At 39.8% G+C, this 115,343-nt stretch carries 96 protein-coding genes, 7 tRNA genes, 3 rRNA genes and 2 pseudogenes; 43 read left to right on the top strand and 65 right to left on the bottom strand.

Going from position 1 to position 115,343, the window contains the following annotated elements; genetic code table 11:
* Positions 1-29 precede the first annotated feature (29 nt).
* On the top strand, positions 30-1,337 hold the full coding sequence (locus tag HBL79_RS03680) for a nucleobase:cation symporter-2 family protein (protein ID WP_017805881.1): 1,308 nt from the start codon (positions 30-32) through the stop codon (positions 1,335-1,337).
* 105 nt (positions 1,338-1,442) lie between these two features.
* On the opposite strand, the gene HBL79_RS03675 is transcribed toward HBL79_RS03680, so the two are convergent.
* The 13 genes from HBL79_RS03675 to HBL79_RS03615 form a co-directional block, all read right to left on the bottom strand.
* Positions 1,443-1,763, bottom strand: coding sequence for an HI1450 family dsDNA-mimic protein (locus tag HBL79_RS03675; protein ID WP_017805882.1), 321 nt, complete (start codon positions 1,761-1,763; stop codon positions 1,443-1,445).
* 121 nt (positions 1,764-1,884) lie between these two features.
* Positions 1,885-2,544: a HEPN domain-containing protein gene (locus tag HBL79_RS03670; protein WP_035687094.1), complete on the bottom strand. Its 660-nt coding sequence runs from the start codon at positions 2,542-2,544 to the stop codon at positions 1,885-1,887.
* A 15-nt stretch (positions 2,545-2,559) separates the two neighbouring features.
* Entirely contained in the window at positions 2,560-4,134 is a 1,575-nt protein-coding gene (locus HBL79_RS03665) for a dynamin family protein (protein WP_035687097.1), read from the bottom strand.
* A gap of 2 nt (positions 4,135-4,136) precedes the next feature.
* Positions 4,137-6,332, bottom strand: coding sequence for a dynamin family protein (locus HBL79_RS03660; protein WP_035687100.1), 2,196 nt, complete (start codon positions 6,330-6,332; stop codon positions 4,137-4,139).
* 56 nt (positions 6,333-6,388) lie between these two features.
* Positions 6,389-8,092: a dynamin family protein gene (locus HBL79_RS03655; protein WP_035687103.1), complete on the bottom strand. Its 1,704-nt coding sequence runs from the start codon at positions 8,090-8,092 to the stop codon at positions 6,389-6,391.
* Positions 8,093-8,132: 40 nt separating this feature from the next.
* Positions 8,133-8,930 carry a YaaW family protein gene (locus HBL79_RS03650; RefSeq protein WP_035687106.1) on the bottom strand — a complete coding sequence of 266 codons (798 nt, stop codon included), beginning with the start codon at positions 8,928-8,930 and terminating at the stop codon, positions 8,133-8,135.
* Between the two features lie 207 nt (positions 8,931-9,137).
* On the bottom strand, positions 9,138-11,177 hold the full coding sequence (locus HBL79_RS03645; RefSeq protein ID WP_035687112.1) for a P-loop NTPase family protein: 2,040 nt from the start codon (positions 11,175-11,177) through the stop codon (positions 9,138-9,140).
* 12 nt (positions 11,178-11,189) lie between these two features.
* Positions 11,190-12,074: a hypothetical protein gene (locus HBL79_RS03640; protein WP_035687115.1), complete on the bottom strand. Its 885-nt coding sequence runs from the start codon at positions 12,072-12,074 to the stop codon at positions 11,190-11,192.
* Positions 12,075-12,114: 40 nt separating this feature from the next.
* Entirely contained in the window at positions 12,115-12,660 is a 546-nt protein-coding gene (locus tag HBL79_RS03635; RefSeq protein ID WP_035687118.1) for a hypothetical protein, read from the bottom strand.
* A 13-nt stretch (positions 12,661-12,673) separates the two neighbouring features.
* Positions 12,674-13,051, bottom strand: coding sequence for a hypothetical protein (locus HBL79_RS03630; protein ID WP_051128088.1), 378 nt, complete (start codon positions 13,049-13,051; stop codon positions 12,674-12,676).
* Positions 13,052-13,059: 8 nt separating this feature from the next.
* Complete coding sequence (locus HBL79_RS03625; RefSeq protein WP_233570715.1) at positions 13,060-14,190, bottom strand: HMG-box domain-containing protein; 1,131 nt, start codon at positions 14,188-14,190, stop codon at positions 13,060-13,062.
* Positions 14,191-14,217: 27 nt separating this feature from the next.
* The gene (locus HBL79_RS03620; RefSeq protein ID WP_017805889.1) at positions 14,218-14,538 is read right to left on the bottom strand and encodes a hypothetical protein; all 321 of its coding nucleotides are present in this window, start codon (positions 14,536-14,538) and stop codon (positions 14,218-14,220) included.
* Positions 14,539-14,552: 14 nt separating this feature from the next.
* A complete protein-coding gene (locus tag HBL79_RS03615) occupies positions 14,553-15,458 on the bottom strand; it encodes a helix-turn-helix transcriptional regulator (protein ID WP_035687121.1) in 906 nt (301 codons plus the stop codon).
* Positions 15,459-15,655: 197 nt separating this feature from the next.
* Here HBL79_RS03615 and HBL79_RS03610 point away from each other — a divergent pair, with 197 nt between their 5' ends.
* Positions 15,656-16,006, top strand: a complete 351-nt coding sequence (locus HBL79_RS03610) for a helix-turn-helix domain-containing protein (protein WP_035687123.1) — start codon at positions 15,656-15,658, stop codon at positions 16,004-16,006.
* 2 nt (positions 16,007-16,008) lie between these two features.
* Here HBL79_RS03610 and priC read toward each other — a convergent pair whose 3' ends face one another.
* From priC to HBL79_RS03565, 9 genes and pseudogenes are all read right to left on the bottom strand, one after another.
* Positions 16,009-16,578 (bottom strand): primosomal replication protein PriC, encoded by a 570-nt coding sequence (gene priC / locus HBL79_RS03605; RefSeq protein ID WP_081637526.1) that lies wholly within the window; start codon positions 16,576-16,578, stop codon positions 16,009-16,011.
* Positions 16,579-16,790: 212 nt separating this feature from the next.
* The gene (locus HBL79_RS03600) at positions 16,791-17,507 is read right to left on the bottom strand and encodes a pirin family protein (RefSeq protein ID WP_035687125.1); all 717 of its coding nucleotides are present in this window, start codon (positions 17,505-17,507) and stop codon (positions 16,791-16,793) included.
* Between the two features lie 154 nt (positions 17,508-17,661).
* Positions 17,662-18,750 carry a lytic murein transglycosylase gene (locus HBL79_RS03595; RefSeq protein WP_035687128.1) on the bottom strand — a complete coding sequence of 363 codons (1,089 nt, stop codon included), beginning with the start codon at positions 18,748-18,750 and terminating at the stop codon, positions 17,662-17,664.
* Between the two features lie 28 nt (positions 18,751-18,778).
* Entirely contained in the window at positions 18,779-19,582 is an 804-nt protein-coding gene (locus HBL79_RS03590; protein ID WP_035687130.1) for a glycosyltransferase family 2 protein, read from the bottom strand.
* Complete coding sequence (locus tag HBL79_RS03585; RefSeq protein WP_035687133.1) at positions 19,582-20,466, bottom strand: glycosyltransferase family 2 protein; 885 nt, start codon at positions 20,464-20,466, stop codon at positions 19,582-19,584. The genes HBL79_RS03590 and HBL79_RS03585 overlap by 1 nt, the downstream gene beginning before the upstream one ends.
* The gene (locus HBL79_RS03580; RefSeq protein WP_035687136.1) at positions 20,459-21,655 is read right to left on the bottom strand and encodes a hypothetical protein; all 1,197 of its coding nucleotides are present in this window, start codon (positions 21,653-21,655) and stop codon (positions 20,459-20,461) included. Before HBL79_RS03580 ends, HBL79_RS03585 begins: the two co-directional genes overlap by 8 nt.
* 1 nt (position 21,656) lies before the next feature.
* On the bottom strand, positions 21,657-22,430 hold the full coding sequence (locus HBL79_RS03575; RefSeq protein WP_035687139.1) for a glycosyltransferase family 25 protein: 774 nt from the start codon (positions 22,428-22,430) through the stop codon (positions 21,657-21,659).
* 10 nt (positions 22,431-22,440) lie between these two features.
* Positions 22,441-23,615 (bottom strand): annotated as a pseudogene (locus HBL79_RS03570) (lipopolysaccharide biosynthesis protein).
* Positions 23,605-24,582, bottom strand: coding sequence for a polysaccharide pyruvyl transferase family protein (locus HBL79_RS03565; protein ID WP_035687142.1), 978 nt, complete (start codon positions 24,580-24,582; stop codon positions 23,605-23,607). The pseudogene HBL79_RS03570 and the gene HBL79_RS03565 overlap by 11 nt, the downstream one beginning before the upstream one ends.
* A gap of 141 nt (positions 24,583-24,723) precedes the next feature.
* On the opposite strand from HBL79_RS03565, the gene HBL79_RS03560 reads away from it, so the two are divergent.
* A complete protein-coding gene (locus tag HBL79_RS03560; RefSeq protein ID WP_035687145.1) occupies positions 24,724-25,470 on the top strand; it encodes a YdcF family protein in 747 nt (248 codons plus the stop codon).
* Between the two features lie 172 nt (positions 25,471-25,642).
* Here HBL79_RS03560 and fabB read toward each other — a convergent pair whose 3' ends face one another.
* A complete protein-coding gene (fabB, locus tag HBL79_RS03555; protein ID WP_035687148.1) occupies positions 25,643-26,863 on the bottom strand; it encodes a beta-ketoacyl-ACP synthase I in 1,221 nt (406 codons plus the stop codon).
* A 156-nt stretch (positions 26,864-27,019) separates the two neighbouring features.
* Between fabB and mnmC the strand changes: the two genes are divergently transcribed.
* Positions 27,020-29,053 (top strand): bifunctional tRNA (5-methylaminomethyl-2-thiouridine)(34)-methyltransferase MnmC2/FAD-dependent 5-carboxymethylaminomethyl-2-thiouridine(34) oxidoreductase MnmC1, encoded by a 2,034-nt coding sequence (gene mnmC, locus HBL79_RS03550; protein ID WP_035687262.1) that lies wholly within the window; start codon positions 27,020-27,022, stop codon positions 29,051-29,053.
* Positions 29,054-29,120: 67 nt separating this feature from the next.
* On the opposite strand, the gene metG is transcribed toward mnmC, so the two are convergent.
* Complete coding sequence (gene metG / locus HBL79_RS03545; RefSeq protein WP_035687149.1) at positions 29,121-31,172, bottom strand: methionine--tRNA ligase; 2,052 nt, start codon at positions 31,170-31,172, stop codon at positions 29,121-29,123.
* 171 nt (positions 31,173-31,343) lie between these two features.
* Between metG and apbC the strand changes: the two genes are divergently transcribed.
* The 8 genes from apbC (at position 31,344) to HBL79_RS03505 (ending at position 40,717) form a co-directional block, all read left to right on the top strand.
* Positions 31,344-32,468: an iron-sulfur cluster carrier protein ApbC gene (apbC, locus tag HBL79_RS03540; protein ID WP_035687151.1), complete on the top strand. Its 1,125-nt coding sequence runs from the start codon at positions 31,344-31,346 to the stop codon at positions 32,466-32,468.
* Between the two features lie 279 nt (positions 32,469-32,747).
* Positions 32,748-34,658, top strand: a complete 1,911-nt coding sequence (locus HBL79_RS03535) for an FTR1 family iron permease (RefSeq protein ID WP_035687153.1) — start codon at positions 32,748-32,750, stop codon at positions 34,656-34,658.
* Between the two features lie 35 nt (positions 34,659-34,693).
* Entirely contained in the window at positions 34,694-35,215 is a 522-nt protein-coding gene (locus HBL79_RS03530) for an iron transporter (protein WP_017805905.1), read from the top strand.
* A 147-nt stretch (positions 35,216-35,362) separates the two neighbouring features.
* Positions 35,363-36,760, top strand: a complete 1,398-nt coding sequence (locus HBL79_RS03525; RefSeq protein ID WP_035687155.1) for a Fe-S-containing protein — start codon at positions 35,363-35,365, stop codon at positions 36,758-36,760.
* Complete coding sequence (locus tag HBL79_RS03520; protein ID WP_035687157.1) at positions 36,760-38,082, top strand: ABC transporter permease; 1,323 nt, start codon at positions 36,760-36,762, stop codon at positions 38,080-38,082. The genes HBL79_RS03525 and HBL79_RS03520 overlap by 1 nt, the downstream gene beginning before the upstream one ends.
* Complete coding sequence (locus tag HBL79_RS03515) at positions 38,069-39,205, top strand: ABC transporter permease (protein ID WP_035687160.1); 1,137 nt, start codon at positions 38,069-38,071, stop codon at positions 39,203-39,205. Before HBL79_RS03520 ends, HBL79_RS03515 begins: the two co-directional genes overlap by 14 nt.
* A gap of 1 nt (position 39,206) precedes the next feature.
* Positions 39,207-39,884 (top strand): ABC transporter ATP-binding protein, encoded by a 678-nt coding sequence (locus HBL79_RS03510; protein ID WP_035687163.1) that lies wholly within the window; start codon positions 39,207-39,209, stop codon positions 39,882-39,884.
* 14 nt (positions 39,885-39,898) lie between these two features.
* Complete coding sequence (locus HBL79_RS03505) at positions 39,899-40,717, top strand: D-hexose-6-phosphate mutarotase (RefSeq protein ID WP_035687166.1); 819 nt, start codon at positions 39,899-39,901, stop codon at positions 40,715-40,717.
* Positions 40,718-40,817: 100 nt separating this feature from the next.
* Here the strand turns inward: HBL79_RS03505 and HBL79_RS03500 are convergent, their stop codons facing one another.
* The 4 genes from HBL79_RS03500 to prfB all read right to left on the bottom strand — a co-directional run bounded on the left by HBL79_RS03500 (position 40,818) and on the right by prfB (position 44,876).
* A complete protein-coding gene (locus tag HBL79_RS03500) occupies positions 40,818-41,459 on the bottom strand; it encodes a hypothetical protein (RefSeq protein ID WP_017805912.1) in 642 nt (213 codons plus the stop codon).
* Positions 41,460-41,514: 55 nt separating this feature from the next.
* Positions 41,515-43,020 carry a lysine--tRNA ligase gene (lysS, locus tag HBL79_RS03495; protein ID WP_035687170.1) on the bottom strand — a complete coding sequence of 502 codons (1,506 nt, stop codon included), beginning with the start codon at positions 43,018-43,020 and terminating at the stop codon, positions 41,515-41,517.
* A 67-nt stretch (positions 43,021-43,087) separates the two neighbouring features.
* A complete protein-coding gene (locus HBL79_RS03490; protein ID WP_046097369.1) occupies positions 43,088-43,762 on the bottom strand; it encodes a Fic family protein in 675 nt (224 codons plus the stop codon).
* Positions 43,763-43,777: 15 nt separating this feature from the next.
* Positions 43,778-44,876, bottom strand: a protein-coding gene (gene prfB, locus HBL79_RS03485) for a peptide chain release factor 2 (RefSeq protein WP_124994813.1) whose coding sequence is annotated in 2 segments (ribosomal slippage) — positions 43,778-44,800 and positions 44,802-44,876 — 1,098 coding nt in all. Because the reading frame shifts where the segments join, the coding sequence is not laid out codon by codon here.
* A 160-nt stretch (positions 44,877-45,036) separates the two neighbouring features.
* Here prfB and dsbC point away from each other — a divergent pair.
* The 3 genes from dsbC (at position 45,037) to mtnN (ending at position 48,394) form a co-directional block, all read left to right on the top strand.
* Positions 45,037-45,726 carry a bifunctional protein-disulfide isomerase/oxidoreductase DsbC gene (gene dsbC, locus HBL79_RS03480; RefSeq protein ID WP_035687266.1) on the top strand — a complete coding sequence of 230 codons (690 nt, stop codon included), beginning with the start codon at positions 45,037-45,039 and terminating at the stop codon, positions 45,724-45,726.
* Between the two features lie 140 nt (positions 45,727-45,866).
* A complete protein-coding gene (recJ, locus tag HBL79_RS03475; protein ID WP_046097368.1) occupies positions 45,867-47,585 on the top strand; it encodes a single-stranded-DNA-specific exonuclease RecJ in 1,719 nt (572 codons plus the stop codon).
* Between the two features lie 116 nt (positions 47,586-47,701).
* A complete protein-coding gene (gene mtnN / locus HBL79_RS03470; protein ID WP_035687176.1) occupies positions 47,702-48,394 on the top strand; it encodes a 5'-methylthioadenosine/S-adenosylhomocysteine nucleosidase in 693 nt (230 codons plus the stop codon).
* Positions 48,395-48,490: 96 nt separating this feature from the next.
* On the opposite strand, the gene HBL79_RS03465 is transcribed toward mtnN, so the two are convergent.
* Together HBL79_RS03465 and HBL79_RS03460 are read right to left on the bottom strand one after the other, a co-directional pair.
* A complete protein-coding gene (locus HBL79_RS03465) occupies positions 48,491-50,599 on the bottom strand; it encodes an autotransporter outer membrane beta-barrel domain-containing protein (protein ID WP_051128090.1) in 2,109 nt (702 codons plus the stop codon).
* Positions 50,600-51,094: 495 nt separating this feature from the next.
* A complete protein-coding gene (locus HBL79_RS03460) occupies positions 51,095-51,427 on the bottom strand; it encodes a zinc ribbon domain-containing protein YjdM (RefSeq protein WP_035687179.1) in 333 nt (110 codons plus the stop codon).
* 166 nt (positions 51,428-51,593) lie between these two features.
* Here HBL79_RS03460 and HBL79_RS03455 point away from each other — a divergent pair, with 166 nt between their 5' ends.
* The 8 genes and pseudogenes from HBL79_RS03455 to HBL79_RS03420 form a co-directional block, all read left to right on the top strand.
* Entirely contained in the window at positions 51,594-52,157 is a 564-nt protein-coding gene (locus HBL79_RS03455; protein ID WP_046097367.1) for a YtfJ family protein, read from the top strand.
* 207 nt (positions 52,158-52,364) lie between these two features.
* On the top strand, positions 52,365-53,129 hold the full coding sequence (locus tag HBL79_RS03450) for an ABC transporter ATP-binding protein (RefSeq protein ID WP_035687181.1): 765 nt from the start codon (positions 52,365-52,367) through the stop codon (positions 53,127-53,129).
* A gap of 5 nt (positions 53,130-53,134) precedes the next feature.
* Positions 53,135-54,028, top strand: coding sequence for a TroA family protein (locus tag HBL79_RS03445; RefSeq protein WP_223810374.1), 894 nt, complete (start codon positions 53,135-53,137; stop codon positions 54,026-54,028).
* Positions 54,022-55,950 (top strand): Fe(3+)-hydroxamate ABC transporter permease FhuB, encoded by a 1,929-nt coding sequence (gene fhuB, locus HBL79_RS03440; protein ID WP_035687183.1) that lies wholly within the window; start codon positions 54,022-54,024, stop codon positions 55,948-55,950. The genes HBL79_RS03445 and fhuB overlap by 7 nt, the downstream gene beginning before the upstream one ends.
* Before the next feature lie 89 nt (positions 55,951-56,039).
* On the top strand, positions 56,040-56,198 hold the full coding sequence (locus HBL79_RS03435; RefSeq protein WP_156127765.1) for a hypothetical protein: 159 nt from the start codon (positions 56,040-56,042) through the stop codon (positions 56,196-56,198).
* On the top strand, positions 56,195-56,992 hold the full coding sequence (locus HBL79_RS03430; RefSeq protein WP_035687185.1) for a DUF4198 domain-containing protein: 798 nt from the start codon (positions 56,195-56,197) through the stop codon (positions 56,990-56,992). Before HBL79_RS03435 ends, HBL79_RS03430 begins: the two co-directional genes overlap by 4 nt.
* Positions 56,993-57,059: 67 nt before the next feature.
* Positions 57,060-59,066 carry a TonB-dependent siderophore receptor gene (locus HBL79_RS03425; RefSeq protein ID WP_046097366.1) on the top strand — a complete coding sequence of 669 codons (2,007 nt, stop codon included), beginning with the start codon at positions 57,060-57,062 and terminating at the stop codon, positions 59,064-59,066.
* Positions 59,067-59,142: 76 nt separating this feature from the next.
* Positions 59,143-59,367 (top strand): annotated as a pseudogene (locus tag HBL79_RS03420) (TonB-dependent siderophore receptor); the annotation flags it as partial.
* Between the two features lie 208 nt (positions 59,368-59,575).
* Here HBL79_RS03420 and HBL79_RS03415 read toward each other — a convergent pair.
* The 4 genes from HBL79_RS03415 to HBL79_RS03400 form a co-directional block, all read right to left on the bottom strand.
* Positions 59,576-60,727 (bottom strand): L-cysteine desulfidase family protein, encoded by a 1,152-nt coding sequence (locus HBL79_RS03415; protein WP_046097365.1) that lies wholly within the window; start codon positions 60,725-60,727, stop codon positions 59,576-59,578.
* Between the two features lie 9 nt (positions 60,728-60,736).
* Complete coding sequence (locus HBL79_RS03410; RefSeq protein ID WP_046097364.1) at positions 60,737-62,008, bottom strand: SLC5/6 family protein; 1,272 nt, start codon at positions 62,006-62,008, stop codon at positions 60,737-60,739.
* A gap of 23 nt (positions 62,009-62,031) precedes the next feature.
* Positions 62,032-62,697 carry a helix-turn-helix transcriptional regulator gene (locus tag HBL79_RS03405; protein ID WP_035687197.1) on the bottom strand — a complete coding sequence of 222 codons (666 nt, stop codon included), beginning with the start codon at positions 62,695-62,697 and terminating at the stop codon, positions 62,032-62,034.
* A 346-nt stretch (positions 62,698-63,043) separates the two neighbouring features.
* Positions 63,044-63,120, bottom strand: a tRNA-Val gene (locus HBL79_RS03400).
* Between the two features lie 194 nt (positions 63,121-63,314).
* Here HBL79_RS03400 and pyk point away from each other — a divergent pair.
* The 4 genes from pyk (at position 63,315) to tilS (ending at position 67,889) form a co-directional block, all read left to right on the top strand.
* Entirely contained in the window at positions 63,315-64,754 is a 1,440-nt protein-coding gene (gene pyk, locus HBL79_RS03395) for a pyruvate kinase (protein ID WP_081637531.1), read from the top strand.
* A gap of 158 nt (positions 64,755-64,912) precedes the next feature.
* Positions 64,913-65,575: an NAD(P)H-dependent oxidoreductase gene (locus HBL79_RS03390; RefSeq protein ID WP_035687201.1), complete on the top strand. Its 663-nt coding sequence runs from the start codon at positions 64,913-64,915 to the stop codon at positions 65,573-65,575.
* A 155-nt stretch (positions 65,576-65,730) separates the two neighbouring features.
* The gene (gene pdxY / locus HBL79_RS03385; RefSeq protein ID WP_035687204.1) at positions 65,731-66,591 is read left to right on the top strand and encodes a pyridoxal kinase PdxY; all 861 of its coding nucleotides are present in this window, start codon (positions 65,731-65,733) and stop codon (positions 66,589-66,591) included.
* 5 nt (positions 66,592-66,596) lie between these two features.
* Positions 66,597-67,889: a tRNA lysidine(34) synthetase TilS gene (gene tilS, locus HBL79_RS03380; protein WP_035687206.1), complete on the top strand. Its 1,293-nt coding sequence runs from the start codon at positions 66,597-66,599 to the stop codon at positions 67,887-67,889.
* A 143-nt stretch (positions 67,890-68,032) separates the two neighbouring features.
* Here the strand turns inward: tilS and sucD are convergent, their stop codons facing one another.
* The 4 genes from sucD to sucA form a co-directional block, all read right to left on the bottom strand.
* The gene (gene sucD, locus HBL79_RS03375; protein WP_035687208.1) at positions 68,033-68,902 is read right to left on the bottom strand and encodes a succinate--CoA ligase subunit alpha; all 870 of its coding nucleotides are present in this window, start codon (positions 68,900-68,902) and stop codon (positions 68,033-68,035) included.
* A 1-nt stretch (position 68,903) separates the two neighbouring features.
* Entirely contained in the window at positions 68,904-70,070 is a 1,167-nt protein-coding gene (gene sucC / locus HBL79_RS03370; RefSeq protein WP_035687211.1) for an ADP-forming succinate--CoA ligase subunit beta, read from the bottom strand.
* A 77-nt stretch (positions 70,071-70,147) separates the two neighbouring features.
* Entirely contained in the window at positions 70,148-71,380 is a 1,233-nt protein-coding gene (gene odhB / locus HBL79_RS03365; RefSeq protein WP_035687214.1) for a 2-oxoglutarate dehydrogenase complex dihydrolipoyllysine-residue succinyltransferase, read from the bottom strand.
* A gap of 79 nt (positions 71,381-71,459) precedes the next feature.
* On the bottom strand, positions 71,460-74,255 hold the full coding sequence (sucA, locus tag HBL79_RS03360) for a 2-oxoglutarate dehydrogenase E1 component (RefSeq protein WP_035687217.1): 2,796 nt from the start codon (positions 74,253-74,255) through the stop codon (positions 71,460-71,462).
* 343 nt (positions 74,256-74,598) lie between these two features.
* Here sucA and gltA point away from each other — a divergent pair, with 343 nt between their 5' ends.
* Complete coding sequence (gltA, locus tag HBL79_RS03355; RefSeq protein WP_035687220.1) at positions 74,599-75,888, top strand: citrate synthase; 1,290 nt, start codon at positions 74,599-74,601, stop codon at positions 75,886-75,888.
* Between the two features lie 191 nt (positions 75,889-76,079).
* Here the strand turns inward: gltA and HBL79_RS03350 are convergent, their stop codons facing one another.
* The 11 genes from HBL79_RS03350 to grpE form a co-directional block, all read right to left on the bottom strand.
* Positions 76,080-76,649, bottom strand: a complete 570-nt coding sequence (locus tag HBL79_RS03350) for a TorD/DmsD family molecular chaperone (protein ID WP_035687223.1) — start codon at positions 76,647-76,649, stop codon at positions 76,080-76,082.
* Positions 76,649-77,287 (bottom strand): NAD(P)H-dependent oxidoreductase, encoded by a 639-nt coding sequence (locus HBL79_RS03345; protein ID WP_035687226.1) that lies wholly within the window; start codon positions 77,285-77,287, stop codon positions 76,649-76,651. The genes HBL79_RS03350 and HBL79_RS03345 overlap by 1 nt, the downstream gene beginning before the upstream one ends.
* Before the next feature lie 7 nt (positions 77,288-77,294).
* Complete coding sequence (locus HBL79_RS03340; RefSeq protein ID WP_017806392.1) at positions 77,295-77,744, bottom strand: NfeD family protein; 450 nt, start codon at positions 77,742-77,744, stop codon at positions 77,295-77,297.
* An 89-nt stretch (positions 77,745-77,833) separates the two neighbouring features.
* Entirely contained in the window at positions 77,834-78,742 is a 909-nt protein-coding gene (locus HBL79_RS03335; RefSeq protein ID WP_017806393.1) for an SPFH domain-containing protein, read from the bottom strand.
* A gap of 367 nt (positions 78,743-79,109) precedes the next feature.
* The gene (locus tag HBL79_RS03330; RefSeq protein WP_035687230.1) at positions 79,110-80,366 is read right to left on the bottom strand and encodes an NRAMP family divalent metal transporter; all 1,257 of its coding nucleotides are present in this window, start codon (positions 80,364-80,366) and stop codon (positions 79,110-79,112) included.
* Between the two features lie 156 nt (positions 80,367-80,522).
* Positions 80,523-80,597: transfer RNA gene (locus HBL79_RS03325), tRNA-Gln, on the bottom strand.
* Positions 80,598-80,643: 46 nt separating this feature from the next.
* Positions 80,644-80,718, bottom strand: a tRNA-Gln gene (locus HBL79_RS03320).
* Positions 80,719-80,745: 27 nt separating this feature from the next.
* Positions 80,746-80,830 (bottom strand) — tRNA-Leu (locus HBL79_RS03315).
* Positions 80,831-80,835: 5 nt separating this feature from the next.
* Positions 80,836-80,912, bottom strand: a tRNA-Met gene (locus tag HBL79_RS03310).
* A gap of 146 nt (positions 80,913-81,058) precedes the next feature.
* Positions 81,059-82,282 (bottom strand): ROK family transcriptional regulator, encoded by a 1,224-nt coding sequence (locus tag HBL79_RS03305; protein ID WP_035687233.1) that lies wholly within the window; start codon positions 82,280-82,282, stop codon positions 81,059-81,061.
* A 498-nt stretch (positions 82,283-82,780) separates the two neighbouring features.
* Positions 82,781-83,374: a nucleotide exchange factor GrpE gene (gene grpE, locus HBL79_RS03300; RefSeq protein ID WP_035687236.1), complete on the bottom strand. Its 594-nt coding sequence runs from the start codon at positions 83,372-83,374 to the stop codon at positions 82,781-82,783.
* A 154-nt stretch (positions 83,375-83,528) separates the two neighbouring features.
* Here grpE and HBL79_RS03295 point away from each other — a divergent pair, with 154 nt between their 5' ends.
* The 6 genes from HBL79_RS03295 (at position 83,529) to rplI (ending at position 87,956) form a co-directional block, all read left to right on the top strand.
* On the top strand, positions 83,529-84,443 hold the full coding sequence (locus tag HBL79_RS03295; protein ID WP_035687239.1) for an NAD(+) kinase: 915 nt from the start codon (positions 83,529-83,531) through the stop codon (positions 84,441-84,443).
* 77 nt (positions 84,444-84,520) lie between these two features.
* A complete protein-coding gene (recN, locus tag HBL79_RS03290) occupies positions 84,521-86,197 on the top strand; it encodes a DNA repair protein RecN (protein ID WP_035687241.1) in 1,677 nt (558 codons plus the stop codon).
* Between the two features lie 364 nt (positions 86,198-86,561).
* On the top strand, positions 86,562-86,939 hold the full coding sequence (gene rpsF, locus HBL79_RS03285; protein WP_035687243.1) for a 30S ribosomal protein S6: 378 nt from the start codon (positions 86,562-86,564) through the stop codon (positions 86,937-86,939).
* Positions 86,926-87,252, top strand: coding sequence for a primosomal replication protein N (priB, locus tag HBL79_RS03280; protein ID WP_017806383.1), 327 nt, complete (start codon positions 86,926-86,928; stop codon positions 87,250-87,252). Before rpsF ends, priB begins: the two co-directional genes overlap by 14 nt.
* A 12-nt stretch (positions 87,253-87,264) precedes the next feature.
* Positions 87,265-87,489, top strand: a complete 225-nt coding sequence (gene rpsR, locus HBL79_RS03275) for a 30S ribosomal protein S18 (protein ID WP_035687245.1) — start codon at positions 87,265-87,267, stop codon at positions 87,487-87,489.
* A 17-nt stretch (positions 87,490-87,506) separates the two neighbouring features.
* Positions 87,507-87,956: a 50S ribosomal protein L9 gene (gene rplI, locus HBL79_RS03270; RefSeq protein WP_035687246.1), complete on the top strand. Its 450-nt coding sequence runs from the start codon at positions 87,507-87,509 to the stop codon at positions 87,954-87,956.
* 234 nt (positions 87,957-88,190) lie between these two features.
* Here rplI and HBL79_RS03265 read toward each other — a convergent pair whose 3' ends face one another.
* The 3 genes from HBL79_RS03265 to rng all read right to left on the bottom strand — a co-directional run bounded on the left by HBL79_RS03265 (position 88,191) and on the right by rng (position 92,526).
* On the bottom strand, positions 88,191-89,393 hold the full coding sequence (locus tag HBL79_RS03265; protein ID WP_035687248.1) for an aspartate aminotransferase family protein: 1,203 nt from the start codon (positions 89,391-89,393) through the stop codon (positions 88,191-88,193).
* 79 nt (positions 89,394-89,472) lie between these two features.
* Positions 89,473-90,921, bottom strand: coding sequence for a metalloprotease TldD (gene tldD / locus HBL79_RS03260; protein ID WP_035687250.1), 1,449 nt, complete (start codon positions 90,919-90,921; stop codon positions 89,473-89,475).
* Positions 90,922-91,050: 129 nt separating this feature from the next.
* The gene (rng, locus tag HBL79_RS03255; RefSeq protein WP_035687252.1) at positions 91,051-92,526 is read right to left on the bottom strand and encodes a ribonuclease G; all 1,476 of its coding nucleotides are present in this window, start codon (positions 92,524-92,526) and stop codon (positions 91,051-91,053) included.
* A gap of 118 nt (positions 92,527-92,644) precedes the next feature.
* Here rng and cmoB point away from each other — a divergent pair, with 118 nt between their 5' ends.
* Positions 92,645-93,610, top strand: a complete 966-nt coding sequence (gene cmoB / locus HBL79_RS03250) for a tRNA 5-methoxyuridine(34)/uridine 5-oxyacetic acid(34) synthase CmoB (RefSeq protein WP_035687254.1) — start codon at positions 92,645-92,647, stop codon at positions 93,608-93,610.
* Positions 93,611-93,953: 343 nt separating this feature from the next.
* Here the strand turns inward: cmoB and rrf are convergent.
* The 10 genes from rrf to ompA all read right to left on the bottom strand — a co-directional run bounded on the left by rrf (position 93,954) and on the right by ompA (position 103,226).
* Positions 93,954-94,068 (bottom strand): 5S ribosomal RNA (gene rrf, locus HBL79_RS03245).
* A gap of 98 nt (positions 94,069-94,166) precedes the next feature.
* A 23S ribosomal RNA gene (locus HBL79_RS03240) occupies positions 94,167-97,186 on the bottom strand.
* 313 nt (positions 97,187-97,499) lie between these two features.
* Positions 97,500-97,575, bottom strand: a tRNA-Ala gene (locus tag HBL79_RS03235).
* Between the two features lie 30 nt (positions 97,576-97,605).
* A tRNA-Ile gene (locus tag HBL79_RS03230) sits at positions 97,606-97,682 on the bottom strand.
* 110 nt (positions 97,683-97,792) lie between these two features.
* A 16S ribosomal RNA gene (locus tag HBL79_RS03225) occupies positions 97,793-99,328 on the bottom strand.
* The 16S, 23S and 5S rRNA genes sit together here with 2 tRNA genes alongside, the layout of an rRNA operon.
* 548 nt (positions 99,329-99,876) lie before the next feature.
* Positions 99,877-100,215, bottom strand: a complete 339-nt coding sequence (grxD, locus tag HBL79_RS03220; protein WP_035685646.1) for a Grx4 family monothiol glutaredoxin — start codon at positions 100,213-100,215, stop codon at positions 99,877-99,879.
* Positions 100,216-100,298: 83 nt separating this feature from the next.
* The gene (locus HBL79_RS03215; protein ID WP_046097407.1) at positions 100,299-101,063 is read right to left on the bottom strand and encodes a TPM domain-containing protein; all 765 of its coding nucleotides are present in this window, start codon (positions 101,061-101,063) and stop codon (positions 100,299-100,301) included.
* Positions 101,056-101,499: a TPM domain-containing protein gene (locus tag HBL79_RS03210; RefSeq protein ID WP_046097408.1), complete on the bottom strand. Its 444-nt coding sequence runs from the start codon at positions 101,497-101,499 to the stop codon at positions 101,056-101,058. Before HBL79_RS03210 ends, HBL79_RS03215 begins: the two co-directional genes overlap by 8 nt.
* 15 nt (positions 101,500-101,514) lie before the next feature.
* Complete coding sequence (locus tag HBL79_RS03205; protein WP_046097409.1) at positions 101,515-102,093, bottom strand: LemA family protein; 579 nt, start codon at positions 102,091-102,093, stop codon at positions 101,515-101,517.
* Positions 102,094-102,191: 98 nt separating this feature from the next.
* On the bottom strand, positions 102,192-103,226 hold the full coding sequence (gene ompA / locus HBL79_RS03200; protein ID WP_046097410.1) for a porin OmpA: 1,035 nt from the start codon (positions 103,224-103,226) through the stop codon (positions 102,192-102,194).
* 415 nt (positions 103,227-103,641) lie between these two features.
* Between ompA and ydiJ the strand changes: the two genes are divergently transcribed.
* Genes ydiJ through hemH form a run of 3 tightly spaced genes read left to right on the top strand, consistent with a single transcriptional unit; the run spans position 103,642 to position 108,121 of the window.
* Positions 103,642-106,728 carry a D-2-hydroxyglutarate dehydrogenase YdiJ gene (ydiJ, locus tag HBL79_RS03195; RefSeq protein ID WP_046097411.1) on the top strand — a complete coding sequence of 1,029 codons (3,087 nt, stop codon included), beginning with the start codon at positions 103,642-103,644 and terminating at the stop codon, positions 106,726-106,728.
* 5 nt (positions 106,729-106,733) lie between these two features.
* A complete protein-coding gene (locus tag HBL79_RS03190; protein WP_035685666.1) occupies positions 106,734-107,153 on the top strand; it encodes a hotdog fold thioesterase in 420 nt (139 codons plus the stop codon).
* Positions 107,150-108,121, top strand: coding sequence for a ferrochelatase (gene hemH, locus HBL79_RS03185; protein WP_035685668.1), 972 nt, complete (start codon positions 107,150-107,152; stop codon positions 108,119-108,121). Before HBL79_RS03190 ends, hemH begins: the two co-directional genes overlap by 4 nt.
* A 90-nt stretch (positions 108,122-108,211) precedes the next feature.
* Here the strand turns inward: hemH and HBL79_RS03180 are convergent, their stop codons facing one another.
* Positions 108,212-108,868, bottom strand: a complete 657-nt coding sequence (locus HBL79_RS03180; RefSeq protein WP_035685670.1) for an OmpW/AlkL family protein — start codon at positions 108,866-108,868, stop codon at positions 108,212-108,214.
* Positions 108,869-109,184: 316 nt separating this feature from the next.
* Here HBL79_RS03180 and HBL79_RS03175 point away from each other — a divergent pair, with 316 nt between their 5' ends.
* The 5 genes from HBL79_RS03175 to acnB all read left to right on the top strand — a co-directional run bounded on the left by HBL79_RS03175 (position 109,185) and on the right by acnB (position 113,984).
* Complete coding sequence (locus HBL79_RS03175; protein ID WP_035685672.1) at positions 109,185-109,940, top strand: hypothetical protein; 756 nt, start codon at positions 109,185-109,187, stop codon at positions 109,938-109,940.
* Positions 109,940-110,485 carry a septation protein A gene (locus tag HBL79_RS03170; protein WP_035685674.1) on the top strand — a complete coding sequence of 182 codons (546 nt, stop codon included), beginning with the start codon at positions 109,940-109,942 and terminating at the stop codon, positions 110,483-110,485. The genes HBL79_RS03175 and HBL79_RS03170 overlap by 1 nt, the downstream gene beginning before the upstream one ends.
* Positions 110,486-110,494: 9 nt before the next feature.
* Positions 110,495-110,953, top strand: a complete 459-nt coding sequence (gene yciA / locus HBL79_RS03165; RefSeq protein ID WP_035685677.1) for an acyl-CoA thioester hydrolase YciA — start codon at positions 110,495-110,497, stop codon at positions 110,951-110,953.
* A gap of 13 nt (positions 110,954-110,966) precedes the next feature.
* Positions 110,967-111,263: a YciI family protein gene (locus tag HBL79_RS03160; protein ID WP_035685679.1), complete on the top strand. Its 297-nt coding sequence runs from the start codon at positions 110,967-110,969 to the stop codon at positions 111,261-111,263.
* A gap of 114 nt (positions 111,264-111,377) precedes the next feature.
* The gene (gene acnB / locus HBL79_RS03155) at positions 111,378-113,984 is read left to right on the top strand and encodes a bifunctional aconitate hydratase 2/2-methylisocitrate dehydratase (protein ID WP_035685682.1); all 2,607 of its coding nucleotides are present in this window, start codon (positions 111,378-111,380) and stop codon (positions 113,982-113,984) included.
* Between the two features lie 45 nt (positions 113,985-114,029).
* On the opposite strand, the gene truB is transcribed toward acnB, so the two are convergent.
* Complete coding sequence (truB, locus tag HBL79_RS03150; protein ID WP_035685684.1) at positions 114,030-114,950, bottom strand: tRNA pseudouridine(55) synthase TruB; 921 nt, start codon at positions 114,948-114,950, stop codon at positions 114,030-114,032.
* Positions 114,943-115,338, bottom strand: a complete 396-nt coding sequence (rbfA, locus tag HBL79_RS03145) for a 30S ribosome-binding factor RbfA (protein ID WP_035685687.1) — start codon at positions 115,336-115,338, stop codon at positions 114,943-114,945. Before rbfA ends, truB begins: the two co-directional genes overlap by 8 nt.
* Positions 115,339-115,343 lie beyond the last annotated feature (5 nt).

The raw sequence follows: 115,343 nt of genomic DNA, 5'->3' as shown, positions 1-115,343 counted from the left end.
TATTTTTATCTCTTACCTTAGGAAAGCCTATGAACAACCTACTTTATTCCGTTGAAGACAAACCACCTTTTGGACTCAGCCTTTTGCTTGCTGCTCAGCACTTACTCGCTGCCTTAGGCGGAATTATTGCCGTGCCATTGGTGATTGGCAATGTACTAAAACTCTCGACCACAGACACAATTACGCTCGTCAATGCTGCATTATTGATTTCTGGTGTCGTTACTATTATCCAATGCCGTGGCTTAGGCCCAATTGGCATTCGTCTGCCAAGCGTAATGGGAACCAGTTTTACCTTTGTTGCAGCTGCACTTGCCATTGGCTTTAGTGAAGCGGGCGTTGCTGGCATTCTAGGGGCTTCTTTAATTGGTTCACTCGTGATGATTATCGGTAGCTTTTTTATGCCTTATATCCGCAAATTATTCCCACCAGTGGTAACAGGAACAGTGGTAATGATGATTGGTTTAAGCTTAATCCCAGTCGCAGTGGATTGGTTTGCCGGTGGGCAACGTACAGATCCTAATTATGCCACACCAGAGAATTTAATGATGGCAACCTTTGTTCTTATTATCGTAGTCGTTTTAGTGCAATGGGGGAAAGGCATTTTTTCCGCTGCCGCAATTGTGATCGGAATGATGACGGGCTATATCGTGGCACTCGCTCTTGGCTGGGTGAATTTTGATGGCGTGAAGCACGCACAAATTTTCGCTGTACCACAACCTCTTCATTTCGGATTAGCCTTTCCCATTTCGGGAATCATTGGAATGTCCATTGCTTACTTAGTTACCATTGTTGAATCCAGTGGTAACTTTCTTGCCTTAGGTAATGCAACTCAAACTGAGATTACGGGCAAACATTTACGTGGTGGTGTACTTTGTGATGGACTAGGCTCAGCATTAGCCGCAATAATGTCCACGACACCGTTTTCCTCTTTCTCACAGAATATTGGCGTGATCTCCCTCACTGGAGTGGCAAGTCGCTATGTTGTGGCAATTACTGGGGGATTACTAGTACTTGCAGGTTTGTTCCCTGTATTTGGTGCATTAATCGTATCTATCCCCCTTCCTGTACTAGGCGGTGCTGGCTTAATGATGTTTGCAATGATCATCGCAGCAGGTATTCAAATGTTAGATCGCATAGAACGAAGCAAACGCAACGGACTAATCATCGCCATTTCTATTGGCTGTGGTTTAGCCGTAACGACTCGCCCAGAATTACTTGAAAAACTACCGCACTTCTTCAAAGAGGTTCTAGGTTCTGGCATTACCGTTGGCTCTCTACTAGCACTTGTCCTTAATTTAATCCTACCACAGGATAAACAATCGTCTAAAAACAAATAATTGATTGAGGACGCCTATAAAAAAACTAGCCTGTATTACCCAGGCTAGTTTCTTAAAAAGACTCAACTAAACAGTATCTCATCGTTTAATATCATAATACCCCCCTTATTTCTTCCAAATAATATGATACTCTCGGTTATCTTCAGAATAAGATATAAGGCATTTTGCAAAAATATCATCCATAATATCCTGTTCATTAACTAAACCAATCCACACCTCTGCATATTCATTAGGATCAATCAATACGCCAATCTCTTCCTCCCAATCATCAGCAGTTTCCACAAGTTCAACCGCCCCCCTCTCTTCAAATTGTAAATTGAATAACAATATATCTGCTGGATCTAAATTTTCTCCTGCCATTTCTAAAAAAATATCATATGCCATATCAATTGCAGCATCAGGATCAAGTTTTTTTCTTTCTTTCATCATTCCCCCTTTAACCATATACAAAGGAAAGCATTATCAAATAAAGACCATCATATTACAAGTTAAAAAAGCCCCCTTAGAAACAGTAATAAATCCATATGTCCTATTTTTCAATATCTTATTAATAATCCTTAACTACTGGATAAAACGGCTTTCCCCAATCCATTTCATTATGATTTTTCATCATAATTTCTAGCATAACAGGTAAAAATAAAGAAAGAATATTACACCCTGTTTTTAGTTGCTCGCGATTTACTGAGCTATTAAAAGTCGCCCCACCGTGTATAATTTGATTTCTCAATGTATAAAGCCGTCTAAATAATACATCTAAAATACGATCAATATTTTGATTTTCTAAGGCAGAAAATAATTTTTCCCTTTCTTTTATCTCAGCTATCAAATATTCGTTTTCACTTATTTTCCCATTATGATAATCCCAAAAAGGCTGAAAGATAAATTTGTTATCTGCTAATAAGCGAATAGATTGAGAAAAGTTTTTCCAAACAAGATCATAAATCACTTTATTTTCATCTAAACCACAAATACGCAATAAAAACTCATTTAAATTTAACCGCTCTTTATTTTCTAAATTTTTAATTTCTTTTGCATATGCCGCATTAAAGGCAATCCACAGATAAATAAATTGACTATCTAACTCATCCGTTTCCTCCGCTTTTTTCAACCAACTCAAAGAGCGGTGAATTCTTAGCTTGAAATTATCGGAGTAGTTGAGGTGATCGCGGTTTTGTTTGAAGTGAATTATAAGTTCTTCTATATTCATTGTTTTTCCTTAATTTTATTTAAGAGTGTGGTTGTTATTTTCTGATGATGAACAAAAAATATAATCAATAACGATTTCCATTTGATGCATAATTTCTTCAATTTTATTACTGAACTTCTTAAAATTCTCATAATCTTTAAATGATTTTTTCAAGTCTTGTAGCGTACTTATTACTTCTTGTTCCTCATCATAATCTTCAAAATTCATTCCGATAGTCAGTGTTTCAATTTTATTTAGTTCTCCAAATATTTTTCTATGATGGTTATATTTTTCGGTTAAAGCCTTAGTGTATTTATCTTTAACTTTATTTAGGCGTTCTTTGATTTCTTTATGTTGATTATCATTTTTTGTATCAAATTCTGTTAAAAAATCATTTAACGATAACTTAATAAAGTCTAATTCTTTCCCACAATTAGAGTTATATGCAGAAATGCCTTTAAATGGAATCTCATAATCTTCTAATTCTTCTTTAACCACCTCCATTATGTCCTTTAATTCATCTTCGGGCTTAAGATCTGCTTTATTTAGCACGATAAATAGCGGTATCATTTTTTCTGGTATTAAAACGCTTTCTAAAAATTCAAGATCGGTCTGGCTAATCGTGCCATTTGTGCAATCAATAACCCAAATTAATGCTTCTGAATTACCAATAAACTCTTTAGCTATTCTTCCATCATCATTTGTCATTTCTTGACTGCCAGGGTTATATCCCGGAGTATCAATAAAACAGAGCTGTTCATATTTCATTGGTGTTGATAAAAAGATAAATGGCATTAACTGCTGTAATTTAAAGCCAAAAGAGTCAAGAAATTGATGTGTTGTAAATTTTTTGATATTAGCGAAATTCTCTTTTCCTGTTTCATCTTCCAATAAATTAATGATCCCCCCATTATTGTTACAAGCCAAAAATGACTTCTTATCTGAATTTAAGACATAAGTAGGAATCGCTGTTGTTGGGGTTACATCTATTGCTAAATGAAACCTTTTTTCGCCTTTTTTCTGATGAAATAAAGAACTGATAAAAGCGGATTTCCCCGCACTAAATCCCCCAGAAACCGCAATAGTACGTTTTTGATAAAAAGCAGGATTTGCACTGATCATTTTCAGTTCTTGTCCAATTTCTTGAAGTTCAAAAATAATATTTACTTTATCAGGTAAAACCGCTAAGGTATTTATAAAGGGGATAAATTCCCCTTCTAATAAACGATAATATTCTCTTATCGCAGAATGGTTATTCTTTGCAGATAAGAGCTTTGCGATTAAATTCTGACGTAATTTATGATCTTTAATTTCAGCATCTAATTTTTTTCTTTCTTCCTCTTTTTTAGATCGTTCCTGAGAAAAAATATTTAACTCAGCCTGTAACTGTTCTATATTTTCCTGCTTTTCTAGAAGATGTTGAGATAATCCCTCTATCTGTATCTTGCTATTATTAATGAAATTTTCTTTAACTAAAATTTCATTTTCTAAGTGAGCAATGTGTTCCGAGATATTATTTAAATTTTCTATAGCTTCTTTTTTATGAAAAAGTAGAGAAATAGTAGATTTTAATAAAGCTTGTAACTTTACAATATCCTCTTGCTGACTCATTTTTAATTATCTCCCAACACATCTTTAAATGAATTTAAAATCTTATTTTTTTGATATACAGTAAATTCTTTATTTTCTATATCTTTAATTAATTTTTCTAAATTCCCTGAGAGCTCCTCTGTTAATTTTTTGGCTAAATCATACTCTTTTAGACGGTTTCCTATTTCATTCGTATAAGTAATTCGATTTTCCGAAACATTATTAAATAGCTTCCCAGTATAATCAAATAACTTATCAAGGAATCTTTCTACATCGCTTCCTATTATTGTGCCACTTTGATTAATAGAAATTGGAATATCTTTTCTTATCGTAAAAGGTCTGTCTGGAATTAATGCAATAATATTATTTAGTGATCTTCTAATTTTATCAGGTTGCAATTCGTGTCCATCAATAATATTCACCATTTTATTTGTTACTCCTTTATTTATTTTTCTTTTAAATTCTATTCTTTTAGCTTCGATAATATCATTTAGCTCTTCCTCTAACATAGAGATAAAATGTTGCATCAAATGGCGTACTCTTCCCGCATTTATTTTAGTGGTTGTTCTTGTTTCTGTATGGGTTCCAGCCAAAAGCCCAAAGAGATTCGTCCAAGAACTTTCATCTTTTACTGTAACAGTTTTAGTGTTCGTTTTTTCCTCGTTATTCACACCAGTTTCTAACTGAGATTTAATCTGCTCTGTTTTAACTCTTAGAATATTTTTTAAATCACTTGTGTATTCATAAATATAGTCATCATAAATATCACCAATTTCATCTTCTATCTGTGCTGTTTTCTGTTGTAAATTTTGAAGCTCTTGTTTTGCTTCCTCAATATCTCCTTTCTCAATTTCCTTAATTTCTGTTTCAATTTCCTCTATCCATTTATCGCGATATTTTTCAAGAAGATTCTTTTTCGATGTTTCAAATTTTTGCAAACTATCTTTTAGGATCTCCGTTTTTCTCTCTCTTAGATCTTTGATTATTCCCTGGACCACATCAATATTTGCTATCTTATTGAGTTGTTCTCGCAATATTTCTCTATTCGATAATAGTGGGAATTTCATCATCAAGTTACCATAAAGCGTTTTTTCCCCACTATTCCAATTTTCATCAGGCTTATTGATATTTTTTAGCAATGAATAACCCATACTTGAAACGCAAAGCACTGGGTGTTTATTCATTTTTTCTACAATTGTATTAGGAATATCGCTTCCTTCTAAAATACTATTTCTTGAAGCCGTCAGTGTGTCTACAATCTGTTGATATGTTTGACTCGGATAGTCGTCATTATATTCCTGACCATAAAGCTGATTATCTGATTGGCTAGCAATAAGATAAATTTCTTGTGTTCCCTGAACATTTACCAACTTATCGAGTAACTCAGTATCGTTTTGGCTTAAGAATTGACCAGCTGGTGAAATAACGAGTACAGCATCACATTTAGCAAGCTCATTTTCTGTACGCATACTGCGTGATTGTACAGGGTCATTTAGTCCTGGTGTATCAATAATTTCCAATCCCTGTAAGCTTTCTTCTGGAATGCTTAAGGTTACCGACTTCGTCAACGGCATAAATTTGCCCTCAGCACCAACATATTGTTGTAATTCATCCATCAATTTATTATAGCTATCAGCTTTGAGTTCGTTTGTTTTGCCTAAATTACTTTCATAGCTAGGGTTGGATTTCAAAATGTCATGAATACGTTTATATTGATCATAGTAGGCAGCTAAAGAGGAATTTTTCATATCTCTTTCGGCTTTTTGTCTTGCTTTTTCAGGAGCTGCTACTTTTTCAGGATCTCTTGCTTTTTGCTCTTCTAATGCAGCGTTTTCTCTCTTTTTGAACTCATCTTGATAAGCCTCATATTTTCCTCGAAAATCGTCAATATCAGATTGAGAGAAGAATTCAACTTCTGCACTAATTGAATCAGCATATTTGATCATTGTTAACGCTGCTGTCATTGGTGTTGCTGCTTTAGGCAATACATCTCTTCCATCGAATAAAAGTGCATTTAATAAAGAGCTTTTCCCAGCTTTAACTCGCCCAACAATCCCAATGCGTAAAAAACGTCCTTCTTGTTGAATTTCCTCTAAATGTTTTTTCCACTCTGCTGGTGAACCAAGATTAAGTTCACTTCGAATAACTTCATTTTGTTTAGTAAGGTTATTCTTTTCTACAATTTTTAAGATTTTTTCATAAGTATTAATAATACTCATAATTACTCCTTAAATAAGGGGGGAGCTTTTCTTCCCCCTTTCTTTGCTATTACATATTAGTCGAATAAAATTTGATTTGATAAGGTACTGAGTTCTTGTTTACCAGCTTCTAGCTCTGCTAAACGAGATTCAATTTCAGCACCTTTTTCTTGACGTTCATTTTCAGCCGCTTCAATTTCTTGCTGTTTCTGTTTGAGAGAAACTTCAACTTGAGCATTTAATTGCTCAATTTGTTTTTCAATCTGTTGTTTTAATAGCGAAGGAAGTTGCTCTTGAATTTTCCGTTTAATTTGAGGTACGGTTTCATAAACAAAATTATGCTCCGCCTTTTCTCGCATTTGTCGTTCTTTTGCTTGTTGTTGAAAGAAGTTAATAATTTCAGGTAAGAAGAGAATAGCGATTTCAATTACAGGGTTAACAACGGAAGTTGCAATAGCTAATGAACCAATAATACTCTTATACATACCATTTTTTGAATCAGCGAGTTCTTTTAAATGATTTGATACTGTGCTAATACCATTTTGAGCTTTTTCGAGTAAAATTTTTGCACTTTCTGATACACGACCAATATCAAGATCGTGAGCAAAATTAGCGTCTTCACCACTAAAGATATTATTTAATTTAAGTTGAATATGCTGAGAGATTTCATTATTAATTTCTTGAAATTTACGCTCCATTTCTCGGATAAGTAGATTTTTTGAAATATCAACAACTTCTTCAGAATAACTTTGTGGATTATTCATCGCTAATGAGATTAATATATCTTTTTCTTGAAGTAGCCCATTTGCAACTTTGTTTGCTACATCAGTTAATTGTTGCCCAGAATACTTCGCGTTAATTTCATCGGCGAGTTTTTCTCTTTCCTCTGTTAAATTTCTAATACTTTCTTGAAGAAGTTTTATTTTTTCTTTTGATTCTTTATCGGTTTCTTTTAGTGTAGCTATCGTTAAGTTTATTGTTTGTACTAAACTTATTGCCTTATCTTTTAAAACATCTAAAAAGAGAGATTTAAAAAGTTCTTCTGGATTAATTGAAGACAAAATTTCTTTTAAATTTGCCCCACCATCATTATTTAACAACATAATGTCTTGAGTATAGTCATAATCCTCTACCAGTTGTTCTTTAATATGTTGATAGACTTGATCAACAACTTCTTGTGGACGTAAATTAGTCTTAGTAATACCAAAACTAAATTTTTTCTTCAATGTAATTAAATTATCTAATTCACGTTGCATTGTGCGAGTGATATTTCCGTCTTCGATAGAAGTCAGAAAAATAAAATAAACACCTTTATTTAAATAACTAAGAATAGCTTCCTGATGGTTTTTAATTGGTGCATCAAATCCCGGCATATCAACTAAAACTAACGGTTGAATTGCCTTAAGGTTGTCATTATTCAAATAAAGTTTCAAAAAACGGTAGTTTTGAGCATTATCTTTAATAGTCATTAATTCTGAAATCTCATAACGATGAATTTGATTTTCAGAATCTACTGCCTCAATATATTCATTTTGGCTATAACGTAATTCAGTAGCAAGTGCTGTTTCTGGTGTTATTGCAGTGGGAAGCTGATTATTTCCTAAAAATGAATTTAGTAATGTGCTTTTTCCAGCACTAAATGCACCAACGACAGGAATTAATAATTCTGTATTTTCTACCGCACTTTTCAAATTATCAAGTTCATCATTTTTTAAATTTAGTGATGACATAATTTGACTTGCATTATTAATATATTGTAAATATTTACTGCGACTTTCCATAAATGACCTCTTTTGTTTAAGATAGAATAAGTTAATAAGATTACATATTTAATTTTACAATTGATTCATCTTTTTCAATCTGTTTTTCTTTCTCAATTTGTTTTTCTTCTTGTTCTTTTAATCTCCTTTGAATTCGTAAAGATGCGACACAAACTACCGCAGGTACAGTTACTCTAAATGCTGGTGAAGCGATATCGAATAACGTCCAACCCCCCATAATCGACCAACCAATAGGACCAGTAAAAATAGATAATATTCGTGCAGTTGCTGAGCCTGCACTAACCATCATTGCTCTACCAAACATAAATTTCAGAAGTATATCTGACATATAGGTAGATAATTGATAAGTTCTCATTCCAGTCTGAGCAAATACCCCCATTAAACTACTTGAAAATATTGCTGGGGTAACGGTAGTTAAATTTAAATTAAATTCTTTACTTAATTCTTTTAATTGTTCTTGAGAAATTTTTTCAGTTAAATCCTCAAACAATTTTAAAAGTAAGTTTTGTTCAATTCTTTCTGTAGAAGCATTTTTACTAAAATTAACATCTAATTTATTTGCTACATCAATTAATACCTCTCTATAAAGCACACCTTTACCACCTCTAAATAAAGAAGCAAGTGTATTTCCTCCAAATAATTGAATTTCAGCCGCAATTTCTTTCCAATATTTATGATGTTTTGGAGCATATTTTTTATAACTAGATGAATTTGTTAGTTCTTCAGTAGTCCTATATGCCCCTTTCTCATCTTTTATTAAAATATCAACCAAAGGAGAAAGCTCCTCATCACTTAATTTGCTTAAAAATTTTAGATCTTCATCTTCACGATATGCCATTTTTTATTCTCCTGAATTATCAAATTTATTTTTTTATATTAATGCCAAACAACTTAATATAAGCCTTTTGTTTTAAACTACATTCCGATAAAGGTTTTAGTTTTAATGCAGTGTTACATTTTTCACAATGTGATAAAAACAAAACATCATTGTAAATAAGATATGTACTTACCCAATCACACTTTGGGCAATATTGAACATTAGGTCCTAAAATGTTTGACCAAACCATATTTCCTCCTCATCTTCCTCGTCTATGTCCTCTTTAAATAAGTTTTCTATTTCATTTTCTAAATCATAAGTATCTGGAATATTATAAAAATCAATTTCGTTAAATAAATTGGAAATAATTTTTAAAACCAATTGATCGATAATATTATATGTTTTTCTCCATAGGAAATAGCCGACTTCTTTTGGTTTTCCTGTTAAACTACCACTTAAATAAATAGATAAACCAGAAATATAGCTATCCAGATTCATATCAATATAGTCTTTAGAATAGCAATAGGCAGGTTTGGAACTGATCAGTGTCGAAAAATAGCCAATTATATCGGCGATATGTAATAATGCCTTTTTAGAATCATATTTATCCATATTATAATAAGCAATAACATAATAATATATGGCAGTTAGAATATTAAAGCTATGAGGATTTTTTATATCAATAAGGTTCTGTTTAGAAAGTTCTTCAATTATTTCTATAAGCGTTAGCATAAAGAAATCCTCGACCGTAGAGAAATAAGGCTCAACTAGCTTATCTTCATTGCGATATTTTAAACTATATTCATTGAAAAATTGATCCATCTTTTCAAAAATGATAGCAACGCCTTTCCATTCTTTTATATTTGTATTTAATAGGAACTCAAGTTCTTTATCAAGATTTTCATTAAAACCAATATCATTATTGTTTTTTTCTTCTTTGGTGAAATAAAAATTCATTACTTCTAATAAATTAAATAGTCTAATTAAATTGTTTTTTGCATTATCATTTTTATTAGTCGTATTCTTGCGAAGCATATTTAAAGCAGAATAAATACCACTATTTTCAAGCTGTCTATCACTTTCTATTAATGATGAAACTTCTTCTAAAGCTAATTCAAATTTTTCATTTGAGTGAGTTTTTCTATTATCATTTTTCTCTATATTCTCAAGCAATCCAATTTCCTTAATCCTTTTTTCTATTAAAAACAATACTGTCCCAATTCCTGCACTATGAAAGCCCTTTATTACTTCAGCTTTTGAAGGAGCATTTTCACTGTATGGTTTATATTCTTGTTCTTGATAACATTCTAAGAGCCATTTTTCTCTTTTTTCTAAATATTGAGATAATTCTAATTTTTCTTTTTCAGAAAGTTCATTAAGTAAAGGAAATTTTCCTTCTTCAAATATATTATTTCTAAATAATTGTATTATTGTGTACATATCTGCGGCATCTAATCCTTCTGGAGCATCAGGCACGCTTAAATACCTATATTTATCAAAATAATTACTTGACAATCGTTGAAAAAATCTTGTTTGTAAAGCAGATACTGGGATAATCTTATTACTTTTAAAACCCATTTTTTCAAGATAATCTTTAGTTAATTTTAAACTCTCTAATACTTCTATTTCTCTATTACTATCAAAATAGAAATCTGATTTGTTTAATATAAAAACAATATCTTTGTTATGGTTTTGTTTTATTATAGATTGTATCTCACGAAGTAATTCTATATTGTTATTATCAAGTGGATTTTTCTCCCCCTCTTCTTCATTATATTCATATGCAGATAATATATAAAAAACAATACCATAATTATTACTGTTTATAGCTTCAACTATCTTTTTACTATTTCTACTAGAATTAAAATCATAGAAATTTAAATCTATATTTTGTTTTATAATTTTAAAATTTGAAGATATTTCGATCTGAGAGACCTGTTCATCACAACGCCATTGATACAATTCTTCATATCCAATAGTAGTGCATTTTTTTATGATTTTATGATTGCTATCATAAGCAATCACTGAACTTATATTTTTTTTACCTGTTATTTCTTGTTGATAAATATCATATAAAAAATTAGAGTGCTCACCCTGCAAATGGCTATTTTTTACACAAATAATCTCGCAATGTATTCCATCTAATGGATTAGAATTATTAGTCGCTGGCACTTTTAATAAATCCTCTCCAATTAGAGCATTTAAAAATTTTGTTTTCCCTGAAAATTTATCACCAACAATAATAATATCGAAAGCATTGTTACTCATTTTATTTCCTCCTTATTTTTTGTAAATTACTTGAATTTGTTTATTTACAGGGTTTGTTTTTATTTCAAAATCGGGATCAATTACTGATGTATTCGCAGATTTAGCTTTTTTAGTATTAGAAGAACGATTTAATAGCTTACCAAACAATCCCCCTCCTACGCTTGCGCTTGCTGCTATTGTGAAACTAGAGAGCGTAGTCTCTAATGAAATAATCTGACACTTAAACCCATTTTCCTCAATAATTTCTTTTACTCTATTTTCTTCTTCAGAGAAATTATCTGCCTCTATAGAAAAACTAATTTTTTCCTTAATTAATTTTTCAATAAATTTATCCGTGATTGTTTCCGATTGAAAAACACTATTTTTATATTTTTCAATGAATGCTTCTTTCGTTAAACATAAATCATTTTTGTAAAAATTTACTAATTCATCGTAATAAGTTGTTATTTGTTTTTCATCATTCGATTCGGATATTTCTTTTTCCAATTCATCTATTTCTCTCTCCATTTCATCTAATTTTCTGAGTTCCTCATCAACTTTATCTAAGCACACCTGACGAAACTCTTCATCTGTCATTTCTGGAGTAGTATCCTTATATATTTCATTGAATAATAGAATAGTTAATTTTATTTTATGAGTAAAAATTAGTTTCTTATCATTATCCTCTTCATCAGGAAGCTCAAATAAATTAGGAAACCCAAGCAATCCTTCGTCATAAATAAATTTAATCAAGTAATGTATCTTTTCTTTATAAAGTTCATATTCATTTTGATCTTCTTTCGATATGTCTAATAATCCTTCATCATAAAGATTAGAAAATACCGTATCTGTTTCTATCCGTAATATGGAATAATTTAGTGCTTGTCCAACTATGACTTCTAATAACTCTCTATTCATTTTTTCCTCACTAATTGATTAATAATTCATTCATTGCTTTTTAAAATGGTACAGCCCAACAATCATTATCTGTAATTAATTTTGTTTCATATCCATCGCTTATTCCTCTGGCTGGCGTAATATAATAGTACCAATAGTTTGTCGGATAGGTTTTATCTACCGCTAATATTGCACCACCCCAAACGCGGAAATCAGAAACATCAGAGTCGCCTATCCCTTCAGGAATTTCATTGGGGTTTCTGTAATAAATAGACGCATCACCTTCTTCTACATCTTCAAACTCACGAAGAGTGCAATCAATATGAAAAGGTTTTATACCTTGTCGATTTAAAAAAGTATTTTTAATATCCTTATCTGAAAATAATTCTTCACCCGTAGCAAGGTTAAAATAACGAACTCCCTCTCCTTCCTGCTTGCGAATAGCGGCAACCGTTTTATCAATATGTTGAATAAACTCTTTTGATGTCGTTATGTCTTGTTGTACGCTTGGACTAAAATAAGCATAATCATCAATATTAACTTCACGAGCATTACTTGAAAGACTTGCTATTGCAGTTAATAACGTAAACATAGTCAATTTTTTCATTTTCTCTTCCCTATTATTTCTTGTAAGTAATATTTACTCTGCCGCTCATAAAATTTCTTCCGATTTCAAAATCAGGATCAATAGTTATAAGATTATGAATGGCAATATAAGCTAAACTTAATAATCCTAGCTGTTTAATCGAGCCTGAGCCTAAGCTGCCAGCACATAATAACGATCTATTTTCAGTGTAAACCCGACAGCTAAATCCTTTGGCTTCAATAAGTCTTTCTACTCGTTCAACTTCTTGCTGAATATTTTCAGCTTCGATAGAAAAACTCATTTTCTGTTCAATTAATGTATTGATAAATTGATCACTAATTTCAGTGGATTTAAAAGAATTAAAATTATATTTTTTATATATGCCATCTAAAGTTAAATTTTCAAAATTCATTTTCACCTCTAAGCTTTGTAAGTAATATTAATTTGGCTATCAATAATATTTTTTCCAATCTCATAATCAGGATTAAGTGTTAATAGATTATGTGCGGCAATACCCGCTAATGTTGCAACCCCGATGATATTAGGTAAAAAAATCGAAAGACCAACTGAAGCTAAACGATTTTCAGTATAAACACGGCAACTAAAGTTATTCTCTTCAATAATACGTTCAACCCTTAATGCTTCTCTTGAAAGATCATCAGTCTGTATAGAAAAATTTAGTTTACATTTCACTAAGGCTTTAATTTTTTCATTGCTAATTTCTTTTTTAAAGGTTTTATTGCTATTCTCTTTTATAAACTCTTCTTTCTCTATTAATGAGTCTTCAATAAGAATAAGATTTTTTTGAATAATTTTATCGCCATTGAAATCTACCATTGCAACTAAATTATTCGTATATGGATCATTTTTCATTGCATAACAATGAACATCTTCTAATAAAGCGTTATCTTTACTAAACTTTTCTTTATTATTTTCAATAAAAAGTTGAAATCCACTACCTATTCCAATAATGCCTTTATCATTTTTAGAATGAAAATAAATTGATAGTCTATTTAAATCATATAAGAGATATACTCCCTCTTTAACAACTAACATTAAATAAAAATCTAATGCTTTGTTTGTGAAAATGATTTCTTTGAAATTTAATAAAATATTAAAAAATGTATCAATTGATTTTGCGTGATAAACTGCATATTCAATAATAGGTAATACAAAAAAATTAAATTTTCCAGCATAAGCTACTGCTAAAACCTTTTGACCATTTATTTTTAATAACGCATCAGGACAAAGGAAATATTTTCCATTTTCATCGGATTGAATATACTTTCCATCTAATAACTTTAAGGTTTTATGATTCCTTTTAGCGAAATTTATGACTTGGTTTAAAGAATATTTTTTATTCCGAAATGGGTTATTTTCAATCAAATAATCAAAGATTAATTTATCAACCTCAGAACTCTGAGTATCAATAATATTACGATCAGCACTTTCACTAATATCAAATTGATTAACAAAACCTTTAAAAGTAGAAATGGTTGTTGCCATCGTATCTGTCATTAATCTGCCTTGAGAATAGGTTACTGTTGTCATAAAATAAATTTATTTCCTATTAATTTATTATTTTTTATAAGTAACATTAATACGACTATTGATAAAATCTTTACCAATTTCAAAATCTGGGTTATAGGTTAAGAAATTATGAATGCCGATACCAACAGCAGTAGCTATTCCAATTAAAGCCCCAACCCCTCGGAACACACCAGCTCCCATTCCCACTGAACGATTTTCTGTATAAACTCGGCAAGTAAAGCCATTTCTTTCAATAAGCTCTTCAATATAAGCCACATCATCAATAAAATTTTCTGTTTTGATCGAAAAGTTAATTTTATTTCTAATTAGTTTATTTAATGTTGCTGTATCTAGGGTATCTAATTGCATTTTTAATCTCCGAATTAAATCTTTTCAATCTTATTCAAATAATTAAGTAAATTATCTTTTAACTCTTCCTGCAAACTTTGAGGGCTGATAATAGTTAAATGCGGAATCCAATATTGAACCAGAGGTAAAATTTCTAATTGGCTGATATTTTGTGCTGAAAGTAATAATTCTCCACTTTCTAATTTATGTAACAGCTTTTGGTTAGGTAATAAATTTCTGCGTAAGAAAAAAGGCGCGGCAAAAGCAGAAACTCGAACCACCACTTCCGGCATTACATTTCCATGTGATAATGAATCGCTATTTTTAATATTTTCGATAAATTTTTGATTAGGAATAAATGTTTCAGATAAAACCTTTAATTGTGAAATTTGAGTAAAGCAGAATGTTTTTTGTTTATCATTTTGATTTTTATCTGTGCCAATAAGATACCAAATGCCATTTTTATTAGTTAATAAATAAGGTTCGAGTTGATAAAATGTTGAATGTTCACTATTTATTTTTTTATATTTAAATGAAATCAGTTTATTTTGCTGAATGGCTAATTGAAGCTCGTTGAATTGTTCTTTTAAATGGCTGATATTTTCATATTGAACGCCTTTCACTTGCACGGATTGTGTGAGCTTTTCTTGATAAAACACTTTATCAATCTCTGGGAATAAATTAGAAACACTGGCAAAAAGGGCAAAGCGTTGAATATCTTCTTCGGTCAGTATATCTAATTTTTGGCGATCTAATCGATAAAATCTAGGTCCTAACTCATCCCAAGGTAAGAAATTAAGCCGCTCTTTTATATCTCTTTGAATGGTTCTTATAGATACATTAAACTCATCTGCAAGTTCATTAACATCAATACGTTTGCCTTTGTTAAGCTCGACTAAAATAAGACTAATTCGCTGGGCAAGCTGTGTTGTGCTTTTCATTTTATTTCCTTTGAAGAATTATTGATGTTCTTATTCTATGGCAATAAACAGAAAATTCGACGACAGGTTGTGTCGGGATGAAAAAAATTTCTTACTTTTCTCATATTAGACTTTTAACATCTAATCTAAGTATGCTCCGCTATTTATGAAAAGAAGTCAAGACCTATTATTTCTCCTTTAACAGTAAGGAGTTAGCTATGTTGAGCAAAAGTGAACAGTTATTGCGAACAATTGGACAAGCAATTGCAAAATATCGTCGAGCAGTAGGAATGACTCAAGCTGAATTAGCCGAAAAATTAGATATTAGCAATGATGCAGTATCAAGAATGGAGCGTGGAAAATCAGTTCCTTCCGTATTAAGACTACTAGAATTGTCAGAAATTTTTCATTGTGAAGTCGCGGATTTAATCACCCTTAGTAGTAATCGCTCAATGGATCAGGCCAGAAAATTAGAACTTTTACTTATTGGCTTAGAGGCTTATGAACGTGCAGAACTGATTAATATCATTGAGCGGATACTAACTTGGAAACAACATAAAGAAGATTGACTTTATTTAGTTAAACTCAAGTATTCTTCCAATGTAGCAATCGCCTCCAAACAACGTGCTTTTCTCTGCTGAGTATGAGTAATATGTCGTTGGAGCTGTTGCTTTTCTAATTCATCCGTTGCGAGATAATATTGATCTTTCTGTAATGCAATTTTATCATTCAGTGCTTGCAATGCTTCATAATATTTTTCTAAGCGTTCTCTTGGAGGGAGCTGATGTATCTCATTTTTTTGCTTAACCCGATAAGGTGAGGTTGTTTTTTCTTTCCGTAATTTTTTCTCAAAATGAGGAGAAGAAGCGGCATCTAGTAATGCTTGTAGCTGGGCTAATAATTTTTTACTGTAAAATTGGCATTGATATTGTTCTTGATCTTGTAACTTTTCAAGCTGTGTAAGCGTTTGAGTGATTTCAGCACGATAAAATGCAAAAGTTTGATAATCTTCACTAAATAAAGTGCGGTCGAATTTTGCATAAATTTTTTGTTCATCAGTAAACTGATACTGCCGATAACATTGTGTAATTTTTTTCTTTAAACATTGAATTTGATCAGATTTAGCTATTATTTTATTCATACAGGGAATATTTCATTTTGTGAAAATTAAGAATGCTTTTATAAATAACCGATATTCATCCTTCCTATTTTGGAGTATTTAGATTAATGAGAAGTAAACGGCATAATTATTTTTAATGAATACTATCTATAATAGCAACATTCATTTTAATTAAAATAACTTTTCTTTCCTTAAAAATAAATCCCTTACTATTCACCGTAAGGGATTCCACTTTAATTTACTGTCATCGGGACTTCCATTAATAAAATTTCGGTATCGCTATCTGCAATAATCTCAAATTGTTCGCAGTCCCATACTCCTAAACCATCTCGAGTAGATAATTGCTGATCAGCTATGGTGGCACTACCTTTCAATACAAAAGCATAGACACCATTACCAGATTTATGAGTATTATAGGTTTTCATTATACCTTTATCAAATTTAGCTAATGAAAACCACGCCTCTTGATGAATCCAAACGCCTTCATCATCTGGATTTGGCGAAAGGATCTGCTGAAAATCATTGCGTTTTTCTCCATCGACAATGCTGATTTGTTGATAACGTGGACTAACATCACGTTTATTTGGAAAAACCCAAATTTGCAAAAATTGTGCTGGAATATCTGCATTGGGGTTCATTTCACTATGAGTAACGCCCGTACCTGCTGACATCACTTGAATATCACCTTGGCGAATCACGCTACCATTTCCCATACTATCTTTGTGTGCTAAATCACCACTTAATGGAATGGAAATAATCTCCATATTATCGTGTGGATGTGTACCAAATCCCATTCCACCTTCTACATAATCATCATTAATCACACGTAACGCCCCAAAATGGATACGAGTAGGATCATAATAATTCGCGAAACTAAAGGTATGGTGGCTTTTTAACCAGCCGTGATCGGCATAACCGCGACTATTTGCTAAATGATAGACTGTTTTCATATTAACGCCTTAATTTTGTTGAAGTACCTTATTTGTGAAAGTAAGTTTACCTTTCTCTTATATATTGATAAATAGGCTAATTTTAAAAACATTATTTACAAATAAGAAATAATAAGACATTAGATAGGATTTTTTTACTTCTTAAGATTAATAGCTACATCACCCTTGTTTTAATGCGATCAGCAAACATTCCAATGCTCACCGCGAAATATTGCGAGCGATTCCAATCTAGCAATGTGCGGAAGTTATTGGATACCAAAAATGCACGCCCCGCTTCCCCGTCTGGTTGTACAAGCCATAATTTTGCCTGAGAAAGTGCGGTGAGATTTTGCGTTGTTTTTGGCGTAAAGGTTTTGAGTGTAACGCCTAAGGCTTGCCAGTCTTGTAAACTGCGTGCTTTTTGTTTTTCAACGCCTACAAAACTTGGATTGATAAATTGATTCAAACGCACCTCAACGCCCCAAGGCAATTTTTCGTCCCACCCCACAGTATGGAGATAGCTCGCGATAGATGCAAACACATCATAATGATTTTTCCAAATGTCCTTTTCGCCATCATTATCACCATCAGCAGCATAGCTTAGATAAGAACTCGGCATAAATTGCGTTTGTCCCATTGCCCCCGCCCAAGAACCTTTCATTTTGCTTCGCTGAATATGATCCCGCTCTAACATTTTCATTGCGGCAATAAATTCTTTGCTAAACAACGCCTCACGGCGACCATCAAACGCCAAGGTTGCCAAAGCAGAAAGTACATCATAATAGCCTTGATAATAACCAAAGCTACTTTCCATTCCCCACAATGCCATTAAATAGGCTTTTTGCACGCCAAATTTTTGGCTCGCCTTTTCTAACTGCGGTAATTGCTCCCAATAACGTTGCTCAGCCACCTTCACTTTATTAGTGGTTAGTACACGATTAAGATAACGCGTTACGCCATTAGGATTCAACACCTTAGCTTCATTCGGATTACGCTTTTTCACTTTGCCCGCTTGCTGTTTGTCCAATGCCACTACTTTGGGAATATATTGAATATTTTTTTGTGCATTTAGCACCGCACTTGATACCCCTTGCCCTGCGGCTTTTCCTTTGAGAAATGCCACATAATCCTCAAAATTATTTAATGTGCGGGGCTTATTATATTGAGCATTTTCATTGATAGGTTTAATAGAATGCGAACTTGAACAACCTGCCAATAAAATCACTGAAAATAATGAACTCAATAATAATTTTCGCTTAAACATTTTACTTTCCTTAATATAAATAAAAAAATTATTTGCGTAAAAATTTATACACTATTTTTAATAATGAAACTGGTAATAAACGAGGTAATACACGCAATAAAAAAACCATAAAACCAGATAAAGTAGATTGCAAATTTACACGGCGTTTTAATTGAAATAAATGCCATTCACATTTTGCTTGAGCTAATCCGCGGCGGCGAGAAACCATTCCGTTTCCCACTCGAGCGTAAACTAAAATATCAGGTAAGTTCGCAATATTTTGCGGATATTTTGCTACTAATTTAATCCATAAATAATAATCTTCTTGAATATCTTGATAACCGCCTGCCTCAAGCACAGCAGATTTCTTATAAGCCACGGTCATATGGTTAAACGGGCAGCGAGTTTTGGTGAAACCGACGATTTCTTTGGCTTGCGTCGGCACATTTCGATAACTCACAATATCTTGAAGGTTCTCGCCAAACTCAGCAATTTGTCCACCAAAAATAATGGTTTCAGGGTACTGCTTGATAAAATTCACTTGTTTTTCAAAGCGTTGTGGCTCACAAATATCATCGGTATCCATACGGAAAACCCAATCATTCGAACAATGTAATAGCCCCTCATTTAAGGCTTTTCCCAACCCTTGATTCACGGGAAGTTTAACCAATTTCAAAGGTAAAAAATCGCTAAAATTTTGCACCGCACTTTCTAATTCTGGTGTAACTGTTCCATCAAATACCAATACAATTTCATCAGCGGGCAAGGTTTGATGACGCAAACTTTCTAAACATTCACGCAAATATTGTGGGTTTTCCTTAATATATAAGGACATTAAAACGGAAAATTTCATTAAATAAACCTTTTCAAATGAATTGCCAATTTTGGCGAAATAAAAATAATCATTGCAATAATAAAGTATTTAATTTTTTTGCTTAATAGAAACATTTTCCAATAATAAATACTGGCCTTTCTAGATAAATTCATAATATAAGGATAAGCCTGCATATAAAGGGCATTAATGGAAAAGTTTTTTTGCTGTTCAGGCGTTTTAACATACTCTCGTTCAATAAATGCAATGGCCTGTTTCGTATTAGTTAAATTTGTCGAAACACTGGATCGCTGAGTGTGGAATGTGCATTCTGTTAAAGGCTGTTCTACATATAATGGATTTAATTCTGGCGATGAAACCACTTTTAATACAAACTCATAATCTTCCAGTGATTTTAATTGGGTGGAAAGCCCGCCAATATTTAAAAAGAAGGATTTTTTAATTCCAATCATTGGCATTCCACCGATTTTATTTGCCAATAATAGATTATCTAAAGTGAGATCTTTTTTCTGCGTAAAAGGGTGAGTAAAATAGCTAAAATTCTCATTAACCATTACACATTTTGCAGGGTGATAAATAAAATTGACTTCAGGATTTTCTATTATTTTTTGAGCTAATATTTCACATTTTTGATAATCAAAACGATCATCATCATCTAAAAATAATAACCAATCTTGAGTGGCATTCCTCGCCCCAATATTACGACTCTCCGCCGCACCTTGATTTTGTTCATTACGAATAACCGTAACCTTAAAAGGATAATTTTTATCTACCGTTACCTTTTGTTTAGAATAATCATCAACAATAATAACCTCAAAATTATGCTTTGTTTGCTGAGCTAAATTTTCCAATAATGAAGGAATTTCTGCTTGGCGATTATAAGAGGGAACAATAATACTAAACATTTTCTTTTCCTTCTTTTTTGACTAAGAAAATACTTTTACTTCGCTTATCAAATAACGATAAGAACATTAATAATCCTAACATTATTCCCGGGAAAGCATAGGTATCTGCTTTAATATTTAAAATGGAAAAAATAAATAAGGTTGATAGCGTAAATAGCCAGCTGCCATTAAACCAATTTAATGCCACTTTACGCACAAAATAAGCGGTAAAAAGAAAACATAATAATAAATAGCCAATACCACCATATAATAATTGGCGTAAAAAACCGCTATCGGTTCGCTCATAATATTTTCCCTCTGGTGTAATATACCAACCATCGCCCCATAAAATTTGCTTCCATTCAGGCATAAATAAGTGGCGTTGCATCAAAGTCTCTGTTGATGAACTGGTTAGCCCTTGATGATTTAAGACATTTATTAAGGGTTCTAACGCGTGAGCGACATAAGAATTTTGTGGATAATAAAATGCTAAACCTAAACATAGCAAAGCAAATAAAACTAAGGCTGGTACATATTTCCATTTAAAATAAATAGCAATGCTCACTAAGGATAAAAACAAGAAGGTTCGTCCTGAAATTAATCCAATACATAAAATAAGAAATAAAAACACCGCACTTAATTGATTATGCTGTTTATTATAAGCCAACAAAAAGTGCAATAAAAAAAGATAAAAGGCACTTAGCTGAAAAAAGGCTGAGGAAGTAATATTATACAAACGATATTCCTGCTCCGAACCATAAAAACGTGGTAATATTACATTGGTAGATAAAGCGAGATCAATAATAAAACCAATCCCTATTAATGCACCAACCCCAACTAGCCATTGTATTAAAATGCCTATTTTTAAATCGCGAATAAAAATCTGTTTTCCTGTATTTTCATCTTTATAAAAATAGAAAACATTATAAATCCCAATCGCAAAAATAAACAAAATTAAGGTTTTACTATATTGTAATAAGACTGAGTAATCTTGGGTTTGATACCCCCACATTGGAATGGCACTCAATAAAATTAATGCCAAAATAACAGTTAAACTCTGCAACGGAATAAAAATGCCTTGTGGGCGTTTATGGGCTACAACTTGATAAGCTAAATAAATAAGTGAAATCCCACCAACAAAAAACGCCATTCTAAAAAAATGGAATAGCCAAGGATCATACAAATAAAATAAATTTACTAATGCCGACATTTTATTTTTTACCTATCAAATTACGTTGTACTGCCAAGAGTTTTTTCAACGGATATTTCATCAGTTTTTGCCAAAAATGCTGCGTAACACTGCCTCGCGTTGCCTCTAAGTTGCTAATTAATTTAGGGTTTTCAATAGCAAGCAAAGGACGCACCACTTGAATCCTTAATCCCCATTGATCGCCAAATAAAAGATAATCATCAGCTAACCAATAAGGTTTTTGTTCCATTAAACATTTTTTTGCCGCTGATTTTTTAATTAAATATGCCACCGTTCCAGCAAAATAATTTTTATATGGATAAGCATAAGAAAATGCTGAGCCTGCAATTTTATTACGCAAAAATGAAAAAGTAATTGGATAATTAATCTCTAATTCCGAATGATTAAAATCCTCAATTTTAGATTGTCCGATAAGTAAAATATCTGCTTGTGGATTTTCTTGTAATAAATTATCTAAATGTTGTTGGAAATTTCGGTTAAATAAGGCATCATCTTCACAAATTAAGCAATAATCCTCATCTTGAATACTGTTATCCTCAGCAATTAAACCATATACGGCTAAATGGCTTAGGGTACAACCAATTTCCCCTTTGGTAACCTTACGTCCATAGCGTTGAAAAAATTTATCCTGATCATAAAGTGCGGTCAGATTTTCTGCCGTTTTTTCCATTGTATTAATTGCACTAAATACGGAAAAATCTTGCGTATTGGGCTGTGCAAAAAATAACTCACGGCGTTGGTGATCTTTATCTAAAGAAATAAGAAATTTTTTCATTTTATCCAACTCAATTAATTTTTATGGGAAATTTATAATAGTAAATGATCGAAATCATCAATCGTACTAAACTTGCTCCAATTAACGCATAAGCGACCCCATATAATCCTTTATTTTGAAAAGCGAAAAATAGCCCAACTAACACAAGAATAGAAATAATTTGACGAGTAAACAACAATACTTGTTTACCTAATATCAGCATATTTTGCGATAATAGCCAAGAAAGTCCAGCAAGTAATGAATTAATAATAAACCACAATAATATCGGAGCAACGCCAATATAGGCATTACCAAAAAATAAATGAATAACAGGTTCAGCCAAAAACGGGACAATTATTACCGCACTTATTCCCATTAACAGAATAATGCCTAATACGGCACGAATGCGATTTAGCCCGTTGAGCAATCCCGAATAATAATAATCTGCGAGCATATTAATAATCCGTGTAAGCAAGGCATCGAAAGCGATACATACGGTATATAAACCTAGCGTATAATTTCCCATTAAAGAAACTATTAAGAAACGATCTAAATTAACCGTTGTTGCACCGAAAGTTTGCAATAAATTTTGTTTTAACCAATTTTTAAGAAAATAACGCGGTTGAATTGGGGTTATTTCTGCTTTATTTGTAAATTGACTTTCTATTTTTTTAATAACATACAATGCAAATCCAGCTTGGATTGTAGTTAAAAGCGTTAAAAGCTGAACCACTTTTTCTAAATGTTGCTCGCCAAAAAGAAAATAATAGCCGCCATATATTCCTACAGCTAAAATAGGTTGCTGTAAGGAAAGTAAACGATAAAAAGATAAATTCGCATCAATTTTACTTTTTTCCAATGTAATGGTAAAAAGTGCGGTTAAAATAACATTTAAAATAAATAGCTGAATGAAGTAATATTAAAAAAATAAAGTGCAAGGCTGGAAATAAAAATAGCCAACAATAAAAACGTTGAAAAATAATAACGCCAGTGAAGATATTGTTGCTGCCTCATACAAAGTGCCAGAGAAACCCCCACGCCACCTGTGGCGATAGTTACCACATAGGTAACCGAAGTGATGAAAAGTTGTAATGCCCCGCGTTCTTCCACCGCAAGCAATCGAGCAAGCAAAAAGGAGCTAACCATTGTTAGCCCCGTTGTTAAAAAGGTGGTGATCAGCACTTTGGCAAAGGATTTATTTTTCATAAACTTTCGAAAAATCAATATATTGCGTCCATTGACGGTAATAGCCTAAATTTTTTCCGTAAGCGTTATCGCAAACTTCATTAGGAATTTCCAATAAACAAGAAAAAATATGCCCGTGTAGGCGGCTGGTTACAACTAAATCATATTGCTGAAATATGTCTTTACAACGTCCAATCACAGCCAAACTATGGCGATACCACAAATCATTCACGCAATTTTTTAACCAAGCTTGATGAAATTTATTCGCTACTTTGGCTAAACCACTACAAATACGTCCGTAACATTTATCTTGTGTGGTAAGAATATCTTTCCAATCTTTTACAATGGCATTTTCTGGCAAAGTTGATTGAATTTCTTTTTCTAAATGACTTGACTCAATGTCTTTGCGTAAAAAATATAAGGTTTTTCCGACCGCACTTTTCGCTCGCGTTGTTTGGCTCAATAATGCTGAACCATAAAGCTGATGTGCCATATCTGGCGATAAAAAAACCTTATCAGAAAATTGATCTTTCATTAATTGATAAGTCGCTTGATCGCGTACAAATAAATAACAATCTTGGTGTGCAGAAAAAATCGCTGCCGCTCTTTCTTTGGCTTGAAGATTAGAAAAATAGGCAGTCTGTGGCATAACGATAATTCGATTATTTGGAAACGCCTTGACCAAGGTTTCACGCATTCCTTGAAGGAGCGGATAAAGATCACCAAAATTCCCGCCGCCGTGGCATAGCAATGTGGTATTTGGCTTCACATATTTTTTGACTTCTTCAAGATCAAAACTTTGCAAACAACGTCTTAGGCGAATATTAATTTGATAATCCTGAAAAAAGGCTTCTGTTCCCGCGTAAATTAATAAATCCCCAACATTTAAATGCAATGGATAATCAAAATACAGCACATCATTTTTATCCACAATCACATCAAGGATTTGTTTTAATTCTTGCTTCAAAGAAACTAAAATATTATTCATTATTAAACCATTTTTTGGCGACAACATTTAAAGCGGCTATTGTAAAACAGAATACAAGCAGATCCAAAGAGATTGCTCATCTTTACAAAAGATTACAAGCCTTTTATGCTATGCAACAAATTTTCCCACGAAAAATAAACCATGTATTTACTCACCAAACTCATTACTGCCATTATTCTTCCGCCATTTAATGTGTTGATTTTATGGCTGCTTTCTTGCATCTTGGCAAAAAAACATTGCAAAAAATTAAGCCTTGCGTGCCGTGTTTTCGGCATTGCGATTTTGTATATTTCCAGTATTCCTTATACCGCACAAAAACTTCAAGACAGCCTTGTGCAAACACCACCGCTAAGCCTGAGCCAGTATAAAACAGCACAAGCCATCGTAGTATTGGGTGGAGGCTTGCGGGATAGCAATGAATTATTTGGCTCACTCGCCGTGCCTGCTATCGCACTGGAACGGTTGCGTTACTCCGCTTATTTACACCAACAAACCCAACTGCCGATTTTGCTCACGGGAGCAAGCCCGAACGGCAATTCTGAAGCCAAAATAATGGCAAACGAATTGCAACAATTTTTCCATACCCCAACCCAATGGCTGGAAGAAAAAGCCCAAACTACCATTCAAAACGCACAATTCACAAAACAGCTATTGGATAAAGAAAATATTCATCGCATTATTTTGGTAACAAACCAATGGCATATGCAACGAGCAAAATTATTGTTTGAGAAACAAGGATTTATAGTTCTTCCTGCTAGTGTAGGGAACGGAAAAACACCTGAAAGCTACTCTTTAACACTGATGCATTTCATTCCACAAGCCAGTGCTATGGCAGCGAATGCACAAGCATTAAAAGAATGGATAGGTTATTGGAAAGAAAAAATATAAACGATTTATCTATCCAATAAACCTACAAGTATAGAAATTCCTCTTAGTGAACCAAGGATCGTATTTTTTCAATAATACATCCCTAAAAAATATGAGACTAACTAAATAGCTAGTCTCATACAATTTTTGATATTAATACATTTATTTCCTAGCAACCTCTTAAGTTACTAAATTACGCTTTATAACGTTTGAATACTAAAGTTGCATTCGTACCACCAAAACCAAAGCTGTTTGACATTACGGTATTTAAGCCCGCGTTTTCTTTGGTTTCTGTTACGATGTTCATTCCTTCCGCTTGTGGATCGAGGGTTTCGATGTTTATGCTTGGGGCGATGAAATCGTTGTCGAGCATTAATAAAGTATAAATCGCTTCGTGAGCTCCCGCTGCCCCTAGTGAATGCCCTGTCATTGATTTTGTTGAGGAAATCGCAGGTTTTGCTTCACCGAAAACATTTTTAATTGCCCCTAATTCTTTCACATCACCCACTGGGGTTGAAGTGCCGTGTACGTTAATGTAATCGATTGGGCTATCCACTGTCGCCATTGCTTGTTTCATACAACGCTCTGCCCCTTCACCGCTTGGTGCAACCATATCATAGCCGTCCGAAGTAGCACCATAACCCACGATCTCTGCATAGATTTTGGCACCGCGAGCAAGTGCGTGTTCTAATTCTTCTACCACAACCACCGCACCACCGCCAGCGATAACAAAACCATCACGGTTTGCATCATAGGCACGAGAGGCTTTTTCTGGCGTATCGTTATATTTAGTGGAAACTGCTCCCATTGCATCAAATTCTGTCGCACATTCCCAAGACAACTCTTCCGCACCACCTGCGAATACAATATCTTGTTTACCAAGTTGGATTAATTCTAACGCGTTACCAATACAATGTGCAGATGTCGCACAAGCAGAGCTGATACTATAATTCACACCACGAATTTTATAAGGCGTTGCTAAACAAGCTGATACACTTGATGCCATTGTTTTGGTTACAGCATAAGGTCCTATTGCTTTCACGCCACGAGGCCCACGCACTGCCTCACAAGCGATAAGCTGATTATGAGCTGATCCTGTTCCCGCACCAATCACCAAACCTGTGCGGTCGTTAGAAACCTGCTCTTCTGTTAAACCTGAATCCTCAATGGCTTCTTTCATTGAAAGATAGGCATAAGCGGCGGCATCGCCCATAAAACGATAAATTTTACGATCAATCAATTCCGCTGGTTTTAATTTAATAGTTCCAGCAATGTGACTACGCATTCCAATTTCTACAAACTCAGGCACTAACTCAATACCCGATTTGCCCGCTTTTAGCGAAGCCAATACTTCTTCTTTATTGTTACCAATGCTGGAAATAATACCAACGCCCGTAATCACCGCTCTTCTCATAGATGCTTCCTTTTGAATTGAAAGAGTAAAAACAAAATTGGTCGCTAACTTACTACGAAATGAAAATATTGCAAGCATTTCTTTGAAGGTTCGACCAATCACAAAATTTTGGTTATTATAGCAAAATCTGCAAAGGCAACAAAGAATTAAGCAATGATCCAAACACTGAATTACGCCGAGATTTCGTTTAATCCCGAAAACACGCCCGTTTCTCATCAATTTGATGATATCTATTATTCTAGCCAAGATGGACTTGCGGAAAGCCGTTATGTTTTCCAACAAGGCAACCAGTTATGGGTGCGTTGGGAGCAATCCACCGAACGCCATTTTGTGATTGCTGAAACAGGCTTCGGCACGGGGTTGAATTTCTTGGCAGTTACCACACTGTTCCGCCAATTTCGCCAAGCTAATCCGCACAGCCCGCTGAAACGCTTGTTTTTTATTTCCTTTGAAAAATATCCGATCCCTCAATCCCAGTTGGCACAAATCCATTTGGCTTATCCTGAATTTGCCGAAATGAGCCAACAACTTTGCCAGCAATGGCAGCCGATGATCGCGGGTTGTCAGCGTTTTCATTTTGCGGAAATCACACTGGATATTTGGTTTGGCGAAATGGCAGATAATTTGCCTCAGCTCGGGGATTATATGCAAAATCGCATTGACGCGTGGTTTTTAGACGGCTTTTCACCAAGTAAAAATCCGCAAATGTGGAACGACCAACTCTATCAAGCAATGTTTGATTACAGCAAACCTAACGGCACATTCGCCACCTTCACCGCGGCAAGTGCGGTACGAAAAGGGCTAGAAAAGGCGGGCTTTACCGTTTACAAACGCAAAGGCTACGGCAAAAAACGGGAATGCTTAGCGGGCTACAAAGAAAAAAATGCCTCAAAAACCGACCGCACTTCTTTCCCTTGGTATCTCCCACAACCAGCAGAATTTGCTGAATGCCAAGATGTCGCCATTATCGGCGGCGGGATTGCCTCCGCCTTCACAGCCCTTTCTTTATTAGAGCGAGGGGCTACGATCACCCTTTATTGCGAGGACGAGCAAACCGCCCTCAACGCTTCAGGGAATAAGCAAGGAGCGTTTTACCCTCAGTTGAGTGATGACGATGAACGCAATATTCGCTTTTACATTCACGCGTTTTTATACGGACAACAGCGGTTGCAATGGGCAATTCAGCAAGGCATTGAATTTGAACACGCATTTTGTGGCGTTGTACTTTGTGCCTATGACGCAAAAAGTGCGGTGAAATTAGCCAAAATTTCTGAGCTAGGCTTACCCACTGCCTTATATCAGCCCCTTTCGCAAGCGGGATTAAGCGAAAAAGCGGGGCTACCTCTACCTTGCGAGGGCGGATTTATTCCGCAAGGGGCTTGGCTTTCCCCGCGTCAATTCGTGCAAAATTTATTTGCCTATTTACAACAGCGAGGGGTAAAAATAAAAACGTCGCAAAAAATCACCGCACTTTCTCAAAATGATGAACAACAAGATAACCGCTGGCAGCTTACTACCGCCTCAAACGAGCATTTTTATCATCAGGTGGTGATTATCGCCAATGGGCATCATCTGAAAAATTTTGCACAAACTACCCAGCTCCCTGTTTACCCTGTGCGAGGACAAGTGAGCGAAATTCCTACTTCCCCGCATTTAAGCCAACTCAACACCGTGCTTTGCTATGATGGCTATCTCACCCCAGTGGATCAACGCCAAATCAGCCACTGCATTGGGGCGAGCCATCTTCGCGATAATCAAGATCGCCACTTCAGCCGGCAGGAACAGCAGGAAAATCAACAGAAGATTCAACGTAATCTCGCTGGGGTGGATTGGGTGAATGATGTCGATACCTCAGGCAATCAAGCCAGTATTGGCGTGCGATGTGCCGTGCGAGATCGTATGCCGTTAATGGGCAATGTGGCAGATTATGCACAACAAATCGCCAATTACGCCAATCTATTTAACCTCCGCCGCCGTAAACAAACTATCAAGCCCGCCGCACAACATAAAAACCTTTATCTTCTTGGTGCATTAGGTTCAAGAGGGCTAACCTCCGCCCCGTTGCTTGGCGAAGTGTTGGCGTCATTAATTTATGGCGAACCTTTGCCGTTAAGTGAAGATATTTTGCATCAGCTCAGCCCAAATCGCAGTTGGATTAGAAAATTGCTGAAAGGCACGCCTGTCGCGTAAACAAATAATAAAAAAGGCGAACATTAAATTCGCCTTTTTTCTATTTTCCATCGTAATTTGAGATTTATTATTTCACACGTGCACCAGCTTTAGCACCAGAATCCACATCAAGCAAGAATAAATCTGCACCACCTGTGCCTGCGGAAAGGATCATTCCTTCTGACATACCAAATTTCATTTTGCGTGGTGCAAGATTGGCGACCATAATCACCATTCGCCCTTCTAGATCTTCTGGTTTGTTGTAAGCGGCTTTAATTCCTGAGAATACTTGACGCTGTTCCACGCCTAAATCTAGGATAAATTTCAATAATTTATTGCTTTCAGGCACGGCTTCGCATTTCAGCACTTTGGCGACACGTAAATCCAGTTTAGCGAAATCATCAATGGTGATGGTTTCTTCAAAAGGTTCAAAATCTTCCGAATTTTGCACCGCACTTTTCTCTGTGCTACTTTGCGGATTAAGTTGAGCATTTTCCGCTTTTGAGGCTTCAATCATTTGTTCGATTTGTTTCATTTCTAAGCGTGAGAACAAGGCTTTAAACGGTGCAATGTTGTGAGCAAGCAACGGCGTTGCGAGGTTATCCCAAGTGATTTCAGTCTGTAAGAAGGCTTCAGCACGTTCGGCTAATTGCGGTAGCACAGGTTTTAAATAGCCCATTAATACACGGAATAGCTCAATACCCATTGAACACACTTGCTGCAATTCTTGCTCACGTCCCACTTCTTTGGCGATCACCCAAGGGGCTTTTTCGTCAATATATTTATTGGCTTTGTCCGTCAATGCCATAATTTCACGAATGGCTTTGCCGAATTCACGGTTTTCATAATAAGCCGCAATGTGATCCGCTTGTGAAGTAAATTCAACGAATAAAACAGGATCTTGCAAGCTGGCTGCTAACTCTCCAGCAAAACGTTTTTGGATAAAGCCTGCATTGCGTGAAGCAAGATTTACTAATTTGTTTACTACATCGGTATTTACACGCTGTACGAAATCTTCCAAATTGAGATCTAAATCATCAATGCGGTTGCCTAATTTTGCCGCATAGTAGTAACGTAAATATTCGGGATCAAGGTGTTTTAAATAGGTTGCCGCTTGGATAAATGTACCGCGAGATTTCGACATTTTCTCGCCATTCACCGTAACATAACCGTGTACGAAAATATTATCAGGCTTACGCAATTCCGCTCCGTCTAACATCGCTGGCCAGAAAAGGGAGTGGAAATACATAATGTCTTTGCCGATAAAATGATACAGCTCAGCTTGGCTATCTTTATTCCAGAAACTATCAAAATCAATGTTGCCTTTACGGTTGCACAGGTTTTTGAATGAAGCCATATAGCCAATCGGGGCATCAAGCCAAACATAGAAATATTTGTTTTCCGTATTAGGAATTTTGAAACCAAAATAAGGGGCATCGCGGGAAATATCCCATTGTTGCAGCCCTGCTTCAAACCATTCTTGCATTTTATTTGCCACTTCTTGTTGCAATGAACCGGAGCGAATCCACGCTTTTAGCATTGCTTCAAAACTTGGTAAATCAAAGAAGAAATGTTCACTTTCTTTTAATACAGGCGTTGCCCCTGAAACCGTAGAACGCGGATCGATTAATTCCGTTGGGCTGTAAGTGGCAGAACAAACTTCACAGTTATCACCATATTGATCAGGGGACTTACATTTTGGACAAGTGCCTTTAACAAAGCGATCAGGCAAGAACATTTGCTTTTCAGGATCGAATAATTGTGAAATAGTACGGCTTTTGATAAAACCATTTTCTTTTAATTTATTGTAAATGCTTTCTGCTAGCTCACGATTTTCTTCGCTATGGGTTGAATAATAATTATCAAAACTAATATTAAAGCCTTTGAAATCTTCAACGTGTTTTTGTTGCACATCGGCAATTAACTGCTCAGGGGTAATGCCCATTTGATCGGCTTTAAGCATAATCGGCGTGCCGTGTGCATCGTCAGCACAAACAAAATAAGTTTCGTTGCCACGCATACGCTGGAAACGCACCCAAATATCGGCTTGAATATGCTCTAACATATGCCCCAAATGGATTGGGCCATTGGCATAAGGCAAGGCACAAGTAACTAAAATCTTACGCGGTGAATTTGACATTCTTATTTACCTTTTTCATCAAAAAATTTTGCCGGATTTTACCTTATTGATGGTATTTTTTCCAGTTCAATACGGTTTATCTCAATTTATACTTAACAGCACCGCTTTGCCGTGTTTAAATATACCGACTAATTTACTCAACCATTCTACTCAACGAATTAAGGGGCAATAATGCGCATTCATTTTTCAGCGAATTTAAGCGAGGCTCAACAAGCCGAAATTCAACAATTATTTCAACAATTTCAACACGAAACCTTGCAACAAAATCTTCTTGCACTAAATGCGATTAAAAAAGTGGAGCTCGGTGCAGAGATTTTACGCATTGAGCTTGTAATGCCCTTTGCGTGGAATACAGGTTTTGAACAGCTAAAAAATACCCTTAGCAAGGAATTGCAAAATATCACTCACGCTAACGAGGTGAAATGGGTGCTAAATTACCAAATCGCCACCTTAAAACGTGCGAATAATCACCCTGCTGTCAAAGGCATCAAAAATATTATTGCGGTAAGTTCAGGCAAAGGTGGTGTGGGAAAATCCACCGTTTCCGTTAATTTAGCCTTAGCCTTACAAGCACAAGGGGCGAAAGTGGGCCTGCTTGATGCAGATATTTATGGACCTTCCGTACCGCATATGCTTGGCGTGGCAGATCAGCGCCCAACTTCGCCAGACAACAAACATATTAACCCCATTGAAGTGTACGGGCTACGCACCAATTCCATTGGCTATTTAATGGAACCTGATAACGCCACCATTTGGCGAGGCCCAATGGCAAGTAGTGCGTTAAGCCAGCTTTTGCAAGAAACCCTCTGGGCGAAAGACGGCGTGGAGTTGGATTATTTAGTGATCGATATGCCCCCAGGAACGGGCGATATTCAACTTACCTTATCGCAACAAATTCCCGTAACAGGAGCGATAGTGGTTACCACACCACAAGATATTGCTTTAATTGACGCAATTAAAGGCATTTCAATGTTCCAACGCGTTTCTGTCCCTGTGCTTGGCATTGTAGAAAATATGTCTGTGCATATTTGTAGCCACTGCGGTCATCACGAAGCCATTTTCGGCACAGGGGGGGCAGAAAAAATGGCAGAAAAATACCAAGTGAAAGTCCTTGCTCAACAGCCATTGCACATTCGCCTGCGTGAAGATATGGATAAGGGCAAACCAACTGTCATCTCTGCCCCTGAAAGTGAAATCGCCCAATCTTTCCTACACCTCGCCGAAAAAGTCGTCAGTGAACTTTATTGGCAGGGGGAGATTATCCCAAGTGAGATTTTGTTTAAAGCCGTGGAATAAGAAAAAATTGTGAAATTAAAAGTGCGGTACATTCATATTGTGATTTCAAATTTAGCCTAAAAAAGAAGATAACTCGATACAAGTCATATGATTTATGTAGTGATGTTATTTTGAAATCGAATAATTAAATCGAATTTACCACACTTTTTACCTAGAAATATAAGTTTGATCCTTGTCAATCCAATTTCTTTCATTGAAAGCTTTTTCTTGCTAAAACACTTAGGAATAAGGATAATATGTAGAAATAAGAATAAATTTTATTTAGATTAGAGAGTCAATATGGTCTTTTTGCGTTACCACCGTTATCTTTTTTCCTTATTCTTTTTCTTCTTTACCGCGTTTTCTCAAGCGTCGGAGAACTATCAGCAATGGGTTAATGACATACAAAATCGTTTAACCAAAACCGATGAACTTTATCAGCAAAATCAAATTGATGACGCACGCACCGAAGTGCAAATGGCCTATTTTGAAGTATTTGAGAATTTAGAGGGTCCGATTCGCATTAACTTTTCCGCACAAAAAAGCTACCAAATGGAAGCGATGTTTGGGGAAATTCGTAAAATGATTGGTGAGGGGAAACCGCTGAATGAGGTGCAGGCAAAAATCAATCAACTCAAACAAGACCTTCAAGCGGTTTTACCCGTTTTAGAGCAAGGGCATCAGCTCAACGCGTCCACGCAACACGATGTGTATCAACACGAAGAAATCGATCCTTATTGGCAAGAAAGTTTCAAAATTATTGATGATTTACTCGCCCAAGCAATTAGCGACTATCAAAAAGGGGAATTTGCTCAGGCGAAAAAACGCATTCAGCAAGCTCAATATGATGGCTATAAAAATAGCGAAATGGAAATGTCCATTCGTAAAAATCGTTCCGCAGCGGCTTCGGCGAGTATTAATCAACAGTTTTACGATTTGATTAAACTCAGCGAGCAACCCGAGCAAATTAATGCGTTAGGCTATCAAATCACCATACTGTTACAGGATATTGAAGAACAGCTCCCGCAACTGCCAACCACCAAAGCGGCACAGGCAACAACGCAAAGTGCGGTGCAAAATTCGCAAGATTTTTCTGATAAGCAAAACTGGAGCGAGGTGGCAACTCAGGTTAATGCGGGGATCAAAAATGCCATTGCCCTGTTTGCAAAAGGCGAAAGCAAAAAAGCGATGCTCGCCGTGCAAGATACCTATTTCGATATTTTTGAAAATAGCGGAATGGAAAACAAAATCGGCTCGCGCGATAGCAATTTTAAAACAGAAATTGAGGGCTACTTCACTCGCTTGGTGAGTCTAATGAAAGCCAATCAGCCCGCCGAACAACTGCATCAACAAGCACAAGGTTTAGCACAAAACCTAAATAAAGCAGTAGAAATGTTGCAAGGCAACCAGCAAAGCGATTGGGCAATGTTCCTTTATAGCTTCTTAATTATGCTGCGTGAGGGCTTAGAAGCCTTGCTGATTGTGGCGGCGATTGTGGCTTATTTAGTAAAAAATAATCATCAAGATAAATTACCAGTGATTAAGCAATCGGTCTATGTGGCGTTGATCGCCAGTGTTATCACCGCGGCTATTTTCCAGCTGGTGTTCTCTAATTCAGGGGCAAGCCGCGAATTACTCGAAGGTTTCACGATGATGATTGCCGTGGTAATGCTCTTTATGATGAGCTATTGGCTGCTTTCCAAAGTGGAAGCGCAAAACTGGAAACGCTATTTAGAAGGCAAACTTTCCGCTGCGCTCAGTACCGGATCACTCATTGGTTTATGGATCACCAGTTTCCTTGCGGTGTACCGCGAAGGCGCAGAAACCGTGTTGTTCTATTATGCGCTGGTTGGTGATGCCACTAACGCGATGAGCTATGTGTATTTATTCGCAGGCATTGTGGCAGGCGTTGTGGTGCTTGCTATTTGCTATGTGATTATGCGTTATTCGGTGGTGAAGTTGCCACTAAAACCGTTCTTTATGTTTACTGGTTCTTTTATGTATTTAATGGCATTTATTTTCGCAGGAAAATCGGTGCTAGAACTGATTGAAGGAAAACTGTTTGAGCCAACACTGGTTGCCAATGTGCCAGAAATTTCGTGGCTCGGCATTTATCCTTACATTGAAACCCTAACGCCTCAGGCTATTTTACTTATTGCAGCCGTTTTCGCTTTGTTCTATATGAAACACCAAAGCAAAAAACAGGCTTAATATTGATTTTTAACCTTTAATAAATAGGAGTTCCTATGAAAAAAACATTCGTTGCAGCGACTTTATTAGCAGGAATTTTAACTGCCCCTTCAGCCCTTGCCTTCAAAGAATACCCAATTGGTGAAGCGGTAACAATGAATGGTATGGAAATTGCTGCCGTTTATTTACAACCTATTGATATGGAACCGCGTGGAATGGGTTTATCTGCGAAAGACTCTGACATTCACCTTGAAGCAGATATTCACGCCACCAAAGGCAACGACAACGGCTTTGGCGAAGGCGAATGGATGCCATATTTAACCATCGCTTACACCTTGGTAAACACCGACACTGGTGAAAAACAAGAAGGCACATTTATGCCAATGGTCGCAGGCGATGGCCCACATTATGGTGCAAACGTAAAAATGATGGGCGTGGGTAACTACAAAGTTACCTATCACATCGATCCTCCATCAAAAGCTGGTATGCACCGCCACACCGACAGTGAAACAGGTGTAGGCCGCTGGTGGAAACCTTTTGATGTAAGCTATGAGTTTAAATTTACTGGGTTGAAATAATCCATTTTCAATCAGCAAAATAAATAAAAATTAACCTAGCACGTCTGTGCTAGGTTTCATTGTTACTAAAGTTACTCAAATACGATTTTTCTCATTGTTTTGTTAGCAGAATAATTAGAAAAATTTAGATTTTTGATTGAGATTATTATGAACTACTACTTCGTTTTTTTCCTTCAATCTGTTTTGCCGATTGCTTTGTTATTAGGCGTGAATTGGCTGAAATATGACAACCTTAATTTAAAACGAATCCTTTGGATTTCCCTGCTAGGGCTAGGCTGCGGTGCAGTAGGCTATTTGCAGCTGCCAGCTTCCCAATCAGTGAAACTAGGGCTAAGTATTTTCTTAATAACAATTCTCGTGCTGTTTTATCTCTCCCACTTTTTCCGTGCATTGAAATTGGCTTATTTTTGGCAATTTATGCTTTGCCTTGCTGCTGGTGCAATATGGTCAAGAGATCCCAATATTTCCGCCATTACCAACACGGACGTGATTAACACGGATTTTATTCTGCACTTAAGTGCGGGCATTTCTGGCGTGATTTTTTGCTTTTTGTTCGCCTTTTGGCTTTATCTTCTGTTAAGCCAAAATAAAACAGCGAAAAAACTCACCGCACTTCCCTTTTTGCTGATTTCACTCACTACCCTATTTTTACTCTTGCCTTTAATCGGTGAAGTATTACTTGGCTTGATGAAATTACAAGTGATTGATCTCACTAAAGCACGCTTAAGTTTTGTGGCAAAATCCAGCAATCTCATCAGTTATAGCAATTATTTTATCGCAAGCCTTGCGGGATTAAGCCTAATTTTCTTTGCAAAATGCGTCTATGCTAGCCATAAAAAAGCGGTGCAAAACAGCGTTCAACCTATTGAAAAACGGAAAAAATTAGCCCTGTTACAAACCAGCCGCCGCACGCTATTATGGGGTGTTGTCGCCTTATGTACCATCATCGCAGCACAACTTTATTGGGATCAGATCGCCTCTCGCCCACCGCAACTTTCTGAAGCAAAACCCGTAACGCTCGATAAACAAAACCACGTTCATATTCCTATCGAGCAGGTGAAAGACGGCAAATTACACCGTTTTGTGTGGATTGCCAGTGATGGTAAGGCGGTGCGTTTTTTCATTATCAACCGCTCAACGAAAAACCTCAGCTTGGCAGCGGTGTTTGATGCTTGCATTTTGTGCGGTGATCAAGGCTATGTAATGGAGGGCGATCAAGTGGTTTGTGTGGGCTGTGGCGTGCGAATGTTTATCCCGTCCATTGGTAAACCAGGCGGCTGTAACCCCGTGCCGATTGAAGATTGGCAACAAACCGATAGCGACGTGATTATCAGCAAAAAAAGCCTTGAAGACGGGCTGAACTATTTTTCTACCATCGTGGAATTGGACGTGAATGATCCAGTGGACGGCACAAAATTGAAAAATACCACCGCGGAGCATAAATACAATTACGCAGGCAAAACCTACTTCTTCGCCAATGAAAAAAATCTCAACGCGTTCCGCGATAATCCTGAAGCCTATCTTGCTAAAGAGGAAAATCCCTAATGCTTACTCGAATGTTATTCCAATCTTGGCGTTATGGGCTAAAACGCAAATTACTTGCCATTATGACGATTTTTCTCGCGGCGGGCTTGGTTTCTGCCCTTCTCGCGGTGTCCATTGATATTGGCGACAAAATGGCTCGCGAGCTGAAATCTTACGGTGCGAATATTTTGATCGAACCAGCCAGTCAGGCGGTGCTATCAAGTGAAATTAATGGCGGAAATAGCCTTTCTACGCAAGATTTTTTAGACCAAAAAGAAATGCCAAATGTGAAAGATATTTTTTGGCGTAATAATATTGTGGGCTTTGCTCCGTTACTCAGTGCGGAAGTGGCGGGCAAAAACCTCACGCAAGGCAATGAACGGAATGTCGCGATTTTAGGCACGTTCTTTGATCATCATATCGCCATTCCTGATGAAGAGGATTACCACACTGGGCAACGTATTATCAGCCCCTATTGGAAAGTGCAAGGGCAATGGGTGGACGACAGCCAATACCATTTTGGCGAAACGATCCCCGCTCTGCTTGGTAAACAATTAGCCAATCAAACCCAATGGAAAATCGGCGATCGCATTCAGTTGAGCTATCACGAGGGGCAAATTCAACGCATCGTAAACATTCATCTTGTCGGCATTTTAAGCACAGGTGGAACGGAAGAACAACAAATCGTGCTGCCATTAAGTGCGGTGCAAAATTTACTCAATTTATCGGGCAAGGTGCAAGGTATCAAGGTTTCCGCCCTCACTGTGCCAGAAAATAAGCTGTCCCGCAAAGCACGGGATAACCCTGACGCACTCGCCGCGGAGGAATATGACCGCTGGTATTGTACCGCCTATGTTTCCTCTATTTCACATCAATTAGAAGAGGCGATTTCGGGAGCAGTGGTGCGTCCAATCTGGCAAGTCGCCGCCTCTGAGGGCGTGGTGATTGAGAAAATCCAGCTCTTGCTAGCGGTGGTTACGGTTGCCGCCTTAGTCGCTGCCGCAATGGGGATCGCCTCATTAATGACCACTACCATTATTGAACGAAGCAAAGAAATCGGCTTGATGAAAGCCCTTGGGGCATATCAATGGCAAATCGTGTTGCTGTTTTATTGCGAAGCGATTCTCAGTGCCTTGATCGGCGGGGCGTTAGGCTGTGTAGCTGGCTGGGGCTTGGCAAAATTTATCGGCATTACCCTCTTTGGTTCTCCCCTTGATTTTGCTTGGATCGTTGTGCCTTGCGTACTCGTGCTTTCGGTGATTATCGCTCTAATCGGCACGTGGTTTCCTGCTCATCGCATTGCACAGCTTTACCCTGTGGAGGTGCTATATGGTCGCCAATAAAACGCGTACGATGTTTTGGCGTTTAATTATCAATGCGTTACGCTTACGCTTGCAACGGGTGATGATTATTTTCGCCGCACTCACTGTGGGGGCGAGTATTGTTACCGCAATGGCAGCGGTCTATTTCGACATCAACACCAAAATGAGCCAAGAGTTGCGTACTTTTGGTGCGAATTTTTATATCGGCTCAAACAGCAGTGGCTTGATGAATGAAACGGATTTCAACCACATTCTTAGCCAAGCTCCACAAGGTTTAATCACCGCAGCTAGCCCTTATCTTTACGGCGTCGCTCGCGCGGATCTAGAAAAAGTGGTGATAATGGGCGTTTGGTTTGACGCAATGCCCACCCTTTCCCCTTACTGGCAAATCACGGGAACGCCTATCGGGGTGAATTTTGATGATCGCAATGCGATGATTGGGAAATCTCTCGCTCAACGCTTAAATTTGAAAATTGGCGATAACATCACCTTAAATAAAGGCAACGAAAAACATCATTTTCACATTAAAGCCATTGTGGAAAGCGGTGATGCCACGGACAATATGCTGATTGTAAACCTTGAATTCGCCCAGCAATGGCTAGATAAAACAGGCTTAATCACTAATGCACTTCTGAATGTGAAAAACGATCAAGGGCAAGTGAGCCAATTTGCACAACAATTACAACAGCAATATCCTGATTTAGCCATTCGCCCGATCTTGAAAGTATCCGCCTCTGAGGGGCAAATTTTGGATAAAATCAAAGGCTTAATGGGCTTGATTTCCGTTGTAATTCTCATCCTAGCCACCCTTTGCGTGAATACCACGCTAATCGCCATTGTGGGCGAACGTGCGAAAGAATTTGCCCTGCAAAAAGCCTTAGGTGCAAAACAGCAAGATATTATTAAGCAAATTGGCACAGAAATTTTACTTATCGCATTTTGTGCTATTGTCGTGGGGCTAATCTTAGGGTATTTGCTAGCACAAATTCTCGGCATCACCGTGTTTAAAGCCTATATTGATTTGCGCTTACCCGTTATTCCGATCACGATTTTCCTTTCGCTCAGCGTCGCTTTTATTGCGGTGATCGTGCCAACGCGGAGAGCATTAGAGATTCAAACAGCCAACGTATTAAAAGGCGAATAAAATGAAAAATTATGTGATTGAAACCCAACATTTATACAAACTTTTTGGACAAGTTACCGCCCTTGAAGGCATTAATATCCAAATTGCTGAAGGGGAATTTGTAGCCATTATGGGCGCTTCAGGCTCAGGCAAAACCACGTTAATGAACATTCTCACGGGCTTAGACACCGCAACCTCTGGAAAAGTGATTTTAGACGGCGTGGACGCGGCTCAGCTCGATGAAACGGGTCGCCAGCGTTTTCGTGCGGAAAAAATCGGCTTGGTTTTCCAACAATTCCACCTCATTCCCTACTTAACCGCACTAGAAAACGTCATGCTCGCGCAGCATTATCACAGCGTTGTTGATGAAGAAGCTGCCAAAGCAGTATTAGCTCAAGTGGGCTTGGCTCACCGTTTTGATCACCGCCCAAGCCAACTTTCAGGGGGGGAACAACAACGAGTTTGTATCGCACGAGCCTTGGTTAATCAGCCCCCTGTCATCTTCGCTGATGAGCCTACAGGAAATCTTGATGAAAAAAACGAAAAACTCGTTCTTGATCTGCTTACCGAACTCAACCAACAAGGCAGAACTATCGTGATGGTTACCCATAACCCCGAACTAGGCAAACTCACACACCGCACGATTTTCCTCCAACACGGAAAATTTTTGCGCGAAGAAGTGAATAATTCACATTGTTAAAGGAGAATAATTTAATGACAACAATAACAACCATCAAACAACTCACCCCAGCATTAAGTTTGCAGCAATATAATGAAATTCCCGTGATCGCATTAGATCACCAAGTGGGTAAAGCTTTGATCTCGCTTCAAGGTGCACATTTATTTAGCTGGCAGCCAAAAGGCACGCAGAAAGACGTACTTTGGCTGAGTGAAATTGAACCGTTCAAATTAGGCAATGCCATTCGAGGTGGCGTGCCAATTTGCTATCCTTGGTTTGGTGGAGCAAAATCCCCGGCACACGGTTATGCGCGCATCAGTTTATGGCAGCTCAGTGATTATGAAATTGAAGAAAACAAAGTGCGGTTGGAATTTTGCTTATTTTCTTCAGAGCATTTGATTGAAGCCAAAACCACAATGATCTTTAGCCAAGATTGCGAAATTATTTTTCAGCATTATGGCCAAGAACCTGCCCAACTTGCGTTGCACAGCTATTTTAATTTAAGCGATGTGGCCAATGTGGAAGTGCAAAACTTGCCAACAGAATGCTTCAACGCATTAACTCAACAGCAAGAAAATGTGCCTTCTCCCCGTTTAATTGATCAGCATATTGATTGCATTTATACGGTGCAATCCCCTGTTTCTCATCACATTGTCGATAAAGGGGACGGGCGTACAATTAATGTGGCACATCATAATGCAAGCAATGTAGTGCTGTGGAATCCTTGGCATAAAGCTACTGGTGGAATGAGCGAAACAGGTTATAAAACAATGGTTTGTTTGGAAAGTGCGAGAATTACTAAACTGTTAGAACAAGGGGCAAATTGCTCTGTCCGAATATCAGTTCATCCCTAAAATAAGAGAATTTAAATCCAAAATTAAGATCTTTTATCAAAATAAAAAGATACGAACTCATAGAATTCGTATCTTTACTCTATACATATAAAATGTGTCGCTATTTTTGTGGATAGTTATTTTTAACTTTAGTAATACTCTGAAAAATTTGTTTTACTTGATTATTAAATACGGCACTATCTAAAATACTTGCATTTCTACTAAACTCGAAATTATTTTTTCCTGGAAATGGTGTAACACTTTCATCTTGTAAACGAAATACTATAACATTTTTAGGTAATCTCTTGTCTAATCCTTGTTTTAAATACTGTTGATAACTACGATCTCCATAGGGTTCCGCCTGTTTATCATTGTCCATAATAAAAACATAAAGATTATTTGTTGTTTTGGCTAATGCTCCCATATATTTTCCCAACAAATCAATTCTAGGCATCATCAAAATAATCTCTGCACTTTTTGTAAGCTTATGAAGTTTATTATTAATTCGATAACCATTTTTAGCTAGCTCAAGCAATGCATCACTTTCATAACGTTCACCGAGAAAAACAATGGGAACATAAGGTTTACCCGTGATAAAGTCATACTTATATTGATTTTTCAAGTCATTAACTTCCTCTTGAGTCAATTCGTATGCTTTTTTATTATCTGGCACTTGTACCGTTTCAGTTGCATAAGCCGATGTTGCCGAAAAAAAAGCAGCAACCACAACAAAATAAAGTTGTTTATAGAAAATTTTAAACATTTATTACACCTTTTTCTTAAGAAGCCTTTTCTACAATTAATTGATAGATTGTGTTTTATTTCTGTTTCATCGCTGGAAATAAAATCACATCGCGAATTGACGGGGCGTTAGCAAAGAGCATTGCTAAGCGGTCAATACCTAAGCCCTCGCCAGCCGTTGGTGGCAAGCCGTGTTCAAGTGCAGTAACAAAATCCTCATCTTTGAACATTGCTTCATCATCACCCGCTTCTTTGGCAGCCACTTGGGCGTCAAAGCGTTCCGCTTGGTCTTCTGCATCGTTAAGCTCTGAGAAACCGTTACCAATTTCACGTCCGCCGATGAATAATTCAAAGCGATCGGTTACTTCTGGGTTTTCATCATTACGGCGTGCTAATGGCGAGATTTCCGCAGGGTGAGCCATTAAGAACGTTGGCTGAATTAAGTGATGTTCTGCCACTTCTTCAAAAATTGCATTGACGATCGAGCCTAAGCCCCAAGATTTTTGTACTTCAATGCCGAGTTTGGAAGCCAAGGCTTTGGCACGATCGAGGTCGTACAGATCCTCTTTCACGATGCCTTTATCTGCACCGTGTTTTAAGATCGCCTCGTGCATTGTGATTCGCTCGAACGGTTTGCCGAAATCAAATTCATAATCACCGTATGGCACAATGGTTGTGCCTAAAATATCCAAGGCTAACTTGCGTAACAACTCTTCGGTATTATCCATTAAATCGTGATAATCCGCATAGGCTTGATAGTATTCGATCATCGTAAATTCTGGGTTATGACGCACCGATACGCCCTCGTTACGGAAGTTGCGGTTGAGTTCAAACACGCGTTCAAAGCCTCCCACCACAAGGCGTTTGAGGTAAAGCTCAGGGGCAATACGCAGATACATATCAATGTCTAAGGCATTGTGATGGGTCACAAACGGACGTGCAGCCGCTCCACCGGGGATCACTTGCAACATTGGCGTTTCTACTTCAATAAAGCCTTTGCTGATGAAATATTCACGCATTCCTGCAATCACTTTTGAACGGATAATAAAAGTGCGGCGAGATTCTTCGTTAGAAATAAGATCCAAATAACGCTGGCGATAACGCATTTCTTGATCCGCAAGACCGTGGAATTTATCTGGCAACGGACGTAATGCTTTGGTTAAAAGCTGCACTTCGCTAGCGCGCACGGTAAGCTCATTGGTTTTGGTTTTGAATAGCGTCCCTTTCACGCCCACAATATCGCCCAAATCCCAGTTGCCCACGTCATCGGCATAAACGCCCTCAGGCAAGTTGTCGCGAGCAATATAAAGCTGAATACGACCGCTCATATCTTGTAAGGTAACGAAAGTCGCTTTACCCATAATACGGCGTGTCATAATACGCCCAGCCACTTTCACTTCCACATCTTGCTCTTTCAAGGCTTCGCCATCAACCTCATCATATTGTTGATGTAAATCCTGTGCAAGGGCATCACGGCGGAAGGTATTTGGAAACGCATTGCCTTTTTTACGCAATGCCGCTAATTTTTCACGGCGAACCAACATCTCACCGTTTAAATCTAATTCTTGGGTTTGTTCTGTCATTTTGTTTTACCTTTATTAAAAAATAAAATGTGTTTGATTTTGAGGTCAAAAATTGTGATCTTAATGTTTATTTTGCTTTTTCTACAATCATTTCAATAGTATCTTGAACGCTTTTTTCCAGCAATATTTTCATTTTTTCCACATCAGAAAAAGCATCGTAATACATTGGGCGATCTTCAAACTTTATTGTAGTCAGCGGATAACCTGCTTTGAGTAATTCTAAATTCAGTAAAAGCCGCCCAGTACGTCCATTTCCATCAATAAAAGGGTGGATACGTTCAAAAGCGATGTGAAACTCTGCTAATTTATAGAAAAAATCTTGCTCGTCTTTATCTTCATCTTTGCGGTGATAATTTTCTAAAATTTGTTCCAAGCGTAAACTGATTTCAAAAGGTTCAGCGGTTTTCACATCAGTATTTAGAATTTCAACAAGCTGCGTTCTAAATCCTGTTCTTTCTGGTTCAACCAATGCCTGAATCTCACGAATGGTACGCAAAGATAAAGGTTCTTGGGATTTCGCTAATTCAAAGACAAAATGCAATGCGCGATGATGATTTTCCACATCGCGAATATCTTTAAGGGGTTTTGATACGCCAAAACCGTCTTTTAAAACGGTAACCGTTTCCCCTAAAGTCAGACTATTATTCTCAATTTTATTGGAATGATAATTATAGAAATAAATCAAATCATCATTAATAAAGGGCAGAGCCTTGAGAATTTTGTTGATGTCATTCATTGTCATTTTGTCACCTTGAGCTTATAACCCAGCCTTCAAACTCGCCTCAATAAATCTGTCCAAATCACCGTCTAGTACGGCTTGGGTGTTGCGGTTTTCTACGCCAGTACGCAGATCTTTAATGCGTGAGTCATCAAGCACATAAGAACGAATTTGACTGCCCCAGCCAATGTCGGATTTGTTATCTTCCATTGCTTGTTTTTCGGCATTTTGCTTTTGCAGTTCTAATTCGTAAAGTTTGGCCTTGAGCTGTTTCATCGCCTGATCTTTATTTTTATGCTGTGAACGATCGTTTTGACATTGCACCACAATACCGCTTGGAATATGGGTAATTCGCACCGCACTTTCGGTTTTATTCACGTGCTGACCGCCCGCGCCAGATGCGCGATACACATCAATACGCAAATCCGCTGGATTGATTTCAATATCAATATTGTCATCAATTTCAGGATAAACAAAGGCAGCGCTGAAAGAGGTGTGGCGGCGATTGTTGGAGTCAAAAGGGCTTTTACGCACTAAGCGGTGAATCCCTGTTTCGGTGCGTAGCCAACCAAAAGCGTATTCCCCTGAAACGCGAATAGTGGCTGATTTTATCCCTGCCACATCGCCATCAGACACTTCCATTAGCTCCGTTTTAAAGCCTTTGCTTTCCGCCCAGCGAAGATACATTCTCAGTAGCATTTCTGTCCAATCTTGAGCTTCTGTGCCACCTGATCCTGCTTGCAGATCCACATAGCAATCGGCACTGTCGTGTACACCGCTGAACATTCGGCGAAATTCAAGCCCTGCGAGTTTTTGCTCAAGCTCGTCTAATTCGGCAACGGCTTCGTTGAAAGTGGCTTCGTCTTCCGCTTCAATGGCGAGTTCAAGCAAGCCGTCCACATCATCTAACCCTTGTTGCAAATTGTTGATGGTATTCACCACGCTTTCAAGGCTGGCACGCTCTTTGCCTAAGGCTTGGGCTTTTTCTGGCTCGTTCCACACATCGGGCTGTTCCAGCTCGGCATTCACTTCTTCTAAACGTTCGACTTTACTATCAAAGTCAAAGATACCCCCTGAGGGTTAAAGTGCGGTCAGATAAATCCGCAATTTTGTTTTTTATGGGATTAATTTCAAACATAAATCCTATTTCTATTTGTTAAGAATTAAAGGGCGAATTATATGCTATTTTCAGCAAATTGGATAGGTCAATTATCTGAATGCCTTTTCCTATTAGCTTGTTGCAAGGGCTTGTGATAAAATCCGCCCACGTTCAAATGGAATCAGATTTAGGAACAAAAATGAAAAAAATAATGACCGCACTTTCTTGTGCTGTGTTATCCCTTTCTGCAGCGGCAAGCGACAGCCAAATCGAAGCCCAGTTAAAAAAATTAGGCGTTTCGCAAATGGAAATTAAGGCTTCGCCGATTAATGGAGTAAAAACTGTCGTGAGCAACGAGGGGATTTTCTATGCCTCTGAAGACGGCAAATATGTCATTCAAGGGCAACTCTACGAATTAACGGATAAAGGCCCTGTGGATTTAACAGGTAAATTTTTACTTGATAAATTAAATAGTTATAAAAATGAAATGATCGTTTACCCTGCCAAAGATGAAAAATATGTGGTTACGGTGTTTATGGATATTACCTGCCATTACTGCCATTTATTGCACGAACAAATCAGCCAATACAACGATTTAGGCATTACGGTGCGTTATCTGGCATTTCCGCGTGGCGGTTTAAATTCCAACACGGCGAAGCAAATGGAAGCCATTTGGCAAGCGAAAGATCCCGTAAATGCGTTAAACGAAGCGGAAAAAGGCAACTTGCCGAAAACCTTGAAGAATGCGGAAATGGTGAAAAAACATTATGAGCTAGGCATTCAATTTGGCGTGCGTGGAACACCAAGCATTGTATTGCCAAATGGCGAATTAATCGGCGGTTATTTACCGCCAAAAGAATTGCTCAAAGCCTTACAAGCACAACAATAAAAGTGCGGTCAGATTTTTTCGCATTTTTTACTTGATTGGTTTGACGGGCGGAGGATAGCCTTTCGCCCTTATCTAATCAGAGTAAATCCGTGTTTATACGTCCGACCGAAAAGAGAGAAATCGCAGCAAAATTCGCAGTTATGAATAAAGCAATCCAACGCCGTCCTATCACCACTGAACAGCCCCTTTGCGATCACCCATTGCTTGATCGCCTTTACCGTGCTCGGCAAATAAAAACACCGCAACAATTAGACCGCACTTTGAAAGCGATGCTTTCACCCCATCAACTTTTAGGAATGGAGAAAGCAGTGGTGTTGCTGGCGGAAGCTCGAATGGCACAAAAACGCATTGTCATCGTGGGGGATTTTGATGCGGACGGAGCAACCAGCACCGCACTCACCGTGTTGGCATTGCGTCAGCTTGGTTTTCAGCAGGTGGATTACCTTGTCCCCAACCGTTTTGAGCAGGGCTACGGGCTGAGCGTTGAGGTGGCAAAACTGGCGTTGGAAAAAAACGTTGAAGTGCTGATCACGGTGGATAACGGTATTTCTTCCTTTGAGGGAGTGAAATATTTAACCCAACAAGGCGTGCAAGTGCTGATAACGGATCACCATTTACCCGCTGAAACCTTGCCCGAAGCGGACGCCATTGTGAACCCTAATTTACCCCAATGTGCTTTTCCCTCGAAATCCTTAGCGGGTGTTGGCGTTGCGTTTTATGTAATGTTGGCATTGCGCGCTAAGCTGCGAGAGCTGGGCGTTTTTGATGTGAAAACCCAGCCCAATTTTACCGATTTGCTGGATTTAGTCGCCTTAGGCACAATTGCCGATGTTGTGCCGTTGGATCAAAATAACCGCATTTTAGCCTATCAAGGGTTGCAACGAATCCGAGCGGGGCGTTGTCGCTATGGCATTCAAGCCTTGGCGGAGGTGGCAAATCGCGATCTGAGCCGTTTCAGTGCGTCAGATTTAGGCTTTGCCATTGCGCCACGTTTAAATGCCGCAGGGCGGTTGGACAATATGTCGGTAGGCGTGGAATTGTTATTGGCTGAAGATATGCCCTCCGCCCGTGCTTTGGCATTGGAGCTAGACGGCTTAAATCAAACCCGCAAAGAGATTGAACAGGGAATGAAGCTCGAAGCCTTAGAAATCTGCCGAAAACTGACCGCACTTACCCCACCATTACCCACTGGCATTGTGCTGTATCAGGCGGATTGGCATCAAGGTGTATTGGGGATTTTGGCTTCAAGATTGAAAGATCAGTTTCACCGCCCCGTGATTGCCTTTGCACAGGATCAAGCAGGCGTGCTTAAAGGCTCGGCACGCTCCATTGAGGGGCTGCACATTCGTGATGCGTTGGAACGGTTGCATTCTCGCCACCCTGACATCATTTTGAAATTTGGCGGACACGCAATGGCAGCGGGATTGAGCATTCAAGAAGAAAAATTTAGTGATTTTCAACGCCTATTTAACGAGGTGGTGGAAGAGTGCTTAGACGAAAAAGATCTACAAGGCATTGTGTGGACGGACGGCGAACTGGCAAGCCAATTTATGAATTTGGATACTGCCGAGCTTCTCAAACAATCAGGACCTTGGGGACAAGCCTTCCCCGAGCCAACGTTTGACGGCGAATTTAAATTGCTTCAGCAACGTTTAGTGGGGGAAAAGCACCTCAAAATGATGCTTGAGCCGCAAAATGGCGGGCCATTGCTTGATGCCATCGCGTTTAATGTGGACACCCGTTATTACCCCGATCTTTCGCTGAAAAAGGTAAAACTGGCATATAAGTTAGACGTAAATGAATATCGTGGACAACGCAATATTCAGTTGTTAGTAGATTATATAGAACCTTTGGCATAGGCAGGGCAAATGTGGCGTTTACGTTTTCCCACGATATGCTCGAAATATCGTACAAAATTATACCAGACATCGCAGTATTAGACTTTTAATTAACAAATAACGACAAGAGAAAAAGAATGAAAATAGGCATTGTTGGAGCAATGGCACAAGAAGTCGCCACCTTAAGCTCGCAAATGGAAAATAAAACCACCACTCAAATTGGTGGTGCAACCATCTATCAAGGCAAAATTAACGGCAAAGAGGTCGCCTTATTGCAGTCGGGCATTGGCAAAGTGGCAGCCGCAATGGGAACTACGGCATTATTACAACTGGCTCAACCTGATGTCATCATTAACACGGGATCAGCGGGCGGCGTGGCTCAAGGGCTTAAGGTGGGCGATGTGGTGATTTCCACCCAAACCGCACACCACGATGCCGATGTTACGGCGTTTGGCTACGAAAAAGGACAACTTCCTGCTTGCCCCGCACGCTTTAATTCTGATGAAAAACTGACCGCACTTGCTTTACAAGTGGCACAAGCACAAGGGCAAAATGTCCACCAAGGGTTGATTTGCTCAGGGGATAGCTTTATTCACGGCGGAGAAGCCTTAACACAAATTAAGCACGATTTCCCTGATGTCATCGCGGTGGAAATGGAAGCTGCCGCAATCGCCCAAGTTTGCCACGCTTTCAAGGTGCCATTTGTGGTGGTACGTGCCATTTCTGACGGCGGTGATGGAAAAGCCAGCATCTCTTTTGAAGAATTTCTTCCGCTCGCTGCCAAACAATCTTCCGCAATGGTGTTGGCGATGATCGATAAACTGTCATAAACATTCCAGATTAAAGCCTTAGTGATTATCTAAGGCTTTTGATTATGTTTAAAATCCTATATCTATAGTATGACTTATGCCTTTATCAATAAAAAACTAAGGTCGTATGTTTTCTCCAGAAAGAATAATCTCAACACGTCTATCTGGTTGTAAACAATGGATTAACGCTTTCGTCGCTTTACTCCCTTTACAATGTGTTGTAATAGGATTGTCTTCACCTTGAGAAGTTACTGTCATATTTTTATTCAACCCCTGAGCTTTCAAATAATTTGCAATTGACTCTGCTCGTTTTAATCCTAGTTGCTTATTGTATTGCTGACTTCCTAAACGATCGGTATGTCCGATCAAAGCAATATGTTTAATATGAGAATGCTCTATTTTCATCAAAATATTATCAATTTTGTCACGTTCTTTTGGTAATAAATCAGGTAGTGTGGATTTATTAAACACAAATAGTGCATCAGTATTAAGTTTGAATGTTGTTGTAACCGATTTCGGACTAGGCAAATTGTATTTTATTCCCAGTGTACCGCGGTATCCATAGAAACGTTCACGTTTTCCAAACGCCTGTTCATAACGAATATCAGCATAAAAGACGATATTTGCTTTTAAAGGGAATTGAATACCTATTCCCGCATCCCACCACGTTGTCACATAACGGGAATTTATCGGAAGATTATTCACATAAGCGGTATATTGATGTTTAAAATCGTGCCAAATACTCGCCGTTGCATATATCGTTTTTTGCTCTCTTTGTCCACGATTGCTCATTATATTATATGCCCCTCTAACCCCAACACGACCAAGCAAACGATGGACTTTCGGAAAAGTGATTTCTGTATCATCCAGTTTAATATTTTTCAACGAAAGGAATTGATAAATTAGCTGCGATTGTGGTTCAAGCACCCAATAATTCTTATCTTGTCCTGATGAGTAAAACCTTAATGCTTTTCCTATTTCCGCTGATACCATTAACCCCAACGCCGGATTCACCACTCGAGTGTCATTCAAGTTAGAAAAATATTGATTACGAAAATAAGATAATTGCCCAACGAGATCAAGATAGTTTCCATTTTTTCCATAATGCGTATGTGCTATTCCTAAATGAAAATGATGAGAAATAAGTTTTCCAACAGTTGTATTGTGCGACGCTGCATAATCTAAATGGCTCGTTGCTCTGCTATATCCACCAAATATACCCGTTAGAGAATATTCTCCACCAGCGTTTTTTACAACCTTATCTTTGCCTAACTGAACCCCATAATTACGCATTGTCAATTCTCCCAATTTATCTGATGTTTGCGTAAACATCGCGTGATTCAATAAACGCCCCCATGTTTGTGATGAAATCCCCTCTACTCCTTGGTAAACACCACGACGCTCATTCAATGTTCGAATACCATCTAGCCCTTGAGCTAAATTAATTTGAGACATAAGAACAACAGGGCTTAGATTGTGTTTATCAACAGCAACGGGTGTATCTTTATCTATAACTTTATCTATATCCTTATCTATAACTTTATCTATATCCTTATCTATAACTTTATCTATATCTGTATTTGTATCTGTATCATTTTTTTCGCCAGTACTAACAGTGGTAGAGATATCACCAGTCTCTTTAGTGTTAGTAGTTTCAGTAGGTTCAGGTTTAGGTTCAGAGTCAGCTTTAGGATCATCGGTAGGATCATCGGTAGGTTCAGCGTCAGGTTCAGCGGTAGGTTCAGCGTCAGGTTCAACAGGTTCAACAGGTTCAACAGGTTTAGGTTCAGGTTTATGTTCAGTTTCAGGTTTATGTTCAGTTTCAGGTTTATGTTCAGTTTCAGGTTTATGTTCAGGTTCAGTTCCAGGTTCAGTTCCAGGTTCAGGTTTAGCGTCAGGTTTAGATGTAGGTTCAGCGTCAGGTTTAGATTTAGGTTCAGCGTCAGGTTCAACACTAGGGGCAGGGTCCCCCCCAGTAGGGGTACCAGGATCATTAGTATTGCCAGAAACACCTACATTACCAGTAACCCCCTCCTCATGTCCTGGCTTAGAATCATTTCTATCACAACAAACTTCCACTTCATTTCCCCTAGTAGGTTTTGCTGGAGGATTTTGGTCGGCTGGTGGGTTATGGCTTCCTGTAGGTTCAACTGTAATACCAGAATCAATAGGGGCAAACAATTCTGAGTTTTCAGATTGATCTTGAGAAATACGTTTATAAGACATTGTAGAACTTTTCTCTCTAGCATTTGGGCAGTTACCTTTATCGTCCTTGTCTCGACGACAATCTTCAACCCTAAAACCTTGCGTGGTAATGTTCTGCCCAAGACAATCTGGATTAGCTGTTTGCTGATGTTTTTTCTCTCCAATATATTGGTAACAATTCTCTGGGTAACAGCCCCTAATCTTTTCTTTGCCTATTTGTTCCTTTTTGCAATTCTATAATTCTTCATTAGACGCCCTGCATTCAAAATAATGCATTGCGTCGCTTTTTTCCTCTTGAGTAGCATATACATTAAATGTCATAAATATTACTGAACAGCTAGCAAGTAATATCATCCGAAACACAGTTATGAGATAAATTTTCATTTCACCACCTTAAATACAGTAACAAATTGCTTACAATTATATCAAATACTACCATAGAGGTATATCACTAAATAAAACTGTAAAAAAATAACCGCACTTTATTTGGATAAGAGGTGAAATAAAATACTCTCTTTACGCTTTTTTCAAGAATTCAGATTTTAGTGAAAAACTTTGTCCATCAATTTTACAATCCACATTATGATCACCATCAACCAAACGAATATTTTTCGCTTTCGTGCCTTTTTTCAACACGATAGACGAACCTTTCACTTTCAAATCTTTAATTAAAATCACGCTATCCCCATCTTGTAACGGATTACCGTTACTGTCTTTGACGATTTTCTCATCACTTTCTGCTTCCTCATTGCCCGACCATTCATAAGCACAATCAGGGCAAACAAAATTGGCTCCATCGTAATAAACATATTCGCCTTGACATTTCGGGCAGATTGGTTGTTGTTCCATTTTTTCCTCATAAATAATTAAAGTCTATTTAAACAATTAGTTAGTTCGTATTACTAATACTTAGCAAGCAGTATAGCAAAGAAATCCATCGCCCCATAAGCATTTTTCAGGTGCCAGACACACTAATTTTCGTTACACTACAATTTTTTAAACTAAGGAAGAGCAAATGAAGAAATATTCGTTATTAGTTAGCCTCACTACATTACTATATACCACCTACTCACCAGCCCATAATATTCAACTTAATGCGTTATTACCTGCTGTAACGGTAGCAGACAAAGGTGAATTACTTATTGAAAATCAAGAAATTAATACAAAGCCTTGGACTGTAAGTCAGTTAAATGGCAAAGTTCGCATCATACAACATATTGCAGGACGCAGTGCCGCAAAAGAAAAAAATCAGCCATTAATGGATGCGATTAAAACTCAGCATTTCAATGGGCTACATTATCAAACCACCAATATTATTAATTCAGATGATGCGATTTTCGGTACTGGGGCTTTTGTTCGAAGCAGTGCAGAAAAAGCCAAGAAAGAAAATTCCCATAGTCAAATTGTGCTAGATAATCAAAGTGCGGTGAAAAATGCGTGGCAATTAAAAGAAAAAGACAGTCTGATCGTGGTGCTAGATAAAAATGGGAAAGTTAAATTTGTACAGGAAGGTAAACTTTCCCCCGCTCAAATTAATGAAGTTTTGAGCTTAGTGAATACCCTGTTGAAAAATAACTAAACAAATGTGCCGATTTTGGCACATTTCTCCCCAAACACCTTTCTTATTGCATTCCTTAAGATTCATTCACCTCTTTCTTATCCTACATACCATATTCGAAAGACGATTTAAAAAGAAGACAATACCACAAAACTTATTGAAACGATAACTGTTATCAATTAAAATTCATCTCCCTTTATTTTGCATTCTCAGTAACAAGGAAATATTGTGTTTGAATTAAATTCGGTATCGTTTGCCTTAGCCGAAAAAGTTTTATTACAGCCGATTTCGTTACAATTCAACACAGGTAAAATTTACGGCATTATTGGGCCGAACGGTTCGGGGAAATCCACGTTAATTAAGCTACTTGCCCGTCAGCAGGCGGTAACCAGCGGGGAGTTGCGTTTTGCACAGCGTCCCATTCAGCAATGGAAAAGCAAAGCATTTGCCCGTGAGGTGGCGTATTTGCCTCAAAATCTCCCGCAGGCGAGTAATTTAACGGTGAAAAATTTGCTTCAAATGGGGCGTTATGCGTGGAATGGGCTGTTAGGACGCACCCCAAAGCAAGATGAACAAGCCATTCAAAACGCGTTGCAATGGACGAATATGCAAGCCTATGCCGATCAATTTGTGGACACCCTTTCAGGCGGTGAACGCTCTCGTGTGTGGCTGGCAATGTTATTGGCACAGCAAAGCCGTTTTTTGTTATTAGATGAGCCTTTAGCAGCATTAGATATTGCCCATCAAGTGGAAGTAATGCAACTGATCGAAAAATTGGTGAAACAGCTGAATTTAGGGGTAATCATCGTGATCCACGACATCAATCTTGCCGCCCGTTTTTGCCATCAGCTTATCGCCTTACAAAGAGGCAGATTATTAATGCAGGGTTCACCGCAAGAAATAATGACCCCCAAAGCCCTCGCACAGATTTATCACATTGATTTGCAAGTGCAATCTCACCCTATTGACCACGTTCCAGTGGCATTTTTCTAGAGGCGATGATGAATATTCGGGCTGTTTTCTTCTCATTGCAGTTAATGCTAATTTCGTTGCCGAGCTTTGCAATGCAGAGTGTTGCGATGCCAAAGGTTGCCACCTTAGATTGGACGATCGCCGAAACCTTGCTCGGACTAGGCGTAACGCCCGTTGCCGTAGGCGATAAACAAAGCTATCAAAACTGGGTGAGCAAACCCGCCTTACCACAAAGTGCGGTGGATTTAGGCACAAGATTACAGCCGAATAAAGAACTGCTCGCCCAGCTTGAGATCGAACATTTCCCCAATGGCGATATGTATTTCGCTACCGCTCAAGCCAATTTGCCTTATTTGTCGCCAGTGAAAGCGGTTGAGCGAGTGAATTTTTATCAAGCAGGAGATTTTTGGCAAAATCAGTTAAATGCCACCCGCCAACTGGCACAAAATGTTGGCGTTGATCCCCAGCCTTTAATTAGCGAAACCGAAGCGATTTTCGCCGCTCACAAAGCACAGCTTGCTCCATTTCAGCCTCGTCCATTATTGATTGTGCAATTTATTGATGCCCGTCATTTGCGTGTGTATGGCGAACAAAGTTTGCCGGGAGCGGTGCTAAGCCATTTAGGCTTGCAAAATGCGTGGCAACAAGCAGTGAATTTATGGGGTTTTAGTCAAATCAGCCTCAATCAACTGGCACAGTTCCCTAATGCGAAGCTCGTGGTGATAAAACCCTATCCTCAGAATGTACCAACTGAACTGGCAAATAACAGCTTATGGAAGCAGTTACCCTTGGCGAAAGATCCGTTGATTTTACCTGCCATCTGGACATTTGGGGCATTGCCCTCCGCTCAGCGTTTAGCGGTGGCATTAAGTCAAGGGTTGCAAAATGCCCATAACCAGCAGGGAGAAGCACAATGGTAAAATGGCATATCCCCTCGTTAGTGATGAGCTTAGCCTTAATCGCCTCTGGACTATTGGCGGTGTTGCTGAATGAAATGAATGATCCTGAGATCAACCAATTATTGATTTTTAATTTTACTTTGCCCCGTGTGTTAATGGCGATCTTAGCAGGGGCGAGCTTGGGGGCGGCGTCCTTACTATTACAACAAATAATGAACAATCCCCTTGCCTCAGACAGCACCCTCGCCGTAAGCGGTGGCTCGCAATTCGCGTTGTTTGTCGCCACGTTATTTTGCCCGAGTTTATTGCAAATCGGCACAACGCCCGTTGCCTTTGCTGGGGCATTGTTCGCTTTGGGCTTGGTGTTATTCCTTGCGTGGCGACAAATGCTTTCGCCGTTGCTTATCGTGTTGGCTGGGTTGGTGGTGAGCTTCTACCTCGGAGCATTTTCTTCGCTGTTAATTTTATTTTATCCCGAAGAAAGCCGTGGCTTGTTGGTGTGGGGCAGTGGCTCGTTGGTGCAAGAAAGTTGGTATGATAGCCTTACCCTATTGCCCCTTTTATTGCCTGCGATCGTGGGAATGCTGTTGCTCAGCCCCACTTTACAAATTTTGCAACTGCAAGAAAGCAACGCTCAAAGTTTAGGCGTGAATGTGAAAAAAATCCGCTTGCTTGGTGTGTTACTGGCGGCGTATTTAGTGGCGATTATCGTCAGCCGTGTGGGAATGATCGCCTTTATCGGTTTAGCCGCCACCACCATTGCACGCCAATATCGCAGTGCGGATTTCCGAACTTTATTGTGGCGAAGTGCCTATTTTTCGGGCGTGCTATTATTGATCGCTGATTTAACCTTGCAACTGATCGAAAAACAATGGGGCGTAGGCTTGCCGACTGGCTCGGTTACCGCATTATTCGGCACGCCGTTGCTGTTGTGGCTAGTGTTTCGTCATCACCAACAATATGGGCGAGTGGTGGACAGTTCGCCCCTTGGGCAAAATGCGTGGAAAAAAACATCATCAAAAAGCACCGCACTTTTACTTGGCTTGCTCTGCCTTGCGGGGCTATGTTCGCTGTGGTTCGCACAAGGTCGCCACGGCTGGCAACTTGAATTAAACGAAACCCTCTTCGTTTTGCGTTTTCCGCGTTTGGCTTATGCCCTTTGTGCGGGGCTAATGCTCGCCTTGGCGGGGACAATTCTGCAACGCCTCAGCCACAACCCAATGGCAAGCCCTGAATTATTAGGCATTACCTCGGGTGTGAGCTTTGGCGTAATGCTAGCCATTTTTGTCGCGGGTGCAATGGCGATCAGCCAATATGCGTTGTGGGGGGCATTCGGTGCATTGAGCATTGTCAGCCTGATTTGGTGGATCAACCGTAAAAACGGCTTGCAACCCGATCAAGTGTTGCTCACAGGAATTAGCATTTCCGCCTTATTTGGCGCCGTGCAACGCATACTTATCGCTAGCGGCGATCCCAGAGCGTGGCAATTATTAAGCTGGGGTTCGGGGTCGACCTATTACGCCAGCAATGAGGTAGCAATCCCTATGCTGATTATCACAGTGGCACTTTTCGCCTTGAGTTTCATTTTTATTCGCTGGCTAGATTTACTCAGCTTAAATAGCGTAGTGGCTCAATCCCTTGGCGTGAACCTCGTACAATCGCGTAGCATTTTGTTTTTATTTGCCATCTTACTCACCTTGCTCGCCACTTTAATTGTGGGATCGCTCAGCTTTATCGGCTTGCTCGCTCCCCATTTGGCATACAGCCTTGGCTTCCGCCAAAGCAAAACACAGCTACTTGCCGCAGGCATATTAGGTGGCACGGTGATGATAATGGCAGATTGGCTCGGGCGACAATTATTGTTCCCTTATGAAATCCCGGCGGGCTTGGTTGCCACCTTGCTCGGTGGAACGTATTTTTTATGGCTGATGAAAAAAATCTAGCCATTGGCTTGACGGGAAAAGGCGTGCGTAAGCCTTGTTTTGCTGAACGTATCGGATTCGCTCAATGAAATTCGCTGTAATGCAAAATATTGTTCCAAAAGCTAAAAAGTTATCGCCGTTTGCTTTCAACGGTTGAAATTGAACGGCAATATGGCGGAATTTTACACCGCACTTTGAAAATAGAGGTAGAAAAGTGCGGTCAGAAAATTCCACGTTTTTTTATTTACAAAATAGGAGACATCAAATGAAAAAACTCACTCATCTCGCCTTAGTATGTGGCTTGGCGTTCCCTCTGGCAGGGCAAGCACACGATTTATGGGCATATGCACAACAAGCGGAAGCGGGCAAAGATTTGCTTGCGGTGCTTGGCTATGGCGATCGTTTTCCTGAAGGGGAAAAAATTGCTGAGGGGCGTTTAAATATTTTAAATCCGCTGGTGTTGCACAGTGCGGACGGCAAAAGCACTACCCTCACCCAAAAGGGCGAAAATTTTCACTATGTAACCACCAGCCCGTTGGCGAAAGCGGAATACAAAATTTCGGGCAGCTATAAACCGACATTTTGGTCGAAAAATGACAACGGCTGGAAGCGTGAAAATCTCACTCAAATGAAAGATGCCAATTACTGCGAAGAATCCAGTATGTTCGCTTCAACCTATGTGAACACGGGCGTTGATGTGAGCGACTTTGCCATTGCCCCAGTGGGATTACCGTTGGAAATCGTGCCATTGGTTGATCCAACCACGCTAAGCCCGATGGAAGTATTCCCCGTACAAGTGTTGTATCAAGGTCAGCCAGCAAAAGGCGTGAGCGTGATCGGCACAACCAACGAATTTACCAAACTTGATGAAAAAGCCGTTTACGATCACCGTGAACCACAAGCTTTCTCTGGCAAAACGGACGCTCAAGGCAAGGTGAATTTCATTCCTGCTTTAGCGGGGACTTGGAAAATCAAGGCAATTTATGAAATGGATTACCCAGATCAAAAAGTGTGCCAAAAACGTAAACTTTATAGCACTTATACCTTTAAAGTGAACAAATAATTTTATTTTCGTGGGGCGGAAACGCCCCTTATTTAAGCTGTAACTTGTAGTAAATTAAGGACTATTTATGCCAAAAGCTGTTTTTAAATTATCCCTTTTATCCACCGCACTTTTACTCGCCTCGCAAAACCTTTGGGCGGAAGAGTTGGAGGCAATTGATGTTGTTGGATCGGTATCCAAAACTGGCAAGGTGGATTATTTATCGCCTAGAACAACGGAAGTGTTAGACCAAACGATGATAGCGGATAAAGGCTATCAGCAAGTTGATGAAATTGGTCGTTATCAAGCAGGCGTATTAAGTCAGCCTTTTGGTGGAGATATTGATACCAATGACTGGATTAAAATACGTGGATTTTCTCCAACGATTCGCCTTGATGGAACAACGATGTATGATTTTGGGTTTTATCATTGGCAACCGAATATTTATGGATTAGAAAATATCGAAATCGTCAAAGGTGCTGATTCATTAACTTATGGGGTAGCCAATACAGGAGGATTAATCAATCTAATTAGTAAACGTCCCCATAAAAATAAAGTTGGTCAGGGAGAAGTAAAATTCACTTCAGGTGATCATCATCAAATAGGTTTAGCCACTGATTATACAGGGCAAATTAGTGATAATTTACGTTATCGAATTGTTGCTGATTACCTACACCATAATGGTGAACCTAAAGGAAGTTATTTAAATACTTACTACCTTGCACCAAGCCTCTCTTGGGATATTACAGAGAATACAAATTTAACGCTACTAGCTAGCGTTCAGCACGATAATGGCGTACCATCATCTGGTTTTTTCCCAAGCTATGAGATAATGAAAAAAGGTGGTTTTTCAAGTAAAACGAATTTTGCAGAAAATGTTGATGAATACCTAAGACGCAATCAATTAAGCATCGGTTATGAATTTACACATAAATTTAACGATGACCTGATTTTTAACTCAAATTATCGTTATGCTTACAGTAATAAAGATCAATTTAGTGCCTCTTTAGGATGGGATTACCAAAATTTATCCACAATGCTTGCTCGCGGGAAAACATTTACTCATACTTTAGACAACAATCTCAGCAAAACGTGGAAATATGAAAATATTAAAAATACATTGGTAGCTGGATTTGATTATTCTTATGCTAAAAATGTGGCTGCAAATGGGTATGGCGTTGTGCCTTTAACAAATCTTTATGGTAACTATCCAACGGCGACAGCACCATTTTCGGCATTAACCCCTTATACCAATAAAGACCGACAATTAGGTATTTACCTACAAAACCATTTTCGTTTTGATAATAAATGGCTAGTGAATTTAGGTATTCGCCGTGATTTTGCTAAAGGTGATTATCAAAGCACTAGGGGGGAATCCTATGAAGTAAAACACAATACCTATTCAGCAGGTATTATGTATGTCGCAGAAAACGGCTTAGCTCCCTATTATAACTATTCTGAATCGTTTAAACCGCTTCCAAGCACTAACGTAAATGGAACTTTCGTAAGGTATAAACCTTATGAGGGGCAACAACACGAATTTGGATTAAAATATTTACCTACCTTTATTGATGGGAAATTTTCCATTGCCTATTTTAATTTGAAAGAAAAAAATGCGTTAGTGAGCAATACGGTTAATGGCGTGGCAATCCAAACTCAATCTGGAAAACAAACCAGCAAAGGAATTGAGCTGCAAGCTGATGTAAATTTAGCAGAAAATCTTTCCGCACTTTTATCTTATACCCATATCAAAGCAATAACAGATAAAGGTAGTGCTGTTCGCACGGCAATCATTCCTCGTAACACTTATTCTGCTTATCTAAATTATCACTTCACTGATACCTTACTATCGGGTTTACAAATTGGTAGTGGAATTCGATATGTTGGCACAAGCACTAATGGGGTAAGTGAAGAAAAAATTCCACCTTACACATTGGTCGATATGATGGCGAAATATGATTTTGCTCAGAATTGGTCTATCCAAGCGAATATTTCTAATCTTGCCAATAAGAAATACGTCAGTGCTTGTGATGCTTATTGGTGTTATATGGGTGAAGGGCGTAAAATTACGGCAAATGTTACTTACAAATTCTAAGCCTTACTCTTGAAAAGGGCTGAAAGTTATCAGCCCTTTTTTGTACGCTTAAATAACCCTCAGTGCTAACATACTCTACATTGGTAAAAGTGTAACCCAAAACGGTTCCCTTTATTCAGGGGCTAGCGTCCCATCAGCCACCGTGGTGGATTTAATGGCTCGCTACCCATTTACCCCAAGCTGGTTCGTGCAACTGAATGTGGAAAATGTCGGCAACCGCCGTTATTTAGCAGGCTGCGATTACTATTGCTACTACGGTGCAGAGCGTAATATTAATGCCTCGGTTTCTTATAAATTCTAGAATGTTTATCAATGTATAAAAAATCCGCACGGAAACGTGCGGTTTTTCAAATTCATTCAAAAAAATACTGCATTACCCTATTCTTAGTATGTTCTTCTGTTCGATGCCATAGTTTATTTAGAACTTAGGAAACTACCATAATCACAAAAAAAGTGCGGTGAAAAAATGACCGCACTTTTATCCTGGCTAAGCAATGAAAAATGCTCACTTAATCTTGTGGCTTATTCGCCATTATTTCAATAATTTGCACATCGGTATGTTGCATACTTTTACAAGCAATCGCACATAAATTATCAATACTTTGATCCACACAGTGATCCACTATGCCTTCATTTCCTGTAACACCGGTTTGGTTCATTGCCATCAGCACGGATTTATAGGCTGAAGTCACACTGGTTGAAACTTTCATCGCACAGCTATTCGCTGCACCATCACAAATCATTCCGCTAATATCACCAATCATACTGCTGATTGCCATTGCTGCCGTATCAAATTTATTGGTGAGTAGGTAAGAAATCCCCGCACAACTTCCCATCGCTGCCGTTGTTACGGCACAAAGGGCAGAAAGTTTCGGTAATTTGCTATGAATAAAAATCGCCATTAGATGCGATAAAAATAATGCTCTAATTCGTTTCTCTTCATCAGCTTGAATGTGATCGGCAACCACAACCACAGGCATTGTCGCTGTAATCCCCTGATTTCCCGATCCTGAATTACTCATCGCGGGAAGTGTTGCTCCGCCCATTCTGGCATCGGACGCGGCGGTGGTGTTAATCATTATGCGGGAAAGCAAGTCATCTGACATTAAGCCATCGCCAATATGCTTTTGTAAGGTTCGCCCAATGTGTAAACCGTAATCATTGCGAAGCCCTTCCGCTGATAATGCCGCATTAAGTTTTTCCGCTTGGAGGATAAATTTGATCTTTTCTAATTCAATTTGTGTAGCAAAATCAAAAATATCTTTGGCTTTTAATTGGTTGAACATTGCATAAGGATCGATCTGCTGTGCTTGGCTTTCTTCCGCTTTAAACAACACATCGCCATTTTTTTCAATCAGAATAATATTCGTATGTTGCCCTTGAATAACCACTCTCACCCAATCTTCACCCGCATAAATCGTGGATTCGGCATACAGAATTTGGTCGGTCTGCTTAATGCTTACTTTTACTTTATGTTGCTGAAGTAATTGTTTCGCTTGTTCAACCTGTTCTGGGGTAATTTTCTTCAACACTTCTAAGCCCCCAGAGGCATCACCACCTAACGCCAACGAAATCGGTTCTGTACAGCCTAAAGCAGGAACCACATCTTGTTGAACAATATCAATTAGTGCGGTTTCAAAATTTCGTAAATTTTCGTTCATCGTAAGCTCCTACATTAATGCTAAGAATGGTGAAAGGCACAATAAAATACCAGTAATAATAATGATGTAAAGCCCTATTCCTTTATATTTATGCAACATTGGCACTTTGTACACTAAATAAGCTGGAATAAGGCAACCAACTAAACCAAAAATCGGGCTACAGATTGAGGTGAAACTCAATACTGGAGCATTCAATACAATCGCTCCCCAAGCAAGTAAAATCGCCGCCAACATAATGCCTTTCGCAACCCATTTATGATTAATTTTTTCAGCGGGCATAAAACGCTGTAGCATATTCAATACAATACCTTGTGTTGCTTCGTGGAAACCAAGATATACGCCAAAAAAGGCGGTCATTACAGCAAAAATATTTAAAATCATTCCAACATAAGTTGCCCAGGAACCAGGGAAAAATTGAGCCACAATGGCTAATGCAGAAATATTTTGTTCATAAGCTTTGAGTGCTTCTTCTTTCCCCATTGCGAGAGTAAAAGAAACAGCATAGAAAAACACAGAGGTAAATAAAACCAAAAATGCAATATTCATCGCACGCAACGCTTTACGACGGGCAATTTCAGGATCTTGTTCTCTGGAACGGTATGAAATCACCATTGGACTGAGTGTTTGAATAAATAAAATTGAAGTAAGCGTAAAAGGCAAGGTAATAATGGCATTTTTAATTAATAGCCCTGTTTCAGGCAAGGCTCCGATATTCGCCAAGTGCCACATACCGATCATTGAAAAACCTAGTGCAATCACCACGAAAAGTTTAGTAAGCACCATAAAACTCGACAGTTTAAATAATAATTGCTCGCCGCGTGAAGCAATCGCTACTAAAAAACAAATAATCATTAAACCATAAAATGGATTTTTTGATAGTAGCTCATCTGTCAGCCCAAAGGTCTGTAAATAAGAAGCACTGTCATTAGTGATCGCGGTGGAATAAACAAACATCCAAATAATTAACATCACAAAATAAAGCAACCCCAATAACACGCCCCAGTTTTTACCCAAATAGCCCGAGATCACACTGGGATAGTCTTGGCATTTTGGTGATTCTGCCAAGGTATTAATAAAAAGCCGTTGGAATAAATACATCGCGGGATAACCAATAATGGAGGAAAGCAAAAACACCCACATTCCCATTAATCCAACTTGTACAGGTAAAAACACAATCCCTGCCCCAATCGCCATACCAATGCTCATAATCACCCAACCGAAATCGGTGGAATCAAATTTCATAGCTTGCTTCATTTCTTGTTTAGAAAGTGGCGTACCCATAATATGTCTCCTTTCGTTTATGATTATTCATTTGATTTTAATTCACGCAAATGTTTATACACTGCGTGTTTTGTAATCCCTAATTTCTCTGCAGTAACATTAATTGCCTCTTTTAGCTCAAAAATACCGCTTTCATTTAATAATGAAATTAATAATTTCGTTTTATTTTTCGTTGTTACATTATGCTGTTGCTCAAGTTGCATTCTTGCTTTTTGTAACGATTGCTCAACCAAATGTTCGACATCCGCACCGAAAACTTCATTATTAACAAGGTTTCCCGTAGGCAATTGAAAAGACTGCAAAATAGAATGAAAAGGAAAAGATAAATTCAGATTAATACAAATCAAACCGATCGGCTGCCCTTGTTCACCAATGATAATATGGGTGGTTGATTTCATTACACTGCCATTAGCGGCTGTGGAAAAATAGCTCTGCTCAATATGTGTTGGGTTAGCCTGATAGGCCTTTAAAATTTTTAATGCCTTGTCTGTTATAGGTGAGCCTACCTTACGTTCAGTATGAAACCCATTCACAATTTTAACCACCGAACAGCTTAGCTCACTCAGTTCGTGAATGACAATCTCTGCAAAATCCCCCAATAAACTGGCTAATAAATCTGCCAAAGGAAAATACGATGCTAAAATTTTTTGATCTCCTACTGAAAGTTTCTTTGATAACTCTACCGACATATCCCCTCCATTAGTTAAAAATAGTTTACTACTTACTCAAACAAAAGTTAAAATATTTTAACTAAATTTGTGATCCAAGTATCATTTTTTTAACTTTGAAAGATAAAAACCGGCAAGATTGGATTATTTTTATTAAAAATTAGTATTAGTGATCAGTGGTGTAAAGATTTCCCTTCTTCTAATCGCAATATTGTAAGAAGTTAAAATGTAGGCTCTTGTTACTAAAATCTTTGGTTAGAGGCGATTGGTTATGATGAGTTGCGAGGGGTAAAATAGGCTAACACCTTGATATTTCAGGCATTAAAAAAGCCTTCCGAGAGGTTTCGAAAGGCTCAGATAGGCTGTTTGGTGCGACTAGCTGGACTCGAACCAGTGACCCCCACCATGTCAAGGTGGTGCTCTAACCAACTGAGCTATAGTCGCATATATTATTTCCTGTGAGTATATCTAATTCCATTAACTAATACAATAGAGTTTATAAAACTTGCCTAGTAATCGCTATAAAATTAACCATAGCGTTTTATTTTTTATCATCAACGATCTCGATTTTCTTCTATTTTAAGCATATAATGTGGGACAATTTTTTAATTGAATATTATGAATAATGGAGATAAATAATGTCTAGAAGACTTAGACGAACAAAAATCGTATGTACTATGGGACCTTCAACTGATCGTGGTAATAATTTAGAAAAAATTATTGCAGCAGGTGCAAATGTAGTAAGAATGAATTTCTCTCACGGAACCCCTGAAGATCATATTGGTCGAGCTCAACGTGTACGTGAAATTGCACAAAAATTAGGAAAGACTGTGGCGATTTTAGGGGATCTACAAGGGCCTAAAATCCGTGTTTCAACCTTTAAGGATGGAAAAATTTTCTTAAATGTCGGTGAGAAATTTATTTTAGATGCAGAATTACCAAAAGGTGAAGGCACCCAAGAATCAGTAGGTTTAGATTATAAAACTTTGCCTCAAGATGTTGTTCCAGGCGATATTTTATTATTAGATGACGGTCGCGTTCAGTTAAAAGTTTTATCTACTGAAGGTGCAAAAGTATTCACAGAAGTTACCGTTGGTGGTCCACTTTCAAATAATAAAGGGATTAATAAGCTAGGTGGAGGTTTATCTGCCGATGCTTTAACTGAAAAAGATAAAGCAGACATTATCACTGCGGCACGAATTGGCGTAGATTACTTAGCAGTTTCTTTCCCTCGTTCTGGCGAAGACTTACATTACGCACGCAAACTTGCTGAAGAAGCGGGATTAAAAGCCAAAATAGTCGCTAAAGTTGAACGTGCTGAGGCCGTCGCGACGGATGAAGCAATGGACGATATTATTCTTGCTTCTGATGTTATTATGGTGGCGCGTGGTGACTTAGGGGTTGAAATTGGTGATCCTGAATTAGTAGGCGTACAGAAAAAATTAATCCGCCGTTCTCGCCAGTTAAATCGTGTAGTCATCACAGCAACGCAAATGATGGAATCAATGATTAGCAATCCAATGCCAACACGTGCTGAAGTAATGGATGTTGCTAATGCAGTATTAGATGGCACAGATGCGGTAATGCTTTCAGCAGAAACTGCAGCTGGTCAATATCCTTCTGAAACGGTAGCAGCAATGGCAAAAGTATGCCTAGGTGCCGAAAAAATGCCTAGCGTAAATGTTTCACGCCATCGTGCAGACCGTACATTCGACACAATAGAAGAAGCTGTCGCAATGTCTGCGATGTTTGCAGCTAATCATATGAAAGGGGTCGCTGCAATTATTGCAATGACAAATAGCGGGCATACCGCCAAACTAATGTCTCGTATTAGTTCTGGATTACCTATTTTTGCATTATCTCGTCATCAAGAAACCTTAAATCTTTGTGCTTTATATCGTGGTGTTATACCAGTACATTTCGATCAAGAAAGTCGTACCATCGAAGGATTAAAATCAGCAATTCAATTATTGAAAGATAAAGGTTACTTAGTAACTGGTGATCTTGTATTATTAACACAAGGAGATTTATTAACTTCTGGTGGAACAAATACTTGTCGCACATTAGTCGTTGAATAATCTACATTTTTAAGTTAAAAAAAGAAAGTTACTCATCAAAAGTGAGTAACTTTTTTATTTAGCTGCGATCAAATCAAATTAGGTAAATATAGCCTTTCTATGTTTATTCTATATATTGCTATAATAAGGGTATTTTAACATTATTGGGTGGACTAAGAATGGATTTCATCAGTAAAGAACAAGTATTAGAAAAATTTCATTTTCGTGCCGCAACGCGCTTCTACGATCCGAATAAAAAAGTGTCCCGTGAAGACTTTGATTATATTCTCGAACTTGCACGTTTATCACCAAGTTCGGTTGGATCTGAGCCTTGGCATTTTATCGTAATTCAAAATGCAGAATTGCGTGAAAAATTAAAACCCGTAAGTTGGGGAATGGCTACGCAACTTGATGATGCAAGCTATATTGTAGCAATTTTAGCAAAGAAAAATGCTCGCTATGATTCAGATTATTTTCATAACATACTACTAAAGCGAGGCTTAAGTTCAGAACAAATTACTAAAGCTAAAGAGAAATATCGCACGTTCCAACAAGATGATATGAAAATACTCGAAAATGAACGTACATTATTTGATTGGTGCAGCAAACAAACTTACATTGCTTTAGCAAATATGATGACAGGGGTGGCACTCATTGGTATTGATAGCTGCCCAATTGAAGGATTTAATTATGATGCTGTTAATCAAATTTTAGCCGACTCGGCAGCTTTTGATCCCAATGAGTGGGGTGTGTCAGTAATCGTTACATTTGGATATCGAGCCAAAAATATTAAACCCAAATCAAGAAAATCATTAAAAGAATTAGTTACTTGGCTTGATTAAATAATAAAAGTTTTGACTTTACAAATTTGTTTTCTATAAGCTGTAAAGATCATTGTAGCCACTTTGGCTACTCTCCATAGATTTTACTCAACAAATAGCCAAAATATAATGTAGTATTAGAAATTATGTACCAACTGATTAAGGAGCATTCTTAAATGAAATGTTTACTTTCAATTCAATCTCACGTTGTCTATGGCTATGCGGGCAACAAATCTGCGACTTTTCCAATGCAGTTACTCGGCATTGATGTTTGGGCGTTAAACACGGTGCAATTTTCCAACCATACCCAATATGGGCAGTGGACGGGTATGGTGATGCCGAAAGAGCAAATCGGTGAAATCGTGCAAGGCATTGATAATATTGGAGAATTGCATAAATGCGACGCGGTAATTTCGGGTTACATTGGCTCAGCGGAGCAAGTGGAAGAGATTATCCACGCTGTGCAAAAAGTGAAATCTCGCAACCCTAACGCCGTTTATTTATGCGATCCCGTGATGGGACACCCAGACAAAGGCTGCATCGTGGCTGATGGCGTGAAAGAAAACCTCACCAACCTTGCTATGGCGAAAGCGGATATTATCACGCCGAATTTGGTGGAACTGCGTGAACTGAGCGGTTTGCCAGTAGAAAACTTTGCTCAAGCCATTGAAGCGGTAAAAGCAATTTTAGCCAAAGGGCCGAAAAAAGTGCTGGTGAAACATCTTAGCAAAGTGGGGCAAGATCCGAGCCAGTTTGAAATGCTCCTCGCCAATGAGCAAGGCATTTGGCACATCAGCCGTCCGCTGCACCAATTTGCTAAAGAACCTGTGGGCGTGGGCGATTTAACCGCAGGGCTATTTATGGCGAATTTACTCAACGGCAAATCAGATCTTGATGCCTTTGAGCATACTGCCAATGCAGTTAATGACGTAATGAGCGTAACCCAGCAACAGCAGGCTTATGAATTGCAAATTGTGGCGGCACGAGATCAAATTCTCCACCCAAATAGCCAATATAAAGCGGTGAAAATTGCATAATAACTATGGCATTATTTGACCAATTTGAGCAACAAATTACCCAGCTCGATCCGCAACAACGCCAGTTTTTAATCAGTTTAAGTGGCGGGCTGGATTCTACCGTGCTGCTCGCATTATGGGAAAAATATCGCCAAAAACAACCGCACTTACAACTGCGAGCGATCCACATTCATCACGGGTTAAGCCCGAATGCGGATCACTGGGTTGCACATTGCCAACAGCTTTGCCAGCAATTTTCCATTCCCTTGATCATTGAAAAAGTGCAACTTTCACGGGGAATGGGGGTGGAAGCAGCTGCTCGCCAAGCCCGTTATCACGCCATTCAACGCCATATTTTGCCGCAAGAAATGTTGGTTACCGCCCACCACCAACAAGATCAAACGGAAACCTTTTTTCTTGCCTTGAAAAGAGGTAGCGGTGTCAGCGGATTATCAGCGATGAAAATGCAAAGTGCGGTGTTTAATTTCACGATTTTTCGCCCCCTGCTCCCCTTCTCTCGCCAGCAACTTCATCAATATGCCATTGAAAATCAGCTAAATTGGATTGAAGACGAAAGCAATCAAAATAACCAGTACGAACGCAATTTTTTACGCAATCAAATTTTGCCCCAACTGCGTGAACGCTGGGCGTATTTCGATCAAGCAGTGCAACGCTGTGCTAACCATTGTGCCGAACAACAGCAATTATTAGCGGAATTGCTCCAAGCAGAGCTAGAAAAAAATAGTCGAAAAAACGACCGCACTTTTGACCTGACGAATTTTCACCAATGGTCAATGCTGAAGCAAAAAGCCCTGCTCCGCTTATGGCTGGAAACCTTGCAACAGCCAATGCCTAGCAGTAAACAGCTCTCACAAATCATTCAAGACGTGATTCTTGCCGAGGTGGATCGCAATCCGCAATTTCAGCTTGGTGATAAAATGCTCCGCCGTTATCAACATCGGTTGTATCTCACCGAGCATTTTGCCGATCTCCGCCAGCTTAGCCTGCCCGTAACCCTCAACCAACCTATAACTTTGCCCGACAAGTTAGGGCAAATTTGCTTAACGGAAACCCCAACGGGCGTGCAAGCAATGTGGCAAGATTACATTCAGCCCCTGCCTAAACCTGAAGCCTCTATTAGTATTCGCTTCGCCTATTCAGGCAAAGTGAGAAACCCAAATGGCATTAGCCAAGATATCAAAAAATGCTGGCAAGCCCATAATGTCCCCGTGTGGCAACGCAACCGCATTCCACTGATTTTTTATGGCGAAACCTTTCAAAGTGCGGTGGGATTTTTCAAAAATTTTATTATTTCTTAAATGCCATTCACAAAGCTATTACATAACAGCACAAAAACAGCACTATTCACATTGCAAAGAATATTCGCGATAATTTCATAAGCATACTTAAAAAAAAGGGGAAATAGATTCCCCTTACATTTTTTATAAAATAATTTATTGCCTTAACTTAACACGTTTTTCAATGCCAGTCCTATCTCCGCTAAACTACTCACTGTCACTACCCCTGCTTGTTGTAATGCGTGAATTTTTTCATCTGCTGTGCCTTTTCCACCGCTGATAATAGCTCCAGCGTGCCCCATTCGTTTACCCTTAGGTGCGGTGATGCCAGCAACATACGCAATGACAGGTTTAGTAACATTATCACGAATAAAAGATGCTGCCTCCTCTTCTGCCGTACCACCAATTTCTCCTATCATTACGATTGCTCGTGTTTCAGGATCCACTTGGAAACGTTTAAGAATATCAATAAAGCTGGAACCTGGAATTGGATCTCCACCAATACCGACGCAGGTGGATTGCCCAAAGCCTTCATCCGTAGTCTGTTTTACTGCCTCATAAGTTAATGTTCCTGAGCGAGATACAATGCCGATATATCCTTTTTGATGAATATTTCCTGGCATTATGCCGATTTTACATTCATCAGGCGTAATAATACCAGGGCAGTTTGGTCCAATCATCACTACACCCGTTTCGTTAAGTTTTTGTTTGATTTGTAGCATATCTAACGTTGGAATTCCCTCAGTGATGCAAACAATCAGCGATATCCCAGCATCAATAGCTTCAAAAATAGCATCCTTACAAAAAGGAGCGGGAACATAAATCATTGTTGCTGTTGCCTCTGTTTGTAGCACGGCTTCTCGCACAGTATTAAACACTGGTAATCCAAGATGTGTCGTCCCTCCTTTACCTGGTGACACACCTCCCACTAATTTTGTACCATAAGCCAGTGCTTGTTCCGAATGAAAAGTACCTTGCCCTCCAGTAAAACCTTGACAAATTACTTTGGTATCTTTATCGACTAAAATTGACATTTTATTCTCCCTTTGCTGCCTTAACGACTTCAATTGCTGCTTGCTGTAAACTTTGTGCTGAAATAATATTGGTATCACTTTGAGCCAACATCATTCTACCTTGTTCGGCATTCGTTCCCTCTAAACGAACAACAACAGGCACATTCACTCCCACCTCTTTACTCGCGGCTAATATACCTTCAGCAATCAAATCACAACGCACAATCCCCCCAAAAATATTTACTAAAATCGCCTTTACAGCGGGATCAGTTAAGATGATTTTAAACGCCTCAGCAACTCGTTCTTTAGTTGCACCGCCACCAACATCAAGGAAGTTGGCTGGCTGTCCGCCGTATAATTTAATAATATCCATCGTTCCCATTGCTAGACCTGCCCCATTTACCATACAGCCAATATTACCATCTAATGCCACATAATTTAGATTCCATTTTTCTGCTTCAGCTTCACGGGGATCTTCTTGGCTCAAATCTCGCATTGCAAGCAAATCAGGATGACGATATAACGCGTTACTATCCACTACCACTTTTGCATCAAGGCAATGCAGTTCATCATTATCTAAAATAACTAATGGATTAATCTCTAATAAGGCAAGATCTTTTTCAATAAATAACCGACTAAGCTGACAAAACATTTCACTAAATTGTTTAATTTGTTTACCTTTTAAACCAAGCTTAAAGGCCAATTCTCTACCTTGATAAGGCATTCCTCCCACGAGTAAATCAAGGCGAACACGGTGCAGTAAGTGCGGTGATTTTTCTGCCACTTCTTCAATATTTACCCCACCTTCTGAAGAAACCATAAAGACAATATGCTGTGAGCTACGATCAATCACAGCACTTAGATAAAGCTCTTTTTTAACTGAAATACAAGGCTCAAGATAAATCTTATTAACAGGCTGACCTTTAGCATTTGTTTGGAAAGTAACTAGAGGTTTACCTAAAAATTTATCAAAAAATGACCGCACTTCTTTTTCAGAGCTGACCACTTTTACGCCGCCTGCTTTGCCCCGTCCGCCGGCATGAACTTGGCACTTTACCACCCACTTTGAACCGCCTAGCTTTTTCACTGCCTCAAAAGCTTGCTCTACATTTTCGCACACATAGCCTTCACTAATTGGTAAACCATACTGAGCAAAAAGTTGCTTTGCTTGGTATTCGTGTAAATTCATCTTCTCTTGTTCTCCCTTTTTATCCCTATTTTGATACAAATAAGGCGATAAGAATCCCTATCGCCTTAATATTAGACTTAAACTTCTAGTAATAAACGTGTTGGATCTTCGAGCATTTCTTTAATCGTAACCAAAAAGCCCACACTTTCCCGTCCATCAATTAAGCGATGATCATAAGACAGTGCCAAATACATCATTGGACGGATGACTACTTCACCATTCAATGCCACTGGGCGATCTTTAATCGCGTGCATACCTAAAATTGCACTTTGTGGCGGATTAATAATCGGTGTGGACATCAATGAACCAAATACACCGCCATTTGTAATCGTGAAAGTTCCCCCAGTAAGATCTTCCACTGTAAGTTTACCGTCACGCCCTTTTTCTGCCAGCAATTTAATTTGTTTTTCGATATCTGCCATACTCAATTTATCGCAGTTACGCAGCACGGGGGTGACTAAGCCCCGAGGTGTAGAAACTGCAATACTAATGTCAAAATAGTTATGATACACAATGTCATCACCATCAATAGAAGCATTAACCTCAGGATAACGTTTTAAAGCTTCAACAACGGCCTTCACATAAAAAGACATAAAACCTAAGCGGGTATCGTGCATTTTCTCAAACTTTTCAGTATATTTTTTACGCAACTGCATAATGGGCTGCATATCAACTTCGTTAAATGTTGTGAGCATTGCTGTATTATTTTTCGCTTCTAATAAACGCTCTGCTACCCGTTTACGCAGACGAGTCATCGGTACCCGTTTTTCCGTACGTCCCGAAAAGTTCAATCCAGAATCTTCTACACTTTGTGGCTGAGATGGTGTAGAAGGCGTTTGAATTGCTTTTTGTGCCATAGTTCTCTGAATATCTTCACGGGTAATACGCCCGCCTACCCCTGTTCCTTGTACTTCTTCTGCCGTAAGATCATTTTCGGCTAATAGACGACGTGCCGCAGGAGTTAGAATATCACTATTTGGGTTTTCTACAGATAAATTTGCTGAATAACGATCTGCTGGAGTTTGTTCCACTTTTTGTACACTTTCTTTTGTTGTACTTCCTGCAACCGCTAATGCCGTGACTTTACCTAGAACTTGATTACTCACAACAGTGGCCCCTGCGTTCTCGAAAATACTTTCAAGCACACCATCTGCCTGTGCGGGTACTTCTAATACCACTTTATCTGTTTCTATTTCCACTAACACTTCGTCACGTTTTACTTCATCTCCTACCTTTTTATGCCAAGTTGCAACTGTCGCATCTGCTACAGATTCTGGGAGAACGGGTGTTAAGATCTCGAAATCACTCATTTTGTATTCCTTATTTTTTGTTTTAATTATGTCATTTACATTCAAATGTGCGGCAATTTTTGACCGCACTTTCTTTAAATTATGCTAATGCTTCAGTAACTAAAGCACGTTGTTGCTCATTATGCAAAGCCAAGTACCCCACCGCTGGTGAAGCTGAAGCCTCTCTTCCCACATAACGAAGTTTTCCATTTTCAGGCAACGAACTGATAAAATTATGCTGACTGCAATACCACGCCCCTTGATTTTGTGGCTCTTCTTGGCACCATACATAATCCGTAACGTGCTGATAAGGAAGTAATGCATTTTTCATTTCTTCGTGTGGATAAGGATATAACTGTTCCACTCGAACAATCGCCACATCAGTTTGATTATTTTTACGACGTTGCTCAAGTAAATCATAATATACTTTACCTGAACACATAACCACTCTTCTCACTTGTTTTGGATCGAGGTTGTCAATTTCACCAATCACGTTTTGATAGGTTCCATTTACTAATTCTGATTTAGTTGAAATAGCAAGAGGGTGACGAAGTAAGGATTTTGGTGTAATCACGATTAATGGGCGACGCACTCTACGCAACATCTGACGACGTAATAAATGATAAATTTGTGCTGGCGTAGAAGGAATACATACTTGCATATTTTGCTGGGCACAAAGTTGTAAGTAACGTTCTAAACGTGCGGAGGAATGTTCAGGTCCTTGCCCTTCATAACCATGTGGAAGCAACATCACTAAACCACACATTCTGCCCCATTTTTGCTCTCCCGAACTGATAAATTGATCAATGACCACTTGGGCTACATTGGCAAAATCACCAAACTGGGCCTCCCACAATGTTAGCGTTTTAGGCATTGTCGTCGCATAACCGTACTCATAAGCCAACACAGCTTCTTCAGATAACACTGAATCCCATACTTCAAAATGTCCCTGTTGGTTATGTAACTGTGTCAGTGGTGTATAAACCGTACCATTTTTTTGGTTATGTAAGACAGAATGACGATGGAAAAACGTACCACGCCCTGCATCTTCTCCAGATAGCCGAACGTTATAACCTTCATCTAATAAAGTCGCATAAGCCATCGTTTCAGCCATTCCCCAATCAAATAGCTTTTCACCTTTCGCCATTAATCTGCGATCGTCATAGATTTTTTTTACTCTTGAATGAAGGAGATGATTTTCTGGGTATTCACATACTTTAAGTGCAAGATCTGTAAAACGCTGCTCATCAAAATTGCCATTATAATCGCTCCATTCTTTACTCAGAAACTTCATCCAATCCGCTGCTTCTACATCTCTCTCACGCCATTCAGGTACAACACAATCACCATTATCAAGTGCATCTCGATAATTATTCATCAATTCTAAACTGTAAGCTTCATCAATCACATTTGATTCAATTAAGCGATCTGCGTAAACCTTGCGTGGGGTAGGATGGCGTTTAATACGTTCATACATTAATGGCTGTGTTACTGAAGGTTCATCCGCTTCATTATGTCCATGACGGCGATAAGAAACTAAATCAATAAAAATGTCTCGTTTAAATTTATTTCTAAACTCCACTGCCATTCTTGCTGCATAGGCTACGGCTTCTGGATCATCTCCATTGACATGAATCACTGGTGCTTCGATTATTTTGGCAATATCTGTACTGTATTCCGTTGAACGCGTGTCATGTGGGTTGGATGTGGTAAAACCAATTTGGTTATTAATTACAATACGGATCGTCCCTCCAACAGAATATCCTCTTGTTGCCGACATATTTAAGGTTTCTTGAACAACGCCTTGCCCTGCAACAGCAGAATCACCATGAACAGTGATTGGTAAAACTTGCGATCGTTCAATATCATTAAGACGAGTTTGCCTTGCTCTAACGGAACCAAGAACAACTGGATTCACAATTTCTAAATGGGAAGGATTAAACGCGAGTACAAGGTGAACAATACCATCATCAGTCATAAAATCAGAAGAAAAACCCTGATGATATTTAACATCTCCTGTTCCATCTCCCTGATGTTTTCCAGCAAATTCATCAAATAATTCTGCTGCTTTCTTCCCGAGAACATTTACCAATAAATTCAAACGCCCACGGTGTGCCATTCCCATAACAATTTCTTTGATGCCATTACGCCCACTATGGCGAATAATTTCTTTCATCAGTAAAATAAATGCATCACTCCCTTCTAAAGAAAAGCGTTTCGCACCTGGAAATTTAGCACCAAGATAGCGTTCTAGACCATCTGCAGCAGTCAACTCTTCAAGAAATTTAAGTTGTTCATCTCGATTAAATAGCGGTTTATTCAATAAGTTTTCTACTTTACTTTGTAGCCACTTTCTTGCCTCTAAATCATTGACATGCATAAACTCTAGGCCAATAGTACCACAATAGGTATTTTTTAATGATGAAGTCAGTTCACGCAAGCTAATTTGTTCTTTGTTATAGACATAACCACCAACATCAAACACTTCGTCAAGATCTTCATCTGTAAAGCCATAAAATTTGTAATCTAATGTTGGAGCATCCATACGCTGCCAAATTTTTAAAGGATCAAGATCCGCGTGTAAATGCCCACGGTTACGATGTGCGTTTACCCATTGCAACACTTTCACTAATCTTGCACTCACTTTGGGATCAATAACGCTGACCCCTTCAGCATTGTTGTCTCTCGCTAAGCGTTTAAGATATTGACGAACAGGTGAATGAGCTTGTTCAACAATAGTATGTTTTGGCAATTTATCAAAAATCTGCTGCCAACTTTCATCAACAGAATGAGGATCTTGAAGATAATTCTCATAAAGCTCTTCAATATAAGATTGATTAGCACCATTTAATGCACTTGAAGCTAACCATTCACCAATTTGGCTTGTTTGTTTCATTCATACCACCTAATTTTATGGGTAAAACCTACAACGGATTAAGAATTAATTATACATAGGATTTATTAATAAACACGCACTGATTTCCCTCTCAGCTCTATTTAGATAATTTAAAAACAAATTATAGTGATAAGCAACAATTTCAATTAACAACCCATTAACATTTTTCTAATTTTTTGATCTATCTCTCATTTTTCGAAAAATAACATTTCCTTAACAATTTTTTTTTGCCAAGATTAAAGACAACAACACAACAGCAAGTTATAGTTGAAGCTTACACAACATATAAAATAATTTATCAAATACAACATCATTCACTTTCTAACTTAAAGAGGAAAAAACTATGACAAAACCAAATGCTACATTAATGCTAAGTGATGGTCGTGAACTCAATTTGCCTGTATATAAAGGGTCACTTGGATATGATGTCATTGACGTTCAAACTCTCGTCAAACATAAACTTTTTACATTTGACCCCGGTTTTATATCTACCGCATCCTGCGTTTCGGAAATCACCTATATTGATGGAGACAATGGCATATTACTTCATCGAGGCTATCCAATTGCCGACCTAGCACAAAATGCTGATTATTTAGAAGTCGCCTACTTACTCCTATTTGGCGAACGCCCTTCACTTGAAGAATATCAAACTTTTAGAAAATTAGTTTGTAAACACACTCTCGTTCACGAACAAATTTCTCGTTTCTTCCATGGATTCCGTCGGGATTCCCACCCAATGGCAATTATGTGCGGAGTTAGCGGTGCCTTAGCCGCTTTCTATCATGATTCATTAGATATTAACAATATTGAACATCGCGAAATTACTGCCATTCGTTTACTAGCAAAAATGCCAACCCTCGCGGCAATGTGCTATAAGTATTCTATTGGACAACCCTTTATGTTCCCTCAGAACCACCTTTCTTATTCGGGAAATTTCTTACATATGATGTTCGCTACACCTTGCGAACCTTACATTGTTAATCCTATATTAGAACGTGCTATGGATCGTATTTTTATATTACACGCCGACCACGAACAAAATGCCTCGACCTCAACAGTACGTACAGCAGCTTCATCAGGAGCAAATCCATTTGCTTGTATTGCAGCAGGTATTGCTTCTTTATGGGGACCAGCTCATGGTGGAGCTAATGAAGCCTGTATCAATATGCTAGAAGAAATTGGCACTATAGAGCGTATTCCTGAATATATCGCTCGAGCTAAAGATAAAAACGATCCATTCCGCTTAATGGGATTTGGACATCGCGTATATAAAAATTACGATCCTAGAGCTAAAGTAATGCGTCAAACTTGCCATGAAGTATTACAAGAGCTAAATATTAAAAACCCCCTCTTTGATGTAGCAATGGAGCTTGAACGTATCGCATTAAATGATCCTTATTTTATTGAACATAAACTTTATCCTAATGTTGATTTCTATTCAGGCATTATTCTCAAAGCAATTGGAATTCCAACATCAATGTTTACCGTTATTTTTGCGTTAGCTCGAACTGTTGGTTGGATTGCACATTGGAAAGAGATGTTCAAACCAGGAAATATGAAAATCGTTCGCCCTCGACAGCTCTACACTGGTCATATTGAACGCCCATTTTCACCATTAGAAGGTAAAAAATAACATTTACAATGACATACTTAGTGTTTAATGAACACATACGTTTTAATTTACACAAATAGCCTTATAGTCGTTTGAATTTAAAATAAAGCAATGTAGTAATACGGCATTATTAAAAAAATCAAACGACTATAATTTTAAATAAGCTATCTAGTATCCTCATTTGAAACACCTCATTTCATATATGAAGATAATTATTTATCTGCAATCTCTTCCAACTCATCAGCCATTGCGGAAAGGATTTCTCGTGAAAGAATCGCAAGAGAGCGGTAAAAAGGTAAGTTGGCTTGGGTTTCCACGGCGGACAAAAATTTGCTTGCACAAGGTAGAAGAAACTCGGCGAATAAGTTTTTTTGGGCCTCTGTGGAATCAAGATTGTCTTCAATCCAAGAGGCGGTGAGAAAAACGAGGGGAAAACCCACCGCACTTTGTTCTACCTCGGGCATTCCTCGCTCTTGACGAAAGGCAAGAAAATCCGCGGGATCAATGCCATAAGTTGCAAGATCGGTTTTCACTAAGGGATTTTCGCCTGCGAATAAACGTTGGTATTCTTGATCGAGCAAGGCTAAGTCGATCTTCATTTGCAATGCGGCTAACGCTTGCTCGCTTTGCTTATCGGTTTCCAACGCCCAAAGAGCATTGAGCGGTTGTTGATGCAACCACACAAAGACATTTTGCAAGGTGGGAGCTTGCGGTGAACGGTAAAACAGATTTCCAAATAAACGGCTGATCAACGAAAAATGATTTAAACTTTGTTGGCTCATTATGGGGTTTCCTTATCGTTGCTATGAACATTGTAGTGAGCGTTGCAAAGTGCGGTCAGATTTTGCGTTGTAATTTTCGCGGCGTCATCAAGCATTTGCTGACGTACTTTGTCGTCAATAATATGAATATCGCCGAAGAAGCAATGCTGAATATCGCTAATGCCACAGAAATTAAACAGCCCATCAACCAAGCAATCACGCAAGGATTTATCAATGCCGAGCTGTTGATATTTTTCGACATTGCTGCCGAGGGTGATAAATTGTTGCATTTTTTTGCCTTGTAATAAGCCGACAGACTGTCCATCTTCGGTTTTATAGGCGAAGCCGTGGCTTAGCACGCGATCTAAATAGCCTTTCAAAATGGCTGGAAAGCCCATCCACCATAGGGGATAGACTAAGGTGATGAGATCCGCTTCACGAATTAAATGATGTTCATAGCGAATTTCTGCGGGGGTAATGCCCTGATTTGCCCCTTGCAATTCTGCCCAAGAAATCACAGGGTCAAAATCGAGCTGATATAAATCCCGCACTTGAGTTTCCACATTAAGCTCTTGGCTACTGCGAACAACCGCTTCTAATACGCTGCGATTAAAACTGCCCTGCCCATTTGGGTGAGCAAAAATAATTAAATGTTTCATAATGTTATCATTCTATTTTAGTGACGATTAATGTAATCCCATCCACCTTATGCACTTCAACGGCATCCCCCACTTGCAAGTGGTTGCCTTGAATACGCCAAGTGGTATCCCCAAACGCTCCGCGTCCAATGCCGTTTTCGTTGATCTCTTGCACAATGCCTTTTGTGCCGAGCATTGCGTGATCACGCTGGTTTAATGAGGTGTGCGATTGGTCCTGTAAATCTTTGTTGTGTTGGTATTTCCACCAGCTAAAACTTAGTATCAGAGCTAAAATGGCATAACCAATCACGAGAATGGTTAAGGATAAGCTGATGAATAATGCCATTACGCCTGCAATAATAATGGCTGCTAATCCCCACCACAGCAGAAAAACGCCTGGAATAAGAATCTCGGCAATAAGCAAAGCAAACCCTAAAATGAGCCAATGCCAAGCCGTCCACGCTGAAAGCCAGTCCATTTTATCCCTCCTTCTATAATGAAAAACTTGTAATGAAAATGAGCGGTATAAGAAAAGGGGCATAATGCCCCAATATTCATTGGCAAAACTTATTGTTTTTCGCCTTTTAGTAGCTCGGCGATACCTGCCACAGAGCCGATTAAATTCCCTGCTTCAAGTGGCATTAACACCACTTTGCTGTTGTTTGCCCCGCCGATTTCTTTTAACGCTTCGGTATATTTTTGGGCGATAAAGTAATTAATCGCTTTGGTATTTCCGCCAGCGATAGCTTCAGAAACCATTTGGGTGGCTTTTGCTTCCGCTTCTGCGGCACGCTCACGGGCTTCCGCTTGTAAAAAGGCTTCTGCTCGCTCCCCTTCTGCTTTCAAAATGCGGGATTGTTTTTCCCCTTCCGCACGCAAAATTTCCGCTTGGCGAATCCCTTCAGCTTCTAAAATTTCAGCACGTTTATTTCGCTCCGCTTTCATTTGTGCGTTCATTGCAGCGATAAGTTCGTGCGGCGGACGAACATCGCGGATTTCAATACGCGTAACCTTGATCCCCCAAGGATTAGTGGCTTCATCAACAATAGCTAATAAACGCCCGTTAATGCTATCACGCTGGGAAAGCATTTCATCTAATTCCATTGAGCCTAACACGGTGCGAATATTCGTCATCGTTAAATTAATGATGGCTTGCTCTAAATGATTCACTTCATAAGCAGCACGGCGTGCGTCAATCACTTGCACGAAACAAACTGCGTCAATCGACACATTCGCGTTATCTTTCGAGATGACCTCTTGTGAAGGAATGTCTAGCACTTGCTCCATCATATTGATCTTACGTCCAACGCGATCAACAAAAGGCACAACAAAATTTAGCCCTGGGGTGAGAGTGCGGGTATAGCGTCCAAAACGTTCAATCGTCCAATGATAGCCTTGTGGCACAGTTTTCAATGTGGAAAACAACACCACAATCACTAATAAAACAAAGACAAGCGTTACAATAGGCAGTTCCATTTTCTTCTCCTCTAAAACCTTGATAAGTGGTTGAAGTCTAACAAATAAAATAGGCATTTGTATAGAGAAACATCTACCATTTTGATGTATCACTAAATAGGTTTTACCAATGACTTACGTTATATAGTCGTTTAAGTTCAAAATAAGGCAAGGCGAAGTAACGCAATATTAAATAGCAATGAAAAATAGATAAGTGCTTATGTAAGGATTCATCATCACTTTAAATAAAATACTAAACTTTAACTGCTCCTCTACTATAAAAATGTCTAACAATACTAAATAGTTGTCTTCATTTCGAGATGAGAGATAAGAAATCGCTGAGAAGCCAAACACCACACTTTATAAGTGCGGTGTTTTTCATAATCATTTACTCCAGCCAACCTATTTGTGAAACGATAAATAAGAGTGTAAACCCAGCAAGATAAACTAATCCAATTAGAGATAAATAGAATAGTCCCCCTTTCACTCGGTGTTCACCTTTCATCACTAAAGATAAGTTTAACCACGAAAACACTGGCGTAGAAACAAATGAACCTATCATTGCCAATTTTAACATTGGCCCAACAGCATCATTAAAACCAAAAATAACAATTAATACCGAAATAGTGGAAAAAAGAATTGAAAGATTCAAGAAACTCAAACGACTTTCTTTAGTGCCAATTAATAATCTCAAACTCTCGAGATTAGTTCGAGAATAACCATCTAGCATTGAAATCGTCGTACCAAAAATACACATAAACGCAATGAATGCTATAAGTTCTTTAGCCCATTCACCAATCGTAGAAGCATACATATTGATGAGTTGTTCAATATATTTTCCGCCCACCATTTGAACACTTTCACCCGCACCAAATTGAACTAATGCTCCCAATGCAAGAAATACTAAAGCGAGGATTGCTGTACTAATATAACCAACATTAAAATCAAAAATACCTTCTTTATATGAAACTTTTGTCAAACGACGTTTAGCTACCACCCACATAGAATTAATTGCTGAAAGTTCTATAGGTGCAGGCATCCATCCCATTAATGCGACAATAAAAGCTAATGAGGCAATATTCCAAGGTGAAGGAGAAATATAATCATCTGGAGCAACGCCCTGTATTCCATTACGCATTAAAGCAATAACCACAGCGGTAACAGTAGTTACAGTCAAGGCTAACATAATAATTTTAGCTAACCCATCTAACATACGATATTTTCCCATTAATAAAATTGCCATTGCTGTACAAATCATTATGGAACTTAAGATAGATACTGAAATCGGATTAGGCAATACAAAATTAAGAATCACCGCACTTAATAGAGAAATAGCGGTCATATTTATCACTGTCGAAAATATATTTAATAAGAAAAAAATCCATAAATATACTTTTCCCTTTTGCCGATAGCCATCTAACAGCGTATTACCCGTATCTAAGGTATATTGCACCCCAAAACGGAAAAAAGGATATTTGAATAAATTGGCTAAAATAATAATGATTGCCAACTGCCAGCCATAAATCGCTCCAGCTTGAGTTGAAGCAATAATGTGCGATCCACCAATTGCTGCAGATGCCATTAAAATTCCAGGCCCTAATGCACTAAATTTTCTTTTCCAACTTAATGTTGTTTCTATTTGCATAAAAATTCCTTATATAAAAGAAAGAATTGTAATGGATATGACAAGAAAAAACAGATAGATAAATGAAATTTCTCTCTTTTTTACCTATTAATTCTAATGGTGAAATACAATAGAAAAGAAATAATTAAAACTTGGGTATATCAAGAAAAATCAATATGGCTGGGGTACTAGGATTCGAACCTAGGGATGCCGAGATCAAAACCCGGTGCCTTACCGCTTGGCGATACCCCAATAAAGATTTCTATAATTAGAAATAATGATAAGAAGTTTGATAGTATGGCTGGGGTACTAGGATTCGAACCTAGGGATGCCGAGATCAAAACCCGGTGCCTTACCGCTTGGCGATACCCCATCTACTAAAGAATTGCAAGCTAATGAATGGTGCGGGACGAGGGACTTGAACCCACACACCTCGCGGCGCCAGAACCTAAATCTGGTGCGTCTACCAATTTCGCCAGTCCCGCAAATATGGTGGCTATGACGGGATTCGAACCTGTGACCCCAACATTATGAGTGTTGTGCTCTAACCAACTGAGCTACATAGCCATTCATTTTTGCATTCACCTCATCGGCTTTGCGGGGCTAATTATGCTGATCTCGCCCCCCTTCGTCAACTCTTTTTTTTTGTTTTTTCTAAATTCTTTTTCGTTCGCATAGAGATTATACAAATTGATGGAAAAACCAACCGCACTTTACTCTGCAAGCAAATGTTGCAATAAACGCCCGTCAAGCAATGCTTGCTTAATCAAGGCAAATGCACCAATTACATCTTCATTTTTCAACTCTGAAACCACAAGTGGCGTATTTTTCACAAAAGCGGGCAAGGCAAGATGCTCTAGAGTGCGGCGAATAGCAGCAAAAAGCACATTCTTCGCTTGCGTAATTTCCCCTGAAATAACAATTTTTTCAGGGTTAAACATATTCACGCTCATCGCCAACACTCGCCCAATTTGCGTACCAACGTGTTCAATCAACTCCACCGCAATGGCATCCTGTTTATTGGTCGCTTTACAAATGGCTTCAATATCGTGGCTTTCTAGCGAAAGCCATTTGCTGGTATAACCCTCTTCCAGTAAGCGTTGCATTTTTTCTTCAATCGCCGCGTTGCTCACCACTGTTTCCAAGCAGCCCACATTGCCACATAAACAGCGTTTGCCGAGCGGATCAACCTGAATATGTCCGATTTCCCCCACATTATTTTTATAACCGAGAAACACTTCGTGATTAATCACAATCCCCGCCCCCACACCGCGATGAATCCTTAATAAGAGGGAATCATAGCAATCTTGAGTTACGCCAAAATAATGCTCCGCCAAAGCAAGACTTCGCACATCGTGTCCGATAAATGTCATTAATTGAAATTGTTGCGAAATATGAGCGGCAAGATCCCAAGGTTCATCGAGGGAAAAGTGCGGTAGGTGCTGAATTTGGTTGGTTTTGGCATCAACAAAGCCCGACACCGTAATGCCGATGGCGATAAATTCTGCATTGCAGCGTTGATTTTGCGTAATGAACTGAGATAAATGCTCGCACAAAAAGGCTTCCATTTCACTCACTTGATTGAACGCAGGCAGTGCGATCTCTTCTTTTTTCAGCAATTTTGTCGAGAGATCCATTATCGCTAAGGTCATACTCTCTTGCCCCAAGCGAATTAACAGCGTGCGAAAAGCTTTATATTCTGCCACAATAGAAGTCGGTCGCCGCCCACCTGTGGATTCTTGTTGCTCCACTTCTTTAATTAAGCCACGCGATAATAAATTCCGCGTAATTTTCGTTACACTCGCGGGGGCAAGCTGGCTTAATTCTGAAATCTGAATACGAGAAATCGGTCCCTGCTGATCGATTAATTTATAAACCACCGCACTATTCATCTGTTTAACGAAATCAACATTTGCAATTTGATTATCTACTCGCATTCTTTTTCCCTCATTCATATCATCATTAAAATTTCAACATTCATTTTGCTGTATTTTCAACGATAATAACGCCAAACAATTAGCCTATTTTAAAATGAATTAGCAAAAAATCCTATAACTGGAAAACATTAAAAATGGGGCTACGATCTGCATTCAAAAAATTATCCTTATCTTAGTTCAAAGTTGCTAATTTTCACAGAGATGAGTCGTTCCAATTTCCGCTCATAATCCCCCTCATCTTTCCCATAAAAGCTTGTTTCATCTCTTTAACGTAGCAATTTTATCTTCTAATTCCAATATTGTTTTAACAATTTGAAAATATTAATAAATTAATAATCGATTTTATCATTTTAAAAATAAAACCTGATAACTTGCTGTTTGAAAGATTGCCGGTATTTAGGCATAAAAAATCTGCTCCTTACTCTGTTGATTTTTAATCCAACCTCTAAGGAGCAGACCAATTATTTTCCTTGTGAACTCTTTTTATTATGAAAAAGCCTATGCCGCAACCATTACCATTGCAGGGCGAATAACGCGTCCGTTTAATAAATAACCTTTTTGTAATACGGTAGTGATTTGATTGCTTTCAAAGCCTTCTGTTGGTTGCATTGAAATGGCTTGGTGTAGGTCAGGATTAAAGGTTTCCCCCACCACGCCCACCGCTTCCACGCCAAAGCGAGCAACGGTTGCAAGCAAGCCTTTTAAGGTTAATTCCACGCCATCAAGCACAGATTTCATTCCCTCATCTTCGGTGCTAACTTCCGTGGCTAAGGCACGTTCTAAATTATCAATAGTTTCCAATAAATCTTTGGCGAATTTTTCTAAGGCAAATTTATGAGCTTTTTCCACATCTTGCTCGGCACGACGGCGGATATTATCCATTTCCGCACGGCTGCGTAACAAAATATCTTGCTCTTTTTTCGCTGTTTCAGCCAGTTGTTCTTCAAGTTCTTGAACGCGTGCAATGGCTTCTTCCAACGCATCGCCCTCTTCTACTGCAGGATTTTCCTGCTCTTCCGCCGCAGTTTGTGCTTGCTCCGCTTGTGTTTCTTCGGCTTTCGCTTGTTCGGCTTGTTGTTCTTGTTCTGACATTGTTTTCTCCATCTATTCAAAATCTGAGGTATTGTAACAAAAAATAGAAAAATTGGCAGTGGTTAAACTTGGCTAGCCACTGTCAAGGTTTATGTGTAATATAGCTGCTAATTTTTTGAATTCAAGTGCGGTTCATTTTTCGCGAATTATGACTATGTCCCCAAATATCATTGATAATAACACCTTGCATCGTTCGTTTCAGACTATTGGATTAGTCGGGCGACCACGCAATGATGTGAATCTTCAAATGCACAAAAACCTTTTTCAATGGTTGTCAGAGAAAGGCTATCAAGTTTTAGTTGAAAAGCCTATTGGCGAACGGTTAGGTTTGCCCGCGGTACATCTGGCTGAATTAGAGGAAATTGGTCGCAACGCACAATTAGCCATTGTGATTGGCGGCGACGGCAATATGCTTGGGCGCGCAAGAATTTTAGCCAAATATGATATTGCACTCATTGGCATTAATCGCGGTAATCTGGGTTTTTTAACTGATATTGATCCCAAAAATGCGTACGCACAGCTCGCTGCCTGCTTAGACAACGGTGAGTTTTTTGTTGAAGAGCGTTTTTTGCTGGAAACAGCGATCGAACGAGAAGGGCAAATTATCACCACCAGTAACGCGGTGAATGAAGCGGTGATTCACCCAGCCAAAATCGCCCATATGATCGATTTTCACGTTTATATTAATGATAAACTGGCTTTTTCACAGCGTTCTGACGGCTTGATTGTGTCCACGCCAACAGGCTCAACCGCCTATTCCCTTTCAGCAGGCGGGCCAATTCTTACCCCGCAACTCAATGCCATTGCACTTGTGCCGATGTTCCCGCACACCCTCTCTTCTCGCCCTTTAGTAATTGATGGCGAAAGTAAAATCTCCATTCGCTTTGCTGATTACAACACGGGTCAACTGGAAGTGGGTTGCGATAGCCAAGTGGCACTGCCATTTACCCCTGATGATGTGGTGCATATTTATAAAAGCCAACATAAGCTTCGTTTATTGCATTTAAAAAATTACAATTATTACAATGTGTTAAGCACAAAATTAGGCTGGCTACGCAATTCAGCCTAAAAAATTTTAATAAACCCCTTTACTGTAAATAAAAACAGTTATAAACTGATAAACATACAGTTAAACGGGAGTTTATTATGCTTATTCAACTTACGATCAATAATTTCGCCATTGTTCATCATCTTGATATTGAATTTGCTCAAGGTATGTCTGTCATCACTGGAGAAACGGGGGCGGGAAAATCCATTGCGATTGACGCACTCGGCGTTTGTTTAGGACAACGTACAGAAAGTGCGATGCTGCGTGAAGGACAAAACCGTGCGGATATTTGTGCGACATTCCAAATTGTGCCACAAAGCCCCGCTGCAGAATGGCTAAAATCGCAAGAATTGCACGATGAAGATAACCCCGAAAACTGTATTTTACGCCGTATCATCAATACTGATGGGCGTTCTAAAAGCTTCATCAACAGCATTCCTGTGTCCGCAAGCCAGCTCAAAGAACTTGGGCAACTTTTGGTTCAAGTGAATGGACAACATTGCTCCCAACGGCTACTCAAAAATGATTATCACCTGACTTTGCTCGATCAATATTGTGCCAATAATGAATTGCTTGCGAACGTGCAGAAACAATATCGTCAATGGAAAACGCTACAACAGCAGGTAAATACCTTTAAGCAACGCTGTGCGGAAAATGAAGCGAAAAAACAACTGTTGCAATATCAAGTGGAAGAACTGGATCAATTCGCCCTACAAGAAAATGAATATGCCGATCTTGAGGAAGAATATCATCGCCTTGCAAATAGCGAAGAACTTACAAGCCTTTCGCAATCGGTTTTAAATACCCTCAGTGAGAACGATGAATTAAATGTTGATAGCTTGCTCTACCGCACAATCCAAAATTTGGAAGAGTTGCACAGTTTAGATCCGCACTATGAAGAAGCCTTAACGATGTTGCAAGAAGCCTTAATTCAGGTGCAAGAAGCCAGTTCCGAAATTCAGCATTTATCTGCCAATATTGAACAAGACCCTTATCGCTTACAAGAAGTTGAACAGCGTATGGGGCAGGCACTGCAATTAGCCCGCAAACATAATGTAAAAGCGGAAGAATTAGTGAGTTTGCACCAATCGCTCAAACAAGAACTTGAACAATTAATGGCATTCACCGATAGTGAAGAAGCCCTTATCGAACAAGAAAAACAGGCTCATCAACAGTTACTTGAAGCTGCTAAAATCTTGAGTTTAAGCCGCCAAAAAGGGGCTGAAAAATTATCGGCACAGGTAACCAAAGGCATTAAACAGCTCGCAATGGAAAATGCGGTCTTTTCCATTAATCTAGACGCATCAGAAAGCAACCTTACCAGTAACGGAATGGATCAAATTCAATTCATTTTACAGGCGAATTTAGGGCAATCCGCCCAGCCACTCGCCAAAGTGGCATCAGGTGGGGAACTTTCTCGTATCGCTTTAGTTCTGCAGGTGCTGACTTCAGACAAATCCGCAATCCCAACCCTAATTTTTGATGAAATTGATGTTGGGATCAGCGGTGCAACAGCGAGTGTTGTCGGCAAACTATTACGCAAACTCGGCAACAAATGCCAAGTCATTTGCGTAACCCACTTACCGCAAGTCGCCTGCTGCGGTCATCAACATTTCTCCGTTGAAAAACACACTGTTGCGGGGAAAACAGAAACAAAAATGACCGCACTTTCAAAACAACAACGTGTTAAAGCCCTAGCAAAATTATTAGGCTCAACAAAAATCACCGAAACAGCGATTGCTAATGCGGAGGAAATGCTTGGTTTAATTGCATAATTAAACTGTATACAGTTTGAATTTAACATCTAATAGAAAAATATGAGCGTTTAGTTTCAAAATTACCCTATACCATTTTGTATCTAATGTATAGTCCATCCTTTCCGGCTTATGGATGGCTCTGTCTTATGCTTAAGTCAAATATTGTATCTTTTGGGCTATATTTTCTTCTATTACATCCAGCATTAGCAAACAAACTTTTTCCCCACCTAATAACATTAAATACGATAATTTTCCTTGTATTCTTCTATTAATCCTGTATAATCACACGCCATACAGCTACATCATCATTTTCGTTCCTTGCTTCCGCAAGATTGGTAGCTGGTCTTACAGTCGGAGGCTGATTAACCCGTAAGGAGCAGTAATGCGTCACTACGAAATCGTGTTTATGGTTCATCCGGACCAAAGCGAACAAGTACCAGCGATGATTGAGCGCTATACCAATTCTATTAAAGAAGCGGGCGGTCAAATCCATCGTTTAGAAGATTGGGGTCGCCGTCAATTAGCTTACCCAATTAACAAATTACACAAAGCACATTATGTGCTAATGAATGTAGAAGCGCCTCAAGAAGTCATCGACGAGCTAGAAACAGCATTCCGTTACAACGACGCAGTTCTTCGTAACGCAATTATTCGTACTAAGCACGCCGTAACAGAAGCGTCCCCAATGGTTAAAGCACGCGAAGAGCGTAAACCTTTAGCTGAAGTTGAAAACAACGATTTTGAGGATGCTGAAGAGTAATTCAAAGGTTGATAATCGCTTCTCATTAATTGGGCGAGTTACTGACTTTCCCAAGCGAAGCAAAAGCCCTAACGGCATTGAACATTGTCGCTTTTATTTAGAACATCGTTCAGAGCAACAAGAAGCGGGTTTACCCCGTCAAGCGTGGTGTAAAATCGCAGTTCAAGTTAGTGGCAATCAATTAATTGCAAAAACTCAAAGCATTACGGTCGGCAGTAATTTATTGATAGCAGGGTTTATCACCTCACACAAATCTGCAAATGGTTTAAGTCAATTAGTATTACACGCCGAGCAAATCGAATTTATAGATTAGGAGACTAGCCAAATGGCACGTTATTTCCGTCGTCGTAAGTTCTGCCGCTTTACAGCGGAAAACGTTCAAGAAATCGATTACAAAGATATCGCAACGTTAAAGAACTATATTTCAGAGAGCGGCAAAATTGTTCCAAGCCGTATTACCGGTACTCGTGCGAAGTATCAACGTCAATTAGCTCGTGCAATCAAACGCGCGCGTTTCTTAGCGTTACTTCCATACACTGATAATCAGTAATTAAGGAGAATACGGTAATGCAAGTAATTCTTTTAGATAAAGTTGTTCACCTCGGTAACGTTGGTGATCAAGTAAACGTTAAATCTGGTTATGCACGTAACTTCTTAATCCCACAAGGGAAAGCGGTTATGGCAACCAAAGCTAACGTTGAATATTTTGAAGCACGTCGTGCTGAATTAGAAGAAAAAGCAGCGAAAGCACTTGTGGCAGCTATGGATCGTGCAGAACGTCTTGAAGCCCTTGAGTCTGTAGCTATCGCAAGTAAAGCGGGTGATGAAGGCCGTCTATTTGGTTCTATCGGTACTCGTGATATTGCTGATGCTATCACAGCTCGTGGTGTTGAAGTAGCGAAAAGTGAAGTGCGTTTACCAAACGGTTTAATCCGTACCACTGGTGAACACGAAGTGCGTTTCCAACTTCACGGTGAAGTATTCGCAACATTAAACATCATTGTTGTTGCTGAATAATTTCATTCTTCACTGATAAAGATTAATCAAACCTACGATTTTATCGTAGGTTTTTTCTTTATCTCTATCCTAGAAAAAGGTACATAAAAATCAAATTTCTTAGCCAATAGCATTTAACCCAAAGGGTTAATCATCGCAATTGCTTCAAATAATCCACTTATTAGATAATATAAATAATTTATGTAGTATAAACTAATGACCCGTGACAATGAAAAATTTTACAACATAAAATAATTACCGTATTTCTTCTAACGTTTTTTCTAAATATTTTAATCCTTCCATCAACTCATCTTCAGAAATATTCAACGCAGGTGCAAAACGCAGGACATTTGGGCCAGCGACTAAAATCATCAGACCATTTTCGGCAGTTTTTTTGACAAATTCCATCGCTTTGCCGTGATATTCTTCTTTTAACTCTGCCCCAATGAGTAATCCCACTCCGCGAATTTCACTGAATAACTGAAATTTCTGGTTAATCTCGTTCAGTTTTTGCATCAAAAATTCAGAAGTGCGGTGTGTTTTTTGTAAGAATTTTGGCTCAGAAAGAATATCCAGCACTTTACTGGCTACGGCACAAGCCAGTGGGTTTCCGCCAAATGTCGTGCCGTGAACGCCTACCGAGAAACTTTGTGCGATGCGGTCTGTGGTAAGCATTGCTCCAATAGGAAAGCCGTTGCCCAAGGCTTTTGCGGAAGTGAGAATGTCGGGAATCACGCCGTATTTCATATAAGCATAGAGATAACCCGTGCGTGATAGCCCCGTTTGCACTTCATCAAAAATAAGCAAGGCATTATTTTCATCGCAAAGCTGGCGTAACCCTTGCAAAAATTCAGGATTTGCGGGCTTCACGCCACTTTCGCCCTGAATAGGTTCAACAATCACGGCACAAGTGTGATCATCAATCACCGCCTTAACGGCATCAAGATCATTGAAAGGAACGTGAATAATATCCGCTGGTTTCGGCCCGAAGCCATCAGAATATTTTGCTTGCCCCCCAACGCTTACGGTAAACAATGTCCGCCCGTGAAAGCTCTGTTTGAATGCAATGATTTTACTTTTTTGCGAACCAAAATGATCCACCGCATAACGGCGTGCTAGCTTCAACGCCGCTTCATTGGCTTCCGCACCAGAATTAACAAACATTACACGCTCAGCAAAGGTTTTTTCAACCAGTTTACTCGCCAATTCAAGGGTTGGCTCACTGGTAAACCAGTTACTGGAATGCCACAGCGTTTCCCCTTGTTGCTTCAGCACCTCAACAATTTCATCAGGACAATGCCCTAAGGCATTCACTGCAATGCCACTGGTAAAATCAATGTATTCACGCCCTTGGCTGTCCCAAACGCGGCTGCCTTTCCCTCTAACGGGAATAAAATCTGCTGGGGAATAATTTTGGATCATCACTTCATCAAAGGTTTTTCTCGTATAAGCGTTCATTTGCCATCCCTAAATGTGCAAAAAAGTGAAGCTAGCATAATTCAAACTGAATATTTAATCAATTATTTTGAATAAAAAATCAATTTGTACCGCCAACGGTTATCTGCTCAATTTTTAATGCGGGCTGACCGACGCCAACAGGCACGCTTTGCCCCTCTTTACCACATACGCCGATGCCGTGATCAATTTCAACGCTGTCTGCAACCATTGAAATATTTTGCATTACTTCAATACCGCTTCCGATCAAGGTTGCACCTTTGACGGGCTGCGTGATTTTGCCATTCTCAATTAAATAGGCTTCCGATGTGGAGAACACGAATTTCCCCGAAGTAATGTCCACCTGCCCGCCACCAAAGTGCGGTGCAAAAATGCCACGATCTACAGAAGCAATCAGATCATCAAATTTGCTTTGTCCCGCTAACATATAGGTGTTCGTCATTCTTGGCATCGGCAAATGTGCATAACTTTCACGGCGACCATTTCCCGTTGGGGCAACCCCCATTAAGCGAGCGTTCATTTTATCCTGCATATAACCTTGCAAAATACCGTCTTTAATCAAGACATTACATTGACTTGGCACGCCCTCATCATCAATAGTGAGCGAGCCACGGCGGTTAGGCAATGTGCCGTCATCAACAATAGTGCAAAGGGGAGAAGTAACCAATTCCCCGATTTTTCCTGTGAATAATGAGCTTTCTTTACGGTTAAAATCCCCCTCCAAGCCGTGCCCCACCGCTTCGTGCAACAATACCCCTGGCCAGCCTGCCCCTAACACCACAGGCATTAACCCTGCGGGTGCAGGAATCGCGTTGAGGTTCACTAAGGCTTGGCGTACCGCCTCTTTGGCAAAAGCAACCGCTCGCATTTCACCATTTTCTACCTCAAAGAACCAATCTAACCCAAAGCGACCACCACAGCCCGCACTGCCCCGTTCGCGCTTGCCCTTTTCCTCCACCAAGACGGAAATGGAAAGGCGAACTAAGGGGCGAATATCAGCAGCAAGCGTGCCATCGGTCGCGGCGATCAGCACTTCCTCATAAATCGCACTAAGGCTTGCGGACACCTTAGTAACCTTTGGATCAGCGGCTCGGGCAGTGCGATCCACCAAATAGAGCAATTCAATTTTTTGCTCTTTGCTTAAGCTGTCTAAGGGATTAATTGGCTGATAACGTAAAACGGGTTGCGTTGAAACAAAGGGACGAGGCTGGATAAAACTTTGCTGAGTTATTTGAGCAATGCCCTTGACCGCATTGGCACATTGCTGCAAGTTGGCAAGATCGATTTGATCCGCATAAGCAAACCCCGTTTTCTCACCACTCACTGCACGCACGCCAACTCCACGATCAATATGGAATCCCCCCTCTTTAATAATGCCATCTTCCAGCACCCAGCTTTCATCTTGGCTAAGCTGGAAATACAAATCCGCATAGTCAATATTGCGGTGATCCATTAGGTTGAAAACCTCAATTAACGCTTTGCGATCCAAATGATTTGGGCTAAGCAAAGACGCGGTTACTTTTTCTAACATTTTCTTTCTCGTTAATTAAAATGATTAAGGTAGTCTATTCGCCTACCTTGCTATTCGATAAAAGATCGCCATTTTATACCGCACTTCTCTTTATGCCAAAATAAAGTGCGGTCATTTTTTGTGATGATTTTACATCACCACCACATCAAACTGTTCTTGATGATAAAAGGCTTCTGTTTTGATTTGAATTTGTTTGCCAACGAACACTTCTAGCTCCGCAACTAAGCCGTGGCTTTCTTCATTAATCAAGTATTCGGCGACGGCTCTGGAGGCGTAAACCACAAATTTTTCGCTGTCAAAAAGATGATGCACGCGGATAATTTCACGCATAATTTCGTAGCAAATGGTTTCCACCGTTTTCACCCGCCCACGCCCTTTGCATTCAGGGCATTCATCGCACAAAACGTGTTCCAAACTTTCACGCGTGCGTTTACGCGTCATCTCCACCAAACCGAGTTGAGTAAAGCCGTTTACACTAGTTTTCACTCGATCTTTGGCTAAGGCTTCTTGTAGCGATTCTAACACGCGGGTTTGATGCTCTTCCTTTTGCATATCAATAAAATCAATGATGATAATGCCGCCGAGGTTACGCAGTTGCAGTTGTTGAGCGATGGCTTTGGTGGCTTCGATATTAGTGTTGAAGATGGTTTCTTCAAGGTTACGATGCCCGACAAACGCCCCTGTGTTAATGTCGATGGTGGTCATTGCTTCGGTCTGCTCAATAATCAAATAGCCACCTGATTTGAGGTTCACCCGTTTATCTAAGGTGGTATGAATGGCATTTTCCACCCCATATACATCAAATAATGGCTGATTTCCCGAATATAGCACGAGCTTATTTGTTAAACTCGGGATAAATTCTTCGGTAAATTGTTTCACTTCGTTGAAGCAAAGATTGGAGTCAATCCGAATACGTTCTAAATCCACGCCGATAAAATCGCGTAAAATTCGCTGAGGCAATGCCAATTCGCCATAAAGCATTGAACGGGTTGGATATTTCGCTCGACGTTCCATTACTTTACGCCATAAGCGTTTTAAAAACTCGGCATCTTGTAACAGTTCTTCTTCACTTGCTCCCTCCGCGGCGGTGCGAATAATAAACCCGCCTAGCTCATCACAAAGAGGCAGCACTAACTCTTTTAATCTCACCCGTTCTTCTTCACTTTCAATCCGTTGGGATACGCCAACGTGGCTATTTTCTGGCATAAATACCAAATAGCGGGAGGGCAGAGTAATATCCGTGGTGAGCCTTGCCCCTTTTGTGCCAAGGGGATCTTTCACCACTTGCACCACAATATCTTGCCCCTCTCGCACAAGCTCTGCGATGTCTTTGACGATAAATTGCTTTTTCTCGTTTTCATCAACGCATTCGGTGTGAGAAACAATATCAGAGGCGTGCAAAAAAGCCGCTTTTTCCAACCCAATATCCACAAAAGCAGATTGCATACCGGGCAAAACTCGGGTAACGCGACCTTTATAAATGTTGCCGACAATGCCTCGCTTGGCTTGGCGTTCGATATGCACTTCTTTCAAAATGCCCGTATCAATCAGAGCGATACGGGTTTCACTCGGGGTGACATTGACTAATAATTCTACGGTTTCCATATATTATTTATGATTAATTGATCTATTGCCTAGTCTAACCAAAAGGAAAATAGAATAACAGGGGCAAATCAGGTAAAATGTGACCTTTCTCAACTTTTCACCTAGAAATGACAACAAAATGATCGACTTTAGCCCTTTTTATCAACAAATTGCCGCCAGCCCGCTATCTGCGTGGCTAGAAACCCTGCCCGCCCAACTGAAACAATGGGAAAAACAAGCCCACGGTGATTATGCGAAATGGGCAAAAATTGTGGATTTTTTGCCCGAGCTACAAGCCAGCCATATTGATTTAAAAAGTGCGGTGTTATCTCAAGGTGATTTTGAATTGAGTGCGGGCGAACGCCAACGCATTATCCATCATCTCAAACAATTAATGCCGTGGCGTAAAGGGCCTTATCATCTTTTTGGTATTCATATTGATTGCGAATGGCGTTCGGATTTTAAATGGGATCGCGTCCGTCCACACCTTGCTCCACTTAAAGATCGGCTAGTTTTAGATGTAGGCTGTGGCAGCGGCTATCATATGTGGCGAATGGTTGGCGAAGGGGCAAAAATGGTAGTGGGTATCGACCCAACAGAACTTTTCTTATGCCAGTTTGAAGCCGTCCGCAAACTGCTCAATAATGATCGCCGAGCCAATTTAATCCCGCTCGGTATTGAACAAATGCAGCCCTTAGGCGTGTTTGATACAGTGTTTTCAATGGGCGTGTTATACCATCGCAAATCTCCCTTTGAGCATTTCACCCAGTTGCGAAACCAACTGACGCAAGGAGGCGAGCTGGTTTTGGAAACCTTAGTGATTAACGGCGATAAAAATACCATCCTTGTCCCACAAGATCGCTATGCCAAAATGAAAAATGTCTATTTCATTCCCTCCGTGAAAGCCCTGATTTTGTGGCTTGAAAAGAGCGGTTTTCGCAACGTCCGCTGTGTTGATGTTGAAATCACCAGCCTAGACGAACAACGTAAAACAGAATGGCTAGAAAATGAAAGCCTGATTGATTTCCTTGATCCACAAGATCACAGTAAAACCATTGAAGGCTACCCCGCTCCGAAAAGAGCAGTGATTTTGGCGAATAAATAATTAGAAAAATACCGCACTTACAATAATGTGAAAATATAAATAAGAGTAAAATACTTTGCTCTTATTTATCGCTTCTTATAATGCTCTTTTTTAAAAGTATAAAACCAAAGTGCGGTGTAATTTTGTCAGATTTTTCCTGATATAAGTACATCTTATAATACTCATCTAAATGATATTTATAGCTACTGGAACTTTCTCAAAATCAACTGAGGTAAATCCCATACACCCATTTAAAAGATAAAATGCAATATCCAGTAAGCCCAAAAATACAAGAAAATATAAACATAAGAAACAACAAAAAACGCCATTGAGTTCCCTCAATGGCGTTCTTCTTTCATTCAAAACCTGGCGGTGTCCTACTCTCACATGGGAAATTCCCACACTACCATCGGCGTTACAGCGTTTCACTTCTAAGTTCGGCATGGATTAGGTGGGTCCACTGCACTTTCGCCGCCAAGATAATTCTTTATATCCTTTAATTTCTTTTAATTTCTTTCTCTTTTCTATTCGTTCTTCACTTCTTTAACAAAAACAAGCCAAAACCCTTGAGCGTTGTATAGTTAAGCCTCTCGGGCAATTAGTACTGGTTAGCTCAACGGCTCACACCGCTTACACACCCAGCCTATCTACGTCGTAGTCTCCAACAACCCTTACAGTCTTATAGACTGGGAGAACTCATCTCAAGGCAAGTTTCGTGCTTAGATGCTTTCAGCACTTATCTCTTCCGCATTTAGCTACCCAGCAATGCCTCTGGCGAGACAACTGGTACACCAGTGATGCGTCCACTCCGGTCCTCTCGTACTAGGAGCAGCCCCTCTCAATTCTCCAACGCCCACGGCAGATAGGGACCGAACTGTCTCACGACGTTCTAAACCCAGCTCGCGTACCACTTTAAATGGCGAACAGCCATACCCTTGGGACCTACTTCAGCCCCAGGATGTGATGAGCCGACATCGAGGTGCCAAACACCGCCGTCGATATGAACTCTTGGGCGGTATCAGCCTGTTATCCCCGGAGTACCTTTTATCCGTTGAGCGATGGCCCTTCCATTCAGAACCACCGGATCACTATGACCTGCTTTCGCACCTGCTCGACTTGTCTGTCTCGCAGTTAAGCTTGCTTATACCATTGCACTAACCTGACGATGTCCGACCGTCATTAGCAAACCTTCGTGCTCCTCCGTTACGCTTTGGGAGGAGACCGCCCCAGTCAAACTACCCACCAGACACTGTCCGAGTACCCGTTTCAGGCACTTCGTTAGAACATCAAACGTTAAAGGGTGGTATTTCAACAACGACTCCACGATAACTGGCGTTACCGCTTCATAGTCTCCCACCTATCCTACACATCAAAATTCAAGGTTCAGTGTCAAGCTATAGTAAAGGTTCACGGGGTCTTTCCGTCTAGCCGCGGGTACACCGCATCTTCACGGCGATTTCAATTTCACTGAGTCTCGGGTGGAGACAGCCTGGCCATCATTATGCCATTCGTGCAGGTCGGAACTTACCCGACAAGGAATTTCGCTACCTTAGGACCGTTATAGTTACGGCCGCCGTTTACTGGGGCTTCGATCAGGAGCTTCTCTTTCGATTACACCATCAATTAACCTTCCAGCACCGGGCAGGCATCACACCCTATACGTCCACTTTCGTGTTTGCAGAGTGCTGTGTTTTTAATAAACAGTTGCAGCCAGCTGGTATCTTCGACCGGTTCAACCTTCGTGAGCAAGTCACTACAATCTACGCCGGCGCACCTTCTCCCGAAGTTACGGTGCTATTTTGCCTAGTTCCTTCACCCGAGTTCTCTCAAGTGCCTGAGTATTCTCTACCTGACCACCTGTGTCGGTTTTCAGTACGGTTTAGTAAAGCCTGAAGCTTAGTGGCTTTTCCTGGAAGTGTGGTATCAGTTACTTCAGCACCTTAGTGCCTCGTCATCATCTCTCAGTGTTAACGGTGAGCCGGATTTGCCTAACTCACCCACCTACCAACTTAAACGACCATCTCCAACAGGTCGATAACCTAACCTTCTCCGTCCCCACATCGCAGCTTTACCAAGTACGGGAATATTAACCCGTTTCCCATCGACTACGCTTTTCAGCCTCGCCTTAGGGGCCGACTCACCCTGCCCCGATTAACGTTGGACAGGAACCCTTGGTCTTCCGGCGAACGGGTTTTTCACCCGTTTTATCGTTACTTATGTCAGCATTCGCACTTGTGATACGTCCAGCAATCTTCTCAAATCACCTTCTTCCGCTTACACAACGCTCCCCTACCCAACAGTATTGCTACTGATGCCGCAGCTTCGGTACTATATTTTAGCCCCGTTACATCTTCCGCGCAGGCCGACTCGACTAGTGAGCTATTACGCTTTCTTTAAATGGTGGCTGCTTCTAAGCCAACATCCTAGCTGTCTAAGCCTTCCCACTTCGTTTCCCACTTAATATAGATTTTGGGACCTTAGCTGGCGGTCTGGGTTGTTTCCCTCTCCACGACGGACGTTAGCACCCGCCGTGTGTCTCCTGTGCATTACTCTTTGGTATTCGGAGTTTGCATCGGTTTGGTAACCCGGGATGGGCCCCTAGCCGAAACAGTGCTCTACCCCCAAAGGTATTCACACAAGGCTCTACCTAAATAGATTTCGGGGAGAACCAGCTATCTCCCGGTTTGATTGGCCTTTCACCCCCAGCCACAGGTCATCCGCTAATTTTTCAACATTAGTCGGTTCGGTCCTCCAGTTAGTGTTACCCAACCTTCAACCTGCCCATGGCTAGATCACCGGGTTTCGGGTCTATACCTTGCAACTCACCGCCCAGTTAAGACTCGGTTTCCCTTCGGCTCCCTTATTCAGTTAACCTCGCTACAAAATATAAGTCGCTGACCCATTATACAAAAGGTACGCAGTCACCCCATCACTCAATCACACTGCTATTTTTGGGTTTGACTCGCTTCGCTCGTCGTACCCTACACTTTAAAGTGCGGTGTTATTTTTGGTGCTTTTTGCCTCTTCCAACACTCAATGTGTTTGAGTGATGGGGCTCCCACTGCTTGTACGTACAGGGTTTCAGGTTCTATTTCACTCCCCTCACCGGGGTTCTTTTCGCCTTTCCTTCACAGTACTGGTTCACTATCGGTCAATCAGGAGTATTTAGCCTTGGAGGATGGTCCCCCCATCTTCAGACAGGATTCCTCGTGTCCCGCCCTACTTCTCGTAAGCTTAGTACCACAGCCTGGATTTTAAGTACGGGGCTATCACCCTGTGTCGCTTGCCTTCCCAGACAATTCCTCTATCTCTGCTGCTATTACTTACTGGCTCCTCCGCTTTCGCTCGCCGCTACTCACAGAATCTCGGTTGATTTCTTTTCCTCGGGGTACTTAGATGTTTCAGTTCTCCCGGTTCGCCTTACGAGGCTATTTTATTCACCTCGTAATGATAGGCTCTTCGCCTATCGGGTTTCCCCATTCGGACATCGTGGGTTAAACGCTTCTTATCAACTCACCCACGCTTTTCGCAGATTAGCACGTCCTTCTTCGCCTCTGATTGCCAAGGCATCCACCCTGTACGCTTTCTCACTTAACTATACAACCTCAAGGATTTTTCCCCGAAGTTGTTCTCTCGTTGAGAACGCTTACTTGCTTTTGTTCAAGTAAGTCTTTTACTCAGACTTTTTCAATTTAATCAGAAAGCAGTTTTTATTCCACTTCCTCATTAGCTTGAAAGTCTCTTCAGTTTTCAGCTTGTTTTTACATTATTAAAGAGCAAATTCGATAATGACGCTTTGCGTCTTATCATTACTAAATTCTTTCTACTTTCCTTTCACTCTATTCCCTAAACTAGGTTTAGATGTTTAAGGGGATAAAGGTGATTAATCTAAAAGAACTTACTAATGATTTGGTGGAGATAAGCGGGATCGAACCGCTGACCTCCTGCGTGCAAGGCAGGCGCTCTCCCAGCTGAGCTATATCCCCAATCATTAATCCCTATGTCACTCGCTCGAGTGGTGGGTCTGAGTGGACTTGAACCACCGACCTCACCCTTATCAGGGGTGCGCTCTAACCACCTGAGCTACAGACCCATAAGGATTTATCAAAAGTGCGGTCAGTTTTTACCGTCTTTTTTCATTCGCTTCTTATTGTCTAACAACCATCACGACAATCTGTGTGAGCACTCATCTATTCTATTAGGTAAGGAGGTGATCCAACCGCAGGTTCCCCTACGGTTACCTTGTTACGACTTCACCCCAGTCATGAATCATACCGTGGTAAACGCCCTCCCGAAGGTTAAGCTATCTACTTCTGGTACAACCCACTCCCATGGTGTGACGGGCGGTGTGTACAAGGCCCGGGAACGTATTCACCGCGACATTCTGATTCGCGATTACTAGCGATTCCGACTTCATGGAGTCGAGTTGCAGACTCCAATCCGGACTTAGATGCACTTTCTGAGATTCGCTCCCCCTCGCAGGCTCGCTTCCCTCTGTATGCACCATTGTAGCACGTGTGTAGCCCTACTCGTAAGGGCCATGATGACTTGACGTCATCCCCACCTTCCTCCAGTTTATCACTGGCAGTCTCCTTTGAGTTCCCACCCGAAGTGCTGGCAACAAAGGATAAGGGTTGCGCTCGTTGCGGGACTTAACCCAACATTTCACAACACGAGCTGACGACAGCCATGCAGCACCTGTCTCTAAGTTCCCGAAGGCACAAACTCATCTCTGAGTTCTTCTTAGGATGTCAAGAGTAGGTAAGGTTCTTCGCGTTGCATCGAATTAAACCACATGCTCCACCGCTTGTGCGGGCCCCCGTCAATTCATTTGAGTTTTAACCTTGCGGCCGTACTCCCCAGGCGGTCGATTTATCACGTTAGCTACGGGCACCAAGCTTAAAGCCCAATCCCCAAATCGACAGCGTTTACAGCGTGGACTACCAGGGTATCTAATCCTGTTTGCTCCCCACGCTTTCGCACATGAGCGTCAGTAGCTTCCCAAGGGGCTGCCTTCGCCTTCGGTATTCCTCCACATCTCTACGCATTTCACCGCTACACGTGGAATTCTACCCCTCCCTAAAGTACTCTAGTAAACCAGTCTGAAATGCAATTCCCAAGTTAAGCTCGGGGATTTCACATCTCACTTAATTTACCGCCTGCGTGCCCTTTACGCCCAGTTATTCCGATTAACGCTCGCACCCTCCGTATTACCGCGGCTGCTGGCACGGAGTTAGCCGGTGCTTCTTCTGTGGCTAACGTCAAATCATGATGCTATTCACATCACAACCTTCCTCACCACCGAAAGAACTTTACAACCCGAAGGCCTTCTTCATTCACGCGGCATGGCTGCGTCAGGGTTCCCCCCATTGCGCAATATTCCCCACTGCTGCCTCCCGTAGGAGTCTGGGCCGTGTCTCAGTCCCAGTGTGGCTGGCCATCCTCTCAGACCAGCTAGAGATCGCAGGCTTGGTAGGCCTTTACCCCACCAACTACCTAATCCCACTTGGGCTCATCTTATGGCAGGTGCTTTCGCACCCTTTCATCTCCCGATAATACGCGGTATTAGCCATCGTTTCCAATGGTTATCCCCCTCCATAAGCCAGATTCCCAAGCATTACTCACCCGTCCGCCACTCGTCAGCATTGAAAGCAAGCTTTCAACCCGTTACCGTTCGACTTGCATGTGTTAAGCCTGCCGCCAGCGTTCAATCTGAGCCATGATCAAACTCTTCAGTTTAATCTTCTCAATTCGTACACTAACAAAGCTCTGTGATTTCATTTAAAATCACGATGAATTTCAGTTAAGCACTAATTGTTCTAAATCTTTTAAATTTTTCCAGAATCAACAAGTGCCCACACAGATTGTCTGATTGATTGTTAAAGAGCAAAAAACAACGACGCGAGGTGTATTTTCATTTTTCTACAACGTCGCGTCGTTGTGTGCGGCGTATTATAGGGATTTTTAAAATCGACGCAACCCCTTTTTGCAAAAATTTTTCACTTTTTTGTTGTTTGGTTATTCTCTCAACGCCTTGCGGTTTTGTTAGGCAATTTTTGGTGAAGAAATGTAAAGTGCGGTCTAAATTTGGGGTGGTTTTTGTACCGCACTTTTTATGCTATATAAAGTCATTGAGAAAATAGAAAAGAGCTTATAATGAAAATATAAAATATCCCATATTTTTTAGAAGAAATAAGCAATAATTTCAAGCTGGTATGAAAAAAGGTTTAGATTTTCTATCTAAACCTTTAATCAACTAGCAAAACTGCATCAACTCATTATAAAAATTAGTTATTTATTCCACTTTTATGACGTTCTGCGACCTCTGCAAGTAGCGTTTGCAACTCGCCTTGTTGATACATTTCTAAAATAATATCGCAACCGCCAATTAACTCGCCCTCAACCCATAATTGTGGGAAAGTTGGCCAATTTGCATAAGCGGGAAGTTCGGCACGAATGTCGGGATTTTGTAAAATATCCACATAACCAAAAGGCACTTTACAATTCATTAAGGCTTCTACCGCTCTTGCAGAAAACCCACAAGAAGGGAATTTTGGTGAGCCTTTCATATAAATTAGAATAGGGTTTTCAGCAATTTGTTTTTTAATACGTTCTAAAGTTTCCATAATTATCCTCGTTTATCATTAAGTGGGCGAATTGTAGCATAAGCCCGTAGGGATACCAATAACTTGAGCAAAATAATCAACTATTACCAGCTTCCCCCTGCTCCGCCTCCGCCGAAGCCACCACCTCCGAAACCGCCCCCAGAGCTGCCGCCGAAACCTGAACCTCCACCAAAACCGCCAAATCCTCCCCCACCATTGCGGCGATTAAAGGTTGATGTGCGGTTAGGATTAATAGGGCTAATATAAGGTGTTCGGCGACCACCTAATTCCCCCAATAAAACAATCAACACAAACGCCGCGATCATTAATAATGGGATATATTGTGCCAGCCCCTCACCATCTTGTTTTGCCGCCTCATATTCCCCTTTGCTTGCGGCAATAATGTAATCCAGCCCGCGATCAATGCCCAGCATATATTGCCCTTTTTTGAATGCGGGAGTAATGACATTACGGATAATTTGCGATAAAAACGCATCGGGCAATGCCCCCGCTAGCCCTTGTCCTGTGGCGATAAAAATTTTGCGATCCTTTACGGCAATTAGCATTAATACGCCATTATTCAACTGCTTACGACCAATGCCCCATTTATCACCAAGCTCAAAGCTGTATTGTGCAATGTCATAATTTCCCGTGCTAGGAATCAATACCACCGCAATTTGTGAGCTGGTTTCTTTAGAATAGGCAATGAGTTTATTTTCCAATAGCTGTTTTTCCGATGGCATTAGCGTATTCGTGTAATCATTCACATAATGGAAAGGGTTAGGCGGAGGTGGAAAATTCGCTGCGGACAGGCTGAAACTGAAAAAAACAAAGAAAAAAATGACCGCACTTTTCATTCGTTTAATCATTGATTATCACCTCATTATCGAGTTCATTACGATCATCGGGCTGAATTGGAAAATGCAAGGTTAAACGTTGTGCAATACTCTCAATCGTATTGACAACCCCTTGTGTATAGCGTTTCTGCTGGAAATCTTCCACCATCGCCGCATATTGTTGCTGCCAAAACGCTTCCCCAACATATTGATGAATGCCCTCATCGCCAATAATCGCACATTGCTGATCTTTATAGGCGATATAAATCAGCACGCCATTACGAGCTTGGGTTTCGGTCATTGCAAGTTGCGTAAAAATCGACAATGCGTGCTGAATTGCGGAGGATTGTGATTTGGGAAGATGCCGTTCAATGTAAACTCGCAATTCTGCGGAACTGCGTTGCTCGAGACGGGCAATCGCCGCCTCAATTTGCTTTTTATCAAAAGGAAGTTTTGAAAAAATCGCCATAGAAATAACCGCACTTTAGTTAAAATTTACCACAGGTGCATTTTCTGCCCCAACTGCGGCTTTAAAATAAGGTTTTTCTTTGAAGCCAAAAATCATTGCCACCAATTTTGTTGGGAACTGACGAATTTTTTGATTATATTCGCGCGCTGCCTCATTGAATTTATCACGTGCAACATTAATACGGTTTTCTGTTCCCTCTAACTGAGCTTGTAAATTCATAAAGCCTTCGTGCGCTTTAAGATCTGGATATTTTTCTACGGTAACTAACAGGCGAGATAAGGCCGATCCCACAGAATTTTGTTGTTGGAATTGCGCTAACTGTTCTTCTGTCATATTGCTTGGATCAATTTTTGTTTGGCTCGCTTTTGCACGGGCTTCCATAACACCTGTTAAGGTTTCTTTTTCAAAATTAGCCTGCCCTTTTACGGTATTTACAATATTTGGAATTAAATCAGCACGGCGTTGATATTGTGATTCTACATTTGCCCATACGGCATCAATTTTTTCTTCTGCTTGCACTAATCCGTTGTAACTTCCCATTAACGTAAAGGCAACTACTACAGCCACCGCCGCCGCGATTATCCATTTTTTCATTTGTTTTTCCTCTCTATTTTTTGGCTTGATGATATAACAAAAGACCTAAACTTTCGTTTAGGTCTTCTATATTATCAACGAATTAACGTGTTAAAAAATTACTCGTTACCTTTAACTGAGATTTCTACACGACGATCGTCTGCTAAACAAGCGATTAATGCTTTGCGTCCTTTAACCGCATCACATTTCGCACCAGTTACTGGGTTTGCTTCACCATAACCCGTTGAAGAAATCACTTCTTGAGCAACACCTTTAGAAACTAAGTAGTTAGCCACAGTGTCAGCACGACGTTGTGATAATTTTAAGTTGGCTGCTTCGCTACCAATACGGTCAGTATAACCAGCAACATCTACTTGTACTGATTTTAACTGTGCAATTTCACCATAAATACCGTCTAATACATTTTGTGCTTCTGGACGTAAATTTGCTTTACCAAATGCGAAAGTAACATCTGAATTTAATGCAAATGTTTTTGCAACAACCTTAGGTTCAACAACTGGTGCACTTTGACCAAAACGGTAAGATAAACCAGCAGTTACAGAACCGATGCTTGGTGTATAATCTACACGGCTACCATCGTTTTCCCAACGCCCTACTTTATTTACCCATTGATATTCAACACGTAATGCAAGTTCTGGTAATGATGGTAAGTTATACTCTAAACCACCAGCAAACACTGGAGAAACTTTTAAGCTATGTTCGTGCGTCTCATTAGGGGCTGCTCTTTTAGTTGGTTTATAATCAGAACGAATTAACGCAGCTCCAACGCGAGCATAAACATCTAATCCTTCAAGCACTGGATAACTTGCTTTTAAGCTTAAGTGAGCCCCGTGATTTGTATGTTTTCTAACGGTTTCACCCTCTTGACGGAGTTTAGCACGCCCAAAGTCATCATAACCTAGCTCAACAGCGAAGTTATCAGTAATTTGGTAACCACCGAACACACCATAAGTAACAGAATTACGTAAAGTACCTTGTGCATTTGCTTGATCTTCAAATTGGTTTAAACCATCGTGGAAAGATGCCCAGCCCGCTTTTGCACCAGCATAGAAAGTGTTTGCTTGTGGTGCAGCTTGTGCTACTGACGCAGCAGTTAAACCAGCGATTGCTAATGCGATTGCAGTTTTTTTCATTTGGATGATCCTCTATGTTTTCATCAATAAATCTAAAATAAAGGCTTTATTTAGCATAAACCTATACTTAAATAAATGCCAAACATACATAATATACTTCACTATATTACTTCGTTTAATCTTATCTACGGGGAAAGAATAATCCCATCCCCTATCATAGTTATACTTTTTTAGTTACCTCTACATTACAGGCTAAAACTAATCAAAGCGTGCGTATTATCGACCTGAAAAAACAGAAAATCAAACAATTTTTCTTTTTTTTGTTTATAATTCATACGAACACAATGCTAACTAGCATAATTTTTAAACAAATTTTACCAAAATAAAAGGAAGCATTTATTGCAATGAAAGAATAATCACAATATGCTAGAATCCTGTTCATTATTCAATTAACCCTAATAGAGTAAGTAATAAGATGCTACCACGTTTAATAAATATTCCACAAATATCCCCTTTAGTATCTGACTATCTAGAAAAACTTAAACAACAACATTTTGAAGGCGATATTGCTTCAAATTATGCCGATCGCTTATCGCTTGCCACTGATAATAGTGTCTATCAACAACTCCCGCAGGCAATTTTATTCCCTAAAACCCTTGCTGATGTGGTTCGTTTAACCAAACTTGCCCAACGAGAGAAATATCAAAGTTTAACTTTTACCCCTCGCGGTGGTGGCACGGGGACAAACGGACAATCGGTCAATAACAATATTATTGTGGATTTATCCCGCCATATGACACAAATTCTTGAACTCAACGTAAAAGAACGCTGGGTCAAAGTGCAAGCGGGCGTAGTGAAAGATCAACTCAATCAATTTCTTAAACCTTATGGCTTATTTTTCTCGCCTGAATTATCCACCAGCAATCGAGCCACCTTAGGCGGAATGATTAACACCGATGCCTCAGGACAAGGCTCGTTACGCTATGGAAAAACCTCCAATCACGTTTTAGGATTGCGTGCGGTACTAATAGATGGCGATGTGATTGACACTCAACCATTAAGCACAGAAAATTTTGAACAATCTCTCCAGCAACAGCCTCTATCAAAACGCAGCAAAACACTCCATCAGCAAATTTTTCAACGTTGTAAAGAAAAACGCGAAGTTATTTTGCGTGATTTGCCGCAACTTAACCGCTTCTTAACGGGCTATGATCTAAAGAATGTCTTTAATAATGAAGAAACCGCGTTTAATTTATCTCGTATCCTCACGGGATCAGAGGGGTCGCTTGCCTTTATTTGCGAAGCTACATTAAACCTCACCCCGATTCCGCAACACCGCACGTTAATAAATATTAAATACCGCTCTTTCGATGCCGCGTTGAGAAACGCCCCTTTTATGCTGAAAGCCAACGCCCTTTCGGTGGAAACCGTAGATAGCAAAGTGCTAGACCTCGCCAAGCAAGATATTATTTGGCACTCTGTCCAAGATCTTTTAACTGAAGACGCGGAGAACCCAATTTTAGGCTTAAATATTGTGGAATATGCGGGCAATAGCAAATCAATGATTGAAAAACAAGTGGCTCGCCTTTGCACCCAGCTCGATGAAAAAATCGCTCAACAGCAAGATGACATCATCGGCTATCAAGTCTGCACCGATCTGCCTTCCATTGAACGCATTTATGCGATGCGAAAAAAAGCGGTGGGCTTGCTTGGCAATGCAAAAGGGGCAGCGAAGCCGATTCCGTTTGTGGAAGATACTTGCGTCCCGCCTGAACATTTGGCGGATTACATCAGCGAGTTTCGCGCTTTGTTAGACGCTCACCAGTTAGAATACGGAATGTTCGGCCACGTTGATGCGGGCGTATTGCACGTTCGTCCAGCCCTTGATTTATGCGATATTGAACAAGTGAAATTATTCAAACAAATTTCCGATCAAGTGGCAGAACTCACCCATAAATATGGCGGCTTGATTTGGGGCGAACACGGTAAGGGAATGCGTTCGCAATATGGCGAAACCTTTTTCACTCCTGAACTCTGGCAAGAATTGCGTTACATCAAAACCCTGTTTGATCCACAAAACCGCTTAAATCCGGGCAAAATTTGCACCGCACTTGAAAGTAGCCAATCGCTCTATTCTATCTTATCGCCAATGCGAGCAGATCAAGACAGGCAAATCCCCGTGCAAATGAAGCAGGAATTTGCAGGGGCAATGAACTGTAATGGTAATGGATTATGCTTTAATTTTGATGTGCATAGCACGATGTGTCCGTCAATGAAAGTAAGCAAAAATCGCCTTTTCTCACCGAAAGGACGGGCTGCGATGGTGCGTGAATGGTTGCGTTTACTCGCTAATCAAAAGGTTTCCCCTGGGCAACTGGATTTCCGCAAGCAGAAAATGAAACTGTCTGATTTAGTTGAAAAATTTCGTGCCAGCGTGGGCAAATATCGTGGCGAGTATGATTTTTCTCACGAAGTGAAAGCGGCGATGGATACTTGCCTTTCGTGCAAAGCCTGTGCCAGTCAATGCCCGATTAAAATTGACGTGCCGAGTTTCCGTGCGAAATTTTTACATTTCTATCACCAACGCTACCCTCGCCCAATAAAAGATTATGTGGTATCGAATGTCGAACTGGTCGCCCCTTATATGGCAAAAGCCCCGCAATTTTTTAACTTTTTCACTGCGGCAAAAATCACACAGCCCATCGCGAAAAAATGCTTGGGAATGGTGGATTTACCGCGATTAAGCCAGCCAAATTTGCAACAACAGCTGGTTGAGCTGAATTATCAAGGGCTTTCCTTAGAGCAACTGGAACGCCTCAATGAGCGAGAAAAAGACAAAATGTTGCTGATCGTGCAAGATCCTTTCACCTCTTATTATGATGCCAAAGTGGTAGCAGATTTTGTCGCACTAACGCAAAAACTCGGCTATCGCTCTATTTTGTTGCCGTTCAAGCCCAATGGCAAAGCACAACATATTAAAGGCTTCCTAAGTCGCTTTGCCAAAACTGCGAAGAACCAAGCGACATTTTTAAATCGAATGGCAAAACTTGGCTTGCCGTTAGTGGGGATTGATCCTGCCATTGTGCTTTCTTATCGTGATGAATATCGTGAGATTTTAGGCGATGAACGCGGTGATTTCCAAGTGCTAACCGCTCACCAATGGCTGAAAAATCAGCTTCCGTCCGCGCATTTCAGCCAAGCCGTAAAAAGTGCGGTGAAAAATGACCGCACTTTTTCAGATTGGTACCTCTTCCCTCACTGCACCGAAGCCACAGGCTTACCGAACAGCCCGAAAGAATGGCAAGAAATCTTCTCCCATTTTGGGCAAAGCTTACAGGTGGAAAACGTGGGCTGCTGCGGTATGGCAGGGACATTTGGACACGAAACGCAACACCTTGAGATGTCTAAGGCTATCTATGCCAGTTCTTGGGCAAAAAAACTTCACGGCAAAAACCCCGAACAATGTCTTGCCACAGGGTATTCTTGCCGTAGTCAAATAAAACGTTTTGCCAAATGGCAACCAAAACACCCCGTGCAGGCGTTACTCACCTTATTGAGCTAAAAATGATGAAAATTTGGAAAAAAACCTTTACTTTAGAACAACTTAATCAATTCAACGCCCAATGTGCTGTTGGGCATTTAGGCATTCAATTTACCGCCCAAGGAGAAGATTGGCTAGAAGCCACAATGCCAGTGGATCACCGCACCACCCAACCAATGGGCTTTTTGCACGGCGGAATTTCCGCTGCACTGGCGGAAACCGTTGGCTCAATGGCAGGCTTTTGCTGTGTAGAAGAAAATCAAGCCGTTGTAGGGTTAGACATCAATGCCAGCCACCTCCGCCCTGTGCGTGAAGGGAGCGTTACCGCAAGAGCCACGCCAATTCGTCTTGGCAAAACTACCCAATTCTGGCAGATTGACATTAAAGATCAAGCCGATAGACTATGCTGTTTCGCAAAATTGACCTTAAGTGTGATTACTCAATGAAAACAAATAAAATTGGCGTTATCCTCGCCAACTTAGGCACGCCAGATGCCCCTGAGCCACAGGCAATTTCTCGCTATTTGTGGCAGTTTTTGACCGATCCCCGCGTGGTGGATCTGCCTCGTTGGAAATGGTGGCCCCTATTAAAAGGCGTGATTTTGCCTCGCCGATCCAAACGCGTCGCTGAAACCTATCGCAGTGTATGGACAAAACAGGGTTCGCCTTTGCTGGTGATCGCACAGCAACAAAAGCAAGCCTTGCAAAATTATTTTGATGAACGAGAACAAAATATTCTCGTAGAAATTGGAATGACTTATGGCAACCCTTCAATACAAAGTGCGGTGCAAAATTTACTCAAAAATCAAGTGGATAAAATCATTGTGCTACCACTCTACCCGCAATATAGCAGTACAACTACCGCTGCGGTATTTGACAGTTTCGCCCACGCGTTAAAATCCGTTCGTGGCATCGTGCCGTTTGAATTTATTCATTCCTATCATCTGAATGAAAATTACCTTAACGCCCTTACTGCTTCCATTAAAGCCCAATGGCAAGACGATGAATTTTTACTGTTTTCTTACCACGGCATTCCGCTCCGTTATGAGCAAAATGGGGATTATTACCGTGAACATTGCAAACAAACCACCCTTGCTGTGGTAGATAAGCTAGGATTAACGGAAAATCAATGGCAGCTTTGCTTTCAATCCCGCTTTGGACGTGAGGAGTGGCTACAGCCTTATACCGATCATTTTTTACAAAATGCCACCAGAACTCAAGGCATTGAAAAAGTTGCTGTGATTTGCCCCGGCTTCTCCACCGATTGCTTAGAAACCCTTGAAGAAATTGAAGAGGAAAACCGCGAAATTTTTCTTGCTAATGGTGGGAAATCGTTCCGATATATCCCTGCTTTGAATGCTGAACCTCAGCATATTGAAATGGTAGCGAAGTTGGTTATAGAAAAAATAGCGTAATCTGCCCCCCATTACATTGCCTAAACGAATAAGAAACACGCCTATGAAAACATATCAGTGGGCGTGTTTCTTATCTAAATGATTTATGAATTAAAATCTATACCCTAGTCCCATAAAGAACACAAATGGGTTTAATTTGACATCTACTTCATGATCTGCATTTAGTGCTTTAAATTTAGCTGTAGTTTTAATTTTTGTGTACCACATCGCTGTATTAAAATAGAGATTTTCTGTCAGTTTAATATCAATCCCCAAATTCACTACAGGAGCAAACGAATGTTTTTTCACTTGTAAATTAGTGATTGCAGGATTTGTTGCTTTCGCTCCAAAGAATCTAGTGTAATTTACCCCCGCACCAACATAAGGGCGAGAACCCGCATCTTTATCTAAGAAATAATATTGCACATATAAACTTGGTGGAAGCTGTTTTAATTTCACCACCTCACCCAAATCTCGTTTTCCCGCCTCAAGTGAAGGCACATTTGCTCTAATCTTATGTGAAAATGGTGTTGCACCTAATAATTCCACACCAATATTATCGGTAATCATATAGGTCGCGGTCAGCCCTAGCTGAGCATTATCACTTACTTTTAAACCTACCTCTGTGGACGTTTTTGTTGTTGAATGAGAATTTGCACTTACAAATACGCCCCCAGATCTTAATAAGACGTCTCCCGCTTGATGTGCATTTGCTGATGCCCCAATAAAAATACTTGCCAAACCCAATGCTATAAGTGTTTTTTTCATAAAAAAATACCTCGACAATTAAATACCCTTACAAAATTTGTGCTTTTTGCACGTCGAAAATATATCACTTAGGCATTTATTTTTTTGTGATACAGTTCAAATTTTTTAAAATTTTGTAAAAAAAAGTAAAAAAATTTATTTCCGCACTTTTCTTTTTGTTTCAAAATAGTGAAAATTTGATCTAGCACAAAAAATAGATTTCATATTTCTAAAAATAATAAACCGCACATTATGAATATAGAATATATGTAATCGCACAAGGTAATCCCTAGATAGTTATTGTATAATGCTCCTTTATTTTTAACAGGACAAAAGAATGAATATTAATTTCACTCAAATTTATCAAGATTGTCGAAATTTTATGCGTAATCAGCCAAGAACTACGCAACAATTTATAGTTTTATTTTTTATTAACTCTATGCTGTTTTACATCTTAATTTCAGCGTTTACGCCGATAATGACAGTGGAAAATATGCCAAGGGAAGAATTACTACTGCTAAACGACAGTAGTAATGAATTTTTTGTTTTGGCTATTGCACAACAATTAATTAGTCTATTTATCTCTTTTTGGGGAATCGCGACTTTTCATCATATTAGCACACAACAAACAGCCAATCTAAATCAAAGTGCCACACTCACTTTGCGTCGCTTTGCAGGCATTATTGCGATTAATCTCATTGCATTGATTCCTATAATGATCGGCTTTATAGAAATATTATTTTCAATACTTCAAAAACAATCCCCATCAATATTTTCTCTCATCACAAGTGTGCTTGGCTTTGTTATTTTCGTACGTTTAAGCCTTGCTTCAACGGAATATTTAATTCACCCTGTAACCATTGTTCAAGCCTTAAAAAATTGTTGGTTCCGTGGCGTGAAACGTTCTTCGCCTCTGTTTATTTACTGTTTATTCATTTATGTGGCGTTACCTTTTATTGTAAGACAAATTAGTTCGCTAAGTGATAACCTCATTTTTGAATTAATAACATTATTAATAAGTGCCATTATTAGCGTATTTAGTTTACTCTTTACTTACCGTTTTTATACTTTATTTATGCAAAAGGATGAATAATGAAGCAATTGTTAGAATTTATACCGCTCTTGGTTTTTTTTATTGTTTATAAATTAGTGGGAATCCGCGAAGCGGCGATTGCCTTAATTATCGCAACCTTAATTCAACTTACCCTATTAAAACTGAAATACGGCAAAATTGAAAAACAACAGCTCATTATGGGAAGTGCGGTAGTTTTTTTTGGTGGTTTATCAGCTTATTTCAATGAATTAGAATTTTTAAAATGGAAAGTGACGGTGGTTTATGCCTTGTTTGCTTTGGCATTAATCATCAGCCAAGTGATTTTTAAGAAACCGCTCATTCAGCAACTATTAGGTAAAGAAATTCAACTGCCTGATTCTGTTTGGAATAAATTAAATCTGGGCTGGGCTGTTTTTTTTCTGTTTTGTATGCTCCTAAATATCATCATCAGCCACTATTTTTCTGATGATCTTTGGGTGGATTTCAAAACCTTCGGCATTATTGGACTCAGCCTTGTTGCAACCATAGTAACAGGCGTTTATATTTATCGTTATCTTCCACAAACAGAGAATAAAGAACAATAGGAAAACATTATGTCTGCATTTATTGAAACCAAAACGGGACGCCAATCACAAGGCACATTGTTATTACGCACCCTTGCGATGCCTTCTGATACCAATGCCAACGGCGATATTTTTGGTGGTTGGATTATGTCGCAAATGGATATGGGTGGTGCAATTTTAGCCAAAGAGATTGCACACGGCCGTGTGGTTACCGTGGCGGTGGATAGTATGACTTTTATCCGCCCGATTTCTGTGGGCGATGTAGTATGTTGCTACGGACGCTGTGTTAAAGTTGGTCGAACCTCATTACAAATTAAAATTGAAGTGTGGGCGAAAAAAGTTTCCAGCGAACCCATTGGCGAGCGTTATTGTGTAACAGAAGCCGTATTCAGCTTCGTCGCGGTAGATAAAAACGGTCGCCCGCGTGTTGTGCCAAGAGAAAATAACCCTGAACTAGAAAAAGCCCTTGCTTTACTTGATGAAGCCTAAGAAAGGAGAAACTATGTATTACGTTATTTTTGCTCAAGATAAACCTAATACCCTTGCTCAACGCCTTGCCGTGCGTGAACAACATCTTGCACGTTTAAAACAATTACAAGCAGAAAATCGTCTGCTAACCGCAGGCCCAAATCCTGCCATTGATGATGAAAACCCTGGTGAGGCGGGATTTACAGGCTCAACAGTAATCGCCGAATTTGACAGCCTTGAAGCCGCACAGCAATGGGCAACCCAAGATCCTTATGTGGAAGCAGGCGTTTATGGCGAGGTGATTATTAAGCCATTTAAGAAAGTTTTCTAAGCAAAAAATCACAAAAATTCTCTCAAAAAACACCGCACTTTTCTTGTTTAACGCAAGAAAGTGAAAACAAGAAAAGTGCTACCCCTAACAATAAAAGCAATAAGAGGAAACACAATGTCAAACTTTCTACAAAATTACCAACAACATATTGATGAACGTGCGGCACAGGGTGTTGTACCAAAACCATTAGATGCCGAACAAACTGCACAGCTTATCGAATTATTAAAAAATCCCCCTACCGAGCAAGCCGATTATCTCCTTGAGCTTTTTAAAACCCGCGTGCCAGCAGGGGTGGACGAAGCAGCCTATGTCAAAGCCTCCTTTCTTGCTGCTATTGTCAATGGCACGACGCATTCGCCATTAATTAGTCCTGAAAGTGCGGTGCAAATTTTGGGAACAATGCAAGGCGGTTATAATATAGAACCCTTACTCCAAGCCCTTGATAATGAAGCCCTTGCCCCTTATGCCGTCAGCGCCCTTTCTTCCACCCTTTTAATGTTCGATAATTTCTACGATGTAGAACAACGTGCCAAACAAGGCAATCCTTACGCACAACAAATTCTTGAATCTTGGGCGAATGCAGACTGGTATTTATCACGTTCAAAATTGGATGAAAAGCTCACCGTTACCGTATTTAAAGTCTCGGGTGAAACCAACACAGATGATCTTTCCCCAGCACAAGATGCGTGGTCGCGTCCCGATATTCCTTTGCACGCCTTAGCAATGCTGAAAAATGAACGAGAAGGCATTCAGCCTGATGATGTAGGCAATATTGGGCCAATTCAACAGATTAATGCACTCAAAGAAAAAGGCTATCCGCTTGCTTATGTGGGCGATGTGGTCGGTACAGGTTCATCACGCAAATCTGCCACTAACTCAGTGCTGTGGTTTATGGGAGAAGATATTCCTTACATTCCGAACAAACGTGCCGGCGGCGTGGTATTAGGCGGAAAAATTGCCCCTATTTTCTTCAACACCTTAGAAGACGCGGGGGCATTGCCAATTGAAGTAGATGTCAGCAAGCTCAATATGGGCGATGTGATTGATATTTACCCATACCAAGGCAGAATCTGTAAACACGATAGCGATGAAGTTTTGGCTGAATTTCGCTTAAAAACCAATGTGTTATTAGATGAAGTACGCGCAGGCGGACGTATTCCATTAATTATCGGACGTGGGCTAACCCATAAAGCGCGTCAATCCCTTGGCTTACCTGATAATGATGTGTTCGCGAAACCACAAGCGGTGGCGGATAACCACAAAGGCTTTACCCTTGCACAAAAAATGGTCGGCCGCGCTTGTGGTGTAGAGGGCATTCGCCCGGGGCAATATTGCGAACCAAGAATGACTTCAGTCGGCTCGCAAGATACCACTGGCCCAATGACTCGTGATGAGCTAAAAGATCTCGCCTGCTTAGGTTTCTCATCAGATTTAGTGATGCAATCTTTCTGTCATACGGCTGCCTATCCAAAACCTGTGGACGTTGTTACCCATCATACCCTGCCAGATTTTATTATGAACCGTGGTGGTGTTTCCCTACGCCCAGGGGACGGCGTGATCCACTCTTGGCTTAACCGTATGTTATTGCCTGATACCGTAGGCACGGGCGGCGATTCGCACACACGCTTCCCGATTGGTATCTCTTTCCCTGCGGGGTCAGGTTTGGTGGCGTTCGCCGCTGCCACTGGCGTAATGCCGTTGGATATGCCTGAAAGCGTGCTAGTACGCTTCAAAGGGGAAATGCAACCGGGGATCACTTTGCGTGATTTAGTACACGCTATTCCTTATTATGCGATCCAACAAGGCTTACTCACCGTAGAAAAACAAGGCAAGAAAAATATTTTCTCAGGCCGCATTTTAGAAATTGAAGGGCTAGAACACCTTAAAGTGGAACAAGCCTTTGAGCTTTCCGATGCTTCTGCTGAACGCTCCGCGGCGGCTTGTACCATCAAATTAGATAAAGAACCGATCATTGAATATCTCAATTCCAATATCGTGTTGCTCAAATGGATGATTGCAGAAGGCTATGGCGATGCGCGCACCCTTGAACGCCGTATCAAAGCAATGGAAAAATGGTTAGAAAACCCAGAATTGCTCAGCGCTGATCCTGATGCAGAATATGCCGCGGTGATTGAAATCGATCTCAACGAAATCAAAGAACCGATTTTATGCGCACCAAATGATCCTGATGACGCTCGACTGCTTTCTGAAGTGGAAGGGGATAAAATTGACGAAGTGTTTATCGGCTCTTGTATGACCAACATTGGGCATTTCCGTGCTGCAGGGAAATTATTAGCCAAATTCAAAGACGTCATTCCTACTCGCCTTTGGATCGCACCGCCAACCAAAATGGACGCAAGCCTACTTACCGAAGAAGGCTATTACAGCATTTATGGCAAAAGTGGAGCACGTATTGAAATCCCAGGCTGTTCACTTTGTATGGGTAACCAAGCGCGCGTGGCAAACAACGCCACCGTGGTGTCCACCTCCACCCGTAACTTCCCGAACCGCTTAGGACAAGGCGCAAACGTGTATTTGGCTTCTGCTGAACTGGCTGCCGTGGCGGCACTACTCGGCAAACTGCCAACGCCAGAAGAATATCAAGCCTATGTGGCGGATTTGCAACAAGATAAAGAAGATACTTATCGCTATATGAATTTTGATCAACTTAATCAATATACACAAAAAGCGGATAACCTAATTTTTAAAACACAGATATAACCACATCAAAGTGCTGTCATTATCTGACAGCACTAGCATTGGTCGTTATTGTGATACAACTAATCGCTGTGGATGAATAACATTATTTTTATCAATCATTGCCACACCAATAAATTGTTCCTCAGCAGAATATAACCGCACTTGCCCATAAATGCCTTGTGGATTATCAAACTTCACACGTTGTCCAAACCCAACAGCTCGGCTTTGTTCGGCACTTAAAGCCAACGCAGGCAAGGATTTCACGGCACTGTCCGCTGGCAATAAATGCTGGTCGAGCAAGGTTAAATCTTGCTGTTCGCTTAATGCTTGAAAGGCTTCTATGGTCATCATTGCGTCTTTTGGATAATCCGCCACAGCAAGACGGCGGAGCATTGTAACGTGTGCGCCACAGCCTAGCACTTCGCCTAGATCGTCCACTAAGGTGCGAATATAAGTGCCTTTCGAACAATGCACTTCCAAGGTTAAATAAGGGGCTTGGTAGTCGATAAATTTCAGCTCGAAAATGGTGATCGGGCGGGCTTCTCGCTCAACGGTAATGCCTGCTCGTGCGTATTCATACAAGGGTTTGCCCTGATGTTTTAAGGCGGAAAACATTGTCGGCACTTGCATTATGTCGCCACGGAATTGTTCAAGTGCGGTCAAAATCTCTTCTATTTTTGACCGCACTTCTCTTGTTTCCACCACTTGCCCGTCTGCATCAGAGGTGTCCGTGCGTTCACCCAGTTTTGCGGTAACCAAGTAACGCTTATCGGAATCCAATAAATATTGCGAAAACTTGGTCGCTTCGCCTAAACAGATGGGCAACATTCCCGTTGCGAGCGGATCTAACGCCCCTGTATGCCCTGCTTTATTCGCCTGAAATAGTCGCTTCACCTGTTGCATAATTTGATTGGAACTCGCCCCTTGTGGTTTGTCCAATAAGAAGATGCCGTGAATGTCGCGACCTTTCTTTTTTCGATTACTCATTGTTTTCTTGTGCTGGTTGGTGGCGTTTTTCATCATCACGAATCACTTCGCTCACCAAGTTAGACATTCTCATTCCTTCTACTAAGGATTGATCGTAAATAAAGCGTAACTCCGGCACGATACGCAAACGCATTGCTTTTGCCAAAAGCGAGCGGATATAAGTCGATGCCTTTTCTAGCCCTTGCATTCCGCTTTCGATAATGCTTTCATCTTGATCGAACAAAAAGGTAACGAAAACTTTCGCATAAGCGAGATCGCGGGAAACTTCCACATCAGATACGGTTACCATTCCAATGCGAGGATCTTTCACTTCACGTTGTAAAATCACCGCGATTTCTTTTTGTAATTCTTGTGCGACACGGTCGCTACGTTTAAATTCTCTTGCCATAACAT

The organism is Avibacterium paragallinarum (genome assembly GCF_011765605.1).
Classification (GTDB): domain Bacteria; phylum Pseudomonadota; class Gammaproteobacteria; order Enterobacterales; family Pasteurellaceae; genus Avibacterium; species Avibacterium paragallinarum.
This window is presented reverse-complemented; position numbering and strand designations above follow the sequence as displayed.

Excerpts from the sequence above, each read along its gene's own strand:
- HBL79_RS03650 (WP_035687106.1), bottom strand. The coding sequence starts at position 8,930 with ATGGCATATCGTGAAGATGAAGATCTAAAATTTTTAAGCAAATTAAGT.
- tldD (WP_035687250.1), bottom strand. The coding sequence starts at position 90,921 with ATGTTAGAAAAAGTAACCGCGTCTTTGCTTAGCCCAAATCATTTGGAT.
- odhB (WP_035687214.1), bottom strand. The coding sequence starts at position 71,380 with ATGAGTGATTTCGAGATCTTAACACCCGTTCTCCCAGAATCTGTAGCA.
- recN (WP_035687241.1), top strand. The coding sequence starts at position 84,521 with ATGCTTATTCAACTTACGATCAATAATTTCGCCATTGTTCATCATCTT.
- HBL79_RS03460 (WP_035687179.1), bottom strand. The coding sequence starts at position 51,427 with ATGGAACAACAACCAATCTGCCCGAAATGTCAAGGCGAATATGTTTAT.
- HBL79_RS03590 (WP_035687130.1), bottom strand. The coding sequence starts at position 19,582 with ATGAAATTTTCCGTTTTAATGTCCTTATATATTAAGGAAAACCCACAA.
- HBL79_RS03170 (WP_035685674.1), top strand. The coding sequence starts at position 109,940 with ATGAAGCAATTGTTAGAATTTATACCGCTCTTGGTTTTTTTTATTGTT.
- HBL79_RS03515 (WP_035687160.1), top strand. The coding sequence starts at position 38,069 with ATGGTCGCCAATAAAACGCGTACGATGTTTTGGCGTTTAATTATCAAT.
- HBL79_RS03425 (WP_046097366.1), top strand. The coding sequence starts at position 57,060 with ATGCCAAAAGCTGTTTTTAAATTATCCCTTTTATCCACCGCACTTTTA.
- HBL79_RS03585 (WP_035687133.1), bottom strand. The coding sequence starts at position 20,466 with ATGTTTAGTATTATTGTTCCCTCTTATAATCGCCAAGCAGAAATTCCT.
- HBL79_RS03215 (WP_046097407.1), bottom strand. The coding sequence starts at position 101,063 with ATGATTAAACGAATGAAAAGTGCGGTCATTTTTTTCTTTGTTTTTTTC.
- HBL79_RS03680 (WP_017805881.1), top strand. The coding sequence starts at position 30 with ATGAACAACCTACTTTATTCCGTTGAAGACAAACCACCTTTTGGACTC.
- priC (WP_081637526.1), bottom strand. The coding sequence starts at position 16,578 with ATGAATAAAATAATAGCTAAATCTGATCAAATTCAATGTTTAAAGAAA.
- HBL79_RS03505 (WP_035687166.1), top strand. The coding sequence starts at position 39,899 with ATGACAACAATAACAACCATCAAACAACTCACCCCAGCATTAAGTTTG.
- HBL79_RS03520 (WP_035687157.1), top strand. The coding sequence starts at position 36,760 with ATGCTTACTCGAATGTTATTCCAATCTTGGCGTTATGGGCTAAAACGC.
- HBL79_RS03610 (WP_035687123.1), top strand. The coding sequence starts at position 15,656 with ATGTTGAGCAAAAGTGAACAGTTATTGCGAACAATTGGACAAGCAATT.
- HBL79_RS03655 (WP_035687103.1), bottom strand. The coding sequence starts at position 8,092 with ATGGAAAGTCGCAGTAAATATTTACAATATATTAATAATGCAAGTCAA.
- HBL79_RS03600 (WP_035687125.1), bottom strand. The coding sequence starts at position 17,507 with ATGAAAACAGTCTATCATTTAGCAAATAGTCGCGGTTATGCCGATCAC.
- rbfA (WP_035685687.1), bottom strand. The coding sequence starts at position 115,338 with ATGGCAAGAGAATTTAAACGTAGCGACCGTGTCGCACAAGAATTACAA.
- truB (WP_035685684.1), bottom strand. The coding sequence starts at position 114,950 with ATGAGTAATCGAAAAAAGAAAGGTCGCGACATTCACGGCATCTTCTTA.
- HBL79_RS03190 (WP_035685666.1), top strand. The coding sequence starts at position 106,734 with ATGAAAATTTGGAAAAAAACCTTTACTTTAGAACAACTTAATCAATTC.
- ydiJ (WP_046097411.1), top strand. The coding sequence starts at position 103,642 with ATGCTACCACGTTTAATAAATATTCCACAAATATCCCCTTTAGTATCT.
- pyk (WP_081637531.1), top strand. The coding sequence starts at position 63,315 with ATGTCTAGAAGACTTAGACGAACAAAAATCGTATGTACTATGGGACCT.
- HBL79_RS03625 (WP_233570715.1), bottom strand. The coding sequence starts at position 14,190 with ATGACAACAGTAACCTATTCTCAAGGCAGATTAATGACAGATACGATG.
- HBL79_RS03660 (WP_035687100.1), bottom strand. The coding sequence starts at position 6,332 with ATGAGTATTATTAATACTTATGAAAAAATCTTAAAAATTGTAGAAAAG.
- rng (WP_035687252.1), bottom strand. The coding sequence starts at position 92,526 with ATGGAAACCGTAGAATTATTAGTCAATGTCACCCCGAGTGAAACCCGT.
- HBL79_RS03675 (WP_017805882.1), bottom strand. The coding sequence starts at position 1,763 with ATGAAAGAAAGAAAAAAACTTGATCCTGATGCTGCAATTGATATGGCA.
- mtnN (WP_035687176.1), top strand. The coding sequence starts at position 47,702 with ATGAAAATAGGCATTGTTGGAGCAATGGCACAAGAAGTCGCCACCTTA.
- HBL79_RS03305 (WP_035687233.1), bottom strand. The coding sequence starts at position 82,282 with ATGCGAGTAGATAATCAAATTGCAAATGTTGATTTCGTTAAACAGATG.
- dsbC (WP_035687266.1), top strand. The coding sequence starts at position 45,037 with ATGAAAAAAATAATGACCGCACTTTCTTGTGCTGTGTTATCCCTTTCT.
- HBL79_RS03635 (WP_035687118.1), bottom strand. The coding sequence starts at position 12,660 with ATGAAAAAATTGACTATGTTTACGTTATTAACTGCAATAGCAAGTCTT.
- HBL79_RS03455 (WP_046097367.1), top strand. The coding sequence starts at position 51,594 with ATGAAGAAATATTCGTTATTAGTTAGCCTCACTACATTACTATATACC.
- HBL79_RS03295 (WP_035687239.1), top strand. The coding sequence starts at position 83,529 with ATGTCCCCAAATATCATTGATAATAACACCTTGCATCGTTCGTTTCAG.
- HBL79_RS03335 (WP_017806393.1), bottom strand. The coding sequence starts at position 78,742 with ATGGAACTGCCTATTGTAACGCTTGTCTTTGTTTTATTAGTGATTGTG.
- pdxY (WP_035687204.1), top strand. The coding sequence starts at position 65,731 with ATGAAATGTTTACTTTCAATTCAATCTCACGTTGTCTATGGCTATGCG.
- hemH (WP_035685668.1), top strand. The coding sequence starts at position 107,150 with ATGAAAACAAATAAAATTGGCGTTATCCTCGCCAACTTAGGCACGCCA.
- yciA (WP_035685677.1), top strand. The coding sequence starts at position 110,495 with ATGTCTGCATTTATTGAAACCAAAACGGGACGCCAATCACAAGGCACA.
- HBL79_RS03265 (WP_035687248.1), bottom strand. The coding sequence starts at position 89,393 with ATGAACGCTTATACGAGAAAAACCTTTGATGAAGTGATGATCCAAAAT.
- ompA (WP_046097410.1), bottom strand. The coding sequence starts at position 103,226 with ATGAAAAAAACTGCAATCGCATTAGCAATCGCTGGTTTAACTGCTGCG.
- HBL79_RS03640 (WP_035687115.1), bottom strand. The coding sequence starts at position 12,074 with ATGAATAGAGAGTTATTAGAAGTCATAGTTGGACAAGCACTAAATTAT.
- HBL79_RS03205 (WP_046097409.1), bottom strand. The coding sequence starts at position 102,093 with ATGAAAAAATGGATAATCGCGGCGGCGGTGGCTGTAGTAGTTGCCTTT.
- sucA (WP_035687217.1), bottom strand. The coding sequence starts at position 74,255 with ATGAAACAAACAAGCCAAATTGGTGAATGGTTAGCTTCAAGTGCATTA.
- rplI (WP_035687246.1), top strand. The coding sequence starts at position 87,507 with ATGCAAGTAATTCTTTTAGATAAAGTTGTTCACCTCGGTAACGTTGGT.
- apbC (WP_035687151.1), top strand. The coding sequence starts at position 31,344 with ATGCGCATTCATTTTTCAGCGAATTTAAGCGAGGCTCAACAAGCCGAA.
- HBL79_RS03645 (WP_035687112.1), bottom strand. The coding sequence starts at position 11,177 with ATGAGTAACAATGCTTTCGATATTATTATTGTTGGTGATAAATTTTCA.
- HBL79_RS03160 (WP_035685679.1), top strand. The coding sequence starts at position 110,967 with ATGTATTACGTTATTTTTGCTCAAGATAAACCTAATACCCTTGCTCAA.
- rpsR (WP_035687245.1), top strand. The coding sequence starts at position 87,265 with ATGGCACGTTATTTCCGTCGTCGTAAGTTCTGCCGCTTTACAGCGGAA.
- HBL79_RS03580 (WP_035687136.1), bottom strand. The coding sequence starts at position 21,655 with ATGTCGGCATTAGTAAATTTATTTTATTTGTATGATCCTTGGCTATTC.
- priB (WP_017806383.1), top strand. The coding sequence starts at position 86,926 with ATGCTGAAGAGTAATTCAAAGGTTGATAATCGCTTCTCATTAATTGGG.
- HBL79_RS03465 (WP_051128090.1), bottom strand. The coding sequence starts at position 50,599 with ATGTCTTATAAACGTATTTCTCAAGATCAATCTGAAAACTCAGAATTG.
- HBL79_RS03560 (WP_035687145.1), top strand. The coding sequence starts at position 24,724 with ATGTATTTACTCACCAAACTCATTACTGCCATTATTCTTCCGCCATTT.
- HBL79_RS03615 (WP_035687121.1), bottom strand. The coding sequence starts at position 15,458 with ATGAAAAGCACAACACAGCTTGCCCAGCGAATTAGTCTTATTTTAGTC.
- HBL79_RS03665 (WP_035687097.1), bottom strand. The coding sequence starts at position 4,134 with ATGAGTCAGCAAGAGGATATTGTAAAGTTACAAGCTTTATTAAAATCT.
- HBL79_RS03415 (WP_046097365.1), bottom strand. The coding sequence starts at position 60,727 with ATGAACGAAAATTTACGAAATTTTGAAACCGCACTAATTGATATTGTT.
- HBL79_RS03210 (WP_046097408.1), bottom strand. The coding sequence starts at position 101,499 with ATGGCGATTTTTTCAAAACTTCCTTTTGATAAAAAGCAAATTGAGGCG.
- metG (WP_035687149.1), bottom strand. The coding sequence starts at position 31,172 with ATGTCAAATTCACCGCGTAAGATTTTAGTTACTTGTGCCTTGCCTTAT.
- tilS (WP_035687206.1), top strand. The coding sequence starts at position 66,597 with ATGGCATTATTTGACCAATTTGAGCAACAAATTACCCAGCTCGATCCG.
- HBL79_RS03405 (WP_035687197.1), bottom strand. The coding sequence starts at position 62,697 with ATGTCGGTAGAGTTATCAAAGAAACTTTCAGTAGGAGATCAAAAAATT.
- HBL79_RS03390 (WP_035687201.1), top strand. The coding sequence starts at position 64,913 with ATGGATTTCATCAGTAAAGAACAAGTATTAGAAAAATTTCATTTTCGT.
- fhuB (WP_035687183.1), top strand. The coding sequence starts at position 54,022 with ATGGTAAAATGGCATATCCCCTCGTTAGTGATGAGCTTAGCCTTAATC.
- HBL79_RS03500 (WP_017805912.1), bottom strand. The coding sequence starts at position 41,459 with ATGTTTAAAATTTTCTATAAACAACTTTATTTTGTTGTGGTTGCTGCT.
- HBL79_RS03595 (WP_035687128.1), bottom strand. The coding sequence starts at position 18,750 with ATGTTTAAGCGAAAATTATTATTGAGTTCATTATTTTCAGTGATTTTA.
- HBL79_RS03340 (WP_017806392.1), bottom strand. The coding sequence starts at position 77,744 with ATGGACTGGCTTTCAGCGTGGACGGCTTGGCATTGGCTCATTTTAGGG.
- HBL79_RS03490 (WP_046097369.1), bottom strand. The coding sequence starts at position 43,762 with ATGACAATGAATGACATCAACAAAATTCTCAAGGCTCTGCCCTTTATT.
- HBL79_RS03350 (WP_035687223.1), bottom strand. The coding sequence starts at position 76,649 with ATGAGCCAACAAAGTTTAAATCATTTTTCGTTGATCAGCCGTTTATTT.
- HBL79_RS03670 (WP_035687094.1), bottom strand. The coding sequence starts at position 2,544 with ATGAATATAGAAGAACTTATAATTCACTTCAAACAAAACCGCGATCAC.
- rpsF (WP_035687243.1), top strand. The coding sequence starts at position 86,562 with ATGCGTCACTACGAAATCGTGTTTATGGTTCATCCGGACCAAAGCGAA.
- HBL79_RS03180 (WP_035685670.1), bottom strand. The coding sequence starts at position 108,868 with ATGAAAAAAACACTTATAGCATTGGGTTTGGCAAGTATTTTTATTGGG.
- HBL79_RS03575 (WP_035687139.1), bottom strand. The coding sequence starts at position 22,430 with ATGAAAAAATTTCTTATTTCTTTAGATAAAGATCACCAACGCCGTGAG.
- HBL79_RS03445 (WP_223810374.1), top strand. The coding sequence starts at position 53,135 with ATGATGAATATTCGGGCTGTTTTCTTCTCATTGCAGTTAATGCTAATT.
- HBL79_RS03510 (WP_035687163.1), top strand. The coding sequence starts at position 39,207 with ATGAAAAATTATGTGATTGAAACCCAACATTTATACAAACTTTTTGGA.
- HBL79_RS03525 (WP_035687155.1), top strand. The coding sequence starts at position 35,363 with ATGAACTACTACTTCGTTTTTTTCCTTCAATCTGTTTTGCCGATTGCT.
- grxD (WP_035685646.1), bottom strand. The coding sequence starts at position 100,215 with ATGGAAACTTTAGAACGTATTAAAAAACAAATTGCTGAAAACCCTATT.
- HBL79_RS03175 (WP_035685672.1), top strand. The coding sequence starts at position 109,185 with ATGAATATTAATTTCACTCAAATTTATCAAGATTGTCGAAATTTTATG.
- HBL79_RS03330 (WP_035687230.1), bottom strand. The coding sequence starts at position 80,366 with ATGCAAATAGAAACAACATTAAGTTGGAAAAGAAAATTTAGTGCATTA.
- grpE (WP_035687236.1), bottom strand. The coding sequence starts at position 83,374 with ATGTCAGAACAAGAACAACAAGCCGAACAAGCGAAAGCCGAAGAAACA.
- cmoB (WP_035687254.1), top strand. The coding sequence starts at position 92,645 with ATGATCGACTTTAGCCCTTTTTATCAACAAATTGCCGCCAGCCCGCTA.
- gltA (WP_035687220.1), top strand. The coding sequence starts at position 74,599 with ATGACAAAACCAAATGCTACATTAATGCTAAGTGATGGTCGTGAACTC.
- HBL79_RS03345 (WP_035687226.1), bottom strand. The coding sequence starts at position 77,287 with ATGAAACATTTAATTATTTTTGCTCACCCAAATGGGCAGGGCAGTTTT.
- HBL79_RS03565 (WP_035687142.1), bottom strand. The coding sequence starts at position 24,582 with ATGAATAATATTTTAGTTTCTTTGAAGCAAGAATTAAAACAAATCCTT.
- HBL79_RS03410 (WP_046097364.1), bottom strand. The coding sequence starts at position 62,008 with ATGGGTACGCCACTTTCTAAACAAGAAATGAAGCAAGCTATGAAATTT.
- lysS (WP_035687170.1), bottom strand. The coding sequence starts at position 43,020 with ATGACAGAACAAACCCAAGAATTAGATTTAAACGGTGAGATGTTGGTT.
- HBL79_RS03535 (WP_035687153.1), top strand. The coding sequence starts at position 32,748 with ATGGTCTTTTTGCGTTACCACCGTTATCTTTTTTCCTTATTCTTTTTC.
- HBL79_RS03430 (WP_035687185.1), top strand. The coding sequence starts at position 56,195 with ATGAAAAAACTCACTCATCTCGCCTTAGTATGTGGCTTGGCGTTCCCT.
- fabB (WP_035687148.1), bottom strand. The coding sequence starts at position 26,863 with ATGAGAAGAGCGGTGATTACGGGCGTTGGTATTATTTCCAGCATTGGT.
- recJ (WP_046097368.1), top strand. The coding sequence starts at position 45,867 with ATGAATAAAGCAATCCAACGCCGTCCTATCACCACTGAACAGCCCCTT.
- HBL79_RS03630 (WP_051128088.1), bottom strand. The coding sequence starts at position 13,051 with ATGAATTTTGAAAATTTAACTTTAGATGGCATATATAAAAAATATAAT.
- sucC (WP_035687211.1), bottom strand. The coding sequence starts at position 70,070 with ATGAATTTACACGAATACCAAGCAAAGCAACTTTTTGCTCAGTATGGT.
- HBL79_RS03620 (WP_017805889.1), bottom strand. The coding sequence starts at position 14,538 with ATGCAATTAGATACCCTAGATACAGCAACATTAAATAAACTAATTAGA.
- HBL79_RS03530 (WP_017805905.1), top strand. The coding sequence starts at position 34,694 with ATGAAAAAAACATTCGTTGCAGCGACTTTATTAGCAGGAATTTTAACT.
- acnB (WP_035685682.1), top strand. The coding sequence starts at position 111,378 with ATGTCAAACTTTCTACAAAATTACCAACAACATATTGATGAACGTGCG.
- sucD (WP_035687208.1), bottom strand. The coding sequence starts at position 68,902 with ATGTCAATTTTAGTCGATAAAGATACCAAAGTAATTTGTCAAGGTTTT.